Consider the following 115,343-nt stretch of genomic DNA (forward strand, 5'->3'; position numbering starts at 1 on the left):
GATGGTCAGTGGATTGTCAGTGCCAGCAATGATTCGACAGTGCGCTTGTGGGATATTCACGGCAACCCTATTGGTCAACCTTGGCGCGGACATGAAAAAGAAGTTAATTCTGTCGCCTTTAGCCCTGATGGTCAGTGGATTGTCAGTGCCAGCAATGATTCGACAGTGCGCTTGTGGGATATTCACGGCAACCCTATTGGTCAACCTTGGCGCGGACATGAGTATTGGGGAAATTCCGCAGCTTTTAGCCCTGATGGTAAACTGATTGCCAGTGGTAGTCTTGATGGAACAGTTCACTTGTGGCACTGTGGGTGGCAAGAATGGTTGCAAGTTTGCTGCAACAGGTTACATTATCATCCTGTCTTTCAAAATCCTGAAAATGGCAGTGATGTAGAAATTGCCCACCAAACTTGTCAAAAATATGTATGGAATCCACAATGCCCTAAACAGTTGAACAACCAAGGTGCAGCAAAGCTAAAAGAGAAAGCTTTTTCAGCAGCTTTGGAGGACTTTAAGCAAGCAGTTCAACTTAATTTCACATCGCACTGGAAACATCGTCTTGCTTGGCAATCAGTACCCACAGAGAACCAATAACTTTTTGTGCGTTCCATGATGCGCTGCACAACATCTTTCACCACCATTCCATTAGACATCTGGTGAAAATGAATGTAGAGACGTAGCAGTGCTACGTCTCTACAAGGACTCTGGATAACGCATATTTAATTTCTGGAGATGTCTATTAGATCAACGGTTAACAGTACTCATATCAGGGTAGCGCTCACCTGCGGCCACATTTTTTGGTGCAACTGCTTCAAGTCGATTCAAATCTTGTTCAGTCAGAGTAATTTCGGTAGCTGCAATATTCTCCTCCAAGTAAGTACGGCGTTTTGTACCTGGAATTGGTACTATATCTTCGCCTTGAGCCAAAAGCCATGCTAGTGCAAGCTGACTAGAAGTTACTCCTTTTTCGGTGGCAATTGCCTTGACTTGCTCTACTAATTGCAAGTTCTTATAGAAATTTTCACCTTGAAAGCGGGGTGAATTTCTTCGATAGTCATCAGGTGCCAGATCGTCAGGGCTGGTGATTGCACCGGATAAAAACCCTCTTCCTAATGGGCTATAGGGAACAAACCCAATTCCTAATTCCCGTACAGTAGGTAAAATCTCATCCTCTGGCTCTCGACTCCAAAGAGAGTATTCTGTTTGTAGTGCAGTAATGGGATGAACTGCTTGCGCTCGTCGAATTGTAGCTGGCGCAGCTTCCGAGAGTCCTAAATAGCGCACTTTACCAAGCTTGACTAACTCTGCCATTGCCCCTACTGTATCTTCAATGGGTACAGTTGGATCTACCCGATGTTGATAATAGAGGTCAATAACTTCAACTCCCAGACGTTTTAGCGAGGCATCACAGGCTGTTTGGACATATTCTGGTCTGCCACTAATTCCTTTCCAACCACCATCTTCAGTGCGGACATTGCCAAACTTAGTTGCTAATACTACTTGATCTCGGCGATCTTTAATTGCTTTACCTACTAGTTGCTCGTTGGTAAAGGGCCCATACATATCAGCAGTGTCAAGGAAATTTACCCCAAGTTCTAATGCCCGATGAATTGTAGCGATCGCCTCAATTTCATCACGACCACTATAAAACTCAGACATTCCCATACAACCAAGTCCAATAGTTGAAACTTCTAACCCTTGTTTGCCTAGTTTTCTAGTTTTCATAAAATAATACCCTAATCAGTAATTCATCTTAGAATCTTAGGTCTTTTCTGCTCACTAAGTCATCTATTCTTAGAAGTATTTACTGAGGGAGTTCCGAAAAATAAATTAGCTTAATAGACCTCTGGCAAAAGTCCCTAACACCCCACTGGCTCTCCTCTACGGTGTATACACAAGTGCTAAAATCTTTGCCAGGCAAGAGATAAAGCTTAGTGGATAAGGTTTTGAGTTAATCAAGCTGATTATCAATAGTGTTGCATTATTGATATAGGTATAACGGAAAATCAAGGATTTTAAAAATAATTTTCCGTTTTTTCTGTCCATTTGGTTGCCAACTCGACTTGTGTGTACACCGTAGCCTTGATAAGACAGGGTAGTTTCATACAAACAGAGAAAAATTAAAATCGGGTTTCAAGCACAAACCTTCTGGTGATGTTCGGGAGCAAGGATTTAATATCTCCACTCATCAATTAATTAATTTCAAATATTTAACACTAACAATATTACCAAGACCATCAATTAAGGTAATCTCTGGAGATAACAGATCATCTATTTCTAATTTGACAATAGAATGAGGTTGGTGGCTCTAAAAGTCTATCTATTTCCCGGTTTAGTTACTAACTCGCACTATGTCTTATGTATTCGGTCTTGTAAGATTGGCAGCGTGCATTTATCAATGTACTTGATTGATTTATCTGGAGACATATAATTCCTGATTTTCAACAATTTACTTTTTTTAGCTGGTGCTAGCTTCTGCTAGTTCGTCCTCATATAAAAAAGATCATTAGAATTGACAAATTAACCATGCGATTCAACGATCGACTGTTTAACTTACCTAGCTTGAATCATGTTATTAATCGTTCTCCATTAACGATTAGCCCTGATAGTTTTGTACTCGAAGCTATTGTCTTGATGAGCCAGGAAAGATGTAGTAATTATGCATCTACAAACTTAAATTTTTCATTGGATTTAAACCCCATAAATCAACCATTAACTGGTTGTGTATTGGTTATGGAGGAGGCAGATTTATTAGGTATTTTTACAGGAAAAGATGTACTTAGGCTGATAGCTTCTGGCATAGACTTATCGGCGGTGACAATGGCTGAAGTGATGATGCAGCCAGTAGTTACCCTTAGACAATCAGATTTCCAAGATATTTTTATCGCTTTATCGTTATTGCGTCAGCATCATATTTGCCATCTACCCGTTTTAGACAATCGCGGGCAATTACTAGGAATTATCACTGAAACTAGCTTGCTACAAGCCTTTGATCTGATAAAAATGGTTGGGATTGTTGAAGGCTTACAGCAATATTTACAAAAACCCACAGATGAATTCAGGTGGGTTAATCAGCCAATTGAGATCGAGCAAGTCTGCCGCCAAACTCAAAATAACTTAAAACTATGGGTTGAGGCACAATCAGCTAAAATCATACAAGTTAATCAGGAACTTCAGCAAGCCCTCGAAGAACTCCAGATTGTGAAAGAAGAATTACGGCAAGCTTACGATGAGTTAGAAAAACGAGTGGCGGAACGCACAGCAGAACTTGTGATGTCCAATGTCATATTGCAACAAGAAATTATTGAACGCCAACGCGCAGAAGTTGCATTACGGCAGAGTGAAAACCTCTACCGCCAACTCGTAGAAAGCCAAACTGACATAATTATCCGCATTGATTTGCAAGGGAAGATTACCTTTGCCAATATGACTGCTTGTCAAACCTTCGGTTGGAAACAAGATGAGTTTCTTGGTCAGTCATTTCTCCAGTTTTTTCATTCCGATGACTTGCCTCTAGTAGTGGAAAGTATGACAGTTTTAGGATCTTCATCTCACCCCTTAACTAATTGTGAGCGACGTTCATTTACAGTTAACGGTATGCGCTGGTTTCAATGGAATACGATCGCAATTCATAATGACAAAGGAGAGATTATTGAAATACAAGGGGTAGGCAGAGATATTACCGCACAGCAAGCTGCGCTACATGAACGCCAACTCGCCGAAGTAGCACTGTCTCAAAGCGAGGAGAAATTTCGCACTTTTTCCGAAAACACCCACGCTATGATCTGGATTTGTAGCACAGATTTATTCCACCCTTTGTATATTAGTCCTGCTTATGAGAAGATTTGGGGTCAATCTTCCCAGGGTTTATTTCAGCAGCCAAAATCTTGGATAGATACCGTTCATCCAGACGATCGCGATCGCGCCACCCAATCAATCGAGCAACTGCTTAATGATAGTCAATCCATTTCAGCAGAATATCGGATTTTGCGACCTGATGGATCGGTGCGCTGGGTTTGGAATCGGGGCTTTGCTGTCTATGATCACCAAGGAAAAGTTAAGTACTATGGTGGCATTGCCGAAGATATCACCGAGCGCAAGCTGGCGGAACAAAAAATCTCCGAACAAGCCGCTTTACTCGATATCGCTACCGACGCCATATTAGTTCGAGATTTTCAGTCTCAAATCTTATTCTGGAATCAAGGTGCAGAGCGGATGTACGGTTGGCTTTCTACAGAGGTTATGGGAAAAGACCTCCATGAGATTTTGTACCCAGCAGGAACTCAGCACCAACTGGAAGAACCGCTAAAAAGTGTAATTGAGAGTGGCTCATGGCATGGTGAGTTACATAAAGTTACAAAATCCGGTGAGAAAATTATTGTGGAAAGCCGCTGGACATTGATGCGCGATCCTGCGGGAGAACCCAAATCCATTTTGACTGTTGACACTGACATCACCGAAAAGAAACAACTCGAAGAGCAGTTTTTTCGCACCCAGCGATTGGAAAGCCTTGGTACCCTTGCAGGTGGTATTGCTCACGACTTGAACAATATATTTACACCAATTTTGGCAGCCGCTCAATTGTTACAGGGAAAATTTTTCCAAGACGAGGAGCGTTCTGGGCAATTAATGGCACTCGTAGAAACTAACGCCAGACGGGGAGCAGCTTTAGTGAAGCAAGTTTTGTCTTTTGCGCGAGGTTTTAAAGGAGAGCCGACAATTATCCAAGTCAAGCGCCTGATTTCAGAAATTATTCAAATTGCTAAACATACATTTCCTAAATCTATTGAATTTTCCACGGTTATCCCAGAAGACATTTGGGCTATCACTGGGGATACCACGCAACTGTATCAAGTGTTGATGAATCTAGTAGTAAATGCTCGCGATGCTTTGCCTTATGGCGGCAATATCAAAATTTCTGCGGAAAATAAGTTTATTGATGAAGCTTATACCAGAATGAATCTCGATACCAAAGTTGGGCCTTATATTGTGATTACTGTTGCCGATAATGGAATTGGGATACCGCCATTCGTATTAGATAGGATTTTTGAGCCATTTTTCACGACAAAAGAGGTCAACAAAGGTACGGGACTTGGACTTTCAACAGTGCTGGGCATCATTAGAAGCCACGACGGTTTTATCAAAGTGTCTAGCAATGTTGGTAGAGGTAGCAAATTTGACCTATTTTTACCAGCAGTGGAAACAACCCAAGCGTTCAAAATAGAAGACCTGGATTTGCTTCCAGGTCAGGGAGAATTGATTTTAGTGGTAGATGATGAAGCCCAAATTCGGGAGATTGCCACAATCATTCTAGAAAACCATAACTATAAGATACTTGCTGCTAGTAATGGCATAGAGGCGATCGCACTTTATGCTCAACACAAGCATCAAATCAATGCTGTATTAATGGATATAATGATGCCGGAAATGGATGGAATTACCGCTATTCGCACCTTGCAAAAAATGAACAAGCAAGTTCAAATTATTGCCTGTAGCGGTCTGAACTCAATGGAGGTCTTTACTCAATCTGCTGATGTTAATGTGCAAACAGTTTTATTAAAACCCTATACCGCTAGAGAATTATTGAACAGTTTACATCACCTATTTAGAGTCCAGGAGTGCTGAGTAAAGAAGTGAGATTCCCCACTCAGCACTCGGAACGGGCTAAACGCCCCGCTACCGCTAACGGAACTCGGAACTGTTTTGCCCAATGCCCAATCCCTCACAAGATCCTCAGCTTGTTTTACTAAATTTAGAGTAGGGGTAACTTTGGTAAGATCAGGTTAATCGGGCTGATGAATATTATTAGGAAAATTAATGATGAGCTAGCGATCGCAGGGCAAATTACACTAGATCAGCTACAACAAATAGGTGATGAGGGTTATAGGTCTGTAGTCAACCTCCGTTTGTCTGACGAAACAGGCTTTCTGGTTAATGAACAAGAGAAGACTGAGCTTTTGGGATTGTACTACGTTAACTTCCCGACTAGACCTGAAGACATTACAGCACTTCCGGCAGCTATGATAGGAGAGGGGCAAGAGGAAAACTGTATTGCATAATAGCCGGAAGCGCTGTAATCATCAAGGTATGCTTCAGATATATCAGACCATCACTGAATTACCCAAACCAATACTGATACATTAGACATCTCCAGAAATTAAATATGCGTTATCCAGAATCCTTGTAGAGACGTAGCACTGCTACGTCTCTACATTCATTTTCACCAGATGTCTATTGTGATAATTCAATTCGTTCAGCCGCGATCGCATTGTTGTATATCGCCCTCAAACAGGGTATAGCATTTGAAAAAGCATTGTAAAAAGTTATTAATATAGGCTTAATATAGCTATCCACTGATAATTTAAGATAATAAACTAGTGGACATTCTTACCTAAATTAATTAGACATATCCAGAAATTAAATATGTGTTATCTATAACCATTGTAGAGACGTAGCGCACTGCTATGTCTCTACATTCTTTTTCACCAGATGTCTATTGGTTATGGGATATTAGTTATTTCCCTTGCCCCCAGTCCCTAATCCTATCGACTCGCCGCATTTCACCCCAAAGCTAGACGCAAAGATTTTTATAGTTATTTAAAATCATGAGGGAAATGTACCTCAGAGAACCGAAAACTAGAGAGAAAAATGAGGTCGTAGCCTAACTAAATTTCTGGAATTCGTCATCATGTATGAACTAGTTCAAGCTGTCATCAACGGTGATGAAAAAACTGATTTGCATCAGTTTATTTGTGCGTTGAGTGCTTCAGGTAAGCGTTACTTTCTAAGAAATGAGATTTTGCAAGCTTTTGCTGATTACTGCGATCAATCTCAAAAGCCAGCCTATTTTTATTACTCTTCTTCTGTTGGCAAACTGATACAATATACCCACGAAATAATTCTTGAAGAAGAAAGTACTTGGTTTGTAATTCGACCCAGGATTGCCAACCAAGAAGTTTGGAAGCTGAAAGCCGACTTTAGTAGCTTCGAGCAGATGACGCCTCAAACGCTGTTAGATGTGAGAGATCGCCTAGTCAACCGCTACCAACCCGACATCCTCGAAATCGACCTCCACCCCTTCTATGAGAATTCCCCAAGAATCGATGACGCCAGAAATATCGGTCAAGGTTTAGCCTTCCTCAACCGTTATCTGTGCAATCAATTATTGACTGACCCTGAATATTGGGTAGAAATGTTATTTAAGGCATTACGTGGGCTGCAATGCAATGGCATTCGCCTGTTGTTGAGCGATCGCATTGACTCTGGTATTCAGTTAGCCAAACAAATTAAGCCAGCGCTCAAATTGCTGAGTGAGCGATCGCCTCATGAACCTTATGAAAAATTTAGCATTGACCTCCAAGAACTCGGTTTTGAGCCGGGTTGGGGTAACACTGCGGCGCGAGTCTCTGAAACCTTAGAACTCCTCGACCGACTCATTTACTCCCCAGAACCCGGCATCTTAGAAGCCTTTGTAGCCCGTGTCCCCGCGGTCTTTCGCGTCGTTCTCGTTTCCGTCCACGGCTGGGTGGGACAGGAAGATGTTTTAGGAAGAGATGAAACACTCGGTCAAGTTATCTATGTCCTCGAACAAGCACGCAGCTTAGAAAACGAACTAAGTGAACAAATTAAACTCGCTGGACTCGACCGACTAGGCATTAAACCCCATATTATTATTCTCACCCGGCTAATTCCTAACTGTGAAGGAACATTTTGTAACCTGCACTTAGAAAAAGTTCAAGATACTGAGAATGCTTGGATATTGCGCGTTCCTTTTGGTGAATTCAATCCAGAAATTACCAACAATTGGATTTCTAAATTTGAGATTTGGCCTTATTTAGAACAATTTGCACTCGATGCAGAACAAGAATTACTAGCTCAATTTAAAGTCAAACCTAATCTGATTGTTGGTAACTACAGCGACGGTAACTTAGTAGCCTTTCTCCTCTCTCGCCGGATGAAAGTTACCCAGTGCAACATTGCCCATTCCTTGGCAAAACCTAAATATCTATTTAGCAATTTATATTGGCAAGATTTAGAAGACCAATATCACTTCTCGGTACAATTCACCGCCGATTTGATTAGCATGAATGCAGCCGACTTCATCATCACATCGTCCTATCAAGAAATTGTCGGCACACCCGATACTATCGGTCAATACGAATCGTATAAATGGTTTACGATGCCGCAGTTGTATCATGTAGTTGATGGCATTGATTTGTTTAGTCCTAAATTCAACTTAGTGCCGCCGGGAGTAAATGAAAATATTTTCTTTCCCTATAGCCAAAAAGAAAACCGAGATTCTAACCTGCGGACACAAGTCCACGACTTACTCTTTAGCCGCGAAGACTCCCAAATCTTAGGTCATTTAGATCGCCCCAACAAGCGACCAATCTTTGCCGTTGATACCGTCACCTCAATCAATAATCTAACTGGGTTAGCTGAATGCTTTGGTAAAAGTCAAGATTTGCAAGAGCATTTTAACCTGATTCTCTTAAGTAGTAAACTGCATCTAGATGAAGCTATAAACCGAGAAGAAGCAGAAGAAATTCAAAAACTCCACGACGTTATTAATGAATATCATCTCTATGGCAAGATTCGCTGGGTGGGGATGCGTATTCCTAGCAGTGAACTCGGTGAGGCCTACCGAGTAGTTGCAGATTCTCAGGGAATTTATGTCCATTTTGCCCGCTTTGAATCCTTTGGACGAAGTATTTTGGAAGCGATGATTTCCGGCTTGCCAACTTTTACTACTCAATTTGGCGGTTCTTCAGAAATTATCGAAAACCAAGAAAATGGATTTCATGTTAATCCCACAGACTTAGAAGGAACAGCAAAGAAAATCTTAGACTTCCTTGAAAAATGTGATATTCATGCTGAACACTGGCAAGAAGTTTCAGAATGGATGAGTCAGCGAATTCACCATAAATATAATTGGCATTTACATAGTAATCAATTACTACTGCTGACTAAAATGTTTAGTTTTTGGAACTTTGTTGCTCCCGAAAATAACGAAGCCAGAGATAGGTACATGGAAACCTTATTTCATCTCATTTATAAGCCCAGAGTCGAAAGGATTTTGGAAAAGCATAAGGGGGGATGAGGGGATTGGGGACTGGGGATTGGGGACTGGGGATTGGAGACTGGGAAAAGTTAGAACTTATCTATCTCAGAACTCCGTTCATCCACCTTAGAACTCCGTTCATCCACCTTAGAACTCCGTTCATCTATCTCAAAGACTCATTAACAGAGTTAAAAAACTTATTCATCTACCTCAAAATCCTCAATCCCTAATTCCCATGCCCAATGCCCAATGCCCAATGCCCCACTTTACCTACACAGATTGGATATTAATCGAAACCCAGTTTAATCCTGAGCAATTACAGTCCAAAGAAACTGTTTTTACAATCGGCAATGGATACCTGGGAACAAGAGGCAGTTTTGAAGAGGGTTATCCTCATGCATCGCCAGCTACTTTTATAAACGGTGTCTACGATGATGTGCCTGTGGTGTACACTGAACTGGTAAATTGCCCTGACTGGCTACCCTTGATAGTGATTGTGAATGGCGATCGCTTCCGTCTCGATCAAGGTGAAATATTGCACTATGAGCGACAGCTTGATTTACGCCAAGGATTGCTGACTCGTGCCTTGCGTTGGCGCTCTCCCAGTGGGAATACTATAGATATCAGCTTTGAACGCTTTGCTAGTCTTGCAGATCCGCACCTATTGGCGTTACGCTGCCATTTAACGCCAGTAGATTTTGAGGGGTTAATTGAAGTTCAAGCTAGTATCAATGGCTATCCCGAAAATCAAGGTTTTAATCACTGGGAAGGATTAGATCAGGGCAAAATCGACCAAGGAATCTGGTTGCAACGCCGCACCCGCAGTTCCCGAATTGAACTCGGTATGGCAGCTAAGGTGACAATATTAGGTAGTGAAGCATCTTTGCAAGTCAATACCGCACCTGGTTATCCCACCTTAAGCACGTCCTTCTTCGCGAAAGCGCAGCAGACTGTAACGGTGGAAAAAATCGTGACAGTTTTTACCTCACGGGATATAGAAACACCAGTCACAGCCGCTCAGGAAAAACTCGCGCACCTGTCAGATTACACAACATTACTAAAAGCCAATGAGCAAGCATGGAATGAGGTTTGGCAGCAAAGTGACATCCTGATTGAGGGGGATAGCACAGCTACTTTTGCTGTTCGCTACAATCTGTTTCAACTGCTGATTTCTGCTCCCTGGAATGATGATAGAGTGAGCATTCCCGCTAAAACCCTTTCTGGGTTTGGCTATCGCGGTCATATCTTTTGGGATACAGAAATTTTTATGCAGCCCTTGTTTCTGTTTACCCAGCCAGCGATCGCTCGTAACTTACTCAGTTACCGTTGGCACACCTTAGCCGGAGCTAGACGCAAGGCAATTCATTACGGCTATAAAGGGGCAATGTTTGCCTGGGAAAGTGCTGAGACTGGTGATGAAGTTACACCCCGTTGGGCTATCGGCAGCGATTTTTACGGTGAAGACGTGCGAATTTGGTGCCGTGATCGCGAAATTCATATCAATGCAGATATCCCCTACGCAATTTGGAACTACTGGCAAGCTACTGCTGATGATGAGTGGATGCAAAAGTATGGCGCAGAGGTGATTTTAGATGCTGCGATCTTTTGGAGTAGCCGGGTGGAATTCAATCCTGAGCGTGAAAAGTATGAAATTCGGGGAGTGATCGGAGCGGATGAATACCATGAATTAGTCCACAATAACGCCTTTACAAACCGCATGGCGCAATGGCATCTAGAGAAAGCGATCGCAGTCTATGACTGGTTAGTTCACAAATTTCCCGAACGAGTGACTGAATTAGAGGCGAAACTGCAACTCACCTCCCAAGAGACATCGCACTGGCAAGATATCATCGCTAAAATATTGTTTCTCTATGACCCATCAACAGAACTAATCGAGCAATTCGAGGGATTTTTTCAATCAGAAGATATCAACTTAGCAGATTATGAACCACGCGATCGCTCCATGCAGGCCATCTTGGGTATCGATCAAATCAATAAATATCAAGTAATCAAGCAGCCAGATATATTAATGCTCCTATATTTAATGCGGGAATCAGCAGATTTTCCCTATAACGAAAAAGCATTGCAGACAAACTGGGACTACTATGCACCCCGCACTGATATTACTTATGGTTCGTCTCTTGGCCCATCAGTTCAGGCCATCTTAGCTTCCGACTTGGGCAAATCAACCGAAGCTTACGAACAGTTTATGCGAGCGTTAATGGTTGATCTTGAAGATAATCGAGGTAACACCAGCGATGGAATTCACGGCGCTAGTGCTGGTGGCATTTGGCAAGCTGTAATTTTTGGATTCGGCGGCATCCAATTTACCGAAAATGGCCCCGTAGCCAATCCTCACCTCCCCCCAGGCTGGACGCGCCTAAAGTTTAAACTGCACTGGCAAGGGAAATGGCACGACTTTGATTTGAAGGGATTGGGGACTGGGGACTGGGGACTGGGGACTGGGGGACGGAATAGGGACTGGGAACTGGGGGATAAGGGAACAAAGGGAATAACCAATACCCAATACCCAATACCCAATCCCCAGTCCCCAATACCCAATATCCAAGGATTCATCTTCGATTTAGATGGTGTGTTAACAGATACAGCAGAAGTTCACTACTTAGCTTGGAAAAAGCTAGCAGATGAAGAGGGTATACCGTTTAATCGGGAAGCTAACGAAGCCCTGCGGGGTGTATCCCGTCGTGCTTCTCTGATGCTGATTATTGGCGATAGAACTTATTCAGAAGTACAAATCCAGGAGATGATGGAGCGTAAGAATCGCTACTATGTGGAATTGATCCAAAATATGACACCCAAGGATTTGTTACCAGGTGCGATCGCCCTTTTGGATGAACTGCGGCAAGCTGGGATTAAAATTGGTATTGGTTCAGCTAGCAAAAATGCCCGGACAGTGCTGGAGCGATTAGGCATTGTGGACAAAGTAGATGCGATCGCTGATGGTTATAGTGTACAGGAACCAAAGCCAGCACCAGACTTATTTTTGTACGCAGCCAAACAACTAGGAATCAAACCAGAGCAATCTGTAGTTGTAGAAGATGCTACAGCCGGTATTGATGCAGCCCTAGCCGCTGGTATGTGGGCAGTAGGACTCGGCCCCGTTGCACGAGTTGGAGCCGCTCATGTTGTTTTACCCAGCCTCGCAGGTATTAAATGGGCAGACCTTCGAGATCAATTGATTTCTGCAAGCCACTCGCAGACTCTTTAACCCTCCGCTATCAGCCGAGGTAGAGATTGTGAATCCATTTAAAAAGGCTAGAAACTGCCTCTAAGCTGTCTCTAGCCTTTATTTGTTTACTATTCAGAAATCGAGCAGTTATCCATGATCACGACTGCGCCAGCCCAAAGCTGAGGTACGAGTTTTTGAGCGGTAAATATGGGCTGCCCTATGCCAGTTTCAAAGAGCCAGATGATCCAGGTATCAGCATTTTCTTCCGCATCAAAGGGCAGAGTTATGCAATCTGCTCTGATGTTTGGGATAGAGTTAAAGACAATCTTCGTGCTATAACTGAGGCGATCGCAACTTCTCCCTTCAGGTTTTTAAAGGCCGCTTCGTAGTCGTTCTTCCAGGTGAATTGTGTATTGGGCGTGTCACCTTTTTGGGCAAAGTAGTCTTGTCGTAGCTTGTCTATCCACTGTCCCCAATCCCCAATTCCTGCTCATCTACAAGATATCGACTCCAATCGAACTCGCCTCGTGCCAATAGCCCACCGACAATTTTGGCTTCTGCCTCTGCGTTGCAGTCCGGTGGGGTTGGCGTAAATGCCCAAGGCGAGATACTGCTGATAAGGTTTAGTCTTGTCACTGCCTGGCTTGAGTGGAAGCGTGGCCCGTAATGATAAGCGATCGCCTCTCGCCTCTACCTTCACCCCAATCTTGCCTGCTTTCAGTCTTTCGTTTACCGCCTCAACTGTCCATTTCATGTGCTAGACCTGAGCTAAAATTACTCTGTGATTGCAGGTAATTTCAGGTGATTTAGGATATTAATATTACCGTAAATCGCGGTGGCAAAGTTATGCTTCCAATTAAAAAGCCGCCAAGTGGCGGCTTTTCAACGATGGGCAGTACCAGACTCGAACTGATGACATCCTGCTTGTAAGGCAGGCGCTCTACCAACTGAGCTAACCGCCCTTTTGACTAATCCTTAATTAATATAGCAAAACATTTCGCGTTGCGCTAGTGGTTTCAAGAAAATCTTTTTTCTCTTATACTGACTCAGTATTCAGTTACTCAGCACTGGCTCAACACCCCGCTATCGCTAACAGGATTTAGGATGCCCTCTGGTCGGACGCACGATCGCATTACTATGTATGCTCTGCCATTGGTGGCGGGCGTTACTTTTTGGCAAACTCGCAGTAGCAATGCGACTTTGTTGGTTGCAGGCGGGTTTCTCTTTGGTGGGCTGATGTTTGGCCCCGATTTGGATATTTACTCTGTGCAATTCCAACGCTGGGGTTTTTTGCGTTGGATTTGGCTACCTTATCAAAAAAGTCTCCGCCATCGTTCTTTTTTATCCCACGGGCCGATTATTGGCACGATTTTGCGGATACTTTATCTGGGGTGTTTGCTAGCTATTTTGGCAATTTTCGTTTTGGCGATCGCCGAAAGGTTGTGGAATCTGAGTTTTACTTGGCAAGATTTGGGTGCAACTGTGGGGCGATCGCTCCTGCAATACGATACTGAATATATCGCCCTGTTTTTGGGGTTGGAACTCGGTGCGATGAGTCATTCTCTCAGCGATTGGGGGGGATCGGCTTATAAGCGCGTGCGAAAGCAGGGGGCTCGTGGGTTGCTTCCTAGTGGCAAAATTAAGAGGCAGAAAGTGAGGAGTGGTGGTCGTCGCCCAAGAGTAAAGAAATAATTTTTTTAAACGCAAAGGAACGCTAAGGGAAGGGCAGAGGTACGCAGAGGTATGGAAAAGCAAGAAGAGAGTTTGGCGGCGTTGCAGGAGTTGATTGAGGTGGTGGCAAAATTGCGATCACCTGATGGTGGTTGTCCTTGGGATTTGGCACAAACTGCCGAAACGTTGACACCTTATGTGATTGAGGAAGCTTATGAGGTGGTGGATGCTATTAAGAGTGGGGATAAAGGGGCGATCGCAGAGGAGTTAGGCGATTTATTATTACAGGTGGTATTACAAGCCCAAATCGCTAGCGAATCTGGGCAATTTTCTCTCAAAGAAATAACTCAAGGAATTTCCCAAAAGTTGATTCGCCGTCATCCTCATGTATTTGGTGATGTGTCGGTAGCAAATGTGGATGAAGTGCGGCAAAATTGGGAACAAATTAAAGCGGAGGAAAAAGGCGAAGCATCTCCAGAGGCGCAAAAATTTAGTGCTAAACTCGCTCGTTATGGGCGTACTCTTCCCCCACTGACGGCGGCAATGAAGATTTCTCAAAAAGCTGCTGCGATCGGGTTTGAATGGGAAAATATTCAGGGCGTGTGGGATAAGTTTCATGAGGAGTTGGGAGAGTTACAACAGGCTTTAGCTGAGGAAACACCAGAACGACAAGAAGCAGAATTAGGTGATTTACTATTTGCAGTTATTCAGCTAGCCCGTTGGCATAATCTTGACCCCAGCACGGCTTTACAAGGCACAAATCAGCGCTTTGTCCAGCGATTAGAAAAAATGGAGGCGATTGTTGACCGTCCCCTTTCTGATTACAGTTTGAATGAGTTAGAAAACTTGTGGCAGCAGGCAAAAGCTCAACTTGCCAAAGAAGGGAGTGGGGAGTAGGGAATGGGTACTGGGGATTTGTTACTAGGGATTGGGAAGAGATTTTGATTAGCGATGCTGTGCCAGAGATCGATACTGAATCCTGATAGCTCACCTTTGTTTGACAGCACAAAAGGCGGTATAACTCGTGTAGCTACTAATAATGATTGTTGTGGTTTTTGGGTTTGTCCTGGAGACGCCATTAACAACAATGCCAGAATTGTGCTTACTAATCCTATGCCGGTATACAGTGCTAAGAAACCCTTGGTTTTGCTTTTACGGTTATATCTGCTAATCAGGCTGTTTCTGCCAGTCATAAGTTGGCGAAATCTACTAGCGATCGCATTTATCATCAGAATTTTCTTAGGGTTATGTGCAATGTTCATTTATCATGCCCACCCTATATCAAATATCACGTTCACGATCGCCCAATTTTTTCAGATTTAGGGAAATGGGGGACTGGGGACTGGGGATTACGCCTCCAACAAGTCGTCTGGAATTTGCTCTCTAATGCCGTCAAGTTCACATCTAGCGGGGGACGAGTTGAAGTATGTCTGGAACAGGTAAACTCAAATGTTCAGATAACTGTCTCTGACACAGGTAAGGGAATTAGTGCTGACTTTCTACCTTATATCTTTGAGCGTTTCCGTCAAGCTGATAGCACAACTACTAGAAGCTCTGCAAGCTGGATTCCAAGTGCATCTATCCAAGCCAATCGAGCCAGAAGAGTTGGTGACAGTGGTAGCGAATCTTGCCAAAGGTAATAAAGAGTGCTGAGTAAAAAGTGCTGTTAGCGGTAGCGGGGAGTTGAGCCAGTGCTGAGTAAAAAGACCACCCACAAGGGGTCTTTCAAGGGTAGGTTTTTTAGAATCTCGAAAATAGTTGAGAAAATTCTCAAGTGTTTAACGTAGTTTGGTCGTTTCAGGATTTAAGCGGCGGCTGAAATAGTTAAAATCCACATTCCGCACATGTGACTCAGATTAACCTCAATACGATTTAGCAAAAATTTTGGGTTTTCGAGACGCGATAAATCGCCGTCTCTACAATAGACATCTCCGAAAAACAATGTAGAGACGTAGCACTGCTACGTCTCTACAAGGGTTATGGGTAAAGCATATTTAATTTCTGGAGATGTCTAATAATCAGGCTTGTCATCAAAAAACCTTATCCGAACCGTATTGGGTTCACTTGAGCATTTCTTTGTTTTCTCTGCGTCCTTCTCTGACGAGACGCTGCGCGTTGGCAAAGCCTCTCGCAGAGAAGGCGTTCTTCTCTACGAGACGCTGCGCGAAGGCGGTAGCCTGCGGCAAGCCGCTCCGCGTCTACGTTAAAAAAATTCACTTTGACAAAGAGTTTTAACCTTAACTGAACCGTATTGGCTCATACCTTCCTCGATAAAAAAAGAGGCAGTTACTAACTACCTCCTGACAAATAAAAGCTTGGATGGACTGAGAAATGCTTTGACAGTAGGCTAGAAACTCAGCTATCTGCTGCTCAAAAACATAGTCAAGACCACTCCCAGGATAATCGATCCACCGCTAAGGATGAATGACCAGAAGCGATGATAACTGTTGACAATAGTGCCATTTTCACTCTGGAGTTGAATCAGATCCATCCAAGGCGCAACACCTCGACGGAACCAGCCCACAGCCCCAACTTGTTCACCAATCAAGCTTTGGACTCGCTTCATGCCAAACAGGAAATTGCCGATGGGGCCAAAGCGTGAGGCGTAATGCAGATAAAGCATTCCACTATGATCCTGAATTTTTAAATCGGAACCAAATTTATAACCAGCATCGCCACGACCAATTAGTTGACCTTCAAGTTTTGCAGGTTGTCCACGCAATGGACTGGCATAGGGGTCTGACATCAAAGTGAGAATGTCGGTTTCTGGTGCTTGCTTGTAGTCGGGGAACATTACCAAAGCTTTGACCAAAATTCCGATCCCTAAGCCAATTAGTGGCGCACCCAATACTAAACCCGTGTTTGGGGAACTTGACCACAGAATCACACCCATTACCAAGCCAACGAAGAAACCAATTGTTTCAGCGCCGTACAGTACAACATCTAAAAAGAAGTTGCTGTAAAGCCTACTTTTATTCAGACTTTTACCTTCTCCAATAACTCGCCCCATATCAAACTCGGTCGGTAAACCCAACTGTTCAGCATAGTTGCTCAATGCACGAACTCGTTTACCTGTCAATGGATGAGTAGAATTTAACTCCATCCACCAGCCCCAAGGGTTAAACATATCCCACAGAAAGACGCGACCAATTTTTTGGGTATCGGATGCAATGCGGTAGGCGGTTCCTGTGGAAGCAGCGGCTTTATGGTCATAGATACCCAAGGCGCGAGTCCCTTCAATTAAACGACTGGGTTCTTTTGTGCGCGAACCTTCTTCTAAAATTCCGTAGGCAATCTTCACCAAAGCGCGGGATAATGCATTGGGATTACCTGTACTTTCGGCTGCAAAGTGGTCAGCAAAGTATTCCCGTGTGCGGGAGAGGTACAGCAGTAAATATGTACCGATGACATAAAACACGTAGGCAACTAGGGCAGCAGTTTGCATCGCATCTTTGATTTTGCTATCGCCACCGCGCCCAAATCTTCTGGCTGTGCTGTAAATCAAGTAACAAATTTGCACTAAGGTAGAAGCTACTGTCATCACTGCAAAGTCCCAGTGGACGATGTGCCCCAGTTCGTGAGCGTAGACGGTAGCAATTTCATCGTCATCGAGATATGTGAAAAGTCCTTGACTGACGACTAAACGGGCGCTGTTCGGCAATGAGCCATAAGTAAAAGCTGTGGGGTTTTGGTCGTTAATGATGCCCAAACGGGGCGTTTTCAGCTTTTTCTGTTCACAGACTTGGCGAATAACTTTAGCTGTCTCTGGACTGAGGGTTTCAACTTCTGCCAACTCTACCCAGCGAGTTTGGTAAAGCCAGCTTTGAGTTAAGTCCATGAGAAATGGAGACAGGAAAAAGGCGGCGATATTAAAAACTAGGGTAATACCAATGGCGATCGCTAGCCCTTGGAGTGGATTGTCGCTACCCAAAATAAATACTAGGCTCAAACCTAAAACCAAAACCATGCCAAAGAGCAAGGTCATGGTGACACCAGAAGCTAATGCCAAACTACCACCCACACCCCCCATAGCTAATTTCATCCCAGTGGTAGCGGCGCGACCAGCTTTTTGACTGGCGTTAGATGGCGTTTGGCGGAAGGATTGACTAGCTTGTTCTGCCCAACTGCGAGCCTGTGGGTTTTCACTCATGATTAACTTTTGACACAGGGCCTTGGCTTTTTCGATTTCGCCTGTGGCTTGATAGGCTTTCATCAGCCACATCTGTGCTGAAAGATAATCTGAGGAATCATGTTCAGCGCAATTGCGGCAGAATTGTTCGAGTAATTTAACCGCTTCTTGATAACGCTTTTCTTTTAAGGCATCTAATCCAGATTGCAATGACATAGGATCTCCCTAGCAAAGGAGTGGTATTTGATCTATCAATACTCAATAGATCCAGCGTTCGTCACTGCAATTTCGTAAAAATTTAAATAATAACAGTATAAAATATTTACTTAAGTAAAAGACTAGGGAAACATACATTAGTATGTCTCTCTAGCCTGGGGAACGCATAAATCATATTTAAGATTTTCAAATAAAACCTGTAATAATACTTACAATATCTTTGCTGCTGTAAACTTACTGCCTCTTTGTCTGTGTTTGATATTCAAAGAATAAATGTTTTAAACCCAGTCTTCTTCACCCAATCAGAGTAACTATTTATTACCCAGATGGTTCACCCGATTGGAGGAAGACGAATGATGAACATAACCTCAGATTGATAAGATGAGGAAAAGGTAAAGATTTGTACTATGACTATTTTTGATATTGCTTCTCCCCTAATTACGATCGCAGCGCAAACCCGCCAAGCTGCAAGTAAGCTAGCGATTCTCTCCACTGAGGCAAAAAATCAAGCACTTGTTGCGATCGCTCAAGCTTTAGAATCAGCTAAAGATGAAATTTTACAAGCAAATATTGCTGACTGTAAAGCTGCTACCGCCGAAGGGATTCCCAAACCGCTTTATAAGCGCTTGCAGTTGGATGAACATAAATTAAGAGATGCGATCGCTGGGGTACGAGATGTTGGTAAGCTAGCCGATCCAGTCGGTAAAGTCCAAATTCACCGCGAACTTGACACTGGTTTGATTCTCAAGCGCATCACTTGTCCTTTAGGTGTTGTGGGGATTATTTTTGAAGCCCGTCCAGAAGCGGCGATTCAAATTGTTTCCTTGGCGATTAAATCGGGAAATGGTGTCATCCTCAAAGGTGGAAAGGAAGCGGTACGTTCTTGTGAAGCGATAGTTAAAGCAATTAAACAGGGACTATCTCAAACTGCTGTTAACCCAGATGCAGTACAGTTACTCACAACTAGAGAAGAAACTTTAGAACTGTTGAAATTAGATAAATATGTGGATTTAATTATTCCTAGAGGTTCTAATTCTTTTGTTAGATTTGTTCAGGAAAATACACGCATTCCGGTACTAGGTCACGCCGATGGTATTTGTCATCTTTATATAGATAAAGCGGCTGATATTTCTAAAGCAGTTCCGATTACCGTCGATGCAAAAGCCCAATATCCGGCTGTTTGTAATGCAATTGAAACTTTGCTAGTTCATCAATCAATTGCTACAGAATTTTTACCAAAAGTTGCTGAGGCTTTGCAAGAACGCTATGTAGAATTAAGAGGTGATAAACGCACCTTGGAAATTTTGCCTAACATTGAAACTGCAACAGAAATCGATTGGGAAACAGAATACAGCGATTTTATTTTGTCTATTAAGATTGTAGACTCTATAGAAGATGCGATCGCTCATATTAACGAATATGGTTCTCGTCATACCGATGCGATTATTACTGAAGATTTAGCATCTGTAGAAACTTTCTTTGGACTGGTAAATTCAGCTAATATATTCCACAATTGTTCTACCCGATTTGCTGATGGTTTCCGCTATGGTTTCGGTGCAGAAGTAGGGATTAGTACGCAACAAATGCCTCCCCGCGGCCCCGTTGGTTTAGAAGGATTAGTGACATATAAATATCAAATGACTGGCGATGGTCATATTGTAGCTAGTTACACCGGGGAGAATGCAAAGGCTTTTACTCATCAGGATTTGGAGATGACTTTTTAACTGTGCGATGGTACAAAAAAACTCATTTTGAATTAAAAGCGACACCTTCCTAACGCTCCACTTAAAGCGACATTGAAGTTATACCCTATTTCCACTGTTGGAAGATGACCAGGCGGGGGGTCTTTGTAGTTTGGCTCCTTCCCTGGTAAAAATTCCATTCTTCTGGTTTGGGGATTATAAGTCAATTGAAACAGCCACTCGTTTGATGGTGGTAATTTTTGCCATCCCACTTTGTCATACATCCGACGATAGTCACCCAGCGCCCTGACAATGTTCATTTGCAAGGTAAAACCTTGCTGACCATTACTGGCTACACTCCAAAGCTGATCTATTGTCCTTAAATCAGTACAGGGGAGAGTATTCATTTCATCTTGAGGAGTCATACCACTTGCTTGTGCCTTTGGTCCTGCTGCGTCTAGCATCCGAAGATATGTCTCTCGGTCGGCCGATCTCCAGTCTTTAAGTTGCAAATATTCACGCAATTTACTGTAATCAACATTGCGATCGCTACGAAGTTGTACTTCATCAAGTGAGTGAGGATTAGTGGATCGGATATCTGGGGTTACTGCTACTGTAGATTTCGGATTTGTAAGTGTGTTAGTTGCTAGAAATGGCGTAGCAGTAGGTGTAGTTCCCGGCTTTGTGAAGCCATACCAGACAATTGCCCCTGCTACACTAAACAAACCCGCAATTACTAGCAAGGTTAGTAGATATATTCCTGTCTTATTATTCTTTCCCATTGTCAACAGTGTACAACCTTTATTAATCCTACACAAACTGAAAAGGTATACACACTATAAAGTAGGTGTAATCTTATTATAAGATTATACTGATTAGAATACCATATTTATCTTCTTTTCGATTCGACACACTCTAGCAACTTTTTAGAATAAAATAGTCCTGCTCTAGCACGGTGTCACTCATAGCGTTTTCTAGGTCGAACTACTGGAGAATTAACTTTAAACTAATGCTTTGAGTAAAGCCTGAAGTTTAAGTTGTACCTCTGCAAACTCTTTGTCAGGATCGGAGCCAGCAACAATACCAGCACCAGCATACAACCTCGCGCGATCGCCATCAATTAATGCTGAACGAATTCCCACAATAAACTCGCAGTTTCCCTGAGAATCTATCCAACCCAGAGGCGCAGCATACAAACCTCTCTCAAAGCTTTCATAACGACGAATTTCCGCACAAGCAACATCTCGTGCTGCACCGGCAACGGCTGGTGTAGGATGCAGTTGTCCGACAATTTTTAATGGGTGTATATTAATCGGAACTGTGGCACTGATTGGTGTCCATAAATGCTGGATGTTAGATAATTGTCGCAGACGAGGTGCTAATATTTGAGGTGATAAACCTAACTGAAATAGACGTTGAGTTATGAAATCAAGTACTAGCGAATGTTCATGCTTTTCTTTTTCACTATTGAGTAAGCGATTGGCATTAACTGCATCTTCAGCAGGGGTTTTGCCTCGTGGTGCAGAACCAGCTAAAGCGTCAGTAATTAACTGTTGATTATTAATACTAATTAATCTTTCTGGACTGGCACCAATAAAGTTTTGTCCCTTGCCATTGCTTGTAGAGAAAATATAACAGTTAGGATGTATTTGCCTAAGATTACTTAATGATTTAACTAAGTCAAAGTGGTTGCTTGACTTTACGTCTAATATATCTGCTAATACAATCTTACTTAGATGACTAGAACGAATTTTTTCCAAAACAGATACTACTGAACTTTTAAATCGAGCCGCATTTGTGACAGATTTCTTGTATGATTTTGCTGAGAAAAAATCTATATTAGCAGAGTAATCTTCTAAAGATTGGATAAATGCAATTTTATTTTGCACATTATTTAACAATCTTTCAATATTTACATTTGCATTAATAATTATATTTGTTACTAATATGCAGCGCTGATTTTTTACAGCTACTTGCCAACGTGGAAGAAAAATGGTAGCAGATGGAAATGGATAATCTACTTGGGCGTTTTTATCAAAAAAACTGAAATAACAAAAAAAGTGAGGACCAGAAAAAGGTTGGTTCGCGTTACCAAAATTAATTATACTTTTTAGACAAGATTTGATAAAATATTCTGCTTGACTAAAACGGCCTGCGCCATCAATCTGTAATTTTGCCACAGCATCAATTGCTGCGATCGCTTCTCCTTTACCTCTGTCCTCAAAGTAAAAATTTATTTCATTTGCTTGTGTAAGTTTATCCAATACAAGTAGAGGATCAACTAAATCGATCTCTTGGGAGATACTGACAATTTGCCGACAATTGTTGTTGACGCACTTTTCTTGCACTGCTACCAGAAATTGATATAAATCTTTGTGTTCTACAAAGAAGTTGTTACGACATGGTGAAACTGTCATGGATCTAACGATAGTAAATTTTTTTTAAGTTAACTTTCTAGAGTGTAATTAATCGTGGTCGTATTTTTACAGGTAACATATTAAGTTGTCATTTCACCAGCGTAGGATTTGCCTTGTTCATGGTGTTCCTAAACCCTGACAAGCTAGTTCCAGCCTTGGGCTGCAATGTGAGGGTAGGGTGTTAACAACGCAAGTTTAAGAAGCCACAGTAAAAGCGGCAGTTATTTTGATCTCATGAATATCTAACGTCTCTTTAAATTATAAAATCTCAAGTGTGAGTAATATTCTGGCAATTTAATTAATCACGACTGATGACTACCAAGCAAATTTCATATCCCAACACGAAGTTATGGATGGCAGCGATTAAACCGCCAATGTACAGCGTTGCCATTATGCCCATTTGGGTAGGAACCGCAGTGGCATTTGCCGAAACTAAAATTTTCAATGGTGTAGTATTTTCTACTTTTGTAGCTGCGGCAATCTTAATTCTTGCCTGGGAAAATATCAGTAACGATGTCTTTGATTCCGAAACAGGTATCGATCAAAATAAGCACCATTCTCTGGTGAACTTAACAGGCAATAAGCCATTAATATTTTGGATAGGAAATTTGTGTTTAGGTTTGGGGTTGCTGGGCATACTAGCGATCGCCTTTTGGCAACATGACCTAACTGTGATTGGTATAATTTTACTATGCTGCGGTTTAGGATACACGTATCAAGGCCCTCCCTTTCGTTTAGGATATCAGGGTTTAGGCGAGATTATTTGCTTTTTTGCCTTCGGCCCCTTAGCAGTGGAGGCAGCCTACTACAGCCAAACCCAAACTTGGTCAATGACCAGTTTAGCAGCCTCAGTGATTGTCGGCATTGCCACAACCTTAATTTTGTTTTGCTCACATTTTCACCAAGTTAAGGATGACATAGCCGCAGGTAAGCGATCGCCTATCGTCCGTCTGGGAACCCAAAAAGGAGCCCAACTCCTAGTTTGGTTTACTGGTAGCATTTATCCCCTCACCTTGCTATTTGTGCTATTGGGGATTTCTCCAGCTTGGACATTATTAAGTTGGGTGAGTTTACCCTTTGCTGTCAAATTATGCCGCCATGTCCAAGAGAATCACAACCAGCCGGACAAAGTTAGTAACTGTAAATTCATCGCCGTAGCTGTGCATTTCTGGGCTTGCTTGTTGTTGGGATTGGGATTTATAATTTAGCGCATTGGGCATTGGGCATTGGGAAAATGACTAATGACTACAAATTTGAATTTCGTCCTTATCAGCGAAGATTTTTGCGATCACTTACCACCAATCATGGTAAGTGGGATATTCGTGAAGGTATTATCCTCCGTCTTACCGATGAATCAGGTAAAGTCGGCTGGGGAGAAATCGCCCCCATTAGTTGGTTTGGTTCCGAAACCCTAGAACAAGCCTTAGATTTTTGTCGCCAACTCCCAGAAGAAATCACAGACGAAACGATTTTTTCGATCCCAGACGAGTTACCTGCTTGTCAATTTGGCTTTGAGTCAGCGTGGGAGTGGGGGAGTGGGGGAGATAATTTTATAACTCCTAACTCCTCACTCCTCACTCCTCACTCTTCACTCCTTTTGTACAGCGCCTTGCTAGCAGCAGGAGAAGCGGCTTTAAATCAATGGGAAAGATTGTGGCAGCAAGGATATCGCACGTTTAAGTGGAAAATTGGTGTGTATGCGATCGCTGATGAACTAGAAATTTTTGAATCACTCATACACACCTTACCAGCCTTTACCAAACTGCGATTAGATGCCAATGGTGGACTTAGCTATGAAGAAGCTAACTTATGGCTGCGGACTTGCGATAATCTCAAGGCAAATGGAGAACTACCCCTAGAAATTGAATTTATCGAACAACCGCTACCCGTTGAACAATTTCAAGGGATGTTGGAATTGAGTACGAGTTATGAAACTGCGATCGCTTTAGATGAATCTGTCGCCACACTTGGGCAACTCGCCGCCTGTCATCAACAAGGTTGGCGAGGGATTTTCGTCATCAAGCCTGGGATAGTGGGATCACCATCTCGTCTGAGAACGTTTTGCCACCAGCATCAAATTGATACTGTATTTTCATCAGTATTTGAAACTGCGATCGCTAGACTTGCAGCACTCCAACTAGCAGCCGAATTATCCCGAAATAACAGGGCAATTGGTTTTGGTATTGACCATTTTTTTGAACAAGAAGAAACGTGGTTTCAAACTTTATGGAACGACCTTTAGACTATCTTAATAAACTGGCTAAAAATGATTGGCTTATCGGTTACAGCAGCCATCAATTTAATCAAATAGCTCAACAATTATATTTAGAACTAACACAATTATCAGCGTGCGGAACACCACCAAAAATCATCTTAGCTGAACGCGAACCATTACGATTTCTAGCAAGTTTTATTGCCGCTTGTGCAGCGAATTGTCCAGTTTTTCTTTGTAACCCCGATTGGGGAACACAAGAATGGCAACAAGTCTTTGATTTAGTACAGCCAGATATTATTTGGGGAGAACTCCTCCACTCTCCCACTCCCCCACCACCTATTACAAACACGATTAATCGCGTCTCTCCCCATCTCTTACTCTTTCACTCAGCACTTAGTACTCAGCACTCAGAACTGATTCTGATTCCTACAGGTGGTTCATCAGGAGAAATTAAATTTGCCATTCACACTTGGGAAACTTTCATAGCATCTGTAAAAGGATTTACCGAATACTTTCAACTAAAGCGAGTTAATTCCTTTTGTATATTACCGCTATACCACGTTAGCGGTTTAATGCAATTTATGCGTTCTTTCACTACCGCAGGTAAACTAGCTATTCAACCATTTAAAGCCGTAGAATCTGGTCAAATATTAGATATTAAAAAATCAGAATTTTTCATATCTTTAGTACCAACACAGTTACAACGCCTTCTACAAAATCCAGAATTAACTGAATGGCTATCTCAATTTAATACTGTACTTTTGGGAGGTGCGCCAGCATGGAACGAACTACTAGAAAAAGCCAGATTTCATCGCATCCGGTTAGCACCTACCTATGGCATGACAGAAACCGCCTCTCAAATTGCTACCCTGAAACCAGATGATTTTCTAAGCGGTAAAATGAGCAGTGGTAAAATTCTTCCCCATGCAAAAGTAACTATTTGCAATCAGCAAGGCGAAATTTTAAATTACAATCAAATCGGGAATATCACCATTCATGCTCAATCTTTAGCCCTTGGTTACTATCCTCAAACTAGAGAAAATCAAGCTGATTTCCAAGTAGATGATTTAGGCTTTTTAGATGATGAAGGTCATTTAAATATAGTCGGACGTGACAGCGACAAAATTATTACAGGTGGCGAAAATATTTACCCAGCAGAGATTGAATCAGCTATACAATCCACTCAAATGGTTGCCGATATTTGTGTCATCGGCATTCCAGATAAACACTGGGGACAAGCCTTAACAGCGATTTACGTCCCCAAAAAATCAGATACCTCTGCCTTAAAAATCCAAACCCTACTCAAAGAAAAACTCAGCAAATTTAAAATCCCTAAATATTGGATTCCCCAGCAAAATTTACCCCGCAACTCCCAAGGTAAAATTAACCGCCAACAGCTACAGCAAATAGCCACAGAATTCCTCCAAAATCCCATCACATAATCTCTCTCGACATTCTTCTCTCTGCGCCGCGCCAGTTGCTTCAAGTCGGGGAACCCGCCCAACGCACTGGCTTCTCTGCGTCTGGGCGGTTCGTTTCCAACCACTGAACTATGTTATCAGGTAATTCCCGCTTACTTCTACTACTCACATCAATACAAACATGACGAGTAATAGCCTTAGCAACTACCACCTCACCCACAGTAATTTCGTAAGTAATTTCAAACTTCTCAACACCTATTTTTTGGGAAATTAAGCTAATCAGCAACTTGTCCCCAACAAACATAGGGCGCAAAAAATCGACACTAGCATGAACAATCGGAAACCCCACAGACGGATTAGTAAAAAAATCTTTGAGATTAATACTTGATGCTTCTAAAGATTCTTCATAAGCTTCATGGCAAATACTCAAAGTATTAGCAAAATAAACTACCCCAGCAGCATCAGTATCTTGAAAGCGAACCGTGCGGTTATAAGTAAAAGACATTTTTGATAATTGAATATTAAATTGACTCCAACGGTGGAACCTCGAAGTCATTAAACGAGGAAACATTGTAAGACGAAGCGGCTATTGCCTTCACTAGCTTACCGTCGAGAGTCAGCAAAGTAGCACCTACCTGCTGTGAAAGCGCAACATAAGAGCCATCGTAGGCAGAGATTCCATAATTTAATGCGATCGCAACTGCATCCGCCATCAAGTCAGCTGTGGAGACAACACGCAAAGGGAAAGCTTTGAGGGTGGCTAAATCTGTCTGAACCTCAGCAGCAGTGTACATCCTTGCACGGACATACTTCAATAAGGCGTTAGCACACTCAATGTAAAAGAGGTCTGGAACAAATATTTCCGTCTGTGGATTGGCAAAATGGTTGAAAAGTTGATTAACTTTGGGAGTTAATGGATCAGCAATAAAATACTTGATACACACACTGGTATCTAACACGTATCTTAGAGGGGTAGTCATCTGTCGCGGTCTTCTCGAATCAGTTCAGTACTATCAGGTAATCCGAAGTCTGCTGGATTCACGCGGCGACGCTGGCGACTTTCTTCTAGGACTTTAAGTACATTCTGGCGTTTCTGGTCTTCTATTTGCTGTGCTTCAGTTTTTAAAGCTTGTTCTAACAGAGTTATAACTTGGGCGTTAATTGAACGGTGCTGAGATACCGCTAACTCTTGCAGCTTTGCATACAAATCATCGGGTAAATTTCTTACATAAAGGGTAGCCATCGCTTGACCTCAAAGTAGAATTTATCAAAATGATAGCACAATGCAAGCAAAAGGGTGGTGCGATCGCTTTCTCGTTAGAGACAAAACTCGACCAGGTGATCACTTCTACATTGACTCCAACGGCGGAACCTCAAAGTCATTAAACGAGGAAACATTATAAGACGAAGCGGCTATTGCCTTCACCAGCTTACCGTCGAGAGTCAGCAAAGTAGCACCTACCTGCTGTGAAAGTGCGACATAAGAACCATCGTAGGCGGAGATTCCATAATTTAATGCGATCGCAACTGCATCCGCCATCAAATCAGCCGTGGAGACAACACGCTTTAGGGTTGCTTTTGAGAGTTGCTAAATCTGCTGGCACATCAGCAACAGCATAAAGTCTGGCGCGGACATACTTCCAAATGATGTTGCCACACTCAATGTAAAACAGGTCTGGGACAAAGATCGCAGTTTGGGGATTGGCAAGATGAGTAAACAGTTGATTAACTTTTGGAGTTAGTGGATCATCTGGTATAAATTGCTTAATAGCTACACTTGCGTCTACAACACATCTGAGAGGGATAGTCATCTGTCTCGGTCTTCTCGGATTAACGCAGTACTATCCGGCCATTCCATATCAGTCTGGCGACTCTCACGGCGAAGGCGAATTTCCTCTAAGAGTTTTGGGACATTTTTTCGTTTTTCCTCTTCTGTTTGCTGTGCTTCAGTTTTTAAAGCCTGTTCTAACAGAGTTATAACTTGGGCGTTAATGGAACGGTGTTCAGATGCCGCTAACTCTTGCAGCTTTGCATACAAATCATCGGGTAAATTTCTTACATAAAGGGTAGCCATCGCTTTACCTCAAAGTAGGATTTACAATTATGATAGCACTATGCAAGCAAAAGGGCGGAGTGGGGCGATGTCTCTCACTTTTGATAAATTTTAATTAAGTTCCAATTATGATTATAATACCCAAGAAAATCAGTCAAATTGTGGCTTGACCCTCAAAACCTATGATTCATAAATAAAAAGTAATTTGACAGTTAGATTTAATCTAGATATTCATAAATAATTACTTTGGAGAATTAATTCTTGTGAGCAGCAATAGTTCAAGTCCATTAAAGGTTGTTCTTTGGCAACCGTGTCGCTGGGGTAAAAAATACTTAGATACTAACACAAATGCTTTAGTTGAACCGACATTTTATCAAGAAGAAATTTATTCTTGGGAACCCTTTGGAGATCCCTTTGGCTCAGTGACTAGCAGTGAGCAAACTCAGCGACTAAGAGAAGAATTAATTGAAAAATTTACACTAGTAATAAAACCTGAAAAACGTGGAATTTATCAGTTTAAGCAAGTCATACAAGTAATAGACGAGATATTGTCTAATAATGAATCATCTTGGAGTGATTTAGAAGAGCTTGGACGCTTATCTAATAGTGATAGTGTCAACCTTCGTCAACATCAACTTTTGGCCTTACGCCAGCATATTCAGTGGGTGTGTGATACCTTTGTTAATGTTCCAGATGTCAATGTGTCCCTTCATTAAAAGAATAACCTTATGACATTAAAATTGTTTAGTAAAGAAGATGCACTAAAATGTATTGCCCAAATAGGTAAGAATGGGGAGGCATTTGAAATATCTCTTGGTGAAGATATTTGTTTTGGACGTGACAAATGGGTGAATGTCGGAACTATTACATTACAACCAGGAGGGCAATATCTTGAAAATGAAACTAGATATGATGAGTATTGTGCAGCTAAATTTGGTGGATTTGAATGGCAAATACTATCCTTAGAGAAACTCAATAATAATATTACTGAAGCTCTTGAGAATTCACAGAGTAAGGATAGAGTTCAAAAAGCTTTCAGGGAAGGATTGCAGGATGTACTCCGGAGGACATTATTACTTTTACCTATTTTTGATGTTGAAACTATTGGCAAAATACCTTTGCAAAAACCGATAACGATTGTTACAGATACATCAGCTATTCACCAAGGAGGACTTGATTTTATATGTCGGTTTCTTAGTCCTTGGGCAAGAATAAAAGTACCAGCTATTGTTCATATGGAAATAATTAATCAGGTAGATAGGTACTTCGCAACTCGCAGAGACAGTCAAAAAAAGAACAAACCTGTTGCTGCGGCACTTCGAGAACATATTCTCAGCCAGGGTGGTCAACGAACTTTACTTCGTCTAGAATTTTCAGATGCAGAAATAGAACGTGGTGACTTAGGTGCAGATCCCCTACGGGGTATTGTGACACCGAGTAGCGATCCTGAAGATGGTAATCTTAAACTACAAGAGATTGTTAGGAGTTTTGCCGATCGTCTGATTTTAGAAACTGCACGGCGCTTTCAAACTCAAGTTCGCCCGGATCATGCCCTAGCTCTTCTAACTAGTGATCAAGGTCTAGCCAGAATGACGATGGCTGAAGGAATGGATGTGTTCTTTTTTGAATCTCGTTCTTTTCCTAAATTTGATGGTAGAAAACTCACTGGCTCTCTTTTTCATCCTTTCAGTCAAAAAATATATACAGTACCACTAACAGATGTCCTTTGGGAATTAGCTGTATCTTTTGGTTGCCTGCGCTTGCAAAATTACAAAACTAACGATTCATTGGAGCTATGGGGTATACCTAGTGGGGAATATACTTGGCAACCATTTCACGTCAAAGATGATCTTCTTTGGGGAAATTTTAACTCTGGAACATCCTCTGCAACAACAGATAATACCTCTATTGCGCTATCAACTGACATACAAAGCCAAGATCAGACTGATGCAATTTCTAGCCAAAATATAGAAGCAATAGCTAAGGCATATGCATTTAGTCCAGATCAGATGTTCTTACTAATGAAATTGTTAGTAGACAAAGGAGAACTAACTAATCAAGAGGCTCAAGAAAAGTTGGGTTTAACACATCAATCTCGCTATAGTTTGTATAAAAATTTTCTGCATAGTGGAAAATTTGTTGAGCTTAATGATCATAAAATTATATGTACAGAATTACTAAAGTTTCTATGGGAAAGTATCTTGAACGAAAATCATAGAAAAGTTTTATCTTATTTGAAGAAAATACCATCATTTGACGCAATATGTAACTATGTAAATCAAAACAGAAGTGTTGAATATAGCACATTACCAATTTCAAATAAAGCGAAACCAACCTACATCAAGCTTGGCGAGGCAGCCTGTGCTTGGTTGAATATACAAAACCAAAAAATTGTTGCCACTGATAACATACCTAATTCACCAGATTTTGCTAATTTAGCAGTAAAGGTTTATAAATTAATTCGTTCACAGGAAGACACAGAATGGATACTTACTGGTCGCTGGTTAGAAGAATTAGCTATTAAATATGCTGTTCATCCCATATTGGCTAGAAAACTGGTGAAAGAAGCACAAGAACAAAACTTAGTCAATGTCTATGCTGAAGGATCTACTCCAGATACTCGTTTTGAACAGCACGATTTGTGGATAATTAAGACAAGTGACGGACTTCCCCAGTTAGAAAAAGTTTATCTGTATCATGGAGATTTTCTTATACCTGGTACATCTGCTGTACGTATCAAGCTAGAAGGAGTTAAAAATGCCTCTTGAAAATCTATTTACAGATGAGGCGACTGCTAACGCACCAGAAGAACAACCCAAATTGCTCTATAAAAAGTTTGGTGTGTTGAGTAACCCTTTTCCCAGTGCTGGGCAAACCAGTGGTCATCCGCATATGTCAACAGAAGCAGATAAGCAAGTTGATGCTGCGGTCAAGACATTTTATTCAGATCGCAAGTCTCATGTAATTTCAATAACTGCTAGTCAGGGGATTGGAAAGACTAACCTTCTGAATGCTTATGAAAATGCTTTGCGTGAAAAACTTTCTCAACATGGTTTTTTCGTTATTAGATACGTTCCAGATCCAGAACCATTTTTTGATCCGCTCATTAGGTCTATATTTGAAAATTTGGGAGAAGACTACTTACGTCGCTCAATTGATGCACTTGCAAAGAGGAAGCAAGAGATAGATGATATTGATAAATTATTAGAATTTGTGCGAATGAGCGAAATTAAAATAATGCTTAAGGCTCTTTTGAGTGTTATTAATTCCGAAGAAAAACTAAATGAGCGCCTATCTTTAGCATATCAATGGCTTTTAGGATTACCTGTAAGAAAAACTCATCAAACTGAACTGGGAGTAAATTTTCGTCTAGATACTGTAGAAGCGAAAACAAGAGCATTGCGAGACATTGTATATTTTGGTTCAGAAATGAAGACTTTAGAGGGTATTTTTATTCTTCTTGATGAATTGGAAAAACAGAATGGTAGCTTATCAAAAACTATTGTTTTAAGATATTTATCTGCTCTGCGGGCTTTAATTGATGCACTACCTAAATATCTTTTCTTAATGGTTGCTTTAACTACAGATGCCCTTGAACGTTACCGTGAGATGCTTCCAGCTATTAGAGGTCGTCTTGCTAATGAAGTTCAACTTTCACCTATAAGAAATGAAGAGGAAGCCGTAAAATTATTCAAATTCTACTTGGAACAGTCCAAAATGGAAGCCAGAAATTTTGCACAAAACAAACAATTACAAGAAGGAAATGATGTACTTTTACATGAAGATTCTGCTCGACTCTTATTTCACCAATTATTGAGAGGTAGTAACATTAAAGGCGTGCGGCAACGTGATTACCTTAATGCTCTGTATGAAAAAGCAGATGAGTCCATCAATGAATCTATGCCGACATTCCTTTAGTTAAGTTTTTTGAAGCTCTTGCTAACTTTAAGAATTCAATAGGCGCTTATCAAGAATAAATCACAGTTAAGCCGTTGCTCAGATTAAATCTAATCAATGGCTTACGCCGTTAATAAGATTTGTAAAATCTAATTTTTCTTCAACGGAGAGGGGGAGATTCGAACTCCCGGAGGTTTTAGCCTCATCCGATTTCAAGTCGGACGCAATCGACCACTCTGCCACCTCTCCAGTAAATCTGTCAAACTTGTGCTGATCCTAGTTTCAGACGCTATTCAGGCGCTTTTGTTGGTTAGCACTAAACTTGACAGATCATACTATACCCTATTATCTACGCAGATTGCACTACTGGATGCGAATGTCTACGACACAATCCGCGATCGCTCATACAAAATTTCCCCCTTAGCCACCTGGAAGTCATTCCCCACCCAAACTAGGGAAACTTGCGAAACCACACCCCCCTCTACCGTCACAATGGAAAAATTACGCAACTTCTCGCTGTCATTTTCCACAATCCTGGGGACACTAGCCGCATTTAAGTAAATTGTCCCTTCTGGACTTCTAAAGATGGGCTTGCGCTGCACCTTCTTGGTATGGCGTAAATCTCGGTGCATGTGACCAAATGTCACCAGAGGAATGGTTTTACCAGCAGTCAAGGCATGAGAAATCGCCTCGCCAAAATCTGGATCGCCAAAGTCGCCGCCAATGGGATGCCAGTCTTTGCCGCAGGGATCTTCGGGGCGATCGCCTAACCCACTAGGCCCATTGTGACCCAAAAATATAATCGTCTTGTAAGCAGCGCTTTTGATCGCTTTCACGATGCGATCGGCGGATTCTTCCAAACTCGTCACACCGTAACGTTCTTGACAGATTTCCGCGAATTTCCACTCTGGGCCACCCCAGGTAAAGGGACGACCCCCCACGACAGTTAAATTCCAAGCGGGAAAATCCAACTTACCGTAACCGACATGGGACGGGCCTAATAAATCGAGTTGTTCCTGTACCCAGTCTTCCTTAGAGCGGTCATAAGGAGCCTTTTTGCGTCCCCATTCGGTGGCGGTGTACCAGGCATCGTGGTTGCCCATTACGGCTGCTTTGGGAAGATCGAGGGATGCGATCGCTCTGACCACTTCCACCGACTCGTTGCCAAAATCCCCGACAAACAGCACTAAGTCAACACCCAAATGCTTGAGTGCAACGCCATCTTCCACTTCCCATTGGTCGTGAATATCTCCAACTACAGCAATTTTGAGGTTTATCGATTGAGTTTTCTGACTGGTCATGCCACTTTCCTTGCCGTCTATCTCCAGGATATGAAACTCAGCCCGATTTGGACACAACCCCAAAATATCAACCGTCCACTATTTTTGGTAAAAACTACTATAATTGAATCCACAGGACATACATTTGCAACATAAAGCACCCCTAAACTGTGTTTACCACTGCATTAGCTCAACGAGAAAACACCCAACTGGGTGAACTACCACTCTTATTGTTTGCCGCGATTCAGAGTCTCAAAAAAGAACTCAACGCCGTTATCCTGGCACATTATTATCAAGAGCCAGATATTCAGGATATTGCCGACTTTATTGGGGATTCATTACAACTGGCAAGAGCCGCCGAAAAAACCAATGCGGATGTGATTGTCTTTGCTGGCGTTCACTTCATGGCAGAAACAGCAAAGATACTTAATCCCGATAAATTAGTACTTTTACCAGATTTGAATGCTGGTTGTTCTTTAGCAGACAGTTGTCCAGCAGATGAATTCGCAGCTTTTAAAGCAGCGCATCCGAATCATTTGGTGGTATCTTACATCAATTGTTCTGCTGATATCAAGGCGATGAGCGATATTATTTGCACCAGTTCCAACGCTGTGAAAATTATCCAGCAGATACCGAAGGAACAGCCGATTATTTTTGCCCCCGATCGGAATTTGGGGCGGTATGTGATGGAACAAACAAGACGAGATTTGGTGCTATGGCAAGGTAGCTGTGTTGTCCATGAAACCTTTTCAGAAAAGAAAATTGTCCAGTTAAAAATTGCCCATCCCGAAGCAGAGGCGATCGCCCACCCAGAATGTGAAAGTAGTGTATTGCGCCACGCCAGCTTTATTGGCTCCACAGCCGCTTTACTTAAGTATTGTCAAAACAGCCCTAGCAAAGAATTTATCGTTGCTACTGAGCCGGGAATCATTCACCAAATGCAAAAACTAGCTCCTGACAAGCACTTCATTCCTGCACCACCGATGAATAACTGTGCTTGTAACGAATGTCCGTTTATGCGGTTAAACACCCTAGAAAAGCTTTACTGGGCAATGAAAAATCGCACTCCCGAAATTACCATGTCAGAGGATATTCGCCTTGCGGCACTGCTACCAATGCAACGAATGCTGGAGATGAGCGTGTAACTAGTATTTTTATACCGATGGTAGAGACGCAGTTTTGTTGCGATCTCTACCCACAAGTTATTTTTTCTAACCACTTGCTATTTATCAAAGGTGGTGCTAATATTTTAAATCGTGAGACAAATCGGGTCGGTGTCCGAGTGGTTAATGGAGACGGACTGTAAATCCGTTGGCTTGCGCCTACGCTGGTTCAAATCCAGCCCGGCCCACCACTTACGAAGTTATAAGTTATAATGACTGGGTAAGCATCAAAACTCCCAGCATTTTAACTTCTAGCTGAAAAATCAAAGTTGTATTTCGCCCGTGTGGCTCAGTGGTAGAGCACACCCTTGGTAAGGGTGAGGTCACGAGTTCAATCCTCGTCACGGGCTTTTTAAATTTATAAATTAATCAACGTAAAGTTAAGAGTTTCAGCCTTTTTATGGAATCTGAATGTTGAAAAGCTGACTCTCTTACTTCCATTTTTGGCTATTCTAACTATGATTTTGACTATGATTTGGCTATGAGCTTGTTTTTTGACTATGATTTGACTATGATTCTTATAGAGTAAATTATTTTCATAGTCAAAATTAATGCACAGAACACAAAAAGCGTCTAAAGGAACAGTAAGTGTTGAATCATTTCAAAGTCGATTACGTCTGAGACTTCCAAGGCAACTTTACGAGGGTACACAAAAGTATCTGACCCTGAATTTAGCTGATACACCAGAAAATCGTCAGATAGCAGAACAAAAAGCACATCAGATAGAGTTAGACATTGCATCTGGCGAGTTCGATGAAACACTAGTTAAGTACAAACCACAGAGACATTTATCTATAGTTACTCCTGGCGAACAGCAGAAGGTATTAACAATTTCAGACTTATGGAATAGGTACATTGATTACAAACGTCAATCTCTAAAACCTAGAACACTGGATAAACTAGGTGTACTAGAAAAACATATTAAACGCTGTCCATATCAAGAGTTGGATGAGGGTATTAAAATCAGACTTGCATTGTTGCAACAAACAACTACCTCACAAGCCAAAGATGTACTCATGTATCTTTCAGCAGCTTGTAAATGGGGAATGAAACATGGTTTAGTAACTTTTAATCCTTTTGAAGGGATGTACAACGAGCTTCCCAAGCATAAGTGGCAGGATAATTCACAACCTAATGCTTTTAGTGAAGAAGAGAAAGAAAAAATAATTCAGGCTTTTAAAAATCACAAACCATCTAAAGGTATAGGCTATAGTTATTACTCAGCATTTGTGGAGTTTTTGTTTTTAACAGGATGCCGACCATCAGAAGCTATCGGTTTGCAATGGAAGCATATTACACCTGATTGTTCTCAAATTACCTTTGAAGGCGCACTAGTTCAGGTGGGAAATGGTGAAAGGGTGAGAGTTCATGGCTCTAAGAACAATAAAAAGCGGGTTTTTAACTGTAACCAACGACTACAAGAATTAATTTTAGAAATCAAACCAGAACATCTTGAGCCGGAATCTTTAATATTCCCATCACCGGAAGGATTATCAATACATTATAGAAACTTCTCACGTCGAGCTTGGGATAAAATTGTAGACCCATTAGTAGAATGTCAAACCACACCATATTCGTGTCGTGATACTTTCATCTCTGAGCAAATTACAAAAGGTGTTCCTACTGCTGTAGTTGCAAAATGGTGTGATAATTCGGTGGATGTTATAGAACAAAAATATCTTGATGCTAGACTTTTAGAGCAACTTAAACCGCTTTAGTATATTCACTGTTCAGAAATTCACATCCTTACTCAGGCTAAGATCATGAGTTATATCCTCGTTATGAGTTGTTAACTGTACTTCTACTTTTCCATAGGCCTTCTTCACCCAATATCCTCTAGGTGGCTTTTCTACTCCATAAGCCTTACACCACTTTTCTACAGCTTTATCAGACACGCCAAAATCTCTGCCAATTTGTGCTGTTGGCTTTTTCCAAACTAGTTTTTCTAGTTCTTCTTTTGATGGCCTTTCAACTTTTCTAGTGTGAATTCTAGAATCTGGGTTAACCTTTCTAGTTGTTAAATCAACGCCAAACTCCTTGTAGGTTCGCTTAGACGCTGCTTCAGTAAAGTCTGTAAAATCCTCCCACCAATAAAAAGGATTGGGTGATTTAGGTGGCGTTGTCCTGATACCGCAACCGCCAAACGTGATTGATGGATATACTACTTTGTTTATATCTGGCAAATAAAGACCATAGAAATCAAAGTCATCAGATTTGTACTTTTTCTCATGACAACCATTCTTGTCTGCCCAATTGCTTTTATTTTTCAGTGTGCCATCACTACTGTATTTAGCTTGAATTCTGTAACATTTGCTATCTTTGTAGGCAATCAAATCAAAGGGTGCATGTTCAGTTACTACTGGTACAAAAACTGAATATTCTTTCTCGACTAAATCTGCTATTACTTTAGCAGCTGCTAGATCACCCTTGTCTTTTGTGTGGTGCATTTACATGAACTCTCAAGCCTATTTGGTAAATTACCATGAAAAGGCTTCTTTAGGGTTCGTATTAAGTTAAAACGGGCGCGGCAGGGCTCGAACCTGCGACCAACGGATTAGAAATCCGTGGCTCTATCCACTGAGCTACGCGCCCAAAACAAAATAATGGCTCCCTATGGAGTCACCTACACTATTATATCGTCTTCACCTACCAAGAAGCAATCAAAAATTGCAGATTTACTACTAGCAAGGCTAAGATGCTAGTCGCTAGTTAGTGCAATCTACACCGAAAACAAAACAGATGGGGTATTGGTTTAGATATATTGTGTTGTCAAGGGGTTATTTGCCCGTTAGCGCTAACGTCCTCTGGGCGGCTACCTTCGGGAAGCATCTGGCGATCGCGAGGCTCATTTTCACAGTATGCTAGGTAATTTCAGCCTTGGCGATACTGCCAAATGCCATTATATATTCCATATTAAGAGTGCCCCTGTGAGGAGTTATTTGCTAGTGCCATGTTTATTCTCAAACGGCAGGATGTTGAAATATCAAGCATTCAGCACCCAAAAAAGGATCAGCAAGTGCCGATTCTCAGTTATCAAGGGCAAACTTTTCGCTTGATTAGTGTTTTCAAAGCTAGTCAAGAAGAAGAAGCTAGAGCCTTATGGAGAGAATTAACGGATAACCGGGGTAAAGCCTGTGTTTTGCTGGAGGAACCTGAACGCTTTAGCGTCTGGGGTAAAATCCGTCTAGAGCAGCTGGATAGTGACACAGGTGGTCATGGCAAAACGGCGATTTTAATCCAAGCCAGTATTTTGCTACTACAAGGTGTTTCCATCGATATTGAAGAGTTTTTAGGTGCTAGGCAAGTTGCATTATTTGAAAAAGATATTGCCGAAGTATTACAGCAGAAGCAATTTCCTCAAGCGTCTTCTCTAGAAGCGGTTAAATATTTGGTGTCTACTAATCCTTTGCCGACAGCCAAAATACCTGATTGGCAAGAAAATCATGTAGTTATCCTGTTACAAGAACTGCATCGATTAGGAAAAGCCTACTTTGGCAATGGTAATTTTACCAAACAAGTGATTTATAAGCTAGAAGATATGCCAGAAGCCGAGCGAGCGCTGTTTATCAATTGGCTAAATCAATCGCCACTGGGTAAACTATGGCAGTAGCATGGAAATTTTTTCAGAAATTCCGGCCACTGGCAACTTGCTTTTGGTGTCCGATTGTGTATTACTTGGCAGACACACTGCTAGATATACAGTCATTTAACTCAAAATACTGCCAGAGTGCATCTACATAAGTCTTGTCCTATGAATAACTCTTACGAGAATTCGTTCCTTTCTAAATCTATTTTCAACACTCAGAACATTGTCTTAGCTAATATTGGCTGGGCTGTACTAGCACTGCTATACTTTTTGTTGTTTAGTGCCAAAGTTCCCGGAGCCGATGGCATAGAAAGCCGGGCTGAGTGGTATGTGATTGGCACAAATATTTTTGAAGCTTTAGCTTATTTGTGTGCCAGTATCTTATGCTTGAGGAACTGGCTGAGTCCACAAATCGTCAGTGGCCGGAATGTTTGGCTCTTAATTGGGTTAGGTATGCTTTCCTATTTCATTGGGGGGATAATTTTCGGCTATACCGAAATAGTTTTAAAAGATGAACCGGATGTGTCTGTAGGCGATATATTTTTTGTACTGACTTATCTATTACTTGGCGCAGGCATGATTTTAGCTGTGGCTTCCAGGCGAATCAATCTGGAAAAATGGCAGTGGCTAATTGTGTTAGCAATTGCAGTATTCGGTAGTTTGTTGGCATGGTGGATTTCTATGCAACAGGAAACATCCACGGAACTGCTAGTCGCTATTTTGAACTGGTTTTACGTAGTTAGCGATGTGGTTCTGTTAATTATTGCTACCACTCTGCTGTTAGCCTTTTGGGGAGGAAGAGTTTCCCAGTCTTGGCGAATGATTGCAGCGGCGGCCTTTTCGCTTTACATTGCAGATATGTGGTTTAAATACGCCCAAGGACCCAATTATCAAAGTGGAGAGATATTAGAAGTGTTTTGGGTGTTTAGTGGAGTGTTATTTGGTATGGGCGCTGCCTTAGAATATGACGCATCACTAAGACGAACGCGGCGTACCAGCGGAAGAAAACGAGCTTAGTAAGGATTTTTGGTATCTACCGTGAGAAAATTAACAGACTCTGACAAGCAAGAAATTCTGAAGTTATATCGAGAGACTGCCGAAACAACCTCAACTTTGGCAGACCGCTACGGTGTGAGTAACTCGACAATTAGTCGCCTGCTCAAAAGTACTTTGCCAGAGGATGAGTATGAATACTTAGTCTCTTTAAAGCGGGCTGCGAGAACTCCTGAGGGTAGGGCACAGGTTAGCTACGAGCAGTTACCACTGCTGACTCAACCTGAGCCGGAGATAGAAGTTCCACCCATTGAAAAACCAGCCTTGGAAGTGCCAAAGGTTGAGCCACTACCACGTCGGGTAATTCGTGTAGAGCAGGAACTTTACTCAGAGGAAACGGCGGAGTCAATCGCCGCTAGTAGACGGGTGCGACGACGCCCCTCGGCGGCGGAAAAACCGAAACTCCGAGTCACATCTGAGAAATTAGAAACTCCAGAGCCAAAGCCGCCGGAAATAGTCAGCATCTCCATCCCACCCCTAAAGGTTGAACATCCAGGAGCGGCTGTCATCGCGCACATGCTGGGCGAAGATTTGCTAGACGAATCAGAGGATTTGGATGATTTAGATGATGATGATTTAGAGGATGACGATTTTGAGGAAGAAGACTTTGATGACGATGACCTGGATGACGAAAGACCTTTAGTTACAAAACGCAGACCAGGTGAAGCATCAGTTCAAGTTTTGCCTCTGTCAGTAGCCAATTTGCCGAAAACTTGCTATTTGGTCATTGACCGTTCCTCAGAATTAATTACCCGGCCTCTAAAGGACTTTGGTGACTTAGGGCAAATTCCCAGCCTGGAAACTCAGCAAAGAACTCTGCCGGTGTTTGATAACCATCGTGTCGCCAAGCGCTTTTCTACAAAGCGCGATCGCGTGATTAAAGTTCCAGATAGTAAAATGCTCCATAAGGCTCGTACTCATCTGCAAGCTAAGGGCATTACGCGACTGTTGATTGATGGTCAGGTTTACTCTTTGTCTACGGTTTAGGAGTTAGGAGTTAGGAGTTAGGAGTTAGGAGTTAGGAGTTAGGAGTTAGGAGTTTGGAGTTTGGAGTTAGGAGTTTGGAGTTAGGAGTTAGGAGTTTGGAGTTTGGAGTTTGGAGTTAGGAGTTAGGAGTTAGGAGTTAGGAGTTAGGAGTTTGGAGTTTGGAGTTAGGAGTTAGGAGTTAGGAGTTAGGAGTTTGGAGTTTGGAGTTTGGAGTTTGGAGTTTGGAGTTTCATAATTCTTAACTCTTAACTTTTAACTCCTAACTCTAAGTGTAGACAGCCCTTGCAAAACGTTCTGCTAAGTAAATAATGTCTTGTCTACGAGCAATTTGGTTCATCCATTGTTTGGGAATATTTTCCACCCCATAGTAAATTCCTGCTAACCCACCAGTAACGGCAGCGGTGGTATCGGTATCTCCGCCTAAATTCACAGCTTTCAATACTGCTTCAGAATAAGACGAGCTATTTAACAAACACCATAGGGATGATTCTAAGGTATCAATCACATAGCCACCAGAATTAATCTCTTCTACTGGTACCTTGGCAATCTCACCACTGAAAACTCTGCCAAAATGCGGCTTTTCTAACAAAAATTCTCGCACAGAATAAATTGTTTGGATATCTTGCAATCCTTGTAAATAAGCTGTTTGGGGGTCAGCCCCTTCTAACAGGGCCACTGCAATACTTGTATAAATACCACAGGCCATTTGAGAACGGAGATGAGCATGGGTAATGGAAGAAACTTGATGTACCCGCACAATCAATTCATCCAGAGTTAAACTTTTGTGACAATAAGCCATCGGCAAGATTCTCATCAGAGAACCATTGCCATTACTATTTTCACTACTACCACCTGCTTTCAGAGGTGGAGTTCCTTGTTTCCAGTTGACAATTGCCAAAAATGTGGTGTTACCGATATCAAATACTTCACCTTGAGCAGTCCAGTAACTTTCGTGATACCAGCGCCAAAAGGAATTAGCAATCGCATCTAGTGAAAATCCCTCACAAAGACATTCTGCCAAGCAAAAGGTCAGTGAACTGTCATCTGACCACGTACCAACAGGAACATCCCAAGTTCCATAACCCAGCATTGATGTGACTGGAGATTTTACTCGTTCAGCGCGGCTGGTGAACTCCACTGGCACACCCAATGCATCACCAATACATAAACCCATCAAACCAGACAATGTTTTTGCATCGGTTAGCATTGTTCAACCAGTATGAAACTTTTCTACTACTGATTTTACTTGCGAAAAGCCGCTCATCAAACAGTTGGTATAATTTCTAATTCAAAACTAGTGGTCTGTCCCATTAAATATAATGGGTGAACTCATTCTTCACTTTTCTTCCTTTGCGCTCTTTGCGTCCTTTGCGGTTCGTTCTCTTATCCCTCAAATTTAATGCGATACACCACTAGCTGTAAACAGCCCGTGTAAAACGCTCTGCTAAGTAAATAATGTCTTGTCTACGAGCAATTTGGTTCATCCATTGTTTGGGAATATTTTCCACCCCATAGTAAATTCCTGCTAACCCACCAGTAACGGCAGCGGTGGTATCGGTATCTCCGCCTAAATTCACAGCTTTCAATACTGCTTCAGAATAAGACGAGCTATTTAACAAACACCATAGGGATGATTCTAAGGTATCAATCACATAGCCACCAGAATTAATCTCTTCTACTGGTACCTTGGCAATCTCACCACTGAAAACTCTGCCAAAATGCGGCTTTTCTAACAAAAATTCTCGGACAGAATAAATTGTTTGGATATCTTGCAATCCTTGTAAATAAGCTGTTTGGGGGTCAGCCCCTTCTAACAGCGCCACTGCAATACTAATATAAATGCCGCAGGCCATTTGCGATCGCGCATGAGCATGAGTAATCGCCGAAACATCATGCACTCGCGCCAGCAATTCGCCTAAAGTTAAGTTTCTATGACAATAAGCCATCGGCAAGATTCTCATTAAAGAACCATTGCCATTACTATTTTCAACCTTGCCGCCCGCCTGATGGGGAACAACTCCCTGTTTCAGGCGCATAATCGCTGTGTGAGTAGTTTGACCAATATCAAAGACATCGCCACGGGGAGTCCAGTAAGCCTCCTTGTACCAGCGCCAGAAGGAATTGGCTATAGCATCCAACGAATACCCTCTACAAAGACATTCTGCCAAGCAAAAGCTTAAGGAACTATCATCTGACCAAGTTCCTGGTGGTTGATTCCATGTGCCATAACCCAACATCGTTGTCACTGGAGATTTTACTCGTTCAGCGCGGCTAGTAAACTCCACTGGCACACCCAACGCATCACCGACACATAAACCCATCAAACCAGATAATGTTTTTGCAGCGGTTAGCATTATTCAATCTCCACAAAAATTGCTCAAAATTAACTTTATAGATTCCCTCTATAGCTTGTTGCAACAGATGTTACAGCCTACTTTTTCATCCTCTGTGAAAAGCTCGGCAACAAATTGTTATTCGGGTATTTTATTTACCAGATACTTACTAAGTTCTAGTTCCAAATATTGTGCCAGTTTTCAAAGCGTCTATTTTTGGAACAAAGAACTCGGATTAAAAGACATTGAATGTAATTATAACAGCTAATTTATTATTTTTAGAGCTAGTTAGTTGTAAATTATAGGCATCAATAGAAACATTCATTTAATAAAAACTGGTAAATATTTGGAACATTTTCACACGATTTTCGACCTGTAATATATAAGTAAAAAATACAAAACTTGGTGAAAATTATGAAACGCTTACTCAAGTCTTTCTTGACAATTTCTGCATTGTCTTCCTTAATAGTTGCTCCTTTTGTTCTATCAGCTGGTCAAGCTTCTGCTGAAACCAAAAAGGGTACTGATGCTAGTTATGTTGGCGCTGGTGTTGCAGCTGGCGTTACTAGTGGCGGACAAGGTATCAACGACGATGCTACATTTGGCGGTAATGTCACAGGTCGCGCAAAATTAGGAAATACGCCGTTTTCTGCACGCGGTAATGTCCTCTGGAGTGATCAGACAAGTGCTATCATCCCAGAACTTTCTGTGGATGTACCCATCGCTAATAAAACTAATGCCTATTTAACTGGTGGTTATTCTTTTGTAGAGAAAGATGGCTCACCAACTCCCATAGGTAATAGAGATTCAGTAGTGCTAGGTGCTGGCGTTGAATCGGAAGTTGCTAACAATTTCCTCGTCTACACTAATGCCAAAGTCGGACTTGGTGCTTACCAAAATAGCGATGCTTCTGCTGTTAGCATCAATGGTGGTATTGGCTATCGCTTTAAATAAAAGATTATTGAGTCCTTATTCACTCTATACTTTACTTAAGTACTCAGGACGGGCTAAACGCCCCGCTACCGCTAACAGCACACAAAACTTACTACTTCAAAAAGCTGGTTTTGTTAAGTGTTAAATCACTGATAAAGTCGGCTTTTGCCGTGGTAAAATTAAAATATTCCTCATTATTCCGGCCGCATTACCGGGGATCAAGTAGCCGAAGGGTGCTGATTCGGCGTCTACTAATGCTTTATTGAGAATCCTATACAAGTCTAATGGTTAAATCTGCTCCTTCCCCAATCGCTAGCCGTAAGCCTTCCAAAGTCGAAGGAATCAAGGAAAATAGTAATTTTTTGCGTGAACCTGTAGCAACTGAGATCCTTCAAGACACTACCCATTTTACCGAAAATGCGGTGCAGCTTTTGAAGTTTCACGGCTCTTATCAGCAGGATAACCGCGACAACCGCACCAAGGGACAGGAAAAAGATTACCAGTTTATGCTGCGGACAAAAAATCCGGGTGGTTTAGTACCGCCACAGCTTTATCTGGCTTTAGATAAACTAGCTGATGAATATGGCAACCACACCTTACGAGCAACTACCCGTCAAGGTTTCCAATTGCACGGAATTTTAAAGAAGAATCTTAAGTCAGCGATCGCTACAATTGTCAATAATCTGGGTTCAACTTTGGGAGCTTGCGGCGACATCAACCGCAACGTGATGGCACCACCAGCCCCTTTTAAGAATCGCCCAGAGTATCAGTATGCTTGGGAGTATGCCCAGAATATTGCCGACTTGCTGTCACCACAAACAGGCGCTTATTACGAGATTTGGTTAGATGGGGAAAAGGTAATTAGTGCTGAGGAGAACCCAGAGGTGAAGGCGGCACGACAGCGCAATGGTAATGGCACAATTATCCATGACACCGAAGAACCGATTTATGGCACGCACTATATGCCCCGGAAGTTTAAGGTTAGTGTAACAGTGCCAGGGGATAATTCGGTTGATTTGTATTCCCAAGACCTGACGTTGGTAGTAATTACTAATAAAAAGAAACAGTTAGAAGGATTTAATATTTTTGCTGGTGGTGGCTTAGGTAGAACCCACGGTAAAGAAGAAACTTTCGCTAGGTTAGCAGACCCCATCGGTTATGTAACGAAAGATGACGTTTACGACGTGGTGAAAGCGATTGTTGCTACCCAGAGAGATTATGGCGATCGCACCGATCGTCGTCATGCCAGATTAAAATATCTAATCAACGAATGGGGTGTAGATAAATTCCGCGCCCAAGTTGAAGAATATTTTGGTAAACCAGTTGAAGCCTTTAAACCACTACCAGAGTTCAAATATCACGACTTCCTCGGCTGGAATGAACAAGGTGATGGCAAGCTATTCTTAGGAATTTCCATTGAAAATGGTCGAGTCAAGGATGAAGGTTCGTTTCAACTGAAAACCGCCTTGCGGGAAATTGTCGAGCAGTTCAACTTACCCATCCGCCTCACACCCAGCCAAAACCTGATTTTTTACGATATCGAACCAGATAGCAAGGAAGCTATTCAAGACATTCTTAGCCGTTACGGTGTCGGAGACGACCCTAGTAAAATCGAACCTTTAGTGCGGTATGCAATGGCTTGTCCGGCTTTGCCTACTTGCGGCTTGGCAATCACGGAATCAGAACGGGCAATACCAGGTATTTTGGAGCGGGTTCGCGCTCTATTAGATAAAATAGGTTTACAAAAAGAACATTTTGTGGTAAGGATGACAGGATGCCCTAACGGTTGCGCTCGTCCTTACTTGGCAGAATTGGCCTTTGTTGGTAGCGCTCCAGAATCTTACCAACTATGGTTAGGGGGTTCGCCAAATCAGACTCGACTGGCACAACCTTACACAGAAAAGCTGCACCATAATGACTTGGAAAGCTTCTTAGAGCCGATTTTTGTTTACTTTAAGAAATCTCGGAAATCTAAGGAAAGCTTTGGTGATTTTTGCGATCGCATTGGTTTTGATGCCATCCGCGAATTTGCTGCCACCTACGAACCCCAAACAGCTAATGGTGCAAACAAATCGCGCCATCGGGTAAATTTGAAAGAAGAGGTTTATAGCAAGTTGAAGGAAGTAGCAGAAAGTCAAGGTAAGCCAATGACTCAATTGGTAACTGAAGCGCTAGAGGTTTACTTCCAGAATCTTTCCTAAGCCGAAAAATTGAAGTTGAAGAAGAATTCAGAAGTCAGAATTCAGAATCAAGACGCGACTCGAAAATACTCGCTACCGCTGCGCTATCGAAGACTCGGCTTAGCTACGCTATCCGCCAGTCGTACAGAATTCATTCTGAATTCTGACGCTATTCCACTATTTCCGACTCTGGTTCTCTCAATACCAAGTCAGACATCAAATCTGGCAAAAATGCTTTTCCCCCATCTTTGGGTGTCTCAGTTTGCTCCTCAGCAGCAGGTAGCCAATTGATAAATGGTAGGGGTAACAGCGTGCTGAGGTTAGTAATTACCACCAATAGCCAAAGTGACTCAAAGTTCGTGGCGGTGATCCCCAGCCAATAGGTGATTAATGCCCCAAATGCATGGGAAACCGTTCCTGCTGAATTAAATACCGACATTAACAAGGCAAATAATGTCGCTTCCACTCCAGGGGGACAAAGCCTTGCTGCTAGCACCATCACTTGCATAAAGGTAATTTTTCCCATTACAGTGAGAATAAGACTATCACCCAAACTAAACCAGTGGTCATCTATACCCAACAGTCTGTTTGTGTGAGTCACTAACAAGAGCATCGTCATCCCCAAAATTGACGAAAGAACGGTACTCCAAGCAAAAATCACCCGAAAAGGGATGCTTTTGAGGAAACGTTGAAAAATCCAAACGCCTGCTAAAGAAGCGAAACTTGTCACCAAGTGTACCCGCCCCAAAAACTCTGGTTCAAAGTGTAGTTCGTTGGTAGAGAAGTAGAAAAAGGCCGAGTCAGCATTTGGGGTAGCTTGCCAGATGAAGACAAATGCCGTTGGTAGCCAAATTGTTTTTTGGGTAATGGCTTGGCGTAGCTGCCCCAGTTGATGTTTGATCGGTAGGGGGTTTGTCTGATTACTATCTTGAGAATCTTTCTGAATAGGGGACTCAGCAATTAACCAAGCTACCCCTGAAACGATGAGAGGAAAGAAGGCGGTAATCCCAAAGACGGTACGGGTAGTAAAGTATTGAAGTAACAGACCACTAAAGTATGCTGTTATTAAGCCTCCGATCGCAGAAGCACCCCAGCACAGAGATTGTAGTGAACCGGCTGTTGCTTGTGATTCACCTCTGGCACGTTCCACAACCAGCGAGTCAACTATGACATCACTAAGGGCGACAGAAAGAGAACTAAGAGCGATCGTTAAGGTAGCTGCCCAGCTAGTATGAACTATTGTGGCCAGACTCACCCAAGAAGCAGTTCCCAATATCCCGGATAAAATCAAGTAAGGACGACGACGATAGCCAAATATAGGCAACCCATCAGAGATAAAACCAAATACCGGCTTGATCATCCAAGGTAGGAAGACAATTCCCAATAGTGCTGACACCTGGACTGGACTTAGCAGCAGTTCATCTTTGAGGAAAAAGCTCACGGCTAGACGCGATAGCCCTAAAATTCCTTGGACAAAGTAAACGGTGAGAATTGCAATTAACTCTGCATTGGGTTCATTACCCAAGAAGATTTTTTGTGTTAGTGAGTCTTTGACCTTGGACAAGCCAGATGATTGAACCACCATTTGATAAATATTTTTTAAATTTTATCTACTTTTCTATCATATCGATTCTTAAAACCTGGGCTTGAGAATCAGTTCTATCCCAAGTTAAGCCTATAGGCTGGGAATCAATACTGCTCCCCCTGCTTGCCTCAACCAAGAAATTCCAAAACCTACGCAGTATTGGGCTGGGAATGATCTTCAATGCTGAAGCCGGAGGTAATCTGGGCATTGTCTAAATGTTGTAGAGTGGCTACTCATAAAATAAATCGCCAAACAATTAGGGCGAGCTTACTTAGGTAAACTCGCCCTAACTTGTATTTAATGTTGACTTTTCACTGGAATTTTTGAAATCTTGCCTCCGGCACGCTACGCGAAGTGGAGCCTCTAGACTTATGATAATTGCAAAACTGACTTTTTCTTGACTCGACGAGTCATAACTGAAGCAGCACCCACAAAACCAATCGCAAAAACTCCTAATACAGAAGAAGACTCAGGAACTGCTTTAATAACTACATTACCGGAGATACTATTGTAGCCAGTGGCGACTGTGTGATTATCTGATTCAAAACCAGTTCCACCATTATTGCTGAATTGAACTTGATCAAAAGTTCCACCAACATCGTAGAAGTTGATAAATGCAAAGGGTTCTCCAGAATCCTGGTTTTGGAATGCCGAATTAGGATTACCGTAGTAGCTGGATTTATTTGATAAACCTGCAATATAATTAACCACATCAGCGGTGGTCATAGAATAGACGACTTTACCTTGTGAAAGAAATGTCAGTACGTTGTTAGCATCTCCTGCCGACCACCAAAGCCCAAAGTAACTTTGTGGGGTTGTCAAATTGAGGGTGGAAACTGTTTGATTATTGCCTGATCTATTGCTATCTACATCAAAATATTGACCCGTTCCACCAGCACCACCATATTGGTCTGCATTCTCGATCAGAGTATTAGTATAGTTACCAACAGTTGTTGATCCATTTTGCCATGTCAAGCCTGTTGCACTGTAACCTGCTGTTTGTCCAGTAAAAGCGTCTACATTATAATTAACAAGATTTGAGTAATTTGCAGTTTGTGCGCCTGCGTTTTCTATTGATACTGCAAAAGACGCAGCCGTTGCAGGACGGGTAATAGTAGCTAAAGACAAAACAACACCAGAAGCGATCGCAGACTTCATTAGAAAATTTTTCATTTGACAATTCCTGTTCGTTTTTTAATCTTTCGTATTCATAGCCTCATTGTGCGATGTACTTCTAGATTCCAACATCAGAGGGATTACTACTTTTTTAATTTGACCATACCCAGATAAAAATGCAGGTTCTTGGACTTTATTTAGAGGATAATCACTGATATTATGTTCTGTGATATCTATAGCTTTATGTAGAAAGTGCGAAGTTATCAGTGCTAAATTATAAACAAGCTTCATTTATAAAAAGTGCTATTTTTTAATTCGCAGACAGTTTATATTTTTAGGGTTATAGATCAAGAAGGCATGAGGCATTGTGTTATACCAAAAAATTGAAAATCAGTGCTTATTCCTTAGCTGAATAGTTTTTCAACCTCAAGTTCAAGATTATCTTGGTTCTTCTTTCAGGTAATTGCATAACCTGCATTTTGCTGTGTGATTAACTTCACAATCTTTTTATGGCAACCGATTGCATCAATTTTTACAATACATTCAGATAGTTCTAATAAATTTTATAACTCTAGAATTGCTGTAATTTCAAAATTATTCTTTTTACTTTCAGGGAACTATAATGTTCTTTGACAGGTAGCTGTCGGCTAGCCTCTCATCCCTTCCTCATCATTCATCTTTCTCCAGTCAACTATCCCACCTTACTTTTTTTGACATGGGTAGTAGCATGAATTAAACTACCTCTTGCAATCAACAAGAGAATCTCGATCAATGCATCCGACTGAAGAAGTTGCTGTTCCTACTCGCGTTATTGGTTTAATTAGTGGCACATCCGTAGATGGCATAGACGCTGCGTTCGTAGAGATATCCGGCACAGAATTGGATCTCAAAATTGAGTTGCTAGCTGGGGCAACATATCCTTATCCAGCCGAACTCAGAGAAAGAATATTGGCAGTTGGTGCAGGCGTTGCCATCTCAATGGCAGAATTAGCAGAAATAGATGATGCGATCGCCATTGTCTTTGCTCAAGCTGCCCAAAATATTCAAATTGGCCATCAGCCAGCCACTCTTATTGGCTCCCACGGTCAGACAGTTTATCATCGACCACCCAAAGAAGGAACAAAGGAGCAGGGGAGCAGGGGGAGAGGAATGCTCACTCCTCACGGGCTAAACCTTAGCTATCCGCTAACAGCACTTACCACTCCTTTGGGTTACAGTCTGCAACTAGGGCGAGGTGCATTAATTGCCCATCTTACAGCTACTACAACTGTGAGCAATTTTCGTGTTGCTGATATTGCTATTGGTGGACATGGTGCGCCTCTCGTGCCTAGAGTCGATGCTTATTTACTCAGTCATCCCCAGGAAGGGCGTTGCATTCAAAACATTGGTGGTATTGGCAATGTTGCTTATATTCCGCCTCGGTATGGTGACTGGCTTTCAAAAATTCGCGCTTGGGATACTGGCCCAGGAAATAGTCTGTTGGATCTAGCGGTGGAGCATTTAAGCGCTGGTGCTAAAACTTATGATGAAGACGGCAATTGGGCAGCAAGTGGTACTCCTTGCGATCCATTGATAGAACAATGGTTAAGCCAAGACTATTTTCATCTACCGCCGCCCAAATCCACTGGTCGAGAGTTATTTGGTATAACTTATCTGCATCAGTGTTTAAAAGATGCCCAAGCATACCAACTTAATGCTGCTGACATACTAGCAACTCTCACGGAACTTACAGCGGCTTCAATTGTTCATAGTTACCGCACTTTTTTGCCGGAAATGCCACAACGGGTACTATTATGTGGTGGTGGTAGTCGCAATCTATATCTAAAACAAAGATTACAGTTATTGTTGACATCAATACCAGTCTGGACTACAGATGAAGTCGGCTTGAGTGCAGATTTTAAAGAAGCGATCGCTTTCGCGATTTTAGCCTACTGGCGAAATTTGGGCATTCCTGGCAACCTACCTACTGCCACTGGGGCACCTCAAGAAGTGCTTTTGGGAGAAATTTACCAAGGTGAGTCCTGATTCCTGATACCGATTATCTGTGAAGTTGTATAGAACAAGTTGCTCAGAGCAAGTTGTCTCACGAGGTTTGATTTTGAGTCACAAACAATGAACAAGAATAAAAAAATTTCTTTATTCTTCACGGGCTAAACGCCCCGCTATCGCTAACGCAGTTCAGCACTGCTATAACTGTAGTCTTGGCAGCACTCGATCAAGACAGGGAATATAAAAGGTGGCTCATACTTTTTTATTAGAACCAGGACGCTGGGCAATGCAAGGAAATTGGCTGGAACGTAATGGTATGCCAATCAGCGTTAGGGGTATGACCTTGGTAGCTTGGAATCGAGATAATTGGTTCACTATGGCCACAAAATTAATATTCCCAGGTAGCGATCGCTCCGAAATCTCTCTACAATACAAGGGGCGGTTGCATGAAGGAGAGCGTCAATATGCTTTTTTACTACAACATAATATTTTGGGGCAGGTTGAAGGCGAAGGCTGGATTGGTTTAGATACTATTGTGCAGCGTTACTGGGTACTAGGCGATCGTCAGCGTCGTAGTGGCTTTGAAACCCTGCACCGGATTTCAGAAGATACATACTACCTCAATAGTGGTATCTTGGCTGGCCATTGTTTAACTAATACAATGGAAGCTAGCCTAGAGCGTCAGTCAACCTAACTAATGTCAATGCACTGCTTTACATCTAGTCCGCAAGCTTTCCACTCAAACAACTCTGGCAACCTAATGGTTTCCCAACGTCCAATATCTCATAGCTGACCTTAAGGAGTTATTGTTTATTCTCGCTGACCGACTAAGTTGTATATAGTAATTCAAATTAAATTCTAAGAAGATACAGATAGAAAAATACGTATTTATCAGTTATCAACGTTTCAACTTTTTTCTCTCTCTACAAGAATTTAGTATTGCTATTATAAAAAGGAAATTATGAAATTATCGTCAGGATTTTAGCATTTTTTACCGAACCATATAATCAGGAGTTCAGTTTCGTGAATCCTAAAGTCTCTGTCATTATCCCTGCTTACAATACTGAAGCTTATATTGCCAAAGCAATAGAGTCAGTCTTAGAGCAAACGCTTACTGATATTGAACTTATCATTGTCGATGATGGTTCTAGCGATCAAACTGTAGAAGTAGCTAAAAGTTTTACCGATCAACGACTCAAAGTGATAGTTAATCAAAAAAATCTTGGGGTTTCTGCTGCACGTAATCGTGCCCTCAGAGCAGCCCAGGGAGAATGGGTTGCTGTTCTTGATTCAGATGACTGGTATGCTCCCGAAAGATTAGAAAAGTTGATGTTGGTGGCAGAGGAAAAAAATGCAGATATGATTGCTGATGATCTTTATTTTATCAAAGATGGTGCAACATCTCCTTGGAGTACGTTGATTCAAGAAAGTGGAGAACATATAGATAAAATTATCCAAATAGATAGCGTTTATTTTGTAGAAACTAATGTCTATGGACAAGCAGGGTTACATCTTGGTTTAAGCAAGCCTATATTCAAACGAGATTTTCTATTTAAGCACGGCATTATGTACGATGAAAGCATCAGTATAGCTGAAGACTTTTGGCTTGCTCTGCAATGCTTAATCAATGGCGCTCGCTTTTTTCTTGTACCAAAACCCTATTATTTCTATCGCTCACGCCCTATTTCTCTTGTACGTCAAAATATATTGTCACGTCTAAATCAGTGCTGCATAGCTACTACTTCTTTCATGCAACAAGAGGTTGTGAAAAAAAATTCAGCTTTAGTGCATGCTTTATCTTATAATCTTGCAGTATTTAAAAAATATCTAGCTTACTTTCAAGTTGTACTGCCGATCAAACAAGGAAAATGGTTAACAGCATTGATAGAAATGAGGAAAAACCAGTATTTCTTTAGTGTTTTAATTTACAGATTTAACAATATTATCGAACGTCGAATTCAATACTATCTAATGGGTAACGAATCAGTTTTTCACATGTCTTATAACCTACGCATAAAACGGAAAAATATCAATTAGTACTATAGGAATCAGGCTTGAATAATAACCCACAAACTGAAAGGATATTTTAAAAGTCGTCTTGTCGGTAGCAAAATGTTTTAGAGCTTCATAAATTCATGCTACTTGCTTCTCCTGTTCGGAGACGCTTTTCTACAATAGGCTCCGTTAACGGGTAGGTTGCTTGAGAGTCGGCAGATCCCCTCAAGGCAGTAGCTACCCTTAAGAAGAAGAACTTTGATTCCGGCTCCTCCCTTAAAAAGGCTAAGGTCGTCTGAAAAACTTTTCATTAAACAAACCAGAGCTATCGTAATAAGCTAGAGCATAATTTATGAAGCATGAGGGCTATGGATTTGATAAAATCTGCCCAGTATAGCTTCATATTACCCCATCAGGCTTTATTGATATTCAAAACCCTGCACTCATTGCTCAGTTCTCAGAACTCTGTGGTTGAGTGTGGTACTCCCTAATTAAGGTTTTTGGTAGATACTAGAGTTATCTATTCAGTCAAAATTGGGCAAACTAAAACTACATCACAATATAAAGTGCAAAATGGTGTAAAGCGTTATTAGAAGTATACCCTTTCTGCTTATTTTATCTGTCATGTTGCACCAAATGTAATAAACATCTCGGTTGCAAACTGCCAGATCGTGAGACTGAAAGAGCTAGTACAACACTGCGGAAATAGATCAACCATTGGAAATCGCATAAAAGCCTATCCTATAAGCTTTTTGACTTCCGACTTCTGCCTTGCAGTACGAGCGTAGAAAGTCATTTCTGGGCACAATAATTTAGATATCAGTTTGAATGCACTTTTCCTCCCAAACACTTACAACCTGCTTTTGGAGTCGAATTTTCTATGTCAGACCCTAACATTGGTCGCTTACTCAGCAAACGCTACCAACTCCAGGAGTTAATCGGTACTGGAGCAATGGGTCGAGTTTATCGTGCTAAAGATACTTTATTGGGAGGTGTACCTGTTGCAGTTAAGTTTCTCGCTCTATCAATCCAAAATGAAAAGATGCGATTGCAAGACCGCTTTGAGCGAGAAGCAAAAACCTGTGCTTTACTAGGGCAAAAAAGCATTCACATTGTCCGAGTTATGGACTATGGCGTAGATGACAATAATACCCCGTTCTACGTCATGGAATACTTACAAGGACAAAGCCTGAACAATATTATTCGCAAGGAACGACTGCCTTTAGCAAGATTCCTGAGTATGGCACGTCAACTCAGCCTGGGATTACAGTGCGCCCATGATGGTATCCCCGTTGAGGGTACTATTTGCCCAATTATCCATCGCGATGTCAAACCAAGTAATATGCTGGTCATTCAAGATCCCAGTTTCGGAGAATTGGTCAAGGTTCTAGATTTTGGTATTGCTAAATTATTACAGTCAGATGGCGACCATACAAAATTCTATTTGGGGACATTGGCCTATTCTTCTCCCGAACAAATGGAGGGTAAGGAATTAGACAACCGTGCCGATATTTATAGTTTGGGCGTCATGATGTTTGAGATGCTCACAGGTAAAATGCCACTAGTGGCACCAACTCACTCTTTTGGAGCATGGTATAAAACACATCACTATCAAAAACCACGTTCTTTTGCTGAGGTCGCGCCTGGATTAGAACTACCAAGAGAACTCGAAAATTTGGTGATGAGTTGTCTCGCTAAGGTAGCACGCGATCGCCCCCAAAGTATCACTGAAATCCTCAAAGTTCTAGCATCTCTAGAAAAGCCTGAGCATACACGCAAAGTTAAACAAGACAGCCATGCCCTAGTTCCTACTACTATAGTTAGTCCTGAGCTTGAACAAAAGACAAAAGCCGATTTGCGGGTATCCTGGTCGAACGATGAAATCGCTCGTGCCATTTCCTGGCCCCCCAATAAACCAATTGCCGATATTGTCTTTCCCCAGGCCATTCACATCAGTGGGGAGGCTTTACCAGCTTTATGGGTGATGCTACCGCAGGAGGAAATTCAAAAACGCTTACTCTGTACCCGCTATAACCAATTTCTGTTTATCTCTATTCCCCATCCCATGCTGCTATGGATTACTGTCATCTACAACCGTAAGCATGGCGCTAAATGGTTGCCTTATTACCTCGATCTCAAAAGCAGTCTTGGTCAAGAAATTGTCCGGTTACTACAGCACACGGGTTACTACCGCTTGTTATTCTTTGCACGAGAAACACCAAATCGCTGTACCCATATCTTACTTTCCAGCGTCGCTTCTGCCCAGCGTCAACGACTGCAAGAGTGGGTCGCAATGAGTAACACGTTGGTGTCTTCTGCCGACCCGCAAATCAGTAAAAGTTTACTAAAAAGTGAGTACGAAAAAATTAAGCCTCAAATTATCACAAAACTGGAAAGTATTGACACAGATTCCCCATACGATCTTTGCAGCTAGGAATAATTTTTTAATGTTACTAAGGGCTGGTCACTACCGGAATGTAAACTTTTATAAACAAAGTATATATAAAGATGTAAGTTCTAGTTATATGTATAAAGAGTGAAATCAGTAGCTGCTAAAGCAGTGCTATCTTAAGTTCTCTCTGAATCTTCTTGTGTACATATTCCACGAAATTGTAAATTTACGCAGGTGTGGTTCTCAGACTAGACAAAACAAAAAGGAGTTTGGCTAAAGCAAACAACAAATTTAGCCTACAATGCTAAAGTTAAGTCTAGACTCCAGCAAATATACTGTAGACAGTGTTTACTAGTTCTTCGTTAGTTTTGTGAATTGGAATTTTGCGTCCCTCTTGTGGAGTTACTTATCGAAGTTGACGCCCCGACATCCCCAGCTCTTTTCCTCCTTGGAACCAAGCAAGAGAAGGAGGTCGCCCACTGCGACATCAGAACGATTCTATGCCATAGTGGAACCGGAATCTAAGCCCCACTGATGCTTCAGGAGTTCTTGATAGGTTGCCTCACGCACGACCATTTGCTCATAGAGCTTTACTAAAAAGTCTTTAGCTTGCTCGTGGCTCATATTTTGCACCTGAGTGGAGAATGAGCAGATGCTGAATTGCTGTTCCAAGGATAGTTTCATTGGTTGATTCATAATTAACTCCGAAAAAACAACGTGTAAAGGTGATATCGCTCACAGAAGTCCAAATGGGATAATAATTGGACTGATATCTGTCCAACATTTGTTCCTCCGTATTAAGAAAGATAACAACTGTTTGACAGATTGCCTACATCCTAAATGTGGAATTTTTCTGGTCTGATATCTTGCACCTAATCCTACTGATATACCACCCAAGTCAACCGAACCATATTCCGGAAAATAGGCTCTATTTAGTCTTGGATAAGTATAAATACCTCCCTAACTCATTATTGCTTGATCTAACTCTCCTTTGAGGAGAATATCAGATGCTACCCTTAAACGTCTTGGTCTTTTTGCTGAAAAAACCTAAGATGCTGTCTGCTCCAGTATAGAGGAAGCTTTGGAGGGCAGGGATTTTAAGGAGGTTGGGAAATGAATGGTAATAAGCGTGAATTATAGTCCCTCTACCTTATTACGTGCAAGATGTCAATTCACCAATTTATGCAAATTTAGCCTCATTAGGTGATTTTGGAGGCTAAAAATATTTGTATCAAATTGTAAAAAGGAAAAATGCTCACGCTGAACAAATTACTGAGTATATTTACCAGATTAATCATTTTTCAGTTGTTCTTTGTCTTGGAAAATAACAAATGACCAATGACTAATGACTATTTTCTTCGAGTGAGAGGATGACAACTGTGATGTTATCGTGCCCTCCGTGGTCTTTGGCAGCCTCAACTAGAGAGATGGCGGCTTTATCAAGCCAAGGAGTGTCTTGGAGGCAGCTAGCAATCTTTTCCTCGACAAGTTCTTCTGTAAGACCATCACTACATAAGAGCAAGCGATCGCCAACTTTTACGTCTAATGGTTGCACATCAATCTGATGCAAGTCTTCACGCCCCAAACAGCGAGATAATACATGACGAAAAGGATGGGATCGTGCTTCTTCAAAGGTGATGTCACCGATTTTGATGGCCCGTGCAACCCAAGTGTGGTCTTCTGTTACCTGTTCTAATTGTAACTCTCGGAAGCGATACAGTCGGGAATCCCCAACATGAGCACACCAGGGCGACTCTGGGGCGCGAAAAATCACCGCTACAACCGTTGTACCCATATCGGCACGTTCGGGATGGCTTTGCTGATCTTGCAAAATCGCTTCATTGGCACCCCACAAAGCCCGCTCTAGCAATTCTTGAGAAGATTTAGAAGATTCCCAATTGGCGACTAAATAAGCCTGAATTTCTTCAGCGGCAATCCGACTTGCTTCTTCACCTCCTGCATGACCACCCATGCCATCGGCGACAATGAAAAACCGCCCTTCTGGGTCAATATAGTAAGCATCCTGATTATTAGAACGAATAAGTCCCGGATCGCTAAAACCCGTGAAATTAAGTTTCATAAATTTTGCTGCAACAATTAATACATACGATCGTAACGGTCGAGGCGTGAAAGTAGTCGGATCAGGATCACAGAAAGCCCTGCTGCAATTAAACCAGGCAGCAGTGCCAGCCATACATAATCCTTAACCACTAGGATAGTAGCTGAAAGCGTGAAACCGCTGATCAACAGAGCATAGCTTATTGAGAGTTGAATACTGCTCTGTCGTCGCAGCAGGCGTTCAGTTTCTATAGACCGAACGCGCAAGCGCATGTCTCCCTGCTCTAGCTTTTCTAGTGTATCCTCTAATCTACGTGGGAGACCAAAGGCGGTACTACTTACCTGAGCTGCTTGGCGACTTAATTCGTTAAGAAAGCTATTCCCCTCAGAACCATTCATATCGGTCATAAGTTGCATTGCATATGGTTTGGCAACTTCCATAAAGTTAAATTCTGGATCTAAGCCTTTGCCTACCCCTTCTAGGGTAGAAAAGGCTCGCATCACAAAAGTGAAAGTTGCTGGAAATCTAAATGGCTGATTATAAGCTATTTCGTAAAGGTCGTCACTGATTGCTGCGACTGATTGGTTCTCAAAGGGCTTATCCATGAAATTGTCCAACATATACTGGACAGAACGCCGCACTGGCCCCATATCATCGGTTGGGGCGATCGCGCCTAAATCGATGAGAGACTGAACAACGCGATCGCCATCTTTTTGAGCAATGCCAAACAGTGTTTCCATCAGTCCTTCACGGACGTTGGACTTAATTCGCCCCATCATGCCGAAATCGTAGAATATTAAAGCACCGTTTGCACTAACGGCAATATTGCCTGGGTGAGGATCGGCGTGGAAAAAGCCACTATTGAGTAATTGTAGTAAGTAGGCTTGAGCGCCTTGACGAGCGATCGCCTTTCGATCCAAACCTGCTGCTTCTAAAGCTTCGTATTGGCTAATTTTAATTCCAGGGAGATATTCTAAAGTCAGCACTCTAGAAGTGGCGTAACGCCAGTATATTCTGGGGACGTTCACCCAATCGTAGCCGCGAAAGTTCCGGCGGAAAGTATCGGCGTTACGACCTTCATTAAGATAATCAATTTCTTCCCAAAGAATGCGGCAACATTCTTCGTAAATACCCAACCAATCTCGTCCCCGTCCCCATTTGGGATGGTTCTGAAAGTAGCGAGTAATTCCCTTGAGAATCTGTAAATCTATTTCAAATAACTTCTTTAGTCCAGGACGTTGTACTTTGACAACAACCGATTCCCCAGTATGTAGCACAGCTTTGTGTACTTGCCCCAAGCTAGCAGCAGCTAAGGGAATCGGTTCAAAATTATGGAAGAGTTCAGGAATTTTTTTGCCTAATTCTTTCTCAATGATCGCTTCTACTTGCTCATAGCTAAATGCCGGTACTTTGTCTTGTAACTTGGCCAGTTCTTCTACATATTCACCGGGGAATATATCAGCACGGGTAGAAAACAATTGCCCAACTTTGATAAAGGTTGGCCCTAAATCCAGTAGGGTATTGCGAATCCAGACTGCTTGGGTTTTGCGCCTTGTAGCTTGCTTTGCCTCAGTCACACCACCCGGATAACTCCAAGATTTGTTGTATAGCCAAAGTTTGAACAATAAGGTCAAGACAAAAGACCAAATGTCCACAAAACGCCGTCTGCTAGAGTATTTTTCCCGATTCCAACGGTATGCCTTCTCTGAATAACCTTGTTCCATATACTTTGTGTACCGTTGGTTTGCGACCGAATCACTTGGAAGAAAAGACACTCTGATTCCTAAACTGTTTTTTTCTTAAGTGTCCTTTGTCATTTGTCCTACCCTGCGGGAAGCCGCTGGCGCGTCTATGTCATTCGTACATAATTTTTCACCAATGACTAATGACCAATGACTAAAATTTATGCAGAAGTTCGGCGATAATGTTGCAATTCTGTTCGTAAGAGGGCAATTTCTGCTCTTAATTCGTCAATATCTGCTTGCAAGTCACCGGAATCAGAACTGGCTTGCCCAGTACTTGCGGTAGCTTGACCAGCATTAGCTGATTCTGTTGCCCGATTTGCCCGCTCTAGGACTTCTTCTGTAAACTGGCGCAGCTGCTCTCTAGCTTCTGCATCAAATTTGCCCAGATCGCTCAAAGCATCGGTCAAGGCGACCTCTAAACGCTCATTAACTACTTCTGCTACAGCTCTGCCTACGAAAAAGGCTTGCACAAGGGGATTACTCATAAATTTTTGTTACGTTGCACCGCAAGAGAATTATAACTTGCCTGTATGCTTTGCGGCTTCTGTTGTTGAGCTATAAATTTACATAAGGCGATTGCTTTATTTATGACATTCCAGCAACTCTTGATAATATTGCTCTGGTGTACTCGGTAAATAAGTCGTCGTTTGCAAAGTTTGTTCCCTCAATTTGAAACCTTGGGTAATGTTAATCCGGCTGAGGAAATCGATATCGTGGGAAATTACCCAAATAGCTCCTTAGTAATCATTGATACCTACTACTATTTGTTCAACAGTTTCAATATCCAGGTTATTAGTTGGCTCATCGAGAATCAGCAGATCGATTTCTGAGATACCGATCATAGCGATGCCTGCGGCGGGCTACGCCTACGTTAATCTTGCCACAAGAATAAATAACTATTGTTAAAAAAATTGATTAATTGAATCACCCCTGCTACCTTAAATGTATTTGCGTATTACACAGCAAATTTGGCATACCCTACTGTTGCCCTTGAACTATGAGCTATCCAGATTTCAGCGAACACGGCTATCAAGTTTTGCGAGAATTGGGAGGTAATCGGGAAGGAGGAAGGATTACTTGGCTAGCATCAAAAGTTAATACAGGGGAACACGTGGTAATCAAGCAGTTTTGCTTTGCTCAAGCTAGCTCTAGTTGGTCTGGCTTCAGAGCTTGTGAAAAAGAAATTCAATTTTTACAGAAACTTAATCATCCTGGTATTCCCCACTATCTCAGTTCTTTTGAGCGACCGGATGGTTTTTGTCTAGTTCAAGAATATATTAATGCCCCATCTTTAGCAGAATATAATAACTAACTATGAATATAGGTCAATCTATGTCTACCAAACATATCGCAGAGTATTTCAACTTTCTCTCTTCTGAAGACATTAGACTGAAAGACTCAAGAATTGGTATTGAAACAATTCTTTATGAATACATTGATTGTGGACGTTCTCCAGAAGAAATTGCCCAAATCTATAAAACTATCTCTTTAGAACAAGTATATGCAACTATCCTTTATTATCTGCAAAATAAAGAAGCTGTCAGTGCTTACATCAAAAACTGGATAGAACACGGTCATAGAATGCGAGAAGAACAGAGGCTTAATCCCCTGCCAGTGTCAGAAAAACTGCGCCAACTCCGAATTGAAAGACAAGCTAAACAGCAAGCATGACACTGCAATATCTGATTGATGAAAATGTCAATCCTATATATCCAAATCAAATTAGACTACGAGAACCTGAGATTGCGATCAAAGTGGTAGGAGAATTAGGAACTCCACCAAAAAGTACACTTGATCCAGAAATCCTGTGTTGGTGTGAGGATAATAATTTTATATTAATAACAAATAACCGAACTTCTATGCCAGTACATTTAGCTGACCATATTGCTGTTAATCGTCATGTACGAGGAATTTTCATCTTAAATCCAAATTTAAGTATTGGTGAAAATATAGAAGAACTCATAATAGTTGCTTTGGCATCAGAAGACGATGAATATCAAGACAGAATAGTTTATTTACCCTTGCCCTAAAAATAGGCAATTACCCACGGTATGCTACGCGATCGCTAACTACAAAACTGCTAAAGTAAATCTATAACTACTTGATGCCATATCCATTCTATGACCATAGCTCAAGAATTAGATTCTCAAGAAGGCATCTGCCAAGATGTTATATTTCCTCCTGGTGATTTATATAGCGACGAACCTCCCTTGGAAAGCGAACTTCATTTACGGCAAATAATCCTACTTTTCAAATGTCTGGAATGGTTGTGGCGAGATAGAAATGATTTCTATGCGGCGGGAAATCTGACTATCTACTACAGTCCGCGTCAACGTAAATCAGAACACTTCCGGGGGCCAGACTTTTTTGTAGTGCTGGGAACTGAACGTAAAACCCGTAAAAGTTGGGTAGTTTGGGAAGAAGATGGCAAATATCCGAATGTAATTCTGGAAATTTTGTCTGACTCAACAGCCAATACTGACAAAGACTTAAAGAAAAAAATTTATCAAGATACTTTCCGCACGCCTGATTATTTTTGGTTTGACCCTTACACACAAGAATTTGCAGGATTTCATTTAGTAGATGGAGAATATCAACCTCTAGAAGCAAGTGAAGAAGGATATTTGTGGAGTCATCAGCTAGGGTTATATTTAGGAGTTTATCAGGGCCTATTGCGGTTTTTTACACGAGATGGGCAACTAATACCAACACCTGAAGAAACAGCAGAACAGGAACAACAAAAGGCAGAACAGGCACAACAAAAGGCAGAACGTTTATCAGCAAAACTACGTGAGTTAAACATCGATCCAGATACAATTTAGATTACTGCGATCGCATAGAATCTCATCGGCTATCTCCTGTATTTACAACTTGACAAATATATGAGCATCGCTTTATTAATTCATTTAACATAATGTTGTGCTAAAAACTCCTCAGCCTCAGTCCGATCTTTAATCACTCCATCCAAGGTAGCAGCAAGTACATTATCTAATATTTGCCGATACTGGGGCCCTGGTTTGTAACCAAGTTTCTTTAAATCATTGCCATTCAATAGTGGCTGCATATTTGCCCAAACAGTTAAATACTCCCAAATTTGATGTCTAAGGGTAGACGCATGGCGGTTTGTCGTCAGATATCGCGAACTTTGCACAGCGATTAAAATCAGCATTGGTAAATCATACTGTCGCAACAACTGCACTACCTGACTAGGGCGTTGGAAAGTGGGTAATGCTGTTATCACCTCAGTTTGCACTTGAGCTAAGTTATTCAGCCTAGCAATGCTATCCTCTGGCAATTGCAGGTTTTTTGCTACTTTCGCTCGATATTGTGGTGCTAGATGGGCGATTAACGCCTCTAAGCGCATTTCCCAATGGATGAGGGTTGGTTGCGGGTCAAATCGCCGCAGACAGCTTTCTAGGAAACGTAATTGTCGTAGGACTTCCACATCTAGCTTCAGGGTAGGATGGATGCATTGCAATGCCCCTAAGTTATCGAGTAACTGCAAAGCCGATTTCCAGTAAGGGGCTTCTAGGATGTGTTTTAGTTCGGTTTTCAGTCGAGTTTGCAGGGCTGGAGTTCTGCTATTCTCTTGAGCAGTGCGATTGTAAACACCACTGTTGATGGCATAGCGGATAAACTCTTCAGTTTGCGGTTCAATCTCAAATCCGAAGCGCACTGCAAAGCGCACACCACGATAAATCCGGGTGGGGTCTTCGATAAAGCTGTTGGCGTGTAAAACCCGAATTTGTTTAGCTTGTAAATCAAGTAAACCGCCGAAGAAATCAAGTAACTCACCAGCATGGGGATTCGTGAGCCGTAAGGCGAGGGCGTTGATGGTAAAATCTCGGCGATATAAGTCTTGCCGAATGGAACTCGCCTCAACTTCTGGATTTGCCGCTGGATAAGGATAAAATTCCGTTCTAGCTGTGGCAATATCTACCCATAGAGAATCTAATTTCGGGTCTTTGTGCCATAACAAAGCAGCAGTTTGAAAAGCGCCGTGGATTTCTAAGCGAGCCGTAGGGTAAAGTTGTTGCAGTGCTTTTGCTAGTTCCACACCAGCACCAACATCTGCTGATTTATGAAAGCCATCAACTACGAGGTCAATATCTTTAATCATTAAAGTGCCTGATGCTTCTGCTAATAGCAAATCCCGCACCGCACCGCCTACTAGATAAAGATGCCAACCCCGTTTTTCTGCCTCCTGCGATGCTGTGGTGAGTAATTGCCACAATGGAGGAGCAAGTTTATTCTGCAATTCCCCGCTGAGTCCTAAGTGCTGGTTTGTGAGTAATGATTGAGACTCAGGACTCAGCACCCGAAACTGGCTCAACGTCCCGCTACCGCTAACAGCACTGTTTTGATGTAATTCCCGCAAGACATCAGTACGGGTGACAATACCAACTAACTGCTCATTTTCCAATACTGGTAAGCGCCCGATATCATAAGTCACCATTACCGACTCAATTTGTGGCAGTGTCGTATCTGGTGTAATCGTTTTAAGATTTCTTGTCATGTAGCCTTTGACTGGCGCATGACTAAACCCGTGGTGTAAGGCGATATCAATATCTCGCCGCGAAATAATACCTACTAGTTGCCCTTGAGTATCAACTACAGATAAACCAGAGTGTCCATAGCGTAATAAAATGCGCTGGGCTTCGGCAATTGTGGTTTCAGGTAAAATAGTGCGGACAGGAGAGGACATCAAATCCCTTGCGGTGAGAGGATGGGGAATTTGCGCTTTTACTCCGTCAAGGAGTTGTTTTAATATTGCTTGTGAATCCACTCCTCTTAGATTTAGTGATGCGGCTTGTGAATGACCACCGCCACTTAGAAGTTGAAATAATCGGTTAAGATTTGTTTTGGGAATTTGCGATCGCCCAATTATTGTTAAACGTGAATCACTTTCACCCAAAGAATACTCATTAACCAATAGTAAGGCATCAATTTCGGTTAATTCCACGAGTTCCGATGCCAGGCTGGATAACCCTGGTACAAAAGCATCGGTTTTTAAAGTTACCCAAGCAAGCGTATATCCATGTAGGCAAAGATATTCTAAATTTTCCAGCGCCTCAGTTAATAGCTGCTGCAATTGCAAAGATAAACCAGGGTCACGGTAGGTAGAAATTACTGATAAACTTGCACCTTGTTCCATCAACCAAGCCAAAGCGAAAGCATCCCGTGGCGTAGACTGGTTAAAGGTCAAGGAGCCAGTGTCAACGTGGATACCCAAAGCCATGACAGTTGCTTCGGCAGGAGTCAGAGAAATATGCTGTTGTTGCAATTGCTCGACGATTAAAGTTGTGGTTGCTCCGACTGAAGAAATATGCGATCGCGTGGCGGAAATATCTGAATCTTGTCCTAAGTGATGGTCATAAACTATAATCTCTCTTATATTGGGTAAATCTAACCACTCAGCAGCTTTACCCAAGCGATCGCGCTGTTGCGTATCCACCACAGTCAGAGAACGGATCTTTTGCGAATTCACCGAACGGCGTTCAATCAGTGGATATTCATCCCGATATAATGCTAAAAAATCCCGTACAGGAGGGTGAGAACCGCCAGTCAGCACAATCTTACTTCCCGGTAATAGGCGCGTTAACCCTACCGCCGCTCCTAGCGCGTCAAAATCTGCTGTTGTGTGACAAAGAATTAAATCCATAGTTAAGAGTCATTGGTCATTAGTCATTAGTCATCGGTACTTAGACAAAGAGAGAAGTCTGAGTAGAGGCTTCCAACGCTCGCGTACTCGTTGGTGCAGTTCACCGCAGGCATCAGACCTTCAAAGACAAATGACTAAAATGTTGCAATTTCTGCTAGCTTAAAAATAATAAGAAAGTGTCAGTGTCGCCCTTTAAGGATATTCTATCCTTAGTGTTTCGCTGTATTGGGAGAAGCAAAAATGACCATAATATTCCAATTTGCCTTGATAGGTCTAGTTCTATTGTCTTTTGTCCTAGTTGTTGGGGTTCCGGTTGCTTACGCCACTCCCCAAAATTGGGTTGAATCTAAAAAACTCCTCTGGGTTGGTTCTGGTGTCTGGATTGGTTTGGTATTTTTAGTTGGTTTGTTAAACTTTTTTGTCGTGTAGGCGACGGCTTCGCTCTGGCGCAGGCACATAATATAAGAACTAGAGGAGCAGAAAAGCTAAGGTCAAAGGTTAAGGGAAACAAGAGATTTTTTCTTTTTCCTGGTTACTTTATCCTGACCGCGCTTTCCTGCTCCTCTACATTTAAATAAGAAATGTATATTGGCCAGAAGTATAGTTGATAAAGAGGCAGTCATGGCAGTTTTCGAGGGAACTTTTACTCAAACGGAACCTTTGCGTTTTGCAGTGGTTATTGGTCGATTCAATGACCTCGTTACCGGAAAGCTGCTAGAGGGATGTCAAGATTGCTTGAAACGCCACGGTGTAGACCCTAACCCCCACGGTAATCAAGTGGACTATGTTTGGGTGCCGGGAAGTTTTGAGGTACCTTTAGTAGCTCGCCAATTAGCACTTTCTCATCGTTATGATGCTGTAATTTGTCTAGGTGCAGTCATTCGAGGCCAAACACCCCATTTTGATTACGTATCCGCTGAAGTTTCTAAAGGCATTGCCGCCGCTAGCTTTCAAACTGGAGTGCCAGTAATTTTTGGCATTTTGACAGTAGATACTATGCAGCAAGCCTTAGAACGGGCAGGCATCAAAGGTAATCATGGTTGGGATTACGCCCTGAACGCCCTAGAAATGGCCAGCCTTATGCGGCAACTGCGTTCTAACCTAGCAGAGCCATATTCTCGTAATAGCCAGTCTTTGCCAGCTTCCTTTCAAAGTGCCAGCGTCGGCAATTTAACGGTGGAGTCAGAAGAACTGGGCTAAATGAGTCATTGGTCATTTGTCCTTTGTTGTTCACCAATGACTAATGACCAATGACTAATGACTAAATTAAGGGGTTGACAATTAGGGATAAATCTGAGATATTGATGTTCGGGCAATGATTGCGGGTATAGCTCAGTGGTAGAGCGTCACCTTGCCAAGGTGAATGTCGCGCGTTCGAATCGCGTTACCCGCTTCCAACTAAACCTCTTAGAGTCAAAAACTCCAGGAGGTTTAGTGTTTTAAGGGTGCATTGAAGTGTTTCTCAATTCTCGCTTGGATTTTGGACTTCGGTGTGAGTGCTACTTCCTTGCTAAGATGTCACAGTGAGCCTTCAAACTGCTCAGTGCAAATCAGTTGAGTTTTACTACTAGTAACTACTCTGAGCATTCCGTCTGTGGCAATCATTGTTCAAATTGGTATTACCCACTTGCTAAGAAATATAAAACCCAGCTTTAGACTAATCTAGATAGGCATTAGCTTGGCTACAATCTTTACAGGTGTTATCAATTAGTTTTGTAGGGTTTGTTGTTGTCTATTGTTTATGAGCGTAGCCTTCCTAAACGATTTGTTTTCGGAGTGGTCGCCATCGTAAGCTTAAAATTGTAACAGGTGTGTCAGCATAATAAATGCCCAAAAATGCAAATACATTACCTTGAAAGCGACAGATGAAGAGAAGGAAGTTTTTAAACAAGATTGCTAGCTACGGGGAAAACTACAAACAGATGACTCCGTAGTTATATGATAATTACGATACTTAGATTTAGAAGCATCTACTGTTTGCGCTCATGGCGATGTTTGCAAGCCGGTCTATGTGTATCAAGAGAGAAGCCTTATTAGGCGTTTACCAAGTTACTATATTCTCGCAGTTCGTGTAAAACACGCTCAAGTTATTAGAACGCTTGTGCAATCTCAAAAACCTGAAAAAATCGATTTCAATGCTGAATACCCCTGTCCCTGTCGTCGCCGGGGTCAGTTAATTCCGATTACGTTGACAGAAGCATTTGGTTGCGATCGCTGTCAGCAAATCTTTGTTGTAGAAGATAATGGTCATGTCCTAGAACAGCTTTCTACCACCTATCCCTACAAACGGGCTTGGCGGTGGATGGGGAATAGTTGGCATGTTGTCCATCCCCGCTTGGGAGAAAGCTATCTGCCTATAGCGCTCGGCATTATTTTCGTGCTAGTGATTATATGGCTACCATTAGCACTACGATTAGCAAATGGTTCTAGCATTATTGCTTGGGCAATGGTGGCGGTGCTATTAGCTATCTTACCAGCACTAATGGTCTGGCTTACCTACAGACGTTAACTCAATGACTGTTGAAGTTTTGGATGACCACCCCGAACCGATTACTAGTGCCCAACGAGCCTATCAAGCTTCCCTAAAGTTGGGGATCACCAAGGGAGCAGACCGGAGTCGTGCAGTATTGGCGATGGCACAGGCGCTTGAGCGCTCATTTGACGACATTCTTGAAGCCAATACCTTGGATTTAGAAGCTAGTCGAGAAATGGCAGTGCCAGAGTTGATATTGGACTGGCTGAAGCTGACTCCCACAAGGCTAGAGATGACAGTGGATATTTTACAACGGTTGGGGGAATTATCAGATCCGCTGCGACGCGTCAGAACTGCTGATTATCAACTGGGAGATTCCCAGAGTTACACCCAGTTAATGCCCTTGGGAGTGATTGGATTTATTTATGAAGCCTTTCCCGATTTAGGAGCGATCGCAGCGGGTTTTTGTATTAAAACTGGCAATAGTATAATTCTCAAAGGCAGTACTGAAGCTAGCCATTCTAACGCCGCCATTGCTGAAGTATTGCAAAATGCGATCGCCGAAGTTGGTCTACCTCCAGGTTGTGTAGAACTGATTACAGCCGAACATGGTGCTTCGATTCGGGATTTAGTTACCCAAGATGAGTACGTGAATCTGGTGATTCCCTACGGACGTTCTAGTTTGGTGCAGCAGGTAGTACGACAGTCAACTTGCCCAGTTTTAAAGTCAGCAATGGGTAACTGTTATCTCTACTGGTCGCCCAATAGCAGCTTAGAAATGGTGCGCTGGATGATTCTTGATAGCCATCAAAGTGAACCCGATCAAGTCAACGCCATTGAAAAGGTACTAGTTCATCGTCAAGCCTTGCCATCATCCTTAGCAGTTTTGTGGAACAGCTTGATAGAAAAAGGCTTTGAAATTAGAGGGGATGCCGAACTAGTACAAGCCTTTCCGCAGTTACAACTGGTGAAAGAGGGCGAATGGGTAAACCCTTATTTAACTAGGACAGTAGCTTTTAAACTGGTGGATAGCTTAGAGACTGCGATCGCCTGGATTAATGAACACAGTAGTGGTCATGCCGACTCCATTGTTACTGAATCTTACCAGGAAAGTCGGCAGTTTGCCTTGGGAGTTAATAGTGCTTCCACTTACATCAACACTTCCCCGCGTTTTTCCCGCAACCCCTCGCGGGGAGATTCTGTATTTCTCGGTATGTCTAATCAAAAAGGTCATCGGCGGGGATTTATTAGCCTGGAAACCTTGACTACCGTTAAGCATATTGTTCAGGGAAATGGCAGATTTTAAATAATTCGTAATGACAATAACTTTTTCAGTTCTAGCCAATTGCATCCAGTATTGGCTACCTCAAGGTTTTCTGGCTATACCAGATGGAATCCTCATCCCCCGCTCCCTTATATCAAAAAGTTACCTCTGAGGTAAGGGAGTCTTAAATGGGTTATTACTAGGTGGCAGAGTAGGTGGAATTGGGTTAATGCTAGGTATAGGAGTCGGCTCTACTTTTTTAATCACTGTGATTGCAAATCCTCGTTGCTGGGGTTGTTGCTTACCAGATATATCATTCACTAGCAGTCCAATTTGAGGCGGAAAGGCTTGATTGACTGGAAGCTTCATAGAACCAACGGCTGGAACATCATTGCCGTATGGTAGAAGTTTAACCTGAATATTTTCTCCCTCTACTCTCCAACTCAAGGTAGCAGATTCGCCTTCATTGAGAACCAGATTTGGTTGCTCGCTACCGTTGATTCTAAAAGAGACAATTTTAAATGGTTTCGGTAATATTTCAATTTTTGATTCAGTCTTTTTAAAACTAGTTTTTTGACTTCCATTGTTAGGAAAAGCTTTGATTTCAAACGCATATTTACCAGCTTTATATGCTAGTAGAGGAATATTTATACATCGCAGTTGTTGATTTTGTTGTGTACATAGCTTTTGGAGTTTCGGATCGGCAAGATTACCTTGATTAAATTTATAAGTAATTGGCTCACTATATAATGTACCATCATCTGCATTGCCAGCAATTTGAATTTGTCCTAATAATAATGGGCGGGCAATTGTCCAATTTAAAAGAATATTTTGACCTTTTGTATACAATGGTTTATCCGTTTGGAAACTAAGTACTTCCGCAATTTGTTTTTCAGCTATTTCTATTTGGGTTGTTTGGCTGGCTACTTGATTCTTGGAAGAAAATAATTGGATACCATTACGATAAAATGCTTGTAGCTCAAAAGTGTAATTTCCTTTTGTTTTTACTCCAGTTTTAACGTTGCTACAAATTAGCTGTTGTTTATCTTGCACCTGACAAGGAGGTATTTCATTAGTAGTTCCCTTACCCAGTGTTTCAGGAATGCCATTGCTAAAGTCATAAGTAATAGGCTGAATCGGTTGCGAACCCTTGGCTGTGAGAACTAACTTTTGCAACTGTTGATAATTATGAATATCCCACTTCAAAGCTACTTCATCGCCTTCAGTGATTTGAGAGTCATTTGCACTAAAATTTTCTAATCTTAAAGGATCGGGGTTTAAAATTCGCCAAATGATGAATCCTATCCCTCCTAGTAAGCCTATAACTACCAAAATTAACAAAATAAATTGCCACAAAGGACGGGGTTTCCATACCAAAGTTCCTTGAGGCAATGTGTTAGGTAGAGGTAAACTTTGTTGGTCTTTGATGTCGAGTTGAAAGTTGATCACTAGCCCTGCACCAAACCACGGTCGTCGCCACCAAGGTCTGGGTTTGACGGTCAAATTAGCTACGGCACTTCTATTAGGTAATAATCTGATTTCAGTAGGTTCAAATTTGTAAGTATATAGTTCTTCTTCGTCTCGACTTTTTAAGTTTAATATCAGTTCGCGGATAATATTGCCGCGATTCGCTAGTGATAATTCGTATTTACCAAGGCTACGGCTAACTTGTGCCAAGATGGTATGAAGTTCTATATCTAGGCGATAATTTGTCGGAATTTGAATATACACCAAATCCAGTAATACTAAGTCTGGAGAGTTTTCTGAATACAAGCGGATTGTCGGAGAATAGCTTCCCGCCAGGGTATCCCCAGGTGGGTGAAATTTCAAGAATATTTGACCTTGAGTACCAGGGTTTAGTTCTAGTGCAGTCACGTCAGACACTAACCCTGGCCCCTCAAATCCAGTTGTAGGATAATTAATTGTGAACCAGTCATCATCTAAATCTGGGCAACTCAAGCGGAACCTGTCTACAAGATAAGAGCGATTGTCAACTATTACTTCCACTTGCAGAGGTTCACTAGGATTGGAAGTTAGTGGTTTGTTGGGGTTAGTATTAGGTCTAAGGGAAAATGTCGGGTCATTTACCCGAATTGCTGTCTGTTCTTTTAGCAGAACCTTAATTTGGTTTGGGAAGGTTATGGGAGTATCTTGGGGATAATGTAGAGGTGAATCTACGATTAGTGTATAGTCATAGGTTCCGGGGAGAGCATTTGCAGCAATTTCAAACTCAAATTTTACTTCGTCGCTATTTTGCCCTGGAGCTAATGCCAAACTTTCTCTAGGAGAGGTAGACCAGCCAGTTAAATTTTGAAACACTTCGTCAAAAACAAAATATAAGTCAATAACCGCACTTTGATCTCCCTGATTGATTACAACAATATAGAGTTCAATGGTATCTCCTGGCATCCCAAATTGAATTCCAGGTGGGTTGATAATAACTTGTAGTGGATTGAATTTTGCTTGCATGTCATCAACTTCCTTCTTTGATGCGATGTAGTTTGACCTGAAAATCTTCACCACCACTCACAATCATGGTTCCTTGATTAGTTTTCAAGTCGATACTATTGATTTTTTTAGAGCTTTGGTAAATTGTTTTACCTTCTGCTGCTTTTGTTTTGTCGAGTTTATGTTCGGAGGTTAAGTACCAAACTACGACTCGTCCATCATCGCCACCACTTACTAAGAGACTACCATCGTCACTAAATGCGAGAGTCCGCACAGATGTTTTTGATGCTGACCAACGGTCTAGTGGTGAACAATTAAGTTCATTTATTTTTTCGAGGGGATTCGGATTTTTGATAGTTTGACACTGATTTAAATCCCAAATTGTAATGAAGCCCGCAGAATCAGATGTTGCGAGGATTTTTCTTGTTGAGTTAGGAACAAAAGCCAATCCCCAGATATAGTCTTCACGCCCAACTAATGGGTCTAGTTTTTCTAGATTTTGTACCAATAAACTGGGAGATTGTTTATCAGATTGATTTGGATTCCACTGCCACAAAATGAAACGTTTGAAGTTTCCAGCAATTACGAGAGTTTTTGCATCTGGGCTGAGATTTAATGCCCGGACTTGGAAACCTGATAGTTTCAATGTACTTTGTACGTCAATAACTTGCGGTTCTGGGAGAAAATCACTGTTAGGCGCCGATCTTGACCATAGTCTCACTTTACCACTGCCATAACCACTGAATAAGTTAAGTGAGTTTGAGGTGAAAGCTAAATCAAAAACGCGATCGCCTTTTGCTTTAGGATCTTTAAGGTCTTGAAGTTGGCTAATCTTTGCACCTGATGGGACATCTCTGAGTTCAATGACACCATTATCTAAACCAACAGCCGCACGATTATTTTGTAATGGCATAAAGCGTAAGACTTCTACGGCATCATCAGTAATCGCCATCAAACCCTTGGGTTGTTGTGCTTGATCGCAAGCAACGGGCTGCCCAGTGTATTTTACTGTATCATCAGGATCTAAGCTATCAGTACCGATTCTCCAAAGTCTTAAGGTGCAATCATCTGAGCCACTGACTACAGATAAACCAATACCACTAAAACGCACTGAGTTTACAGAACGGGTATGCATTACATCTCTGGGTTGCAGGATTAATGCTAAGAGTGCGGCTAAAAGTGCGATCGCAGCCAATTGTAGCCATAAAGGTATAATTGGTAAAGTCTCCACTTCTAATGTCTGCGTGGCTGGGTCTGTACTCCCTAAACGTTGGTCGGATAATTCCGATTTGGCCTCCAGTAACAAAGTTTTGCCGATTCCTACCCAAGGGCGTTTTGTTTTCACATCAAGGATGACTTTACTTGTCTCTCCTAGATGGAGATTGGCAATTTCGGGAAGCTTTTTAAAACTACATTTTCGCCAGTCTCTACCCTGCACCTGGACATTAATTTGCTGATTGAGGTTGCTAGCATTTTTAAATAATAATTCAAAGGAAGCTGTATGAGATTTCCAGTCAGGCAACCATGCCGATTTACTAGGAATTTTCAGGTGTTTTTCTGTGGTGGTAAAGTCTATAAAACCCACAGGTAAAACTTCAACATTACCTTCAGCATTAGTTGGATAACCATTATTGCTAACAGCTTCAATCGTAAAAGGGTAATTTTGACTGGGCGCTTGTACTACAGATGGAGGTTGGCATTGGAATGTAGCTTCTGCTAAACCACCCGGATCTAAGGATAATCGGCGTTCTGCACTGCTGGCTAGCCAAGATGAATCAATGCCTGTAAAACGTAATACTACATCAGTCGGTTGTTGCCCCAAGTTTCGCACCCGTAATGGTATATCTACAGAATTGCGGGGATAAACTTGGAACTCTCGGACAGGCAATTCTACACTTAAGTGTGTTGGTCTGTTGTCTCGTTCGATTTTCAGGCGTAGCACAAGTCTGCACTGTTGTGCTAATTGCGGTGAAAAAATATTTACCATCAGGTTGACAGTACCGACAAATCCCGGAATGGGTGTATTGAATACAAAAACTTGGAAGATAGTACTACTACCGGGTGGCTTGGCTGCTGCTACCTCTGGTTCGAGTCGATACCAGCGATATCCTGTGTTCCGGGTTTCTCCGGCTGCGGTAATTTCTATCTGAAAATTGACAAAGCGATCGCTATCATTATTGACAGTTACCTCAAATGATACAGGGGTATCACCTGGACGAAAGGTTAGATTCTGGGTAGAAAGGCTGGCATTTATAACACTTTTTTCCATACTGTTACTTATAATATTTTTTGATATTTTGTATGATTAGCACTATTAAAAAATTAATGTCTACGAAAATGTGACAATAAGTTTTTTCCTTTGATTATTGAAATGTATATATTACTAAATATTGTGTAATAAATTGGCCAATTTATAAAAGTCATCTTCAGAAGCGATCGCTAATGTAGAGGCGTAGCACTGCTCATACGTGTCAACTTAAGCCTGGGCGAATAGAATTCGCGGTTACACTGGCATTGTCCGCCTCCGCAGACTAAGGTCAAATAAAGGGTTTGAAACCTACGGAGGTGGGTTTTGTTTGTGTAGACGCGGTTTCTAACCACCCGTTTCCCGTTAAGTTGACACCAATGAGCACTGCTACGTGTCTACAATGGTTCTGATAACGCATATTTAATTTCTGGATACAACCTCTCCGCAATGCTTTAACTCAAATTAAAATCGCTGACCGATACCTAGATGTACTTTGCTTTCTCCCTGGTCATTAATACCATAGTCAGCCCAAATTAAGCCTAGTGGTGAATTTAATCGCACTCCCGCCCCATAACCAAAACCATAACCTGGTTAAGTCAAAACCAAATTATCCCGATGAATCACGGTTTCTGCACCGGCATAACCTAAAATTGTGGAAATTTCTCGTGAATGACACCCACGAATCTTTTGCAGTTCATTGCTGTTGTAATTCACAAGTCCTCTGGCAATTTCGTTACCGTTGCTGTCACACAATTGCACTGCTTCTTGTGTCTCAAACTCTCCTTCTACTAGCTTAATTCCAGCAGCTAATAAGGATTTTCCTGCTAGAGAAATTGCCGCGATCGCACCTTCATCTAAATACAATTTCCCCGCAGGTACAAGTCCGTAAGCTATCCAACGTTTACGCGCCGAAGTTGGTTCAGGTTGCGGTTCAAAATGCGTCCCAATCAGTTCACCTTGGATAATTTTTTCGATATTTCGGGGAAATCGCCCTTGGGTAATTACAGTCCGCACTCCCGCAGCGATCGCAATTCTCGCAGCGGAAATCTTTGTCGTCATTCCACCAGTACCCCACTGGGAACCTTGGGAACTTGTTTGTATCTGTAATTCTGTTAATTCTTTAATGCTACTAACTAAAGCGATCGGCCGCGCATCGGGTACGGAACGGGGATCGGCTGAGTACAACCTATCGACATCGGTAAGCAAAAATAGCCAATCTGCTTCTACTAAACTAGCAACCAATGCCGAAAGGGTATCATTATCACCAAATTTTAGTTCGTCTATTGCTACGGTATCATTTTCATTGACGATGGGGATCACTCCCAGCCCTAGTAATTCCTGAAAGGTGTTGTAGGCGTTGAGATAGCGGCTGCGCTGTACCAAGTCACTGCGAGTCAATAATACTTGAGCGATCGCTTGTTGCAAGGTAGTAAATAAATCATCGTATATCCGAATTAACCTGCCTTGTCCAACTGCTGCTACAGCCTGTTTCAGTGCGATCGCTTTGGGACGTTCAGTTAAGCCCAACCGCGCACAACCTACCCCCACAGCACCAGAGGAAACCAAAATTACCCGATGTCCTTGGCGTCTTAAATGGCAAAGTGTTTCCGCCAAAGTAGCGATGGTAGAAAGTGCTAATTGTCCCGTTTCTGGTTGAGTTAGGCTAGAAGTGCCGATTTTGACAACAATTGTTAGTGACATCTAAAAAGTTAGAAGTTAGGAGCTATGAGTTAAACTCAATTCATAACTTATTATGGTACTGCAACAAACTTCCCACCTTTTATCTGTACTAAAATTGGCTGAGTTTCTCGCTCTCCTTCAGAACTAAATTTGAGTGGATATCCTGAAGTTTCATTGACGGAAAATTTCGCATTTTCTAAACTTGTGAGAATCGTTGTGTGATTAGAGTCATTAGATAAATCTTGAATAAAAGCTTGTGTAGCATCATAACTGCTAGCAGTACGCCAAGTTACATCATGTTTCCATAATTTTTTAGCTTTTTGAGCGTATTGTTTTGCTTGTGCTGCGTCCTTAAACCAAGGAACAACTGTAATTAAACCTTCTACTGCCTTTCCACCTTTACTTAAAGTCTCATCGCTATAAAGAGTATTTGCACTTAATAATTTTAGTCCCCGTTTTTTTTGATTCTTAGAACTATTAATTATATTATTATTTGCTTTAGCAATGTCTAAGGCAAGATCAGTATATTGTCTATCTGGAATTAAAATTGCTGCCTGTGCTTGATTAGCTAAACTTAGGTTGACTTCCTTTTGTGCATTTAGTGTGCTTTCTGTTAAATCAACCTGACGAACAATTTTACCTCCTAACTCCTCAAATTGATTTTGAAATTCATGCGTCATGCTTTCACTAAATAAACTTGTAGATTTAAATATTACTACTCTTGTTAAATTCAAATTATTAATAGCATATTGTGCTAATTTTTCTCCCATTGCTGCATCTGAAGGTACAGTCCTGAAGAAAACATTACTCTCATGCAATGAAGTACTAGAACTAGTAGGAGATATCACCGATATTCCGACATTTTGATATTCTGTTAAAGCTGCTTTCGTTGCCTCACTATAATTATGTCCAATTACTCCTAATAGAGATTTATTTTTTACCAACTCAGCAGCAACTTGTTTTGCCTTTTCTGCTTCCTTACCATTACCATCATTAGCAATAACAACGGACAAGAATCTACCATTTAAGCCATCTTTCTCATTAAACTCTTGTTGTGATTGTGCCACACCACGCAATATTTCTTGAGCAAAGTTAGTATTATTATCTGTTGGGACAACTACTCCCAATGTAAAATAATTTCCCTTCTCACGAGCAAGGGCATTATTATAATAAATTAATACTTCTGGATCTGTTTGATCGGCTTCTACTGCTTGTTTAAATAATTTAGCAGCATCTTGATAATCACCGATTTTAAAACTTTCAATACCTCGGTCACGATAGGGATTATTTATAATAGGAAAAAAGGTGCGATCGCCGCTACTTAAATTAATGCTTGGATCATCTACACACAAAATACCTAATACTTTATTTTGACTTGCCAAGCATGGTGTTGAAAAACGACCAAAACCTATGCCAACAATAGCAGAAATTGCCATTGCTCCTGCTATTACAATGACATGAATTCTTTTGGATAACCTCCATTTTACTGGATAAGAGTATTCTAACTTCGAGATACTTCGATACTTTTCTTCCTCTTCTGAAATTTCAATTTCTCGTTTCTTCTCTTGTGCAGAAAACCTGAATGGATCTATGTCTAATACTTTGCTAACTAAATCCTTTGCCTCTTTCCAATGATGCTGCTGCTTTAATTGATCTGCATATTTTTCAATAGCTTGTAAAAACCCTTCTTTATTCCGTGAAGGATCTGCTTGATAAGCTCGATTATAAAGTTTTAAGGCTGTAGGGTAATCTTCCTTATGTAATGATCTTTGAGCTAGAGCTAGGGCATAATTAAAAATTTTAGGACTCAAGGCTAAAGTGGTATTATAATTAGCTAAATTGTTCTGTTTTTTTTCCTGTAGAGGTAAGTTTTTTTTAACTTCGTAACTAAAATTATTTTCTTCTTCGTTAAGCTTTTTTAATTCTTTAATTTCTTGTCGTAATGGATGACGTTGCAGTAACCAACGACGCACTAATTCAATTTTTATTCTGTCACCTGTCTCATACAAAAAGTTATACCCAACAAGATCTTTAACTGCTTGCTCTAGAATTTCTGTTTTCACTATTCCATATTTATTAAGTAGTTTTAATGGATCTTCTGGAACTATTTTAGATTTCTCAATAGCTATCTTCTGAGACTCCGCAACAGCAGAAAACACAACTTTCTCGGGAATAGCCAACCCATCCCAAAACCATGCTAGACCAGCTTCTGCATTCTCAATTGCTTTATCAACAATACTCTCTATATCTTGAAGAATAATATGGGATTCATCTAATTCTCTAGCTCTAACAAAAATAGCAAAGCAGATTACTTGAATAAAATAAGGATGTCCTGCTGATAGCTCAATAATCGCTTGAATCGCTTCTGGCTCATATTCTAAAATTCCTTGAGCAGGCTGGGTAATTAGCTGCCTAGCACTATCTTTATTTAAAAAACCAATTTCTATTTCACTAGTATCACGGGTAGAAACGTCTTGAAAATAATTGAGTAAGTTCGGCATATTTGCAGATTGCCTATCTGCAAACATAATCAAAAATAGGTTTTCTTCTACTACAATTATCGAATTTAAATAATGAAAAAATCTTTCGAGCAGCGATGCCGAGTAGTTGTCAATTAATGCTTCAAACTCATCTAATAAAAAAACTATTTTTTTGCCGTTTAGTTCCTTAAAAACTATAGTCAAAAATTGACTATAGAAAATATATGGTTCTTTTTCTAAATCTTGAATATTCGGTGGGTTAATTTTTTTTGCATCTATTTCCAGATGTTCAATAATTTCTTTAGCCAATTCTGCTAATATTATAGAGAGATTATCACGAGAATAATCTTCTAAATTAAAGGGAATAAAAACAAAGTCTTCTAATTTAACGGATTTGGGAATATTACGAATTATAGACGACTTACCGATACGTCTTTGACCATGTAATAAAGTTACTTTTATACCTTGCCTAAGATTATCTTCAAGAAAATCAAACAAATCTTGCCGTCCAAAAAGTAGTTTTGGGTCATCGATTGGACGACCGATTATGTAAGGGTTTCTTCGAGATACCAAGTGTGCCATAGCCTTAAGAGTATATTACTAGGGAATGTATTATATTTTACACAACACAGATAAAATTGCTGTAGCCTACCTTACTTTCCACCTCAATTATTTATTATTGCGGTGGCATAATCCACTTTCCACCTTGTATTTGAACTAAAATTGACTCTGTTTGTCGTTCCCCTTCAGGACTAAATTGAAGTTGATCTCCAGAAGTTTTAGTATTATTTACAACAAAATTAATATTTCTTAATTTATCGATAACTGTTATCCGTTCGGAATTAGGAGATAAAGCTTGAATAAAAGCTTGGCTAGCGTCATAGCTGGTTGCTGTTCGCCAACTCACTTCTCCTCCCCATTGCTTTTTTGCTTTTTCGGCAAAGTCTTTTGCTTGTGGAGCTTCCCGAAACCAAGGAACGACTACAATCAAATTTTCTACTGCCTTTCCACCTTGACTTAAAATTTCATTGCTGTAAAGGGTATCTCCACCTAAAAGTTTCATTGCTGATCTGTTTGTATTTTGAGATTTGAATCTCTCAGCTACATCTTGGTTTACCCTAGCAATGTTAAGAGCGATACTTATATTTTTCCTATCTGGAATTAATACGGCCGCTTCTACTTTGCCTCTAAAAATACTTTTAGCAACTTCTGAATCCATGTTTAGTGAGGTATCAGCTAAATTAATTTGTGGTTTGTGAAGCACCTCACCTCCCAGTTTTTCAAATGTTTTTGTAAATTCCTCCCTCATGCTGTTACTGTATGAACTCTCAGGATTAGAAAAAATCACTATTTTTGATAACTTCAACATCTTGAAGGCATATTCCGCTAATTTTTTTCCTCCAGCAGCATCAGAAGGTAGACTCCGAAAGAAATTCTTCTTACCCAGTAATTGTGTACTGGTGCTGGTTGGAGAGATAACGGGGATATCTGTTTTGTCATACTCTTCTAAAGCCGCTTTCGTAGAGTCAGAACTGTAGTGACCAATAATTCCTAAAATCGATGGGTCTTTTACCAACTCCGCAGCTACTTCTTTGGCTTGTTCGTTTTGACCTGCATCGTTAGCAATTTTCATCTCAAGTAATCGACCATTTAAGCCATTGTTTTGATTAAACTCCTGCTGTGCTTGTGATACACCGCGTAATATTTCTTTAGCAATGTCGGGATCGTTATCTGCTGGAACAGCTACTGCCAAGGTAAAAGGATTTCCTTTTTGTTCAGCACGAGCATTGTTATAATAAATTAACACTTCGGGATCATTGCTATTAGATTTTACAGCTTCTCCAAATAACTTAATGGCTTCTTCATATTTTTGTTGTTGAAACACTTTAATTCCTTGGTCGCGATAGCTATTTTTAACATTAGGAAAAAAAGTGCGATCGCCATTACTAATTTTACTATTATCTTCTATACAGAAAATACCAAATTCTTTCTGCTTACCTCCAGGACAGTCAGATGATAACCGATAAGCGGTATAGCCTACAGATCCCATAACTAAAACTGTCATTACTGCCAGTATTATTTTGAAAGTTGAACCATTGTGACTTCTCTGTATTGTATTGTTTAGGGTATTAATTGTATCTGGTGTGGTAGTTGTGGGATTATTATCATAACTTTCAATTTCCAAAATTTTCTGTCTTGCTGATTTTGTGTTAGGTTCAATTTCTAAAATTTTCTTGTACTGTTCCCTCGCTGGTATGTATTCTCTTTGAATTATTAAATGATGTCCATATTCTGACAACGCCTCTAAATATCCTTGCTTATAATATTGAGAATCTGCTTGAAAAAGTTCTCTGTGAAGTTCTAAAGATTTTGAAAAATCTTTTGCTTGTAAGTATTGTTCAGCCAAAGATACCCTAATACTATTATTATTAGGCTTGATTACTAAAGCTTGTTCATAATGCTGTGATGCTAGATCGTATTTTCCCTGTTCAGACCAAAAATTTGCTACTCCGATGAGGTTCTTAACAATATCTTCAAGGGTTTCATTTTGCTGTGTTTGTAATTCCTGTGTTTTTAAACCTTGGATTTCGTTTTGTAGTGAATGATATTGTAGCAACCACCGACGGATTAACTCTACTGTGACTTTGCATCCGTCATCAGATAAATAACGATTTTCTTTTAGTCTATCCCACGCTTGATATAGCTGTTCTGTCTGATTTATGTCCTTTCTTTTAAGCAAATATAATGGTTCTACTGGAACTTTTCTTCCTTGTTCAATAGCTATTTTTTGAGCCTCCGCTACAGTTGACATAATGATTCTTTCTTCGACGGTGAGTACCTGCCAAAAACTTTGCAAGAATGCATCAGCTGTTTCAATTGCTTTTTGTAAAAGACATTCTACATCAGCACGCTCAATATTCTTTTTATTCTTTTCTCTTGCTTGTTCAAAAATAGCAGAGCAAATAACTTGAGTAAAACATGGGTGTCCTGCTGAGAGTTGCAAAATTTCCTTTATTGCTTCTGGTTCATACGTCAAAATCCCTTCAGCAGGGTTAGTAATCATTCGTTCAGCACTAATCTGATCTAGTAAACCAATCTTTTGGTTTGGTGCATCCTTAAATAGACTCAGTAAGTTTGGTAAATCATTAAGATATCTTCCAATTACGGGAACAATAAATAGTTTTTCTTGCTCTTTCAACAGTTTTTTAAAATAAGGAAATAATAATGTTTGTTGCTCAACGATATTGACATCAGTTATCTCATTATTAGCAACATCGAATTCATCAATCAGCAATACTATTTTTTTAGGACTTATTTCTTCATAAATATTTGGCAAAAAAACTTCAGAGAATAAATTTATATCTTGTTCTAATTGTGCATTGGTTGGTGTTTGTAAGTTATCTGTATCTATATTAAGATGATCGGCTATTTTATCGGTAATTGCTGTAGCCAGATTATGAATAATATTACTTAGACTTGACTGACTTTTATCTTGCAGGTCAAATTCAACAAAAATAAACTCATTAGATTGAATAAAATTTGAAATTTGTTTTAGTACAGAAGACTTTCCAATCCGTCTTTGACCATGTAACAAGATAACTTGTACATTTTGGTTCAGATTATCTTCAATAAAGGAGAATAAACTTTCACGACCAAAAAACTTGTGGCGTTCATGTATTGGACGACCAAGAATGTAAGGATTTCTCTGACCATTTACTCCATTCATATTACTTGTCACCACTAATTAACTGGTAATATCAATCCTTTAGGGAAAGCAGCTACTAACTTACCAAACCACTCCATAATCTTTGGAATTTTGTCTTGATTGTTCCATAGCCATTTAATAGCTGTAGTGAATTTATCCATCTGCTGCCTACTCATTAAATTGAGAAAAACTTTTTCTCGCGCTTGCAGCCACTTTTCATCTGTTTGCCGAAGTTCTTGAATTACCCAACGCTCCATTGTTGATGAAGTGAAAGAGTAAATATTTTTCTCTTCTTGAACAGTGTGACTCACTACACCTTGTTCTTCCAGTTTGATTAGCTCTGCTTCTCTTTGACTAAAAATTAATTCAATACCACTAACATCAAATTGTTTCTGTTTATGCAAGCGACCTTTTAAAGCAGAAAGAGCCATGAGCATCAGTAAAGTTTGTTCTACTTCACTACACCTTTGCCAAATATTTTGAAAAATCTGTTGTGTCACACTTTCAAAATCGCTAACGAATTTATCTACACTTGGCGCATTTGCAGTGAGTAAATCTCTATGCAGTAGAAAACCAGATGTTTGTAGTAAATAGGGGTGTCCGCCTGTATTTTCTTTAATTGCTTCCCGTAAATCTGGTATTCTTAATGTCTTAAATATATCGTCAATTTCACTATTATTAAATGTTTTAAGTCGCAAAAAGAGATAATGGTTGTACCACGGAGAAGCGTTGGGATTGGGCTTTGGACCTAGTTCATTAAGACGCTTCAGGGAAGTAACAATCATCGACAGATGTTGTCCTTCCGCAGAGTGAACAGCCAAATTACGGCACTCACTCAAAAACCTTTGCATTGCATCTTCATCGTATTCCTGGTTTGTTTCGAGTGCTACATGGAAGTCGTCTATTAGCAACACGAGATATTTATCTTGTGCTTTAAGCTTTCGCAATATCTGTCGCAGGCTATCCTTAGTAGGCTTTCCTGCTTGCAGAATTGTATCAATTTCAGCCTGCAATGCAGATTGAACTGCTAATTTCTCTTTGACAAGGCTTAGTATTTCTCCCCAAAACTTGGAGGGAGTGAAGGGAGCGATACTCTCGCAACTAAAACGAATAATTACCGCTTGGGATGCATCCATTCCGTGGTCTTTCCAAGCTTGGGGTGATTCTATTTTCTGCAAAAAGGACGTTTTACCCATACCTGAACCGCCCCAAATCGCTAAGTGGCTGCGGTTATAAATTTGATCAAAAGCAGCTGCAATTTCTGATGCTCGCCCTACAAAATGCTCTGGAGGTACTGGTTTTCCGACAACAAAAGGATTTTGTATCATTTAACATTCTTAAATAAACACTTAATACCGATTGTCTGTGAGCTTGCATAGAACAACAGGCTTGAGCAACTTGTCTCACCAAGCCTGATTTTGTGCCTTTTCACAAAGAATTGGTATAAGTTAAATTAGGTAAATAGTATCACTTTATGTAGCATCATGAAATACTTGCAAGGCTCATTTTTAAGGGGGGTTAGGGCGGATCTTCGAGTTTGAAAACAGTCACTAGGGACTGAAGAAGAGTTTTCCTAAGCTGTTGTGTCTTTAATTTTTCAGAGGGTTCCTGTTGCAACAAGGGTTCCAAATCATAAAAAGTGCAAGTTATATCATGTCCGCATAATTACACCTCACACGCCAACAGCTTAATACCCAATAGCCAATCCAAAATTGTAAAGCGCCAATCCCTCTATAGTGAAGGTTGACGCTTTACGGGGTATATTTACTTAGTATGAGTTAGGGTCTTTTTTGGCTGACCCCATGTTATTAATACTTATGATCCCCGATTTTTGAATCACATCCAGATTCCTTAATTATTTCTTTAGATTTACTTTCCTGACGATTTCTCAACTTTTGTGAATCTTCCTTTTCTTGGGTGTAATAGAGGCTCCCAGAATTTCAGATATCCAAACTTCAAAGTTGCGGATGGGATGAGAGCGGAGGGCTGCATCGCCATGAACAATCGGTTCGACTAAAATGGTAAACATTCCCAGGCGATTACCTGCGATGACATCGGTAAACAAGCGATCGCCTACCATCCCCACTTGATGGACTGGTAGATCCATTCCCCTCAGTGCGGCTCTAATTTTGCGTCGGGAAGGCTTGGCTGCACCCAAATAGTAAGGTAAGTTGAGCGATCGCGCAATTCCACCAATTCGCGCTTCACTCAGGTTGTTACTCACCAAACACAGTGCAGTACAGGCGCGAATTTGCTCCACCCACTCTCGTAGTTCTGGGGAAGCTATTCCGACTGTAAAGGGTACCAAAGTTTCATCTACATCCAATACCAGCCCTTTAAGCCCGTATTTTTGGATAATATCTGGTGTTAGGTTCAACACTGAACCCTCTAAAATCAAGTCAGGCTGTAAAAGATTGTTCCAGGTCATAGTCAACAGTCAAATTTAAGTAGCTTCAGACAAATGAGCATAAGAGGATGTTTGAAAAGTTTTGGGCGAATATAATTCGCTACTACACAAACCAAGTCCACCTCCGTGGAAAGCATGAAAAATCAAGGGTTTTGTCTGTGTAGCCGCGATTTCTAATCGCCAGGGCTAGTAATAAATTAGACTTTTCAAACAACCTCTAACCCAATATAGTTTAGTTAGTCTAACTTCGTCCTGGAATCTCTCTCTGAACACTTTGAGATAAAATCCCTAAAATCTTATCTATCTCTTTGATGTAATAACTACTCAAATCAATAAATATATCATTTTCTTCTAACTTCAAAAACTTCCAAATATCACCCGTTGTTACCGCACCGTAAATTTTTCTGATTTCATTTCCTTCTTGTTGATTAAACAATTGTGCTGCCAACATTGCAGCTGCACATTGACCTAATCCACCTTTAATATTTTCATTTTTGGCTTCAATAATAACCACTACTGGCACATTAATTGTTAGTTGCTCTTTAGAACGACTAATGATAAAGTCACAATAGCCATTTAGTCCTTTTTCTGCATCTATATTAAAATCGGTTCCCGAAAATAAACTAATTGCATAATTAGCCCTGCGCCTTACCTCCAACAATATCGGAGTGATAATCATTTCTGAACGAGCTTTTTCAGTATTAATTGCTAAAGCCAGTTCTGTGGTTTCTTCTAAAGAATTTTTGAGTTTCTCACTTGCCTGTAAAGGTTCTATATCGGCAAACAAGTTAGTTTCTTCATCAATGCGGATGCTGAATGACTTTTTAAATTTACTTAGTGTAAAGTCGCTATAAGCCATTCTCAGAACCTCATAGCAATTCTAGATTTTGGATTGTAGATTTTGGATTAAAAATCTCTATCAACTAAAATGCTTTTTCCAGGATTTTAAAAAGCACTAATTGTCCCAATTTAGTGTTTCATTACTTTCTACATTTAATGAAAAATGGTACAAGGTTCAACTAGATTGTACTGAGAATAAAAATTCCCAATTAAAAAATTCAAAATGAGAATGTTACATTTTGAATTTTTAATCTTATTCAACTTCATTAAAAAGATGTTCTTCTAACAAAGGTTGCACTTGGCGAAACTCCTCTGGAGAGAGTAATTCAGGCTCACCTGTTTTTGTTATCCGTGCAAAAAACAACAGAGGATCTAGGGGTGTATAAATTGCATACTCCTGATCTTCATCATAAAAGCTAGCAAGTAGCTGTAATTGCTCTGGCTCTAAATCTTCCCCTTCGTCTTCGATTTCTAAGGTGAAGAGTTCTGATTCTTCAACTGGCGGTAAGTCACCTTCAACTGTGAGAGCATAAGCTGTGTTCTTCAATATCAGGTTCTGCTCAGATAGGACAGCTTGAGCATTCGCAAAAATTTGCTCAATGATGGCGTCATCTTCTACCAGAACTGCTTCTTCTTCCTCACCGTCACCTTCCCAAGAAAAAATTTCTACAGGTGAGTCTACAGGAAGAAGCAAAACGTATTCTTGTCCATCTACCTCCAGGGAATGCTCAATATAACATTCGAGCGATCGCCCTTTGTCATCGGTTAAAGTGATGGAACCCGCATGAGCGTTATCATTTTCTTCAGAGAATGGAGAGGAAAACATAGCCGAAATGTAGAAATTTAATAAATACCAGCAAGTTTGGAAATCGCTTAACTATCTTAATGACATCTTAATATCAAGCAAATAGCTTTATACGTAGATACAACTGCTGGCTAATCGTTTTCAGAATATCATGTTAAAAGGTATCAATATTCAAGAGCTGCAACTGAACTGCGGGAGTTGGCACGCTTCACATCCAGCCATTGTTGTAAAATCAAAGCAGCTGCCTTGCGGTCAATCAAACCTTTATGGCGTGACGGGGAGCGGTTTTCAGCTATCAGCAGTTGCTCTGCTTGAAATGAAGTTAATCGCTCATCCATGTATTCCACAGGCAGTTTTAGTGCTTTAGAAAGTCTTGTAGTAAATTTCTGAACTTGACGAGCCTGGAATCCTAGTGAGCCATCCATTGAATAGGGTAAGCCCATAACTAGAATTTGCACCTCACGTTCCTTAACTATTTGTCGGATTTGCTCGACATCTTGCTCAAAAGATGTACGTTCAATAGTGGTGATTCCCGTGGCAATTAAACCCGTGCGATCGCACCCAGCCACACCAATGCGCTTGCGACCGAAATCTAGTCCCAACGCTGAAATAAACGGTTTTGCTTGCCTTTGGGATATCACAACTAATTCTCCTGTTGGGCATCTGCTGATTCAGAAATCGGCGATGCTTCTATGCTAGGGTTCTTTACCGAAAAGTTAATCGGTTCTGACTTACTTGGCAGTGGTTTCTCTGAAGATGGCAGTTTTCCTGGTTGTATCCATGACATCCCACCTGGTATCGGTTTACGTGCCTGTTGTAGACCTTGCAGCATATCAGTCCACTGAATTCCTTCTAAGGAGACGAATTTAGACTCCCGTAGCTTATGCCACACAGAGCGAGACATAACTAATGTATGTTCTATGCGTTTTGCCCCAATTCGCTCCAAATACTCTTCTCGCTCTGCCTGATAATCTGAGGAAGCTAGTTGTAACCCTTGCTGGGGAAAATCTTGGGCAATCCGAGCCAGTTGAGATAGTAATTCTGGATACAGCCAAGTGTAAGCCGGATGAACCGTCAACGTTGCCGCATGGGGAACTTCACCCTTACGGTCAAGTTGCACCTGAAAATAGCCGATCGCAGCTTTGCGTTGGGGTTCAAATACGTAACCGCTAACTACTTCTGTTTTAGTCAGCCATTGCTTCACTGCATCAGTTAAAGCGCCGAACAAGCTGGTTTTAAAGTCGCGGGTATTGCGGTCAAAAACCTGACGTACCAGAGGTGGCATCGATGCCGTATCTAGTTGATATAGCAACTGGGCATCAGCATTACTCACTGGCAAAAGGTTGGGCAAATCTGGCTCTGCTTGGGCCAATTCAGCTAGTAATTCTGGCCCAATTTCCCAGTACGTCATTTCTGCTAGACGCTGGAATCCATTTTGTCGATATAGTGCCAGCGCTTCAATGTCATTGATGTTAACTTCCAGTAACCAAGTGCGAGCTTCCAAAATCGATTCAAAGCAATGACGCAAAAGTTGCGAACCAATGCCTTGTTTATCGACACCACGCTCTAGTAGCACTTGATCGATCCGCCAAGTACTGCGTGTCCGGTTAAAGGGTGACACTTGAATCATTCCTAAAAGTATCCGCCCTTGCTCTGCGATATAGGCACAGAGGCGATACTGTAGCGGGTTAGGAAACCAACTCAAAAACTTGAGTAATCCATACCAGCGACGCAGCCTTTGCATCTGGCTGATGGCAAAACCTGCTCCCTGGGGAGTAAGGGCTGCGAATGACTCTTGAGTTATGCGCTCAATCCCGTCCAGATCCCGGTATTGGACTGGTCGGATAACAACGCTGAGGTTTCTGGGAATTAATGAAGTCATTTTTATTCGAGCCGCCATTTAGCCTTAACTAACTGCTCTGGAAAGGAAGAAACTGCTGCAATAATTTTAACTAGTTTCTGCTCTCTACTATTGTGCCAAAAGGGTGATTTTAGTAACTTAATACTTAAAAAAGCCGAAAAAGCAGACCTTGTGAGAACACCATTGGCATTGACCCAACAACATCTGCCCTTATTTTATTGGAATTTTGATTAAAATTTGTATATATTTTATAGCCCTTGTCGAGAAACGAGCTTTTCAAAGTTGGCTTGGGTTTGATGGAGTAATTGCTGGCGACTATCTACCAGTGTTTGTTTCAGGGTTGGAACAAGATTGCGAGCTTGCAGGGTCATGTGAAGTTGTAGGTTAGCGACATATTCACTGAAATCTTGATTCACGTCTTCTGCTGCTGCATCCGTTAATAAATTTGATTCCATTGCCACTGTGTTCTCCTGTGTTAATCCTATGCTGTCTCTCTTCATCACCAAAAACTATCACGTTGCTTGGACTAACTTCTTAATTTGCAATGAAGTTTAACGCTTCTTAGGGATAGCCTCTGCCCCTTAAAATCTCAAGCCAACACCACCTTGTACGGAGATAGCTGTACCACCGCTATCACGGTAGGCATCAAAAGCAATGATAGCATTGCCAAAAAGGACTGTATTGCTATTTGGGATCATATAATCAACGCCCGGTTGTAAAGCAAAACTAATTTTGTCCCCCACAGGAGAAGAACCACCACCACCAGCCAGCACCAATCCCGCTCCCAGATAGGCATCAGCTTGCCAATTGATGGGAAAATCGTAAGACACCGTTGGCACAACTGCCGTATTACGACCAATTAACACTTGGGCGCGCAGTGAAATTGGCGCTTCCAAAAGCTTGTAGCGTCCCGCTATCACCCCCCCCAATTGGATACCGTCGGTAATCCCAACAGTGGGGCCGATACCGATATAACTGCCATAAGCTACTTGAGCTTGTGCTGGTTTCGTACTCGCCAGACTCAAAACCAAGCCAGCCCCCAAAACTGAAACCAAATATGGAATATATTTCATAAACTAACTCCTCACACCAACTTAGTCATTAGGCATTGGGCATTGGGCATACAAGTAAAAAGTAAAAAGAAAGATAAATTCAATATTTCTTTTAACTTTTAACTTTTAACTTTTAACTTGTTTCTCTCCCTCATCTCCCTCATCCTCCCCTGCCCCTCTGCTCCATTCTAAGGGCAACGGGGATGAATGGCTCCTTGAGTACAAAGGTAGGCTAATTGCTTGGCATCTAAATTTTTGGCTTGAGAAAAATCAACGCCTTGAACTACAGCTGATACTGAGCCTAAATCTGGGGTTTGGACAAATTGATCTGCTGGATCTTGTTTACTAGGAGCGAGAATTGCTCCCTTAAAATCTGCTCCAGCGACATTCGCCCCCCGTAAATCGGCAAGACTCAGGTCGGCATTTTGCAAGTTAACGTTTTCCATTTGGGCAGAACGCAAAACAGCACCAGTTAAACGAGTGGCGCTGAGGTTCGCATTGCTGAGATTAGCACGATCCAAATAGGCTCCTGATAAATCTGCCCCTTGCCAATCAGTGTTAGTTAAGTTGGCAAAGGATAATTGCGTTCCGATCGCAGTGGCGCGACCTAAACGGGCAGCATAAAGATTGGCTTCGTTTAATTTCGCATCGCCTAAATCTGCCCCAGTCAAGCTGGCTCTTTCCAAAACTGCGTTTCGCAGATCGGCTCCTACTAGTTGAGTGCTGTTGAGTTTAGCATCATATAGACGCGCGTTGGATAAGTTGGCTCTGTTAAGAGTGGCGCGGCTCAAATCGATCCGGTTCATCAAGACGCGACTGAGGTTAGCATCAGTAAGATTGGCTTGCTGCAATTGAGCTTGGCTTAAATCAGCTATGACATCGTCGTAGGTATCCCAGCGTCCATCTTCACCCGCACTCCGGAAGCGGCTACCCTTAAAGCTGGCTTGGTTAAGATTTGCAGATTTAAACTTAACTCCTGATAAATCAAGATTGTCTAATACCAAGTTGAAGAAGGAACTTCCTGGAGTACCACTTTGACCTAATTGGGTGCTACTCAGGTCAACACCCTCCATTTTCCCGCTGTAAACAGAGAGAATCTTGTTGATTGTCTGCTGGTTTCTTTGGAGCCGCCCTTGCCGTAATTCCCGCTCTTTGGTTGCAGTGCTACCTACAGATTCCAGTTCACCCACTAAAAACTGATTCTTATTTTTTAGTTCTGGGATGGCTTGGGGACCGACAGTTGTCAAAGCTTGTTGAATCGTATCTAGGAGGCTGGGGTTAGTTTCGCTAACTAATAAATCCGCCAGAAATTTAATGGATTGTGGGTCATTAAGACCACCCATAGCCAGAATTGCACTTTGGCGTTGCTCATCAGTCGCCACAGAGTTGGGAGTCAATTGTTTGACGAGTTCGAGGAACTGTTGGCTGTTGATTTGCTTAGTTGCTCGCTGGGATTGTTGAATTTGGATATAAACTTGAGTGCCGATTAAAGTTGCCAACACAGCAGTCATACTCGTCAGCCCTACCCCAAACAAGGTTAGATTGGGATTTTGCTGTATCCGTCGCCACAAATTAGGTGACTGGTTGGTTTGATCTGCCGCTAATTCTTCATTTCCCTCTTGCCATTCTTCTGCTTCATCATTATCGCCAGCAGACTGAGCTTGTCTACTGGTAGCTAAGAATGCATCTACTGTATAAGTACCTGCGAGTTGATCGTGGAGTGCGCGACGCCCTCGACGCGACGGTAAGCTTATCCCTTCACCCACAATCATTAATAAAGACAAAAATGTGAATAATCCTAAATTCGGAAAAGCAAAGCTGTAGCGCCACAGCAGATAGGCGATGGAAATGGGTACAGTCCAACGCCCAACTCCTTCTCTGATTACGACTGCCCCCAATCCAGGCGGCTTCCCTTGCTCGTTGATAACCCGCACTTTTAACCAACGTTTAGGAATTGTGCTACCAGTCTTAGCTAGTAAATACAATTGCCACCACGAGAGAGTTACAGGTGCTAACAAGGCGATTGTCCACAAAATATTAGTCGGCCATGCGACGTTACGGATGCCATAGCTTACGGGTAAAGCTAGGGGTCTAGCGATCGCTCTTTCTGTGACTACCAGCACGGGGTTAAGCGGTACTCGGTTCAAATCGCTTCTAGAATTGGCATAGACACCAAGACCGAAGGGAATTAACCCACTAGTAACCACTAACGTAATTTCAGCCGCCCAAGCCGCAAAACGCCTACTTGCTAGCAACAACGAATTAGCTCTTTCCGATTTTTTTGACTGACCAGATTGATTACTAGTTCTCCTGACAATTGGTGATGTCATCGTATAGTTCCCTTTGATATTATTTCTACGCCGCGATCGGCACAATTAAAATAGACTCAGCTAATCAACAAAAAGAAAAGCATATTGAAATAGGATTCAGGAGTCAGAATGGGCTACGCCCCGTTGCGCTAACTGAATTCTGAAGTAAAACAGGCTTTATACCTAGTTTTGATACTTCGCTCGTATACTTTACTTTCCTTGAAATCCTCTGTATGTCAGGAGCAATTTGTATTCTGGCTCCTGACTCTCATAACTCTGGAACGTTTTATTGCTTACGTTGAAAGCTACCGGACACAAAAAATTTGTATCCAACATACACTAACACTGCCAAAAGTGCCAGAGTGATTACAGATGCAACTAATTTAAACACTGCTTGTAGCATCGCCAAGCCTACTAGTACCGTCACACCTGAAACTACAAGCTTTTTCGTCCCAGATAAGTTGTTAAACCAAATCTGAAACCGCTCTAGTTGTAAGTTCAAGTTGGCAAAAATAGACTGAGGCGTTTGTTCTTGTGGTTGGGGAACTACCCCAGGTGGCGAATTAATCTCTGCCTCTAGTTTATTGAGGCGACGCTGTAAGTCTTCTTCTGGTTGAGGATTCATCAATCTTTTTTACCTCAGCTAGCATACTTATTTAACAATAAACCAACCAAATTCTATTTTTGGTGGCAATAAGTAGGTGGGCGTAAATATTTGTAGTTGAGATAAGGCAGGAGGTAGGAGGCAGGAGGCAGGAGGGAAGAGGGTTTTAGCCTTGTTCATCTTTATTAACATAGTTTGGGTTTTATTCTGTCTGACTAGCTTGAAAGTGCTGAGTGCTGTACATAGATAGCGGGGCGTTGAGCCACTGCTGAGTTATTATTCTCCCCCCAATCAATCCCCAATCCCCAGTCCCCAATCCCCAGTCCCCAATCCCCAATCCCCAGTCTCCAATCCCCAATCCCCAATCTCCAATCTCCAATCCCCAATCCCCAGTCCCCAATCCCCAATCCCCAGTCCCCAGTCCCCAATCCCCAGTCTCCAATCCCCAATCCCCAGTCCCCAGTCCCCAGTCCATCGCTCAATTTGCATTTATATCACAAAATCGTGTTTCTTCCCTCGGACTTGTAAAGCGATCGATGAAGGGTTCTACGGGTGGCTAATTCTTTACCTTTGCGGCCTAGTTGTTCACGTAGTTGCTGGTCTTTGCACAACTGATTAAAAGCTTGAAAAACCTCATAGCCAGAATTGGGATTAACCAGTATCCCGTTCTCTTCATGCTGAACTGTATCTAGAACACCGCCTAAACGAGAGGCAATTATGGGCTTACCGAAGTAACTTGCTTCTAAATAAACCATACCAAAACCTTCCATATTATTAGGTTTAGCCTCCGATAAAGTCAGCATGGCAAATATGTCGCAAGCTGCATAATAACCGGCTAATTCTCGCTCTGGCTGATATCCGGCAAAGTGTACGCGTTTATCTACCCGCAAACGATGCGCCAGAGATTTCAATGCCGATTCACTTGGCCCTTGACCGCAGACTATATAATGGACATCAAACCCAAAAGTTAGCAATAGTGGAATATTCTCAATTATTCGGTCGAAACCTTTTGGTTTTATGAGTCTGCCAATGGAGAGAATAACTATTGCTGTTGCGGGAATGTTGTACGTCTGACGCACGCGAACACGTAAATCATCAAGGCTACTGGGACTCGCTACATTATTACCAAATTTTTCTGGTCTGATTACTGGGTTAATAACGTGGGTAGGAGTATCTAATCGGAAAGCAGTTCTGAGGTAGTCTCTTGTATAAGAACTGTTGCAAACAATGCCTTCGGCGCGTTTGAGTGTTAATTTAAATAGCGATCGCAGCACGGGATTGTGTAAAGTACAAAGAAAATCGTTGCCGTGCAGATAGATAAAAAAGCGAATAGGTAACAAATAGCTCAATAGCAACAGTGAAGGAAAATCATAGCCGTGGCCCCACTCTATATAACGATAGTGATAGCGAAAATAGAGTTTAATTGCTAGAACAAATGAGCAGACAATATTGACCAAAGGCTTCAGTAAACTTTCCATACAGCTACTACGCCAGTATGTAGGATAATACCAGCGATACACAGGAAACTGTTGACCTCGATCAAAGACTCGATCTCCTGAGCAACTAGCCGCCAGCACAATAACTCTTTCTGGATCTTGGAGACAGCGATTATAAATATATTCCCCAATTACAGCTTCTTTCGGCAGGAAGATCCGGCTTATGACTAGGATATCTGGGTATGCAGCTTTGTCTCTGATTTCGGCTGTTAGTTGAGAAATATGTTCCATAAGAAAGTTAATGACTATAATTTCAAATAATTTTTAATTTATTTACAATTAGGATTATTCTCAAAGCCATAATTATTATTTTATTTCTTTTAAAACGAATTTGTAGACAAATTTGTAGCCTATATTCAAAGATTAACCAGGAAGATTATTTTTTTATTGTGTTGATTTTATTTTTATTGCCCAATTCTCAAGTAGTGAGATTTTCTGTACATGATGAACAATAAATAAAAGCTAGCACTTGTAGCCAAATTGCTCAGTAAACAACTGTTGCGAAAATTACGAAATTTAGCTACGTTCAAGATAATATCCTAAATCCTCTAAGCTGTTGTGCCAAAATGCCAAAAAGTTGAATAAGTACTTCATAGCTATCTGGTGTCTAGCTTAATTGACTGATGGGCATCACAGACACTTGTGAGCCTGCTTTATATACGTAAGTATCAAGGACATAGATGTAGTAAATGGTATTCATAATTTAAAAATACCATCCCACCTGGTAACAAAACAAGTAGGTTCAGGAGTCCTGAGTTCTGAATAATGAATCTTCCCACTCAGCAGTGGCTCAACGCCTTATTATCGCCAACAGAATATTAAAATAATTACTAAAAATAATTACTAAAAATTACAATCGTCTGTATAATCCAAGACTGTAGTCATAAAAGTGCTAGTCCAAGACATAGCAAACAATTGCCCGTAGACGTAGCCCATCGTAGACATCGCAAATTTCTGTGATGATGAACATATCTTCTTTAGGTACGGTTCCCCAGTCGAGAAATCCCCCCTGCGATCGCTGTTTCTCCAAGATAAGACGCGGTAGATTGAATATGTAGCTTCTAAAAGAGAATGCTACGTAAATGCGACAAACTCTCTTGCTTGTTACGGGCTGGCGTTAGCGACATACCGCGACACTGCTCCCAAATATAGGGAGAAATCAGAAATAATAATTCCGTTTTTCAAGCGATTGTCTTATGCGTAAAAAACTACAACAAACCATCAAACCGTTGTTAAAAACCTTCTTAGCCCTAACCCTGGTGTTAGCTTTGGCTCTTGGTCACGCTGACGGAGCATTAGCAGCCCGCAGTGGTGGTCGCATCGGTGGCGGCTCCTTTAGAATGCCTTCTAGCCGCACCTATACACCACGCACTTATGCACCTCCTGGTGGGGGCGGCTACTATCCTGGTGGTGGTTTTGGTGGTGGCTTTGGCTTTCCCTTCTTACTTCCCCTCTGGGGTTTTGGCGGAGGATTTGGTGGTATATTTACCATCTTAATTTTCTTGGCGATCGCTAATTTCTTATTGCAAACTTTTCGCCGCGTCTCTAGCGGTGAAACACCAGAAGCAGATTACAGCAGTAACTCTCCTGTTTCGGTAACTCGTTTGCAAGTAGGTTTGTTAGCTCAAGCCCGTGAATTGCAAAATGAACTCAACCACATTGCTGAAACTGCTGATACTAACACCCCAGAGGGTAGAGCAGAAATTCTACAAGAAGCCAGCCTAGCTTTACTCCGCCATCCCGAATACTTTGTGTATGCAGGTGGTGGTACTCAACAAGCTAGTTTAAATTCAGCTGAAAGTCAGTTTAATCGGCTGTCACTGGCAGAACGCAGCAAATTTAGCGAAGAAACTCTTTCTAATGTCAACAACCAGCTAAAAGCAGCCCTTGCCAAAGATGCTTTACCTCCAACTGGTGAACTCGATAATCCCACCCGCCTATTTACTGAAGGGCCTGGTGAATATATTATCGTCACCTTGCTAGCAGCGACACTAGGTAAGTTTGAAATCCCCACAGCGATTAACAGTGCTGACGATTTGCGTCAAGCTTTGCGGCAAATTGGTAGTATCCCTAGCGACAAGCTTCTGGCAATTGAAGTTCTTTGGACTCCCCAAGCTGAAAATGATACTCTGACATCTGATGATGTGTTGGCAAATTATCCGGATTTGAGACTTGTTTAATTTCTAAAAATTTTGCGCTTTGGCGCCAATAAAAAGTTACCCTTTAAGCGCAATAACTAGAAAACTGCTTGTAATTGACAAGCAGTTTTTTTGTAACTAACTACAAAGAAAAATCACAGTTCCTATATAGGGATCGTATTTGATTGCGTGAAAAAACTCAGTACACATCCAATACTGTTCGGTTAAGGCAAGAGACGCGATGAATCGCCGTCTCTACAATAATCAGACGCGATTTATCGCATCTTTAGCAATCTAAAATCTTCATTAAAAAACCTTAACCGAAGCGTATTGAGTACACATCTATTCGCTTCTGTTCCCTGTTCCCCTCCTACACAAGTCAGTTGAAGAATCAAATCGGATTCCTATATCCGCATTACGAATTAAACGCAGCACCGCTAGCCTTCAACTTGGGATAAGCAATACGTTTGTGATGAAATTGCTGCCAAACTTCCACAAATATTTCGGCAATTTGTGACATTTCTTCCCGTGTTAGTCCTGAATCTACGAGTTGATTGTCTTGCCATTTGGCACGCAGGATGTTATTTAACATTGTTAAAGCTTGTTCGGTGGAGACATCTTTAAGTAATGGCTTCTTTCCCGGAGATTTAGCCGATACTTGCAGCGATCGCAGCGCGGCTTCACAAGAATCTGCTAACATCACAATTCCTGTTTCCCGTGATTGTGGAATCGGCCCATCATAGCGAAAATCTGCGTCGTCTACTATTAAACTCGGATCTTCCTGAGCCATTTGCTGGGCTTGGTGATGAAAATAGGCAATCAGCATCGTTCCCTGATGCTCTGGAATAAAAGCTTGAATCGCTGTCGGCAAAAGATGTTTACGCGCCATTACCAAACCTTCAGTTACATGCTTTTTTATAATTTCTGCACTCTTCCAAGGGTCTTTAATTTCAGTATCATGTTTATTCGGCCCCCCCATTTGATTTTCAATAAAGCCAAGGGGGTCGTGCATTTTCCCAATATCGTGATATAATGTCCCAGCCCTAACCAATTCAACATTGCATCCTAGTTCTTTCGCAGCAGCTTCCGCAAGGGTAGCCACAAGCAGCGTATGTTGAAAAGTTCCGGGAGTTTCAGTAGCGAGTCGTTTTAATAAAGGGCGGTTAGGGTTCGCTAACTCTGCTAGGCGGATTGGGGTAACTAAATCAAAAACTTTTTCTAGATAAGGACTCAAGCCCAAAGCGACAATACTCCAGCCTAAGCCGGATAAAGCAAACAATCCGGCTTCTTGGAGGACGATATACCAGGTAGAACCAAATGCTTGACCAATTAAGATTTTAACAACCAGATAAATACCGCCTTGAGTTAAAGCGATCGCCACACCTAATAAAGCCAATTCTTCACGCGATCGCAATCGTTGAGCAATGTAACTACCTAAGATTCCTCCCCCAACACCAGCTAAAAGGGCAGCCTTGCTCATCTCCAAACTAATGCCTAAGATCGGCAACAACAGTCCGACAACTGTCAGCGCCAAAGTAGAGCCGTAGAAGCTTCCCAACAACAAACCAAGGGCACTCCAGGTGGTGTAAGGCAATCCGATCGCGATCGCTCCTGGTACACTCAGAGTTAGCAGTAACACTAACAAGCGATCGCGTTGTCGCAATTCGTAATCGATATGCCGTTCTACCCAGACAAAAATGCCAATGGCGATCGCAATCACGCCTCCTAACTTCAGCAATTCCTGCCATTTTATCTCCCGACGAATCAGGTGATAATGCTCTAGCACCTCAAAGTTCCATGCAGTAATCTGCGCTCCTTTTTTGACAATCACCTCACCAGAGCGTACCTTCTCCATCACAGGTGGTACACTAGCAGCAGCCTTTTGAGCGTTTTCTCTTGTTTGTTCTTCATCATTTTGCAGATTCGGCTTGAGTACAGCTAACAACACGTTTTTTGCCAAAGTTTCGGCGTCTTCTGGTACAAAGGTCTGCAATTGTAAACTCACCGCATCTTGTAAGATATTTTTTGGCAGTCCTTGTGGGATGCCTTGGGCAAGAATCCGCTCTGTAATTTGATGAATTCCCGTTTGGGTTTTTTCCCACTCCACATCTAACAAATCTAAAAGGAGGGATTCTTCGTATACTAATTCTGGGTTAACAGTCTCTAACTGTAAAAGTTTGGCAGTGGCTTGGGTGTATCTTTGGCGTGCTTGGGAAATTAGGGCAATCAGTAAGGATAAGTTTTTCTCAGAAGTTATGAGGCGGTAAGATTCTAGTTCTGCTACAGCTTGAGTAAAGTCAGTATTTTGAGAAAAATCAACTGGCTCTGTCTTTTTTGGACTCTGTGAATCAGATTTGGGTGTTGTGCGCTCTTGGCGTTCCTGATTGGTTGCAGCTATAGATGATGGACGGAATGAGGTAGTGGTTTGTCCTTTTGGTTTTTTCTGCTGATTTTTACTATTTTCGACAGCTAATAGCAGTGCTTGCCATTCCGATTCAGGACAAGAGCGGAGATAACGCTGGGTAGAAATGGATAAAACTACGGAATCAAAAAAAGGAAAAGCTCCAGCAACGGCGCGAATTTCGTTGCCATCATCTAAGATTTGTTGCAAATTTTTATTAATTTCTTCATTCATTCGCGCATCAAGCATCAACACCTGTAAGGAGTTTTTACTGACGGCTTTGCGCTTGGCTTCTGTTTTTTTCTGATTTTCGATATTAGCTGTGTAAGGGGCTGTAATTGTCTGGGGCGCGGGATTTCCGACTTGGAGTTGCGTCTGATTGTATAATTTATTTCCAATAACGCCTGTTAGAGATACTATCGCGATCGCCAAAATTACCGAGTAACGCTGTTGATATGCCCAATTTAAACCGACTGCATAAATACTGCTCTGAGTTTTGACCGATTTTGCCTTTGGTTTTAGCGCTCTTTCTTGTTTTCGGCGCTCGCTTTTGTGATTGGTTTTTGATAAAAACAGGAGTATATTCTTGAGCATAGTCCTGAGAAGTTCCCTTCTATGGGTTTTACCTTTGGGACTTCTCATTAACTTTCCCTTACGGCGTAGTGCTGTATACTGTCGCCGCCAGTGAGTCAATTGCTGGTTCAAGAACTGCAAAAATTGCTGCATTTTCATTATCTCTGCCTGCAATTGCCAACTTTGATGGCTCAAAAAAAGACAATCATCAGGAAAGTTTACCGAACAAGGCAAAAGTAAAAAGTTAAAAGGCACTCATAAAGAAAAAGAAAAATGGTTGTGAGCCGCCTAAATTTATTTATGGAACGAAATAAAAACATTTATTTCGATAGCGCAGCTAAGCCTTTGTCTTCTCCCTTGGCGTTAGCCTCTCCCAATGTGATTCGGGGAGACGCTAAGAGCGATAGCGCAGCGTTAGCGAGTTATCGAGCGTCACGAGCGTCGTGGAAAGTGCCGCGAGAAATAATAGTCTTTATCAAATTCCCTCAATTCATTTATGGGGATTATCTTTTTACTTTTTACTTCTTAATCTGCGGCTACTGCAACTACGGTGGCGGGGCTTTTTTACTGCCGATTTGCCACAATAGTTAGCCACAGAATCAGCCCGAAGGTTTGCGGAAAAATTCTAGTATATGAGACTAATACACTGTGGCATCAGTTTGCCTACCTTTAACAGGAATTTAACCCCTTATCTGGTTAATTGAGATTAACGCAATCGAATAACCCGAGGAGCTGCGTAAACTGAAAGCAGAGCCGCCTCACATCCCTCCTCTGCTAACTCCCTTGGATTTAAGGTAAGATCATACACTCCCGACCACACTGCCACAAATGCATCAGTCAATTCTAACATTTGGGAAAAACTAGTTAATCCCCATACTGGAGAATTACTCTGCAAGAGCAAGACTTGCCAATTTACAGGAATTCCACCAATACCGTTATATGCGCCTGATAAAGCACCAGTAATGGCACCTGTAGCCTTTGAGCTTAGAGGCGTAGCATCTTGCACTTGAGAATTATCATTGTAAGTTGCCTGCAAAGCTGCAAGGCGAAAGTCTTCCAAGGTACTCAAAAAGCAGTAAAATGCCATTGCAATAGTGTTACTGAGTTTTTCTTCCTTCGCAAACTCAGCTTGCGCCCTTGACAATCCAACCCCTTGTTCTAATAAATTCTGGACTCTTAATAATTTTTTTGGTATTGATGTCGGTGTTTCTCCGATAAAAGCAATTGTTTGTGGGATCAGGGTTAGGGGGTCGAGTTTTTCAGTTAGGGCAAGAGCGATCGCATAAGCAACTGCGAGTGTTCCATCTCTTACTACTGGGTCATCTTCCCAGATGTTTAGCACACGTAGCAAGTTTTGCCTTAGCTTAATTGGATTTTCGTGAAAAAAGAGTGCTACTGGTAGTGTGGCAATAATTATTTTTACCGATATGTCATCAGTTGTTGCTAAATGAAGCGATTCTTCTTGCTGACGCCTTATCCAATCATCTAAATCTAATCTACCCAATGCAATCAAACTCTGAGTACCAAGAACCGCCATTTTGCCCAAATCTAGGTAACTCTGAAATTGGATTTCCCCACCAGAAGCCAAACTTCCTCCCAGAAACGCTCCGAGTAAAGTACCTTTAAACCGACTTATAGGAGAGTAACGCATAAATTATGTAGTTAGGAGTTAGGAGTGATGAGTGAGGAGTTAATGAAAGATTGCTAATTCCTAACTTTACTACCAACGACGAATTCCTAACTCCTAACTCCTAACTCTTAAATGATTTACCAAAGCTTGTAAGCCCAACAGGTAACTTTGAACGCCAAAACCACTTATTTGTCCGATCGCAACTGGGGCGATGTACGAATGATGGCGAAAATCTTCCCGACGGTAAATGTTACTCAGATGTACTTCTACTGTGGGTAAGTTAACAGCAGCGATCGCATCTCGCAAGGCGACACTTGTGTGGGTGTATGCACCTGCATTAATCAGAATTCCCTGATGCTCTCCTAATGCGCCATGAATAGCATCTACCAAAATTCCTTCATGATTTGACTGCACAGAAAAAACTTTCGCCTGTAACTTGAATGCTTCTTCTTCTAACAGGCGGTTAATTTCAGCTAGCGTCAAAGAACCATAAATTCCTGGTTCTCGCTGTCCTAGCAAATTTAAGTTTGGCCCATGCAGTGCCAGAATGCTTAAGGATTGCAAAGTCGAGTTCAGCACTTTGGGGTTAGTGGCGACGCCGTGAGCGATCGTTCACAGGAATCGGAATCAGTTCCGGTTCCGGTTCAGCCTCTGGCCCTAACAGGCTCTCAATTAGCCTACGAGCTAATTCCTTAAGCTTTTCCAGCACCTTTTCTATATAGTCCATGAACAGACCGCTCCTGAGATACTACCTCAATTTTTGATTAACAGGTACGCAGAAAATGGCATATTTTCGCACCTCTGGCTTCCAATCGGGCTGATACACAATCCCGCATTTGGGACATAAGCCACTTCTAAAATTTGGCGTTGTGTTTTCCCTTACCTTTTAGACTATCACACTTGCAACCTATCGAACTGTATCCTATCAAGGATGGATATCAAGGGTCAAGAGTTCAGGATTGGACTTGAGACTCTTGACTACGAATTTTAGATTTTAGATTAAAAGAATTTTGGGGTTTATCCCCCGCTCCTTGCAGGCGAAATAAATCTAAAATCTAAAAGACGCTCCTCCCTCGCTAACGCTCAATACGCTTGGGTTAAGGCTAAAACTCTGTTATCAAAGTCAAATTTTTAACGTAGACGCAAAGCGGTGAGGGGGTCGCAGTCTTGGCGGTTCCCGTCGATTGCGTTAGCGCAGCTAAGCCTTTGTCTTCTCCCTTGGCGTTAGCCTCTCCCAATGTGATTCGGGGAGACGCTAAGAGCGAATGAGCGTCATTTTGAATTCCGCCTTGCGGTACTAGCCTTCGGTGGCCTTTTTCTTCGCAGCTGTCGTTGATGACTTAGCAGTTGACTTAGATTTGGAACTCGTTGATTTACTCGTTTTGCGAGTCGATTTCCCAGTCGATGCCTTAGCTGCCAGCAAGTTCAACGCCGCCGTCAAAGTTATATCTTCTACCGTTTGACCTTCTGGGATACTGACATTAGTTTTGCCATGCTTGATGTAAGGGCCATAAGGGCCATCGTAGATATTGATTGTTTCCCCGTCTTCTGGATGCGTACCCAATTCGCGTAAGGCTGCCTTGGACTTGCTGTTGGTGGAACTGCGTCCCTTTTTGGGTTCGGATAACAATTCCAATGCACGTTCTAGGCTAATTGCCAATACATTATCAGCAGCTTTCAGGGAGCGGTAATCTTTCCCTTCTTTACCTTGGTCATGAACCACATAGGGGCCAAAGCGTCCCAAACTTGCTTGGATTTTGCCCCCAGTCACGGGATGAACTCCTAATGTTCGAGGTAGTGCCAACAGACCAACAGCCATTTCCAGGGTAACGGTTTCTGGGGTGACACCTTTGAGTAAGGAGGCTTGTTTCGGTTTGGGGTTTTCGTCGGTTTTATCACCCAATTGGACGTAGGGCCCGTAAGCACCAATTTTCACATAAATCGGTTCGCCAGTTTCGGGATGCCGACCTACCTGGTCAGGGCCAGTAATTTTTTGCCGCAACAGTACTTCTACCTGTTTGGGGTCGAGGTCAGCTGGTGTCAGGTCTTTGGGAATTGAGGCGGTGATCACCCCCTCACCATTGACGACTTCGATGTAGGGGCCATATTTTCCAATGCGGACTTTGGCATCTAGATTCTCCAGTTCTACAGTCCTAGCTTTGGTGGCATCAATTTGACTTTCCTGTTCTCTAACTAGGGTTTCCAGCCCTTTCTCTCCTAGATAGAATTGCTGCAAGTAGGGCAGCCATTTCGCTTCACCTGTGGCAATGTCATCAAGGGTTTGCTCCATCTTCGAGGTAAAACTGGGATCAACGATGTCTGGAAAATGTTTTTCCAGCAAGTCGGTGACGGCGAAAGCAGTGAAGGTGGGAATGAGGGCGTTAGTCACCAAATGGGCATAACCCTTATCGATGATAGTGCCAATGATGCTGGCGTAAGTACTGGGACGACCGATACCTTCACTTTCTAAGGTTTTCACCAAAGAAGCTTCGGTGTATCTAGCTGGCGGTTGGGTTTCGTGCCCAACGGCTTCTAGCTCTGTACAATTTGGATGATCCCCCACTTTCAGATTCGGCAAGATTACTTCTTGGTCTTCCAGTGCTGCTTCTGGGTCGTCTGAGCCTTCGACGTAGGCACGTAGGTATCCTGGAAATTCAATCCGTTTGCCAGAAGAACGGAATCCAGCATCCTCGACTTGTAATTGTACGGTAATTTGAGTTTGGCGAGAATCAGCCATTTGACAGGCAACAGTCCGCTTCCAAATCAAATCGTAAATGGCAAGTTCCCGACCACCCAAAGCAGTCTCTTGGGGTGTACGAAAGGTACTACCTGCTGGACGAATTGCTTCGTGTGCCTCTTGTGCGCCTTTGGATTTGGTGGTGTATTGCCGGGGTTGGGGACTAAGGTATTGTTGACCGTAGAGCTTTTCTACACAACTCCGAGCAGCTGCGATCGCTTGATCTGACAAATGCACCGAATCTGTCCGCATATAGGTAATATACCCTTGCTCGTACAAATTCTGGGCAACTCGCATTGTGTCACGGGCTGAGAGGCGCAGTTTCCGGTTAGATTCTTGTTGCAACGTCGAAGTTGTGAACGGTGGCGACGGTTTGCGCGTCACTGGGCGTTCTTCGATGTCGTTAACATTCCAGGTTTTCCCAGTTAGGCGTTCCTTGAGGGCTACCGCTTGTTCTTCGTTGAGCAACAAGACATTGCGACCTGCGGTAATTTCTCCAGTTGCAGCGTCAAAATCGCTACCATTAGCGATTTTGGTTCCTCCCAGTGTTACCAACTGGGCACCAAAAGGGGTTTTTTCCTTTGACAAACTGGCTTTCAAATCCCAGTACGTACCCTCATGGAAAGCGCGGCGTTGGCGTTCCCTAGTGACTAAAAGTCTCACAGCTACAGATTGCACTCGCCCAGCAGATAATCCCCAGGCGATTTTTTTCCATAACAGGGGAGACAGAGTATAGCCGACAAGTCGATCTAAAATCCGCCGGGTTTCTTGGGCGCGAACCAACTGCTCATCAATATTGCGGCAGTTTTTCAGAGCTTTTTTGATCGCCTCTTGGGTAATTTCGTGAAACACCATCCGCTTAGTGGGAACCTTCGGCTTCAGCAGTTGGTATAAATGCCAACTAATGCTTTCACCTTCCCGGTCTTCGTCCGTTGCCAGAATCAGTTCATCTACATCCTTGAGGGCATCTTTCAGCTGGGTAACAATTTTCTTTTTGTCTTTCGGGACAACATATACCGGTTCAAAGTCGGCGTCCACATTTACCCCTAGCTGCGCCCATGATTCCCCCTTGACGGCAGCAGGAATTTCACTAGCCGACTGGGGTAGGTCACGCACATGACCCATAGACGCCTCCACCCGATAGCCTGCTGGCAGGTAGTTGCGAATGGTACGAGCTTTGGTTGGAGATTCGACGATGACGAGAGTTGACATGGAAATTTCAATAAAAAGAAGAGCTACTAAGCCAAACAGTCAAATTGAGGTAACTTTTGCAAATTGTCAAGATAAATGGTCACGCTTAGGGCGGTGATTTAATCCTCACATAAACTGCCTGCTTGGGAGAAAATTCGCTGAACTTATTGCCCAGTCTATCCCAGAGGATAAATGAGGGTACGCTGGGTCTGAATTTCCAGCTATTTTAATCTTTAACTTATCTAACGCATAATTGGCGACTACAGTTTTTAAATTTGGGGAATGGGGAATGGGGAATGGGGAATGGGGAAATGAGGGAGACAAGGGAGACAAGGGGACAAGGAGATAAACAAAACTCCTAACTCTTGTACAGACAAAGATTTTTCGCGTCTCTACTCTTAACTCCTAACTCTTAACTTTTAACTCCTAACTCCTAACTCAGCACTACTAACGCCCAATTCCCATTTAATAGAGCTTGTGCCAAAATTAAATCAAAATTGAGAGCAAAAGCGAAGTGGGATTTGTACCCATGTCAGGAAAGCAAAACTATGCAACCAATTCGTGATGTGATCTTACTACCTGTACAGCAGGTTGAAGGACAAAAAATACCTCATTTAACTTTGGCAGAAGGCGAAGTTACGGGTCATAAGCATCGGATTACTGAAGGTGAGGCGGAATTACTGGAAAAAGATAGCACACTTTACTTACGTGTTTTTTCAGATTCGGCATTGCTAGCTCATGAGGAGCATAAAGCTATTTCTATTCCCCAAGGTGACTGGATGGTGAAAATTCAGCGAGAATACGAGCCTGAAGGTTGGCGTTATGTCGCTGATTGAAAAGTTAACGCCTGAAGAAGAGGCTTTAATTCCAGTTTATCGGGAGAAATGGCTGAAAATTGCGCTTTCAACTGAGAGGATTGATCGAGAGAAAGCGGTGGAAGTTGTTAAAGCTACATATACAGCTATCGGTAAACAACAGCCAGAAATTATTTTTTGTGAAAGTCCTTATGCTGGTTTAAAAATAATTTTTAAAAAGCTACCTAATTTAAATTTTAATAATATAAATATTCTAAGTCTCAATAATAATGTTTGCGACTATATTATTGCAGATTTAACTAATAAAGATAGAGAATTTTCATATCAAAAAAAATACGGATATTCTTAGAGAATTAAGTATTGTTGATGTTGAACCAAATTTTACTCCACGAGAATATGTATTAGAAGATAAATTACAAAATCAGCCCAAAATCAATATACATTTAGGAGATCGTCTCTGGTTAAATTTCCAAAATTTGGCGAATCGTTGTTGTCATGTGGATTTTTACGTTTCTGTATTAAATTATTCTTACAGCAAAAAAAGATGGGAAACTTTACAGTCTTTATCAAGGTTTTGTGGTTGGATTTCTCCATTTGAAAAATTTTGTATAGTATGCGATCGCCCCCTTCACCTGCGCTTCGACAATGAAAATCGCCTCCACGCTGAAGGCGAACCCGCCATTGAATTTATTGATGGATATAGCCTTTACTCGTATCACGGCGTAACCTTACCTGAAAAATACGGTAAAATCCACCCGCAGCAATGGCAAGCTGAATGGCTTTTATCAGAGGAAAATGCCGAACTACGGCGAGTACTAATTGAGGGTATCGGTTACGCCAGAATTTGCGAAGAATTACAAGCTATTGAATTAGATAATTGGCATGAATATACACTATTAAAAATTGATGCTGATGTTGATGAAGAACCAATTTATTTATTAAAAATGACTTGTCCTAGTACAAGCTTTATTCATGCCTTGCGAGTTCCACCGAATATAAACTCAGCGCGTGAGGCAATTCGCTGGGTAAATTGGGGTGTAGATCCAGAAGAATTTGGTGTGCAAACATAATTGCTTAATGGACTTACACATTTAGAACGGGTTAATAACTACCCAATTTCTTGATAAAATCCCCATGTTCAGCAGACTGCAAACCTGTTTGTAAAACCTTCAACACACCCTGCATATTCCCTGCTAATAACTCTGTTGCAGCTAACCACAACCCTGGAAATACCCGACTTCGCAAAACGCCTTCATTATCAGGTATTAATTCCAGATATTCACCCTGTTCCAGAGAAAACCAAGTCAATTTTTGGTCTAAAACTTGCCAAACAATATATTCTTTGACACCGTTACGACGATAAGCCTGTTTTTTGCCATGAAGATCGATAGCCGCACTACTAGCAGCAATTTCCACAACTAATTCTGGCGCACCTTCAATATAATCATCTTCACTCAGCCGCGTTTGACCACCTGCTTTCGGTTCAATCAACAGAACGGCATCGGGTTGAGGTTCGTTATCTAAGTCTAAGCGGACGGTAGGTTCAATTCCCAACGCTACACCAGGAGTTGCAGCTTCGTAAGTACCAAGGCATGTCAAAATCCAACCATGCGGTTGACCGTGACTTCGGAAACGCAGAGCAGCTGGCATAATATAGACAATCCCTTCGATTAATTCAGCTTTTTTCAGGTTAGGGGTGCCGTTATAGCGACGCTCAAATTCGTAGCGGGTGAGTTTGTCGCCATTTTCCAAAAGAGGAATTGTCAAAGGCTGGGAGGGTGTTTTCACCATAATTGTTGTACTGAAAATGAGCTTGTGTACATCCTAGCGCTGCGAACCGCTATAAATATTCTAGCTAGTACTTGTAAATAGCCATAGGACTTACGCAAAATAATGAAAAAACGAACCGCCAAGGACGCAAAGGACGCAGAGAAATAAGAGTTTTAGAGAGTTATTGCGTAAGTCCTAAGCCAGATTGAAATAGTTTGCAATAATAGCCAAGCATTTAAGCTACCAATCACAATTGCTACTAACCACGATAAACTTTTCAGCCACCAAGGATTGACAAATTCACCCATTAAGTGACGATTACTCGTAAATATGACCAAAGGCACTACCGCAAACGATAGCTGTAAACTTAAGATCACTTGACTGAAAATTAGTAAGCCACCTGTACTTTTTTCTCCCAAAAGAATAATTGAAATTAATGCTGGGATAATGGCAATTGATCTAGTTAATAATCTACGTAGCCAAGGTTTTAGACGCAGATTTAAAAATCCTTCCATGACGATTTGTCCTGCTAAGGTGGCAGTCAAGGTTGAACTTTGTCCAGAAGCAAGTAATGCCAAGCCAAAAATAGCGCTGGCGGCATTCACACCCAATAAGGGAGAGAGCAATTTATAAGCATCTTGAATTTCTGCAACATCCCGATAACCAGAAAAATGAAAAGTTGCCGCAGCAATAATCAAAATTGCTGAGTTGATAAATAAGGCAAAACATAAAGCAAGTGTAGAATCGATTGTGCCAAACTTAATCGCTTCCCATTTCTTTTCGGATGTTGATTCCCAATCTCGCGTCTGCACGATTGATGAGTGCAGATACAAGTTGTGTGGCATCACTGTTGCCCCCAAAATACCAATAGCAATGTAGAGCATTTCTGGATTTTGTACAATTTCTATTTTGGGAACATATCCTAATAAAACTCCGCCCAAATCAGGACGCGAAAAAATGATTTCTGCTGCAAAGCAGATGCCTACAGTTGCTACTAACAAGATTACCAAAGCTTCTGTATAGCGAAAGCCTTTGTTTTGTAGCAGTAATAATACAATTACATCTAGTGCTGTTATACACACGCCCCAACTCAGGGGAATGCCAAAAAGTAGTTGCAGCGCGATCGCACTTCCCAAAACTTCTGCTAAGTCACAGGCTGCGATCGCTATTTCACAAAGTACCCATAACCCGAAATTGACACGGGGGCTGAAATTATCTCGACAAGCCTGCGCTAAATCTTGCCCCGTTGCTACTCCCAACCGCACACACAGAGATTGCATTAAAATCGCCATCAAGTTGGAAAGCATAATCACCGCTAGCAACGCATAACCAAATTTAGCCCCACCAGCTAAGTCAGTTGCCCAGTTACCAGGGTCCATATACCCTACAGATACGAGATATCCTGGTCCTCCATAAGCCAACATCTTGCGCCAGAAGCTTTTGGTGTTAGGAATTTTAATGCTGCGGTGAACTTCAGGTAGGCTGGGCTTCCTGGCTGGCTGTTCTGGGAAGGGCATTTGTTTGTACTCTCAATTTTTCATAATTCTCTCATAATTATAGGAAACACTGACAAGAATAACTACTGTCGCAAGACTATAAATTTTAATATCCACTAAATATTAATAGAAAGATTTAACAAGAAACCTAAATATTGTATTGATATAGATTCTCGTTCTTAAATTATCAACTTGTAAAAACTTCTTTTTTTAATTACATTTGAATAAAGGCTAATATATCCAATAAGTTACTAGTCTCCATAGAAAAAATGAAGCAGAAAGTACATTCAGAATCTTCAGATTGTTGCAACTGTCAACACGATCGTCACGAGAATCATAACCATGTTCATAATCACAATCATGATGAGAATCATAACCATGACCACAATCACGGTGGAGAATTCAATCTGAAAAATGAGGTATTGCCTTTAGTTGTGATTTTAAGTTTATATGCGCCTGGTGTAATTTTTGAAACTCAATTACACAATACGCTTTATTCAATAGGTGAATATCTACTTTTTATCCCTGCCTATTTATTAAGTGGATGGAGTGTGTTAAAAACTGCTGGGCGTAATATCCTCAGAGGCAGAGTATTTGATGAAACATTTTTGATGACAGTAGCGACATTAGGGGCGATCGCAATTCATAAATTACCTGAAGCTGTCGGAGTAATGTTATTTTATAAAATTGGAGAATTGTTCCAAGATATTGCTGTCAGTCGTTCCCGTAATTCGATCAAAGCATTATTGGAAGTCCGCCCAGATTATGCCAATCTACAAATAGAGGGAGAACTCAAGAAAGTATCACCAGAAACAGTAAACATTGGGGATATTATCGTTGTTAGACCTGGAGAAAAGATTCCCTTAGATGGCGAAATTATCGATGGCAATTCGCAAGTTGATACATCTGCCTTAACTGGAGAATCTGTACCGCGAACAGTCAGGTTAGGTGAGACAGTTTTGGCTGGGATGATCAATAAAATAGGTGTTCTCAGCATTAAAGTCACAAAACTCTTTGATGAATCTTCCATTGCCAAGATTTTAGACTTGGTGCAAAATGCCAAAAGTAAAAAAGCAGAAACGGAAAAGTTTATTACTAAATTTGCCCGATATTATACACCAATCGTAGTTTTTACATCTCTAGCAGTTGCAATATTACCTCCTTTATTCATCTCTGGGGCAACTTCTTCCCAATGGGTTTATCGTGCCCTAATTTTACTAGTTATTTCCTGTCCGTGTGGACTCGTTATCAGTATTCCATTAGGTTACTTTGGAGGTGTGGGAGGTGCGGCTAGACGTGGTATTTTGGTTAAAGGTTCTACTTTTTTAGATACTTTAAATGCAGTCAATACAGTTGTTTTTGATAAAACGGGAACATTAACTAAAGGGGTATTCAAAGTAGCCAAAATAGTACCATTAAATGGCTGGAATGAACAAGAATTACTGCAATTAGCTGCCAAAGTCGAATCACACTCAAATCATCCCATTGCCCAATCTATCCGCAAAGCCTATGGTGAAAAAATCGATGAATTTGAGGTGAGAGATTATGAAGAGATCGCAGGTTATGGAATTCGAGCCAAGGTTGAAAATAGGGTAGTGATAGCGGGAAGCGATCGCCTACTCCACAGAGAGAATATTGTTCACGATAATTGCCAGTTAGAGGGAACAGTTATTCATCTTGCTGTGGATGATATTTATGCAGGATATATTGTCATTGCTGATGAACTCAAAGAAGATGCAAGACTTGCTATTCAAGCACTCAAACGGATGGGTGTAGAGAGAACAGTAATGTTAACAGGAGATAATCAAGCGATCGCTTCTCGGATTGCTGAACAGCTTGGCATAGATACCTACGAAGCAGAGTTATTACCAGAAGAAAAAGTTAATGCCATTGAGAAATTACTCAGCACTGCTGGCAAGCATGGTAAAGTTGCCTTTGTTGGCGATGGTATTAATGATGCGCCAGTGATTGCTAGAGCGGATGTTGGTATGGCAATGGGTGGGTTAGGCTCAGATGCCGCGATCGAAACTGCCGATATTGTAATCATGACAGATGCACCGTTAAAAGTGGCAGAAGCAATACAAATTGCCAGAAAAACAAGGCAAATTGTTTGGCAAAATATTGGCTTTGCTTTAGCAATTAAAGCTGTATTTATTGGATTGGGTATTTTTGGTATAGCGACAATGTGGGAAGCTGTCTTTGCTGATGTCGGAGTAGCTTTACTGGCAATTTTAAACGCAACTAGAGCAATGAAATAAAACAGGAGTCAGAATACTCTACCCATAACGCTATCATCCACTCGTACAGAATTCATACTGAATTCTGACTCCTGAGTTCTGAATTCTTCTTATAAAATTTTTGAGAAATCGGGAATATGTAATTGAGAAATTGTAGTGATTAAACTATGAATGCTTCTCACTCATAAACTGCTACCCAAAATAGAACCTATGAATTCATCAATCAAAGGCATTGCTACAGCTACTTTAGCTTTACTGATTAACTATTCAGCAAACCCAGCCTTTGCACTACCCCAGAAAATCAATCATCCAAGTACTGTTGCTACGCAAGCGTCAAAAGATATCTTGATTGTTCCTGGCGAACGAGTGGGGCCGATAACACGCACAACCACCAAGCAAGATTTAGTAAAGCTGTTTGGTGCATCCCGTCTCGTTGATAAAACCATTTCTGGTGCTGAAGGAATAGGTACTTTTGCAGCTACTCAGTTAAACCTAAATCAGGGGCGATGTCTAACGACAAGCTGCTCCGCATCTACGCTCTTGGTAGTTTGGAGTGATAATACTCGTACCAAACCTCTAGATGTGCGTAACCTGGGTTCAGCTTGGAAAACCCGCGAAGGTATTGGAGTAGGAACACCGTTAAGTGAGTTACGCAAGAAATTAGGTAATTTTAAACTCTATGGATTGGAGTGGGATTACGGCGGTACTATCTTGCTGGATAGTAGCAAATTATCCCGCTATCAAGGAAAACTCATTTTACGAGTAGATACTGCTCCCAATGCTTCTGAAAAGTTCCCCAATGACTACCAATCAGTGTTAGGAGATAGTACTTTTTCCTCCACCAATCCCCATTGGAAACCTTTGGGAATTAGGCTAACAGAAATTATCGTTGTATTGAATCCTAGTGAGCAATGATCGGCTGCTAAACATCTAATTTGCTGGCTTAGACAAAAGCGGACTATCTAAACCAGATTTTATACTAGGTCTGGAAGTGGTAAATTACTTTTATAAGAAACTACATAAGTTACATCTATCGTCAGAATGATGCTTCAGCTATTGAAACAAAAGGCGATCGCACTCAACAATCACATCAAGAAAAAGGCTAACGTTGCCCATTCATAGACATCGCACCCCTCACAAGTAATATCAGGCGATCGCTCCTGCTGCTACGGTAAAATTGATAAATAAAGAAAAAATGTCTTAAGTATGACTACAGATAGGTTAGATAGAATTGAGGAGATTCTAGCGCAAACTACAGCTTTAGCACAAGCTAATGCAGCTGAGAATGCTTCACTGCGTTCAAGTGTTGGGGAACTGCGCTCAAGTGTTGGGGAACTAAGCTCAAGTGTTGGGGAACTGCGCTCAAGTGTTGGGGAACTAAGCTCAAGTGTTGGGGAACTGCGCTCAAGTGTTGGGGAACTAAGCTCAACAGTCAATTCACTAGTCCAGATAGTTGAAGTCCATCAGCGTAATCATGAAGTATCTCAACGCAACTTTGAGGTAATTATGTCTGAGATTAGAGGGTTGAGAACTGAAAGTCAACGCATCTTAGAACATTTATTTGGTAGAGAAGAAAACCGCGAATGATGGCATAAAGGATGACAAACCAAACTTTTACCAACGAATAAAGATGGCTATGCACGTATTCTTGATATTTTAGTTTACTTGTTTGACCAAGTACCCAAAATAGCATCAGGGCCGCAGCACCCGTTTGTCAATAAAGTGCTAGATTTGGGCGATAACTTTCCCCTTTGTTATTACACTGGTGGAAGTAAATTTTTATCTGGTGAAGCAGCAACTATGGAAACTAGTCCAGTTTCTACTAGCTTAACTCCTGGACAACGACGGCGATCGCAACAAAAACTAGACGCACTTCAGGCAGAATTTGACATCCGCAGCGAGAAGTTTAAGCAGATGAAGAAAGCTGTAGCTATTCCCGCATTTCTCACAAGTTTGAAATGCTGATGGGCAGAGGGGCAGAGGGGCGGAGGGGCGGAGGGGATTGAACTTGGCACATTGAACTCTCCTCTGCTCCTCTGCTCCCCTGCACAGGCTTTGAGCATTGGTGAGAAATCCGGGTATTGAGGCTGGTACGGCAGTTAAGTTTCAATTAGAACAGCAAAAGAGGCAAAATTGGCATATCTTAACGATGAACTGGATAAACTTGAGTCTATATTACAATCATGAGACTTATGTAAATATACAGTTATTTGGCGCATATAAATTAAGATTTACCCACCCAGAAAACAAGGAAAATAGAGATATTCAGTTAATCGGTGTTGGTTTATACTATTTAAAGTTTTTGTAGTCGTTATACTCATAACTTAGGTTCTACCTGGGAATTAGGAAGTGGCTTTGCCACTTCTTTTTATTTATTTGGTAGCCCAGTAAAAAATAAATTAAAAGTTAAAAGTAACTTGATTGAGCCTTTAAACTTTATCGTTATATTATTTTACAAAATACCTGCTAAACGTACATTGGTAAGGGCATACATCTGTACACCCCTACAAACGATTAATTGTTGCAAAGATTGTTGACAATGGTATGAGATCGTGTCTGTTTAATTGGCCAGACGGAATTCTGGTCATATAAACATGATGTTAGTCATTACTCATTGTATCTTGCCATCTCTCACGCTTGGGCTTGCTCTCAATATCGTGCGATCGCGCTTCTTTCCAAGTGCCCCACATGAGGGATTGCTGTTTTTCAACATGGTTAATAAACTGCATGATTGAGTGATCTGCTTTGATGGGAGTTTTCAAATTAAACTGAATTGTTTTGACAATCTTGATGTCACCCATAAGAAAGTACTTACCTGTAATCTTGGTTAGCCATAGCACAACTCGATTGTATAACCAACCAAAAATTCCTTTACGTTTCTTAGCGATCAACATGATTTGACCTTCAGTTTTTCCGCCTTCGTGGAGGCGAACTGCAAACAGCATGTGGACATGGAAGAAATCGGGGCCAACTGTCACAATGCCAATGCTACCGTACCAATAGCAAATACTGTAAGTTATGGCATTTTTGTAGAAAAGACGGATGAGCTTAATTAAAAAAGAATTGTCTTTGATGGGTGTAGTGTTACTGAAGATAATAGCATTCTCGTTAAGTTCCTGTCTTTCAAAAATAATTTCTACTGGCAATTTGTGAACTGTATTGAGGTGTTGAGCATCAATGGCATTAATCATCACTACGTTGGGGTGACAGTTCATCACAAAGTGAGAATGGATGGTGAAATCACACTCTTTTTGTTCCAACTCTGGAACAAAAGGTAAGGGTTGTTGTGGTATTTCTCCAGTCCAAACCCAAATCATCCCATACTTCTCAGCAGTCGGCCAAGTTTGTAATTTCAAAGAAGGGGGTGTATCTAAACATGGAATATCAATACACATCCCCTCAGCATCAAACTTCCAATGGTGGAAAAAACAACGTAGTGCATTACCTTCAACTTTGCCTTCAGCAAGGTGAGCGCCCATGTGTGGACAGTAGGCATCAAAAGTAGCTACTCTTTTATCTTTACCACGGTAAATTACTAATTCTCTACCCAAAATCGTAACAGGTTTTACTTCACCCACCCGTAGATTTTGAGAGGGTATTACCCAATACCATCCCTCAATAAAACGCTCTGGATTATTGAAAATTTTAGGTTTACGGATTGAGCTAGAAGTTTGCGAGTTGAGATTCATTTTTATGGTTTCACTTCAAGTGAAGCAGTTGATCTAGAAGTAACATAGGAACTCAAAAAAAACAGTTACTTTCAGTACCATGAGAAACCGCTACCCAATAAATGGATAAAAGTTAGAACGTAAAATATTGAGAAAATATTAGTAAAAATGTTAAAACTTGGTAAAATTTCTAATTAGAGAAAAAAATAAAACAGAATTCAGAATTCAGAATACTCTACCCATAAAGGGATAGAGTTTTAAGGTGAGAATATTTTAATTTTTTTGCCCACCAGGGGCGAAAGCGCGTAGCGGGGCGTTCGCGGTAGCGTCTCTAAGAGTTGTACGGTTTTAACCAATAGACATCTCCAGAAATTAAATATGCGTTATCCAGAGTCCTTGTAGAGACGTAGCAGTGCTACGTCTCTACATTCATTTTCACCAGATGTCTTCGCGTTAGCGTCTCTGAAAGAGAAGGCTTTACGCTGCGCTATCACCCACTCGTACAGAATTCAGTATGAATTCTGACTCCTGAGTTCTGAATTCTTCTTATAAATTCTGATGTCAATATTTTGCTAAACTCTCAAACAACTTAATAGACTTCTTGTAAAAGTCAGGAAAAGGGGAAATTTTTGTATTTTACCCTTTCCCTTTTCTTGCAAAAGTGCTTTTTGCACTTTTGCAAGAGGTCTAACGTCTATCAAAACATGTAATAATAATTACAAGAATTGGGAAAATATATCATGTTAACTCAAGATAAAAAACTGCTTTTAATTGGTCAGGTAACAGATTTAACCGGAATACCCATTAGGACAATTCGTTATTACGAGAGTTTAGGCTTAATCAATTCATTAAGACGAACAGAAGGGGGCTTTCGTCAGTTTTCATTAGATGTGCTAACTCGTCTAACATTCATTAAAAGGGCACAAAATCTTGGTCTTAGCCTAGAAGAGATTGGCAATATTCTTCAGGTTTATGACCAAGGGCAGACTCCCTGTGGTGAAATCAAAGAAAAACTTGAAGAGAAGGTCTTGCAGATTGATTGCCAAATCGATCAGTTATTAACTTTACGCTCTGAAATCAAGGGATTACTTTCAGGCTGGAAAAATATCAGCGACCATCATGAGGATACAATTTGTCCGATCATTCAAAACATTCCTCGGTGCTGAGTGCTTGATTATTCAAGATTTTATTTGTTCTTCGGTCAATTTTATGGAGAATTAATAGTGAAATACCAATTTAATAAATTGCTGCGTTCTTTTCGGTTTTACCTGATTTTCAGCATAATTTTAAGTACTATTATGGGTTACTGTACCGATCCGGGAAAATTCTCCGCTAAGGGACTTCCAGACTCCCAGAGCAAAAATATCACATCGTTTTGATGACCGAAATAGGGTATAGGGGATGGCACGAATGGTACGCTTGAAAACGTGAAACCCTTGTCAGAATTGGGTATAGGGGAAAAGCTTTGGATGTTTTGTATTCTTCGTTCGGTTCTTAGTCTTGACCATGCAAACCCTACCCCCTTACACCTAAAAGCCTTGTAAATTATGGATTTGCCAAAAACAAGCGTGCGATTGACTCAGACCCATTTTCTCCCCCTCATTTCCACGGCAGTTCTTGATGGGGTCATTTCACAAAGCTTTGTGCCCCTACCAAAAGCCTAGTACAACACGGCGTAAATAAACCACCCATTTAAAATAGCCAGAAAGCTTACAAAATAAGCATTCTTTCTTTTTACTTTTGCCTTTTTACTTTTGCCTTCTTGTACTAGGGTGTTGAATTGAGCGAAACTATTGCATTTTGGCGTTGGCGTACCGCTTTTGTTTATCTGCTGAAGTCGCTATTTAACGTTAAAGTTAAGTCGCTATTAGGATTAATTACAACGACTTGATTCGTAGAAGTGGGATCAACAATGCCGCCAATTGTAGCGCCAGCCGCAGCGCCGCCGATAACTTTTCCAGCAGTGATAGTGCGATTACCAGTGATGCCGGAAATTCCAGTGGCGGCAGCAGCCCCAATTGCAGTATCTCTCAAAGTCGAGAGAACGTTACGATTTTGATTAGCGCCGACGGCTGTACCAATGGCAGTACCAGTTAAGACTTTGCCAAGTGTAATATGCTTGTTACCAGTGATGCCAGAAATTCCGGCGGCGGCGGCGGAGCCGACAGCAGCATCTTGGAGAATAGCTGTGATGTTAGGACTACGTACATCTTGTGTAGTTGTGATTGGACGCGAAGAGGCATTAATTGGAAACTGCTGACCATTGATAATCAGTTGACTAGCGACAAATTGAGAACCACCGTCTACAGGTTGCAATTGACCAACAACTTGGCTACCAGCAGGAATAGTTAGAGTTCTCTGATTATTTTTGATATCAGTTGCGACTGTCAGTGTTAGAGGTGCAGTTTCCTTGGGACTAACAACGATTTTCTTGGCATCCAGATATTTAACAGGAATAGAAGTTCCAGAGTTAAGTAGGGCAGTGATTGAGGAGCCAGTAGCATCTGCAATATACTGCCCAGGAATAGTAGAGGTTTGTCCAGAGGTTGTTAAAGCTTGACATAAAAAAGCTGAGACTTCAGCACGACTAGCTAATTGATTAGGTCTAAGGGACTTAACATCAGGATAATCTACAACCAGACGTTTTTCAGTAGCAGCAGCAATACCACTCTGAGCATAAGTAGGAATAGAACTGGCATCAGCAAAGTTTGCAGTTAGGGTGGTAGTCGGAGACTGAGTGGGAGAGTAATTTAAGCCACTAGCTAAAGCGACGAGAACTTGAGCGCGAGGAATATTTTGAGTAGGATTAAAAATCTGACCAGGGTAGCCGGACAAGAAGCCTGTCTGGTTGGCTGTTGCAATCGCATTATGGGCCCAGTAATTGCTGGGGACATCTGCGAATTGAACTGGATTACGACTCTTTTGTGCATTTGGGAAAGCCTTACCAATCATGGCGGCAAACTCAGAGCGGGTTACAGAGGCATTGGGACGGAAAGTACCATCT

General features: G+C 41.5%; 90 protein-coding genes, 6 tRNA genes and 4 pseudogenes (1 of these 100 running past the window's edge). 47 read left to right on the forward strand and 53 right to left on the reverse strand.

What is annotated here, in order from left to right:
• Window positions 1-594 (forward strand): annotated as a pseudogene (locus V7K67_RS31445) (WD40 repeat domain-containing protein); the annotation flags it as partial.
• 150 nt (window positions 595-744) lie between these two features.
• On the opposite strand, the gene V7K67_RS31450 reads toward V7K67_RS31445, so the two are convergent.
• Window positions 745-1,725 (reverse strand): aldo/keto reductase, encoded by a 981-nt coding sequence (locus tag V7K67_RS31450; RefSeq protein ID WP_334709451.1) that lies wholly within the window; start codon window positions 1,723-1,725, stop codon window positions 745-747.
• An 801-nt stretch (window positions 1,726-2,526) separates the two neighbouring features.
• Between V7K67_RS31450 and V7K67_RS31455 the strand changes: the two genes are divergently transcribed.
• The 5 genes from V7K67_RS31455 to V7K67_RS31475 all read left to right on the forward strand — a co-directional run bounded on the left by V7K67_RS31455 (window position 2,527) and on the right by V7K67_RS31475 (window position 12,640).
• A complete protein-coding gene (locus V7K67_RS31455; RefSeq protein WP_334730040.1) occupies window positions 2,527-5,625 on the forward strand; it encodes a PAS domain S-box protein in 3,099 nt (1,032 codons plus the stop codon).
• Between the two features lie 170 nt (window positions 5,626-5,795).
• Window positions 5,796-6,059, forward strand: a complete 264-nt coding sequence (locus V7K67_RS31460) for a beta-lactamase hydrolase domain-containing protein (RefSeq protein WP_334730039.1) — start codon at window positions 5,796-5,798, stop codon at window positions 6,057-6,059.
• Between the two features lie 629 nt (window positions 6,060-6,688).
• On the forward strand, window positions 6,689-9,100 hold the full coding sequence (locus tag V7K67_RS31465; RefSeq protein ID WP_335169941.1) for a sucrose synthase: 2,412 nt from the start codon (window positions 6,689-6,691) through the stop codon (window positions 9,098-9,100).
• 217 nt (window positions 9,101-9,317) lie between these two features.
• Window positions 9,318-12,290 carry a beta-phosphoglucomutase gene (gene pgmB, locus V7K67_RS31470; protein WP_335169943.1) on the forward strand — a complete coding sequence of 991 codons (2,973 nt, stop codon included), beginning with the start codon at window positions 9,318-9,320 and terminating at the stop codon, window positions 12,288-12,290.
• Window positions 12,291-12,445: 155 nt separating this feature from the next.
• Window positions 12,446-12,640 carry a hypothetical protein gene (locus V7K67_RS31475; protein WP_334730036.1) on the forward strand — a complete coding sequence of 65 codons (195 nt, stop codon included), beginning with the start codon at window positions 12,446-12,448 and terminating at the stop codon, window positions 12,638-12,640.
• Between the two features lie 101 nt (window positions 12,641-12,741).
• Here the strand turns inward: V7K67_RS31475 and V7K67_RS31480 are convergent, their stop codons facing one another.
• Both V7K67_RS31480 and V7K67_RS31485 read right to left on the reverse strand, forming a co-directional pair.
• Complete coding sequence (locus V7K67_RS31480) at window positions 12,742-13,005, reverse strand: hypothetical protein (RefSeq protein ID WP_334730035.1); 264 nt, start codon at window positions 13,003-13,005, stop codon at window positions 12,742-12,744.
• Between the two features lie 135 nt (window positions 13,006-13,140).
• A tRNA-Val gene (locus V7K67_RS31485) sits at window positions 13,141-13,213 on the reverse strand.
• Window positions 13,214-13,355: 142 nt separating this feature from the next.
• On the opposite strand from V7K67_RS31485, the gene V7K67_RS31490 reads away from it, so the two are divergent.
• The gene (locus V7K67_RS31490) at window positions 13,356-13,943 is read left to right on the forward strand and encodes a metal-binding protein (protein WP_334730034.1); all 588 of its coding nucleotides are present in this window, start codon (window positions 13,356-13,358) and stop codon (window positions 13,941-13,943) included.
• 51 nt (window positions 13,944-13,994) lie between these two features.
• Window positions 13,995-14,819, forward strand: a complete 825-nt coding sequence (mazG, locus tag V7K67_RS31495) for a nucleoside triphosphate pyrophosphohydrolase (RefSeq protein WP_335169946.1) — start codon at window positions 13,995-13,997, stop codon at window positions 14,817-14,819.
• Here the strand turns inward: mazG and V7K67_RS31500 are convergent.
• A complete protein-coding gene (locus V7K67_RS31500) occupies window positions 14,789-15,184 on the reverse strand; it encodes a hypothetical protein (protein ID WP_334730032.1) in 396 nt (131 codons plus the stop codon). The two genes, mazG and V7K67_RS31500, sit on opposite strands and share 31 nt — an antisense overlap.
• Window positions 15,185-15,274: 90 nt before the next feature.
• Between V7K67_RS31500 and V7K67_RS31505 the strand changes: the two are divergent.
• A pseudogene (locus tag V7K67_RS31505) lies at window positions 15,275-15,475 on the forward strand (ATP-binding protein); the annotation flags it as partial.
• 806 nt (window positions 15,476-16,281) lie between these two features.
• On the opposite strand, the gene V7K67_RS31510 reads toward V7K67_RS31505, so the two are convergent.
• Window positions 16,282-18,267, reverse strand: a complete 1,986-nt coding sequence (locus V7K67_RS31510; protein WP_335169948.1) for a zinc metalloprotease HtpX — start codon at window positions 18,265-18,267, stop codon at window positions 16,282-16,284.
• A 407-nt stretch (window positions 18,268-18,674) separates the two neighbouring features.
• Here V7K67_RS31510 and V7K67_RS31515 point away from each other — a divergent pair, with 407 nt between their 5' ends.
• Window positions 18,675-19,991 (forward strand): glutamate-5-semialdehyde dehydrogenase, encoded by a 1,317-nt coding sequence (locus V7K67_RS31515; RefSeq protein WP_335169949.1) that lies wholly within the window; start codon window positions 18,675-18,677, stop codon window positions 19,989-19,991.
• Window positions 19,992-20,023: 32 nt separating this feature from the next.
• Here the strand turns inward: V7K67_RS31515 and V7K67_RS31520 are convergent, their stop codons facing one another.
• Both V7K67_RS31520 and V7K67_RS31525 read right to left on the reverse strand, forming a co-directional pair.
• Window positions 20,024-20,731, reverse strand: a complete 708-nt coding sequence (locus tag V7K67_RS31520; protein WP_334733784.1) for a GUN4 domain-containing protein — start codon at window positions 20,729-20,731, stop codon at window positions 20,024-20,026.
• Between the two features lie 219 nt (window positions 20,732-20,950).
• A complete protein-coding gene (locus V7K67_RS31525; RefSeq protein WP_335169952.1) occupies window positions 20,951-22,366 on the reverse strand; it encodes an isochorismate synthase in 1,416 nt (471 codons plus the stop codon).
• Window positions 22,367-22,677: 311 nt separating this feature from the next.
• On the opposite strand from V7K67_RS31525, the gene menA reads away from it, so the two are divergent.
• From menA to V7K67_RS31540, 3 genes are read left to right on the forward strand one after another with little or no spacing between them, the layout of a single operon-like run.
• Window positions 22,678-23,574, forward strand: coding sequence for a 2-carboxy-1,4-naphthoquinone phytyltransferase (gene menA / locus V7K67_RS31530; RefSeq protein WP_335169954.1), 897 nt, complete (start codon window positions 22,678-22,680; stop codon window positions 23,572-23,574).
• 26 nt (window positions 23,575-23,600) lie between these two features.
• Window positions 23,601-24,608, forward strand: a complete 1,008-nt coding sequence (locus tag V7K67_RS31535; protein ID WP_335169957.1) for an o-succinylbenzoate synthase — start codon at window positions 23,601-23,603, stop codon at window positions 24,606-24,608.
• A complete protein-coding gene (locus tag V7K67_RS31540; protein WP_334733788.1) occupies window positions 24,593-26,023 on the forward strand; it encodes a 2-succinylbenzoate--CoA ligase in 1,431 nt (476 codons plus the stop codon). Before V7K67_RS31535 ends, V7K67_RS31540 begins: the two co-directional genes overlap by 16 nt.
• Before the next feature lie 40 nt (window positions 26,024-26,063).
• On the opposite strand, the gene V7K67_RS31545 is transcribed toward V7K67_RS31540, so the two are convergent.
• From V7K67_RS31545 to V7K67_RS31570, 6 genes are all read right to left on the reverse strand, one after another.
• Window positions 26,064-26,507, reverse strand: a complete 444-nt coding sequence (locus tag V7K67_RS31545) for an acyl-CoA thioesterase (RefSeq protein WP_334733789.1) — start codon at window positions 26,505-26,507, stop codon at window positions 26,064-26,066.
• 16 nt (window positions 26,508-26,523) lie between these two features.
• Window positions 26,524-26,982 carry a type II toxin-antitoxin system VapC family toxin gene (locus tag V7K67_RS31550; protein ID WP_335169959.1) on the reverse strand — a complete coding sequence of 153 codons (459 nt, stop codon included), beginning with the start codon at window positions 26,980-26,982 and terminating at the stop codon, window positions 26,524-26,526.
• The gene (locus tag V7K67_RS31555) at window positions 26,979-27,245 is read right to left on the reverse strand and encodes a FitA-like ribbon-helix-helix domain-containing protein (RefSeq protein ID WP_334733791.1); all 267 of its coding nucleotides are present in this window, start codon (window positions 27,243-27,245) and stop codon (window positions 26,979-26,981) included. The genes V7K67_RS31550 and V7K67_RS31555 overlap by 4 nt, the downstream gene beginning before the upstream one ends.
• Before the next feature lie 105 nt (window positions 27,246-27,350).
• Window positions 27,351-27,542: a type II toxin-antitoxin system VapC family toxin gene (locus tag V7K67_RS31560; protein ID WP_334711888.1), complete on the reverse strand. Its 192-nt coding sequence runs from the start codon at window positions 27,540-27,542 to the stop codon at window positions 27,351-27,353.
• 4 nt (window positions 27,543-27,546) lie between these two features.
• Entirely contained in the window at window positions 27,547-27,813 is a 267-nt protein-coding gene (locus tag V7K67_RS31565; protein ID WP_335169962.1) for a type II toxin-antitoxin system VapC family toxin, read from the reverse strand.
• Entirely contained in the window at window positions 27,810-28,076 is a 267-nt protein-coding gene (locus V7K67_RS31570) for a FitA-like ribbon-helix-helix domain-containing protein (RefSeq protein ID WP_334733792.1), read from the reverse strand. Before V7K67_RS31570 ends, V7K67_RS31565 begins: the two co-directional genes overlap by 4 nt.
• 242 nt (window positions 28,077-28,318) lie before the next feature.
• Between V7K67_RS31570 and V7K67_RS31575 the strand changes: the two genes are divergently transcribed.
• From V7K67_RS31575 to V7K67_RS31585, 3 genes are read left to right on the forward strand one after another with little or no spacing between them, the layout of a single operon-like run.
• Window positions 28,319-28,771 (forward strand): hypothetical protein, encoded by a 453-nt coding sequence (locus V7K67_RS31575; protein ID WP_334733793.1) that lies wholly within the window; start codon window positions 28,319-28,321, stop codon window positions 28,769-28,771.
• Between the two features lie 12 nt (window positions 28,772-28,783).
• The gene (locus V7K67_RS31580) at window positions 28,784-30,823 is read left to right on the forward strand and encodes a hypothetical protein (RefSeq protein WP_334711892.1); all 2,040 of its coding nucleotides are present in this window, start codon (window positions 28,784-28,786) and stop codon (window positions 30,821-30,823) included.
• Window positions 30,813-31,973, forward strand: coding sequence for a P-loop NTPase fold protein (locus V7K67_RS31585; protein ID WP_334711893.1), 1,161 nt, complete (start codon window positions 30,813-30,815; stop codon window positions 31,971-31,973). Before V7K67_RS31580 ends, V7K67_RS31585 begins: the two co-directional genes overlap by 11 nt.
• 143 nt (window positions 31,974-32,116) lie before the next feature.
• Here the strand turns inward: V7K67_RS31585 and V7K67_RS31590 are convergent.
• Together V7K67_RS31590 and V7K67_RS31595 are read right to left on the reverse strand one after the other, a co-directional pair.
• A tRNA-Ser gene (locus V7K67_RS31590) sits at window positions 32,117-32,201 on the reverse strand.
• A 131-nt stretch (window positions 32,202-32,332) separates the two neighbouring features.
• Window positions 32,333-33,253, reverse strand: coding sequence for a TIGR04168 family protein (locus V7K67_RS31595; protein ID WP_335169965.1), 921 nt, complete (start codon window positions 33,251-33,253; stop codon window positions 32,333-32,335).
• Window positions 33,254-33,402: 149 nt separating this feature from the next.
• On the opposite strand from V7K67_RS31595, the gene nadA reads away from it, so the two are divergent.
• The 4 genes from nadA (at window position 33,403) to V7K67_RS31615 (ending at window position 36,113) form a co-directional block, all read left to right on the forward strand.
• Window positions 33,403-34,377, forward strand: coding sequence for a quinolinate synthase NadA (gene nadA / locus V7K67_RS31600; protein WP_334733794.1), 975 nt, complete (start codon window positions 33,403-33,405; stop codon window positions 34,375-34,377).
• 123 nt (window positions 34,378-34,500) lie between these two features.
• Window positions 34,501-34,586 (forward strand) — tRNA-Tyr (locus V7K67_RS31605).
• A gap of 87 nt (window positions 34,587-34,673) precedes the next feature.
• Window positions 34,674-34,745: transfer RNA gene (locus V7K67_RS31610), tRNA-Thr, on the forward strand.
• A 201-nt stretch (window positions 34,746-34,946) separates the two neighbouring features.
• Entirely contained in the window at window positions 34,947-36,113 is a 1,167-nt protein-coding gene (locus V7K67_RS31615) for an Arm DNA-binding domain-containing protein (RefSeq protein ID WP_335169967.1), read from the forward strand.
• 12 nt (window positions 36,114-36,125) lie between these two features.
• Here the strand turns inward: V7K67_RS31615 and V7K67_RS31620 are convergent, their stop codons facing one another.
• Window positions 36,126-36,842, reverse strand: a complete 717-nt coding sequence (locus V7K67_RS31620) for a group I intron-associated PD-(D/E)XK endonuclease (protein ID WP_334733797.1) — start codon at window positions 36,840-36,842, stop codon at window positions 36,126-36,128.
• Window positions 36,843-36,914: 72 nt separating this feature from the next.
• Window positions 36,915-36,987: transfer RNA gene (locus V7K67_RS31625), tRNA-Arg, on the reverse strand.
• Window positions 36,988-37,345: 358 nt separating this feature from the next.
• Between V7K67_RS31625 and V7K67_RS31630 the strand changes: the two genes are divergently transcribed.
• The 3 genes from V7K67_RS31630 to V7K67_RS31640 all read left to right on the forward strand — a co-directional run bounded on the left by V7K67_RS31630 (window position 37,346) and on the right by V7K67_RS31640 (window position 40,021).
• Window positions 37,346-38,005 (forward strand): Npun_F0813 family protein, encoded by a 660-nt coding sequence (locus V7K67_RS31630; RefSeq protein WP_334733798.1) that lies wholly within the window; start codon window positions 37,346-37,348, stop codon window positions 38,003-38,005.
• 141 nt (window positions 38,006-38,146) lie between these two features.
• The gene (locus V7K67_RS31635; RefSeq protein WP_334733799.1) at window positions 38,147-38,998 is read left to right on the forward strand and encodes a hypothetical protein; all 852 of its coding nucleotides are present in this window, start codon (window positions 38,147-38,149) and stop codon (window positions 38,996-38,998) included.
• 21 nt (window positions 38,999-39,019) lie between these two features.
• Entirely contained in the window at window positions 39,020-40,021 is a 1,002-nt protein-coding gene (locus V7K67_RS31640) for a transposase (protein WP_334733800.1), read from the forward strand.
• Window positions 40,022-40,286: 265 nt separating this feature from the next.
• Here the strand turns inward: V7K67_RS31640 and V7K67_RS31645 are convergent, their stop codons facing one another.
• Both V7K67_RS31645 and V7K67_RS31650 read right to left on the reverse strand, forming a co-directional pair.
• A complete protein-coding gene (locus V7K67_RS31645) occupies window positions 40,287-41,228 on the reverse strand; it encodes an ADP-ribosylglycohydrolase family protein (RefSeq protein ID WP_334729773.1) in 942 nt (313 codons plus the stop codon).
• A 205-nt stretch (window positions 41,229-41,433) separates the two neighbouring features.
• On the reverse strand, window positions 41,434-42,375 hold the full coding sequence (locus V7K67_RS31650) for an ADP-ribosylglycohydrolase family protein (RefSeq protein WP_335169970.1): 942 nt from the start codon (window positions 42,373-42,375) through the stop codon (window positions 41,434-41,436).
• Between the two features lie 393 nt (window positions 42,376-42,768).
• Here V7K67_RS31650 and V7K67_RS31655 point away from each other — a divergent pair, with 393 nt between their 5' ends.
• Together V7K67_RS31655 and sir are read left to right on the forward strand one after the other, a co-directional pair.
• Window positions 42,769-43,308 (forward strand): hypothetical protein, encoded by a 540-nt coding sequence (locus tag V7K67_RS31655; protein ID WP_334729775.1) that lies wholly within the window; start codon window positions 42,769-42,771, stop codon window positions 43,306-43,308.
• A 263-nt stretch (window positions 43,309-43,571) separates the two neighbouring features.
• A complete protein-coding gene (sir, locus tag V7K67_RS31660) occupies window positions 43,572-45,488 on the forward strand; it encodes a sulfite reductase, ferredoxin dependent (RefSeq protein ID WP_334729776.1) in 1,917 nt (638 codons plus the stop codon).
• Between the two features lie 148 nt (window positions 45,489-45,636).
• Here the strand turns inward: sir and V7K67_RS31665 are convergent, their stop codons facing one another.
• Both V7K67_RS31665 and V7K67_RS31670 read right to left on the reverse strand, forming a co-directional pair.
• A complete protein-coding gene (locus V7K67_RS31665; RefSeq protein ID WP_334729777.1) occupies window positions 45,637-47,052 on the reverse strand; it encodes a folate/biopterin family MFS transporter in 1,416 nt (471 codons plus the stop codon).
• A gap of 369 nt (window positions 47,053-47,421) precedes the next feature.
• Complete coding sequence (locus V7K67_RS31670; protein WP_334711902.1) at window positions 47,422-48,225, reverse strand: Npun_F0296 family exosortase-dependent surface protein; 804 nt, start codon at window positions 48,223-48,225, stop codon at window positions 47,422-47,424.
• A 714-nt stretch (window positions 48,226-48,939) separates the two neighbouring features.
• Here V7K67_RS31670 and V7K67_RS31675 point away from each other — a divergent pair.
• The 4 genes from V7K67_RS31675 (at window position 48,940) to V7K67_RS31690 (ending at window position 54,586) form a co-directional block, all read left to right on the forward strand.
• Window positions 48,940-50,193 (forward strand): anhydro-N-acetylmuramic acid kinase, encoded by a 1,254-nt coding sequence (locus V7K67_RS31675; protein ID WP_335169973.1) that lies wholly within the window; start codon window positions 48,940-48,942, stop codon window positions 50,191-50,193.
• A 211-nt stretch (window positions 50,194-50,404) separates the two neighbouring features.
• On the forward strand, window positions 50,405-50,851 hold the full coding sequence (locus tag V7K67_RS31680) for a hypothetical protein (RefSeq protein ID WP_335169975.1): 447 nt from the start codon (window positions 50,405-50,407) through the stop codon (window positions 50,849-50,851).
• Between the two features lie 329 nt (window positions 50,852-51,180).
• Window positions 51,181-52,194 carry a glycosyltransferase family 2 protein gene (locus V7K67_RS31685; protein WP_334729780.1) on the forward strand — a complete coding sequence of 338 codons (1,014 nt, stop codon included), beginning with the start codon at window positions 51,181-51,183 and terminating at the stop codon, window positions 52,192-52,194.
• 838 nt (window positions 52,195-53,032) lie between these two features.
• A complete protein-coding gene (locus V7K67_RS31690; protein ID WP_334711907.1) occupies window positions 53,033-54,586 on the forward strand; it encodes a serine/threonine-protein kinase in 1,554 nt (517 codons plus the stop codon).
• Between the two features lie 456 nt (window positions 54,587-55,042).
• Here the strand turns inward: V7K67_RS31690 and V7K67_RS31695 are convergent, their stop codons facing one another.
• From V7K67_RS31695 to V7K67_RS31710, 4 genes are all read right to left on the reverse strand, one after another.
• Window positions 55,043-55,240: an NblA/ycf18 family protein gene (locus tag V7K67_RS31695; RefSeq protein ID WP_094348015.1), complete on the reverse strand. Its 198-nt coding sequence runs from the start codon at window positions 55,238-55,240 to the stop codon at window positions 55,043-55,045.
• Window positions 55,241-55,886: 646 nt separating this feature from the next.
• The gene (locus tag V7K67_RS31700; RefSeq protein WP_334729781.1) at window positions 55,887-56,624 is read right to left on the reverse strand and encodes a Stp1/IreP family PP2C-type Ser/Thr phosphatase; all 738 of its coding nucleotides are present in this window, start codon (window positions 56,622-56,624) and stop codon (window positions 55,887-55,889) included.
• 17 nt (window positions 56,625-56,641) lie between these two features.
• Window positions 56,642-58,327, reverse strand: coding sequence for an ABC1 kinase family protein (locus V7K67_RS31705; RefSeq protein ID WP_334729782.1), 1,686 nt, complete (start codon window positions 58,325-58,327; stop codon window positions 56,642-56,644).
• Between the two features lie 179 nt (window positions 58,328-58,506).
• Window positions 58,507-58,833 carry a DUF6825 family protein gene (locus tag V7K67_RS31710; RefSeq protein ID WP_179068003.1) on the reverse strand — a complete coding sequence of 109 codons (327 nt, stop codon included), beginning with the start codon at window positions 58,831-58,833 and terminating at the stop codon, window positions 58,507-58,509.
• Window positions 58,834-59,345: 512 nt separating this feature from the next.
• On the opposite strand from V7K67_RS31710, the gene V7K67_RS31715 reads away from it, so the two are divergent.
• From V7K67_RS31715 to V7K67_RS31730, 4 genes are all read left to right on the forward strand, one after another.
• The gene (locus V7K67_RS31715) at window positions 59,346-59,660 is read left to right on the forward strand and encodes a protein kinase domain-containing protein (protein ID WP_334729783.1); all 315 of its coding nucleotides are present in this window, start codon (window positions 59,346-59,348) and stop codon (window positions 59,658-59,660) included.
• A 20-nt stretch (window positions 59,661-59,680) separates the two neighbouring features.
• Window positions 59,681-60,019, forward strand: coding sequence for a DUF433 domain-containing protein (locus V7K67_RS31720; RefSeq protein ID WP_334729784.1), 339 nt, complete (start codon window positions 59,681-59,683; stop codon window positions 60,017-60,019).
• Window positions 60,016-60,378: a DUF5615 family PIN-like protein gene (locus V7K67_RS31725; RefSeq protein ID WP_334729785.1), complete on the forward strand. Its 363-nt coding sequence runs from the start codon at window positions 60,016-60,018 to the stop codon at window positions 60,376-60,378. The genes V7K67_RS31720 and V7K67_RS31725 overlap by 4 nt, the downstream gene beginning before the upstream one ends.
• A gap of 90 nt (window positions 60,379-60,468) precedes the next feature.
• Complete coding sequence (locus V7K67_RS31730) at window positions 60,469-61,170, forward strand: Uma2 family endonuclease (RefSeq protein WP_335169979.1); 702 nt, start codon at window positions 60,469-60,471, stop codon at window positions 61,168-61,170.
• Window positions 61,171-61,250: 80 nt separating this feature from the next.
• Here V7K67_RS31730 and V7K67_RS31735 read toward each other — a convergent pair whose 3' ends face one another.
• Window positions 61,251-64,010 (reverse strand): CBS domain-containing protein, encoded by a 2,760-nt coding sequence (locus V7K67_RS31735; RefSeq protein WP_335169981.1) that lies wholly within the window; start codon window positions 64,008-64,010, stop codon window positions 61,251-61,253.
• A 240-nt stretch (window positions 64,011-64,250) separates the two neighbouring features.
• Here V7K67_RS31735 and psbZ point away from each other — a divergent pair, with 240 nt between their 5' ends.
• The 5 genes from psbZ (at window position 64,251) to V7K67_RS31760 (ending at window position 67,789) form a co-directional block, all read left to right on the forward strand.
• Window positions 64,251-64,439 carry a photosystem II reaction center protein PsbZ gene (gene psbZ, locus V7K67_RS31740; protein WP_300415693.1) on the forward strand — a complete coding sequence of 63 codons (189 nt, stop codon included), beginning with the start codon at window positions 64,251-64,253 and terminating at the stop codon, window positions 64,437-64,439.
• A gap of 192 nt (window positions 64,440-64,631) precedes the next feature.
• Window positions 64,632-65,210, forward strand: a complete 579-nt coding sequence (ribH, locus tag V7K67_RS31745) for a 6,7-dimethyl-8-ribityllumazine synthase (protein ID WP_334711915.1) — start codon at window positions 64,632-64,634, stop codon at window positions 65,208-65,210.
• A gap of 121 nt (window positions 65,211-65,331) precedes the next feature.
• Window positions 65,332-65,403, forward strand: a tRNA-Gly gene (locus V7K67_RS31750).
• A gap of 708 nt (window positions 65,404-66,111) precedes the next feature.
• The gene (locus V7K67_RS31755) at window positions 66,112-66,519 is read left to right on the forward strand and encodes a hypothetical protein (RefSeq protein WP_041565838.1); all 408 of its coding nucleotides are present in this window, start codon (window positions 66,112-66,114) and stop codon (window positions 66,517-66,519) included.
• Between the two features lie 4 nt (window positions 66,520-66,523).
• Window positions 66,524-67,789, forward strand: coding sequence for a glutamate-5-semialdehyde dehydrogenase (locus V7K67_RS31760; protein ID WP_334711916.1), 1,266 nt, complete (start codon window positions 66,524-66,526; stop codon window positions 67,787-67,789).
• 120 nt (window positions 67,790-67,909) lie between these two features.
• On the opposite strand, the gene V7K67_RS31765 is transcribed toward V7K67_RS31760, so the two are convergent.
• The 18 genes and pseudogenes from V7K67_RS31765 to V7K67_RS31850 all read right to left on the reverse strand — a co-directional run bounded on the left by V7K67_RS31765 (window position 67,910) and on the right by V7K67_RS31850 (window position 91,914).
• Window positions 67,910-70,216 (reverse strand): COG1470 family protein, encoded by a 2,307-nt coding sequence (locus tag V7K67_RS31765; protein WP_335169984.1) that lies wholly within the window; start codon window positions 70,214-70,216, stop codon window positions 67,910-67,912.
• Between the two features lie 4 nt (window positions 70,217-70,220).
• Window positions 70,221-72,464 carry a hypothetical protein gene (locus V7K67_RS31770; RefSeq protein ID WP_334729790.1) on the reverse strand — a complete coding sequence of 748 codons (2,244 nt, stop codon included), beginning with the start codon at window positions 72,462-72,464 and terminating at the stop codon, window positions 70,221-70,223.
• Window positions 72,465-72,905: 441 nt separating this feature from the next.
• A pseudogene (locus V7K67_RS31775) lies at window positions 72,906-73,034 on the reverse strand (BamA/TamA family outer membrane protein); the annotation flags it as partial.
• Window positions 73,035-74,144, reverse strand: coding sequence for a glutamate 5-kinase (proB, locus tag V7K67_RS31780; RefSeq protein ID WP_334706625.1), 1,110 nt, complete (start codon window positions 74,142-74,144; stop codon window positions 73,035-73,037).
• 50 nt (window positions 74,145-74,194) lie between these two features.
• Window positions 74,195-77,185, reverse strand: a complete 2,991-nt coding sequence (locus V7K67_RS31785) for an ABC transporter substrate-binding protein (protein ID WP_335169986.1) — start codon at window positions 77,183-77,185, stop codon at window positions 74,195-74,197.
• A gap of 94 nt (window positions 77,186-77,279) precedes the next feature.
• Window positions 77,280-80,330, reverse strand: a complete 3,051-nt coding sequence (locus V7K67_RS31790) for an ABC transporter substrate-binding protein (RefSeq protein WP_335169988.1) — start codon at window positions 80,328-80,330, stop codon at window positions 77,280-77,282.
• Between the two features lie 14 nt (window positions 80,331-80,344).
• Window positions 80,345-81,637 (reverse strand): ATP-binding protein, encoded by a 1,293-nt coding sequence (locus V7K67_RS31795; RefSeq protein ID WP_334729793.1) that lies wholly within the window; start codon window positions 81,635-81,637, stop codon window positions 80,345-80,347.
• A 560-nt stretch (window positions 81,638-82,197) separates the two neighbouring features.
• A complete protein-coding gene (locus tag V7K67_RS31800) occupies window positions 82,198-82,737 on the reverse strand; it encodes a YqeG family HAD IIIA-type phosphatase (protein ID WP_334707007.1) in 540 nt (179 codons plus the stop codon).
• 220 nt (window positions 82,738-82,957) lie between these two features.
• On the reverse strand, window positions 82,958-83,575 hold the full coding sequence (locus V7K67_RS31805) for a hypothetical protein (protein ID WP_335169991.1): 618 nt from the start codon (window positions 83,573-83,575) through the stop codon (window positions 82,958-82,960).
• Window positions 83,576-83,809: 234 nt separating this feature from the next.
• Complete coding sequence (locus tag V7K67_RS31810; protein ID WP_334729795.1) at window positions 83,810-84,382, reverse strand: DUF3727 domain-containing protein; 573 nt, start codon at window positions 84,380-84,382, stop codon at window positions 83,810-83,812.
• A gap of 143 nt (window positions 84,383-84,525) precedes the next feature.
• A complete protein-coding gene (ruvX, locus tag V7K67_RS31815) occupies window positions 84,526-85,002 on the reverse strand; it encodes a Holliday junction resolvase RuvX (protein ID WP_334729796.1) in 477 nt (158 codons plus the stop codon).
• A gap of 2 nt (window positions 85,003-85,004) precedes the next feature.
• On the reverse strand, window positions 85,005-86,261 hold the full coding sequence (locus tag V7K67_RS31820) for a GNAT family N-acetyltransferase (protein WP_334707004.1): 1,257 nt from the start codon (window positions 86,259-86,261) through the stop codon (window positions 85,005-85,007).
• Window positions 86,262-86,470: 209 nt separating this feature from the next.
• The gene (locus V7K67_RS31825; RefSeq protein ID WP_179069029.1) at window positions 86,471-86,677 is read right to left on the reverse strand and encodes a hypothetical protein; all 207 of its coding nucleotides are present in this window, start codon (window positions 86,675-86,677) and stop codon (window positions 86,471-86,473) included.
• Between the two features lie 126 nt (window positions 86,678-86,803).
• Window positions 86,804-87,295 carry a hypothetical protein gene (locus V7K67_RS31830; protein ID WP_334707003.1) on the reverse strand — a complete coding sequence of 164 codons (492 nt, stop codon included), beginning with the start codon at window positions 87,293-87,295 and terminating at the stop codon, window positions 86,804-86,806.
• Window positions 87,296-87,462: 167 nt separating this feature from the next.
• Window positions 87,463-89,604 (reverse strand): pentapeptide repeat-containing protein, encoded by a 2,142-nt coding sequence (locus V7K67_RS31835; protein WP_334729797.1) that lies wholly within the window; start codon window positions 89,602-89,604, stop codon window positions 87,463-87,465.
• Window positions 89,605-89,869: 265 nt separating this feature from the next.
• Entirely contained in the window at window positions 89,870-90,208 is a 339-nt protein-coding gene (locus tag V7K67_RS31840) for a hypothetical protein (protein ID WP_179064288.1), read from the reverse strand.
• Window positions 90,209-90,389: 181 nt separating this feature from the next.
• Window positions 90,390-90,662 (reverse strand): hypothetical protein, encoded by a 273-nt coding sequence (locus tag V7K67_RS31845; protein WP_335169995.1) that lies wholly within the window; start codon window positions 90,660-90,662, stop codon window positions 90,390-90,392.
• 19 nt (window positions 90,663-90,681) lie between these two features.
• Window positions 90,682-91,914, reverse strand: a complete 1,233-nt coding sequence (locus V7K67_RS31850) for a glycosyltransferase family 4 protein (protein WP_334729799.1) — start codon at window positions 91,912-91,914, stop codon at window positions 90,682-90,684.
• Window positions 91,915-92,879: 965 nt separating this feature from the next.
• Between V7K67_RS31850 and V7K67_RS31855 the strand changes: the two genes are divergently transcribed.
• A complete protein-coding gene (locus V7K67_RS31855) occupies window positions 92,880-93,863 on the forward strand; it encodes a DUF1517 domain-containing protein (protein WP_334707000.1) in 984 nt (327 codons plus the stop codon).
• A 373-nt stretch (window positions 93,864-94,236) separates the two neighbouring features.
• On the opposite strand, the gene V7K67_RS31860 is transcribed toward V7K67_RS31855, so the two are convergent.
• From V7K67_RS31860 to topA, 5 genes are all read right to left on the reverse strand, one after another.
• Complete coding sequence (locus V7K67_RS31860) at window positions 94,237-96,954, reverse strand: HD family phosphohydrolase (protein ID WP_334729800.1); 2,718 nt, start codon at window positions 96,952-96,954, stop codon at window positions 94,237-94,239.
• 547 nt (window positions 96,955-97,501) lie between these two features.
• Window positions 97,502-98,446 carry an ADP-ribosylglycohydrolase family protein gene (locus V7K67_RS31865; RefSeq protein WP_334729801.1) on the reverse strand — a complete coding sequence of 315 codons (945 nt, stop codon included), beginning with the start codon at window positions 98,444-98,446 and terminating at the stop codon, window positions 97,502-97,504.
• Window positions 98,447-98,539: 93 nt separating this feature from the next.
• Complete coding sequence (gene aroQ, locus V7K67_RS31870) at window positions 98,540-99,004, reverse strand: type II 3-dehydroquinate dehydratase (RefSeq protein ID WP_334729802.1); 465 nt, start codon at window positions 99,002-99,004, stop codon at window positions 98,540-98,542.
• 7 nt (window positions 99,005-99,011) lie between these two features.
• The gene (locus V7K67_RS31875) at window positions 99,012-99,152 is read right to left on the reverse strand and encodes a hypothetical protein (protein WP_012410890.1); all 141 of its coding nucleotides are present in this window, start codon (window positions 99,150-99,152) and stop codon (window positions 99,012-99,014) included.
• Between the two features lie 570 nt (window positions 99,153-99,722).
• Window positions 99,723-102,374, reverse strand: a complete 2,652-nt coding sequence (gene topA / locus V7K67_RS31880) for a type I DNA topoisomerase (protein WP_334729803.1) — start codon at window positions 102,372-102,374, stop codon at window positions 99,723-99,725.
• A 527-nt stretch (window positions 102,375-102,901) separates the two neighbouring features.
• On the opposite strand from topA, the gene V7K67_RS31885 reads away from it, so the two are divergent.
• Together V7K67_RS31885 and V7K67_RS34665 are read left to right on the forward strand one after the other, a co-directional pair.
• Complete coding sequence (locus V7K67_RS31885; protein WP_334729804.1) at window positions 102,902-103,189, forward strand: hypothetical protein; 288 nt, start codon at window positions 102,902-102,904, stop codon at window positions 103,187-103,189.
• Window positions 103,176-104,238 (forward strand): annotated as a pseudogene (locus V7K67_RS34665) (DUF6745 domain-containing protein). Before V7K67_RS31885 ends, V7K67_RS34665 begins: the two are co-directional and overlap by 14 nt.
• 31 nt (window positions 104,239-104,269) lie before the next feature.
• Here V7K67_RS34665 and V7K67_RS31900 read toward each other — a convergent pair.
• The gene (locus V7K67_RS31900; RefSeq protein ID WP_334729806.1) at window positions 104,270-104,959 is read right to left on the reverse strand and encodes a Uma2 family endonuclease; all 690 of its coding nucleotides are present in this window, start codon (window positions 104,957-104,959) and stop codon (window positions 104,270-104,272) included.
• 152 nt (window positions 104,960-105,111) lie between these two features.
• Window positions 105,112-106,455, reverse strand: coding sequence for an Nramp family divalent metal transporter (locus tag V7K67_RS31905; protein ID WP_334729807.1), 1,344 nt, complete (start codon window positions 106,453-106,455; stop codon window positions 105,112-105,114).
• Between the two features lie 248 nt (window positions 106,456-106,703).
• On the opposite strand from V7K67_RS31905, the gene V7K67_RS31910 reads away from it, so the two are divergent.
• The 5 genes from V7K67_RS31910 to V7K67_RS31930 all read left to right on the forward strand — a co-directional run bounded on the left by V7K67_RS31910 (window position 106,704) and on the right by V7K67_RS31930 (window position 110,979).
• A complete protein-coding gene (locus V7K67_RS31910) occupies window positions 106,704-108,692 on the forward strand; it encodes a heavy metal translocating P-type ATPase (protein ID WP_335170003.1) in 1,989 nt (662 codons plus the stop codon).
• Window positions 108,693-108,881: 189 nt separating this feature from the next.
• A complete protein-coding gene (locus V7K67_RS31915; RefSeq protein WP_334729809.1) occupies window positions 108,882-109,586 on the forward strand; it encodes a hypothetical protein in 705 nt (234 codons plus the stop codon).
• A 291-nt stretch (window positions 109,587-109,877) separates the two neighbouring features.
• Window positions 109,878-110,258: a hypothetical protein gene (locus tag V7K67_RS31920; RefSeq protein WP_334729810.1), complete on the forward strand. Its 381-nt coding sequence runs from the start codon at window positions 109,878-109,880 to the stop codon at window positions 110,256-110,258.
• Between the two features lie 78 nt (window positions 110,259-110,336).
• Window positions 110,337-110,636, forward strand: a complete 300-nt coding sequence (locus V7K67_RS31925) for a hypothetical protein (protein ID WP_334729811.1) — start codon at window positions 110,337-110,339, stop codon at window positions 110,634-110,636.
• Between the two features lie 97 nt (window positions 110,637-110,733).
• Complete coding sequence (locus V7K67_RS31930) at window positions 110,734-110,979, forward strand: hypothetical protein (protein WP_334729812.1); 246 nt, start codon at window positions 110,734-110,736, stop codon at window positions 110,977-110,979.
• Between the two features lie 292 nt (window positions 110,980-111,271).
• Here V7K67_RS31930 and V7K67_RS31935 read toward each other — a convergent pair whose 3' ends face one another.
• A complete protein-coding gene (locus V7K67_RS31935) occupies window positions 111,272-112,360 on the reverse strand; it encodes an aromatic ring-hydroxylating dioxygenase subunit alpha (protein WP_334707799.1) in 1,089 nt (362 codons plus the stop codon).
• Between the two features lie 719 nt (window positions 112,361-113,079).
• On the opposite strand from V7K67_RS31935, the gene V7K67_RS31940 reads away from it, so the two are divergent.
• On the forward strand, window positions 113,080-113,505 hold the full coding sequence (locus tag V7K67_RS31940) for a heavy metal-responsive transcriptional regulator (RefSeq protein ID WP_335170006.1): 426 nt from the start codon (window positions 113,080-113,082) through the stop codon (window positions 113,503-113,505).
• Between the two features lie 658 nt (window positions 113,506-114,163).
• Here the strand turns inward: V7K67_RS31940 and V7K67_RS31945 are convergent.
• A protein-coding gene (locus V7K67_RS31945) for an S-layer homology domain-containing protein (protein WP_334729815.1) crosses the window boundary here: on the reverse strand, window positions 114,164-115,343 show its 3' portion. Its footprint extends 185 nt past the window's final position; 1,180 of the gene's 1,365 nt are visible here — the last part of the coding sequence; its start codon lies beyond the right edge, outside the window; its stop codon occupies window positions 114,164-114,166.

It is taken from the genome of Nostoc sp., from assembly GCF_036917155.1.
GTDB lineage: Bacteria > Cyanobacteriota > Cyanobacteriia > Cyanobacteriales > Nostocaceae > Nostoc.

Bases quoted from the DNA above. Each gene is read 5' to 3' on its own strand.
- V7K67_RS31920 (WP_334729810.1), top strand. From the start codon at position 109,878: ATGACTACAGATAGGTTAGATAGAATTGAGGAGATTCTAGCGCAAACT.
- V7K67_RS31615 (WP_335169967.1), top strand. From the start codon at position 34,947: ATGCACAGAACACAAAAAGCGTCTAAAGGAACAGTAAGTGTTGAATCA.
- V7K67_RS31850 (WP_334729799.1), bottom strand. From the start codon at position 91,914: ATGGAACATATTTCTCAACTAACAGCCGAAATCAGAGACAAAGCTGCA.
- V7K67_RS31450 (WP_334709451.1), bottom strand. From the start codon at position 1,725: ATGAAAACTAGAAAACTAGGCAAACAAGGGTTAGAAGTTTCAACTATT.
- V7K67_RS31705 (WP_334729782.1), bottom strand. From the start codon at position 58,327: ATGGAACAAGGTTATTCAGAGAAGGCATACCGTTGGAATCGGGAAAAA.
- V7K67_RS31820 (WP_334707004.1), bottom strand. From the start codon at position 86,261: ATGGCGGCTCGAATAAAAATGACTTCATTAATTCCCAGAAACCTCAGC.
- ribH (WP_334711915.1), top strand. From the start codon at position 64,632: ATGGCAGTTTTCGAGGGAACTTTTACTCAAACGGAACCTTTGCGTTTT.
- V7K67_RS31900 (WP_334729806.1), bottom strand. From the start codon at position 104,959: ATGGTGAAAACACCCTCCCAGCCTTTGACAATTCCTCTTTTGGAAAAT.
- V7K67_RS31675 (WP_335169973.1), top strand. From the start codon at position 48,940: ATGCATCCGACTGAAGAAGTTGCTGTTCCTACTCGCGTTATTGGTTTA.
- V7K67_RS31730 (WP_335169979.1), top strand. From the start codon at position 60,469: ATGACCATAGCTCAAGAATTAGATTCTCAAGAAGGCATCTGCCAAGAT.
- V7K67_RS31835 (WP_334729797.1), bottom strand. From the start codon at position 89,604: ATGACATCACCAATTGTCAGGAGAACTAGTAATCAATCTGGTCAGTCA.
- topA (WP_334729803.1), bottom strand. From the start codon at position 102,374: ATGTCAACTCTCGTCATCGTCGAATCTCCAACCAAAGCTCGTACCATT.
- V7K67_RS31645 (WP_334729773.1), bottom strand. From the start codon at position 41,228: ATGCTAACCGATGCAAAAACATTGTCTGGTTTGATGGGTTTATGTATT.
- V7K67_RS31720 (WP_334729784.1), top strand. From the start codon at position 59,681: ATGTCTACCAAACATATCGCAGAGTATTTCAACTTTCTCTCTTCTGAA.
- V7K67_RS31695 (WP_094348015.1), bottom strand. From the start codon at position 55,240: ATGAATCAACCAATGAAACTATCCTTGGAACAGCAATTCAGCATCTGC.
- V7K67_RS31765 (WP_335169984.1), bottom strand. From the start codon at position 70,216: ATGCAAGCAAAATTCAATCCACTACAAGTTATTATCAACCCACCTGGA.
- V7K67_RS31620 (WP_334733797.1), bottom strand. From the start codon at position 36,842: ATGCACCACACAAAAGACAAGGGTGATCTAGCAGCTGCTAAAGTAATA.
- proB (WP_334706625.1), bottom strand. From the start codon at position 74,144: ATGTCACTAACAATTGTTGTCAAAATCGGCACTTCTAGCCTAACTCAA.
- psbZ (WP_300415693.1), top strand. From the start codon at position 64,251: ATGACCATAATATTCCAATTTGCCTTGATAGGTCTAGTTCTATTGTCT.
- V7K67_RS31725 (WP_334729785.1), top strand. From the start codon at position 60,016: ATGACACTGCAATATCTGATTGATGAAAATGTCAATCCTATATATCCA.
- V7K67_RS31455 (WP_334730040.1), top strand. From the start codon at position 2,527: ATGCGATTCAACGATCGACTGTTTAACTTACCTAGCTTGAATCATGTT.
- menA (WP_335169954.1), top strand. From the start codon at position 22,678: ATGACTACCAAGCAAATTTCATATCCCAACACGAAGTTATGGATGGCA.
- V7K67_RS31690 (WP_334711907.1), top strand. From the start codon at position 53,033: ATGTCAGACCCTAACATTGGTCGCTTACTCAGCAAACGCTACCAACTC.
- V7K67_RS31830 (WP_334707003.1), bottom strand. From the start codon at position 87,295: ATGAAATATATTCCATATTTGGTTTCAGTTTTGGGGGCTGGCTTGGTT.
- V7K67_RS31655 (WP_334729775.1), top strand. From the start codon at position 42,769: ATGAAACGCTTACTCAAGTCTTTCTTGACAATTTCTGCATTGTCTTCC.
- V7K67_RS31545 (WP_334733789.1), bottom strand. From the start codon at position 26,507: ATGTCTTTTACTTATAACCGCACGGTTCGCTTTCAAGATACTGATGCT.
- V7K67_RS31465 (WP_335169941.1), top strand. From the start codon at position 6,689: ATGTATGAACTAGTTCAAGCTGTCATCAACGGTGATGAAAAAACTGAT.
- V7K67_RS31795 (WP_334729793.1), bottom strand. From the start codon at position 81,637: ATGATACAAAATCCTTTTGTTGTCGGAAAACCAGTACCTCCAGAGCAT.
- V7K67_RS31715 (WP_334729783.1), top strand. From the start codon at position 59,346: ATGAGCTATCCAGATTTCAGCGAACACGGCTATCAAGTTTTGCGAGAA.
- V7K67_RS31670 (WP_334711902.1), bottom strand. From the start codon at position 48,225: ATGAAAAATTTTCTAATGAAGTCTGCGATCGCTTCTGGTGTTGTTTTG.
- V7K67_RS31510 (WP_335169948.1), bottom strand. From the start codon at position 18,267: ATGTCATTGCAATCTGGATTAGATGCCTTAAAAGAAAAGCGTTATCAA.
- V7K67_RS31785 (WP_335169986.1), bottom strand. From the start codon at position 77,185: ATGGCACACTTGGTATCTCGAAGAAACCCTTACATAATCGGTCGTCCA.
- V7K67_RS31935 (WP_334707799.1), bottom strand. From the start codon at position 112,360: ATGAATCTCAACTCGCAAACTTCTAGCTCAATCCGTAAACCTAAAATT.
- V7K67_RS31840 (WP_179064288.1), bottom strand. From the start codon at position 90,208: ATGAATCCTCAACCAGAAGAAGACTTACAGCGTCGCCTCAATAAACTA.
- sir (WP_334729776.1), top strand. From the start codon at position 43,572: ATGGTTAAATCTGCTCCTTCCCCAATCGCTAGCCGTAAGCCTTCCAAA.
- V7K67_RS31825 (WP_179069029.1), bottom strand. From the start codon at position 86,677: ATGGAATCAAATTTATTAACGGATGCAGCAGCAGAAGACGTGAATCAA.
- V7K67_RS31710 (WP_179068003.1), bottom strand. From the start codon at position 58,833: ATGAGTAATCCCCTTGTGCAAGCCTTTTTCGTAGGCAGAGCTGTAGCA.
- V7K67_RS31500 (WP_334730032.1), bottom strand. From the start codon at position 15,184: ATGAACATTGCACATAACCCTAAGAAAATTCTGATGATAAATGCGATC.
- V7K67_RS31525 (WP_335169952.1), bottom strand. From the start codon at position 22,366: ATGACAGTTTCACCATGTCGTAACAACTTCTTTGTAGAACACAAAGAT.
- V7K67_RS31480 (WP_334730035.1), bottom strand. From the start codon at position 13,005: ATGAAATGGACAGTTGAGGCGGTAAACGAAAGACTGAAAGCAGGCAAG.
- V7K67_RS31760 (WP_334711916.1), top strand. From the start codon at position 66,524: ATGACTGTTGAAGTTTTGGATGACCACCCCGAACCGATTACTAGTGCC.
- V7K67_RS31535 (WP_335169957.1), top strand. From the start codon at position 23,601: ATGACTAATGACTACAAATTTGAATTTCGTCCTTATCAGCGAAGATTT.
- V7K67_RS31515 (WP_335169949.1), top strand. From the start codon at position 18,675: ATGACTATTTTTGATATTGCTTCTCCCCTAATTACGATCGCAGCGCAA.
- V7K67_RS31910 (WP_335170003.1), top strand. From the start codon at position 106,704: ATGAAGCAGAAAGTACATTCAGAATCTTCAGATTGTTGCAACTGTCAA.
- V7K67_RS31790 (WP_335169988.1), bottom strand. From the start codon at position 80,330: ATGAATGGAGTAAATGGTCAGAGAAATCCTTACATTCTTGGTCGTCCA.
- V7K67_RS31735 (WP_335169981.1), bottom strand. From the start codon at position 64,010: ATGGATTTAATTCTTTGTCACACAACAGCAGATTTTGACGCGCTAGGA.
- V7K67_RS31460 (WP_334730039.1), top strand. From the start codon at position 5,796: ATGAATATTATTAGGAAAATTAATGATGAGCTAGCGATCGCAGGGCAA.
- pgmB (WP_335169943.1), top strand. From the start codon at position 9,318: ATGCCCCACTTTACCTACACAGATTGGATATTAATCGAAACCCAGTTT.
- V7K67_RS31875 (WP_012410890.1), bottom strand. From the start codon at position 99,152: ATGGACTATATAGAAAAGGTGCTGGAAAAGCTTAAGGAATTAGCTCGT.
- V7K67_RS31810 (WP_334729795.1), bottom strand. From the start codon at position 84,382: ATGTTTTCCTCTCCATTCTCTGAAGAAAATGATAACGCTCATGCGGGT.
- V7K67_RS31580 (WP_334711892.1), top strand. From the start codon at position 28,784: ATGACATTAAAATTGTTTAGTAAAGAAGATGCACTAAAATGTATTGCC.
- V7K67_RS31855 (WP_334707000.1), top strand. From the start codon at position 92,880: ATGCGTAAAAAACTACAACAAACCATCAAACCGTTGTTAAAAACCTTC.
- V7K67_RS31865 (WP_334729801.1), bottom strand. From the start codon at position 98,446: ATGCGTTACTCTCCTATAAGTCGGTTTAAAGGTACTTTACTCGGAGCG.
- V7K67_RS31540 (WP_334733788.1), top strand. From the start codon at position 24,593: ATGGAACGACCTTTAGACTATCTTAATAAACTGGCTAAAAATGATTGG.
- V7K67_RS31915 (WP_334729809.1), top strand. From the start codon at position 108,882: ATGAATTCATCAATCAAAGGCATTGCTACAGCTACTTTAGCTTTACTG.
- V7K67_RS31570 (WP_334733792.1), bottom strand. From the start codon at position 28,076: ATGGCTACCCTTTATGTAAGAAATTTACCCGATGATTTGTATGCAAAG.
- V7K67_RS31845 (WP_335169995.1), bottom strand. From the start codon at position 90,662: ATGGACTGGGGACTGGGGACTGGGGATTGGGGATTGGAGACTGGGGAT.
- V7K67_RS31490 (WP_334730034.1), top strand. From the start codon at position 13,356: ATGCCCTCTGGTCGGACGCACGATCGCATTACTATGTATGCTCTGCCA.
- V7K67_RS31665 (WP_334729777.1), bottom strand. From the start codon at position 47,052: ATGGTGGTTCAATCATCTGGCTTGTCCAAGGTCAAAGACTCACTAACA.
- V7K67_RS31805 (WP_335169991.1), bottom strand. From the start codon at position 83,575: ATGGCTTATAGCGACTTTACACTAAGTAAATTTAAAAAGTCATTCAGC.
- V7K67_RS31905 (WP_334729807.1), bottom strand. From the start codon at position 106,455: ATGCCCTTCCCAGAACAGCCAGCCAGGAAGCCCAGCCTACCTGAAGTT.
- V7K67_RS31630 (WP_334733798.1), top strand. From the start codon at position 37,346: ATGTTTATTCTCAAACGGCAGGATGTTGAAATATCAAGCATTCAGCAC.
- V7K67_RS31650 (WP_335169970.1), bottom strand. From the start codon at position 42,375: ATGCTAACCGCTGCAAAAACATTATCTGGTTTGATGGGTTTATGTGTC.
- V7K67_RS31565 (WP_335169962.1), bottom strand. From the start codon at position 27,813: ATGACTATCCCTCTCAGATGTGTTGTAGACGCAAGTGTAGCTATTAAG.
- V7K67_RS31940 (WP_335170006.1), top strand. From the start codon at position 113,080: ATGTTAACTCAAGATAAAAAACTGCTTTTAATTGGTCAGGTAACAGAT.
- V7K67_RS31700 (WP_334729781.1), bottom strand. From the start codon at position 56,624: ATGAAACTTAATTTCACGGGTTTTAGCGATCCGGGACTTATTCGTTCT.
- V7K67_RS31520 (WP_334733784.1), bottom strand. From the start codon at position 20,731: ATGGGAAAGAATAATAAGACAGGAATATATCTACTAACCTTGCTAGTA.
- V7K67_RS31800 (WP_334707007.1), bottom strand. From the start codon at position 82,737: ATGACCTGGAACAATCTTTTACAGCCTGACTTGATTTTAGAGGGTTCA.
- V7K67_RS31550 (WP_335169959.1), bottom strand. From the start codon at position 26,982: ATGACTACCCCTCTAAGATACGTGTTAGATACCAGTGTGTGTATCAAG.
- V7K67_RS31635 (WP_334733799.1), top strand. From the start codon at position 38,147: ATGAATAACTCTTACGAGAATTCGTTCCTTTCTAAATCTATTTTCAAC.
- V7K67_RS31885 (WP_334729804.1), top strand. From the start codon at position 102,902: ATGCAACCAATTCGTGATGTGATCTTACTACCTGTACAGCAGGTTGAA.
- V7K67_RS31555 (WP_334733791.1), bottom strand. From the start codon at position 27,245: ATGGCTACCCTTTATGTAAGAAATTTACCCGATGATTTGTATGCAAAG.
- V7K67_RS31585 (WP_334711893.1), top strand. From the start codon at position 30,813: ATGCCTCTTGAAAATCTATTTACAGATGAGGCGACTGCTAACGCACCA.
- V7K67_RS31770 (WP_334729790.1), bottom strand. From the start codon at position 72,464: ATGGAAAAAAGTGTTATAAATGCCAGCCTTTCTACCCAGAATCTAACC.
- mazG (WP_335169946.1), top strand. From the start codon at position 13,995: ATGGAAAAGCAAGAAGAGAGTTTGGCGGCGTTGCAGGAGTTGATTGAG.
- V7K67_RS31860 (WP_334729800.1), bottom strand. From the start codon at position 96,954: ATGAAAATGCAGCAATTTTTGCAGTTCTTGAACCAGCAATTGACTCAC.
- V7K67_RS31595 (WP_335169965.1), bottom strand. From the start codon at position 33,253: ATGACCAGTCAGAAAACTCAATCGATAAACCTCAAAATTGCTGTAGTT.
- V7K67_RS31560 (WP_334711888.1), bottom strand. From the start codon at position 27,542: ATGGCGGATGCAGTTGCGATCGCATTAAATTATGGAATCTCCGCCTAC.